99 protein-coding genes, 4 tRNA genes and 8 pseudogenes (2 of these 111 only partly in view) are annotated in these 113664 nt (G+C 63.2%); 50 read left to right on the forward strand and 61 right to left on the reverse strand.

Annotated elements, in window-relative coordinates; translation table 11 throughout:
* Nucleotides 1-91: the 3' end of a hypothetical protein gene (locus EJ077_RS12455; protein ID WP_208702318.1), read on the forward strand. It extends 179 nt beyond the left edge of the window; 91 of the gene's 270 nt are visible here — the last part of the coding sequence; its start codon lies off the left edge, out of view; it ends in the stop codon at nt 89-91.
* Nucleotides 92-108: 17 nt separating this feature from the next.
* Here the strand turns inward: EJ077_RS12455 and bmt are convergent, their stop codons facing one another.
* Together bmt and EJ077_RS12465 are read right to left on the reverse strand one after the other, a co-directional pair.
* Complete coding sequence (bmt, locus tag EJ077_RS12460) at nt 109-1131, reverse strand: betaine--homocysteine S-methyltransferase (RefSeq protein WP_208702980.1); 1023 nt, start codon at nt 1129-1131, stop codon at nt 109-111.
* An 86-nt stretch (nt 1132-1217) separates the two neighbouring features.
* Entirely contained in the window at nt 1218-2075 is an 858-nt protein-coding gene (locus tag EJ077_RS12465) for a helix-turn-helix domain-containing protein (protein ID WP_208702320.1), read from the reverse strand.
* A gap of 230 nt (nt 2076-2305) precedes the next feature.
* Here EJ077_RS12465 and EJ077_RS12470 point away from each other — a divergent pair, with 230 nt between their 5' ends.
* On the forward strand, nt 2306-3325 hold the full coding sequence (locus EJ077_RS12470) for a fatty acid desaturase (protein WP_208702322.1): 1020 nt from the start codon (nt 2306-2308) through the stop codon (nt 3323-3325).
* A 94-nt stretch (nt 3326-3419) separates the two neighbouring features.
* The gene (locus tag EJ077_RS12475; protein ID WP_208702324.1) at nt 3420-4247 is read left to right on the forward strand and encodes a phosphate/phosphite/phosphonate ABC transporter substrate-binding protein; all 828 of its coding nucleotides are present in this window, start codon (nt 3420-3422) and stop codon (nt 4245-4247) included.
* On the opposite strand, the gene EJ077_RS12480 is transcribed toward EJ077_RS12475, so the two are convergent.
* The 3 genes from EJ077_RS12480 to EJ077_RS12490 all read right to left on the reverse strand — a co-directional run bounded on the left by EJ077_RS12480 (nt 4212) and on the right by EJ077_RS12490 (nt 9820).
* A complete protein-coding gene (locus EJ077_RS12480; RefSeq protein ID WP_208702325.1) occupies nt 4212-5567 on the reverse strand; it encodes a M24 family metallopeptidase in 1356 nt (451 codons plus the stop codon). The genes EJ077_RS12475 and EJ077_RS12480 overlap by 36 nt on opposite strands.
* Nucleotides 5568-5576: 9 nt before the next feature.
* The gene (locus EJ077_RS12485; protein WP_208702327.1) at nt 5577-8147 is read right to left on the reverse strand and encodes a GcvT family protein; all 2571 of its coding nucleotides are present in this window, start codon (nt 8145-8147) and stop codon (nt 5577-5579) included.
* Nucleotides 8148-8242: 95 nt separating this feature from the next.
* Nucleotides 8243-9820: a trimethylamine methyltransferase family protein gene (locus tag EJ077_RS12490; protein ID WP_208702330.1), complete on the reverse strand. Its 1578-nt coding sequence runs from the start codon at nt 9818-9820 to the stop codon at nt 8243-8245.
* 256 nt (nt 9821-10076) lie between these two features.
* On the opposite strand from EJ077_RS12490, the gene EJ077_RS12495 reads away from it, so the two are divergent.
* Together EJ077_RS12495 and EJ077_RS12500 are read left to right on the forward strand one after the other, a co-directional pair.
* Complete coding sequence (locus EJ077_RS12495) at nt 10077-11252, forward strand: MFS transporter (RefSeq protein ID WP_208702332.1); 1176 nt, start codon at nt 10077-10079, stop codon at nt 11250-11252.
* Nucleotides 11253-11348: 96 nt separating this feature from the next.
* A complete protein-coding gene (locus EJ077_RS12500; RefSeq protein ID WP_208702334.1) occupies nt 11349-12509 on the forward strand; it encodes an MFS transporter in 1161 nt (386 codons plus the stop codon).
* Nucleotides 12510-12533: 24 nt separating this feature from the next.
* Here the strand turns inward: EJ077_RS12500 and EJ077_RS12505 are convergent, their stop codons facing one another.
* Nucleotides 12534-13085: a hypothetical protein gene (locus EJ077_RS12505; protein ID WP_208702336.1), complete on the reverse strand. Its 552-nt coding sequence runs from the start codon at nt 13083-13085 to the stop codon at nt 12534-12536.
* Nucleotides 13086-13207: 122 nt separating this feature from the next.
* Between EJ077_RS12505 and EJ077_RS12510 the strand changes: the two genes are divergently transcribed.
* From EJ077_RS12510 to EJ077_RS12525, 4 genes are all read left to right on the forward strand, one after another.
* Nucleotides 13208-15283: a prolyl oligopeptidase family serine peptidase gene (locus EJ077_RS12510; RefSeq protein ID WP_208702338.1), complete on the forward strand. Its 2076-nt coding sequence runs from the start codon at nt 13208-13210 to the stop codon at nt 15281-15283.
* A gap of 245 nt (nt 15284-15528) precedes the next feature.
* A complete protein-coding gene (locus EJ077_RS12515) occupies nt 15529-16908 on the forward strand; it encodes an aspartate aminotransferase family protein (protein WP_208702340.1) in 1380 nt (459 codons plus the stop codon).
* Between the two features lie 84 nt (nt 16909-16992).
* Nucleotides 16993-17397: a hypothetical protein gene (locus tag EJ077_RS12520; RefSeq protein WP_367142336.1), complete on the forward strand. Its 405-nt coding sequence runs from the start codon at nt 16993-16995 to the stop codon at nt 17395-17397.
* A 104-nt stretch (nt 17398-17501) separates the two neighbouring features.
* Nucleotides 17502-18146 (forward strand): cytochrome c oxidase assembly factor Coa1 family protein, encoded by a 645-nt coding sequence (locus EJ077_RS12525; RefSeq protein WP_208702342.1) that lies wholly within the window; start codon nt 17502-17504, stop codon nt 18144-18146.
* A gap of 282 nt (nt 18147-18428) precedes the next feature.
* Here the strand turns inward: EJ077_RS12525 and mmsB are convergent, their stop codons facing one another.
* Complete coding sequence (mmsB, locus tag EJ077_RS12530; RefSeq protein ID WP_208702344.1) at nt 18429-19313, reverse strand: 3-hydroxyisobutyrate dehydrogenase; 885 nt, start codon at nt 19311-19313, stop codon at nt 18429-18431.
* 26 nt (nt 19314-19339) lie between these two features.
* Nucleotides 19340-20506, reverse strand: coding sequence for an isobutyryl-CoA dehydrogenase (locus EJ077_RS12535; protein WP_208702346.1), 1167 nt, complete (start codon nt 20504-20506; stop codon nt 19340-19342).
* Nucleotides 20507-20642: 136 nt separating this feature from the next.
* Between EJ077_RS12535 and EJ077_RS12540 the strand changes: the two genes are divergently transcribed.
* Both EJ077_RS12540 and EJ077_RS12545 read left to right on the forward strand, forming a co-directional pair.
* Entirely contained in the window at nt 20643-21257 is a 615-nt protein-coding gene (locus EJ077_RS12540) for a dimethylsulfonioproprionate lyase family protein (RefSeq protein WP_208702348.1), read from the forward strand.
* The gene (locus tag EJ077_RS12545) at nt 21257-22732 is read left to right on the forward strand and encodes a cobyric acid synthase (RefSeq protein WP_208702350.1); all 1476 of its coding nucleotides are present in this window, start codon (nt 21257-21259) and stop codon (nt 22730-22732) included. The genes EJ077_RS12540 and EJ077_RS12545 overlap by 1 nt, the downstream gene beginning before the upstream one ends.
* On the opposite strand, the gene EJ077_RS12550 is transcribed toward EJ077_RS12545, so the two are convergent.
* The 4 genes from EJ077_RS12550 to EJ077_RS12565 form a co-directional block, all read right to left on the reverse strand.
* Nucleotides 22729-23151, reverse strand: a complete 423-nt coding sequence (locus EJ077_RS12550; RefSeq protein WP_208702352.1) for a VOC family protein — start codon at nt 23149-23151, stop codon at nt 22729-22731. The genes EJ077_RS12545 and EJ077_RS12550 overlap by 4 nt on opposite strands.
* A gap of 74 nt (nt 23152-23225) precedes the next feature.
* Entirely contained in the window at nt 23226-24056 is an 831-nt protein-coding gene (locus tag EJ077_RS12555) for a helix-turn-helix domain-containing protein (protein WP_208702353.1), read from the reverse strand.
* A gap of 104 nt (nt 24057-24160) precedes the next feature.
* Nucleotides 24161-24331 carry a hypothetical protein gene (locus tag EJ077_RS12560; protein WP_208702355.1) on the reverse strand — a complete coding sequence of 57 codons (171 nt, stop codon included), beginning with the start codon at nt 24329-24331 and terminating at the stop codon, nt 24161-24163.
* 51 nt (nt 24332-24382) lie between these two features.
* The gene (locus EJ077_RS12565; RefSeq protein WP_208702357.1) at nt 24383-25168 is read right to left on the reverse strand and encodes a TSUP family transporter; all 786 of its coding nucleotides are present in this window, start codon (nt 25166-25168) and stop codon (nt 24383-24385) included.
* Nucleotides 25169-25287: 119 nt separating this feature from the next.
* On the opposite strand from EJ077_RS12565, the gene EJ077_RS12570 reads away from it, so the two are divergent.
* The gene (locus tag EJ077_RS12570; RefSeq protein ID WP_208702359.1) at nt 25288-25719 is read left to right on the forward strand and encodes a TerB family tellurite resistance protein; all 432 of its coding nucleotides are present in this window, start codon (nt 25288-25290) and stop codon (nt 25717-25719) included.
* A 106-nt stretch (nt 25720-25825) separates the two neighbouring features.
* Here the strand turns inward: EJ077_RS12570 and EJ077_RS12575 are convergent, their stop codons facing one another.
* From EJ077_RS12575 to EJ077_RS12595, 5 genes are all read right to left on the reverse strand, one after another.
* Nucleotides 25826-27448 (reverse strand): ABC transporter ATP-binding protein, encoded by a 1623-nt coding sequence (locus tag EJ077_RS12575; RefSeq protein ID WP_208702362.1) that lies wholly within the window; start codon nt 27446-27448, stop codon nt 25826-25828.
* Complete coding sequence (locus EJ077_RS12580; RefSeq protein WP_208702364.1) at nt 27445-28314, reverse strand: ABC transporter permease; 870 nt, start codon at nt 28312-28314, stop codon at nt 27445-27447. The genes EJ077_RS12575 and EJ077_RS12580 overlap by 4 nt, the downstream gene beginning before the upstream one ends.
* The gene (locus tag EJ077_RS12585) at nt 28311-29258 is read right to left on the reverse strand and encodes an ABC transporter permease (protein WP_208702366.1); all 948 of its coding nucleotides are present in this window, start codon (nt 29256-29258) and stop codon (nt 28311-28313) included. The genes EJ077_RS12580 and EJ077_RS12585 overlap by 4 nt, the downstream gene beginning before the upstream one ends.
* Nucleotides 29259-29292: 34 nt before the next feature.
* Nucleotides 29293-30771: an ABC transporter substrate-binding protein gene (locus EJ077_RS12590; protein ID WP_208702368.1), complete on the reverse strand. Its 1479-nt coding sequence runs from the start codon at nt 30769-30771 to the stop codon at nt 29293-29295.
* A gap of 161 nt (nt 30772-30932) precedes the next feature.
* The gene (locus EJ077_RS12595; RefSeq protein ID WP_208702370.1) at nt 30933-32213 is read right to left on the reverse strand and encodes an acetylornithine deacetylase/succinyl-diaminopimelate desuccinylase family protein; all 1281 of its coding nucleotides are present in this window, start codon (nt 32211-32213) and stop codon (nt 30933-30935) included.
* A 215-nt stretch (nt 32214-32428) separates the two neighbouring features.
* Between EJ077_RS12595 and EJ077_RS12600 the strand changes: the two genes are divergently transcribed.
* A complete protein-coding gene (locus tag EJ077_RS12600; RefSeq protein ID WP_208702372.1) occupies nt 32429-32857 on the forward strand; it encodes a L,D-transpeptidase in 429 nt (142 codons plus the stop codon).
* Between the two features lie 70 nt (nt 32858-32927).
* Here EJ077_RS12600 and EJ077_RS12605 read toward each other — a convergent pair.
* From EJ077_RS12605 to EJ077_RS12650, 10 genes and pseudogenes are all read right to left on the reverse strand, one after another.
* A pseudogene (locus EJ077_RS12605) lies at nt 32928-33910 on the reverse strand (lipid A biosynthesis lauroyl acyltransferase).
* 13 nt (nt 33911-33923) lie between these two features.
* On the reverse strand, nt 33924-34952 hold the full coding sequence (locus EJ077_RS12610; RefSeq protein WP_208702374.1) for a zinc-binding dehydrogenase: 1029 nt from the start codon (nt 34950-34952) through the stop codon (nt 33924-33926).
* A 36-nt stretch (nt 34953-34988) separates the two neighbouring features.
* On the reverse strand, nt 34989-36260 hold the full coding sequence (locus EJ077_RS12615; protein ID WP_208702376.1) for a beta-ketoacyl-ACP synthase: 1272 nt from the start codon (nt 36258-36260) through the stop codon (nt 34989-34991).
* A 45-nt stretch (nt 36261-36305) separates the two neighbouring features.
* Nucleotides 36306-37493 carry a beta-ketoacyl-ACP synthase gene (locus EJ077_RS12620; protein WP_208702378.1) on the reverse strand — a complete coding sequence of 396 codons (1188 nt, stop codon included), beginning with the start codon at nt 37491-37493 and terminating at the stop codon, nt 36306-36308.
* Between the two features lie 55 nt (nt 37494-37548).
* Nucleotides 37549-37842, reverse strand: coding sequence for an acyl carrier protein (locus EJ077_RS12625; RefSeq protein WP_027029416.1), 294 nt, complete (start codon nt 37840-37842; stop codon nt 37549-37551).
* Nucleotides 37843-38075: 233 nt separating this feature from the next.
* Nucleotides 38076-39218 carry a slipin family protein gene (locus EJ077_RS12630; protein ID WP_208702380.1) on the reverse strand — a complete coding sequence of 381 codons (1143 nt, stop codon included), beginning with the start codon at nt 39216-39218 and terminating at the stop codon, nt 38076-38078.
* A gap of 359 nt (nt 39219-39577) precedes the next feature.
* Nucleotides 39578-39643 (reverse strand) — tRNA-Thr (locus EJ077_RS12635).
* A gap of 1 nt (nt 39644) precedes the next feature.
* Nucleotides 39645-39718: transfer RNA gene (locus EJ077_RS12640), tRNA-OTHER, on the reverse strand.
* 229 nt (nt 39719-39947) lie between these two features.
* A complete protein-coding gene (locus EJ077_RS12645) occupies nt 39948-40496 on the reverse strand; it encodes a histidine phosphatase family protein (RefSeq protein WP_208702382.1) in 549 nt (182 codons plus the stop codon).
* Nucleotides 40497-40596: 100 nt separating this feature from the next.
* The gene (locus EJ077_RS12650; protein ID WP_208702384.1) at nt 40597-43617 is read right to left on the reverse strand and encodes a caspase family protein; all 3021 of its coding nucleotides are present in this window, start codon (nt 43615-43617) and stop codon (nt 40597-40599) included.
* A gap of 106 nt (nt 43618-43723) precedes the next feature.
* On the opposite strand from EJ077_RS12650, the gene EJ077_RS12655 reads away from it, so the two are divergent.
* The 3 genes from EJ077_RS12655 (at nt 43724) to EJ077_RS12665 (ending at nt 47423) form a co-directional block, all read left to right on the forward strand.
* Nucleotides 43724-44674 carry an AEC family transporter gene (locus EJ077_RS12655; protein WP_208702386.1) on the forward strand — a complete coding sequence of 317 codons (951 nt, stop codon included), beginning with the start codon at nt 43724-43726 and terminating at the stop codon, nt 44672-44674.
* Between the two features lie 181 nt (nt 44675-44855).
* Nucleotides 44856-46313 (forward strand): NAD-dependent succinate-semialdehyde dehydrogenase, encoded by a 1458-nt coding sequence (locus EJ077_RS12660; protein WP_208702388.1) that lies wholly within the window; start codon nt 44856-44858, stop codon nt 46311-46313.
* Nucleotides 46314-46400: 87 nt separating this feature from the next.
* Nucleotides 46401-47423: an aldose epimerase family protein gene (locus EJ077_RS12665; protein ID WP_208702390.1), complete on the forward strand. Its 1023-nt coding sequence runs from the start codon at nt 46401-46403 to the stop codon at nt 47421-47423.
* Nucleotides 47424-47428: 5 nt separating this feature from the next.
* Here EJ077_RS12665 and EJ077_RS12670 read toward each other — a convergent pair whose 3' ends face one another.
* Nucleotides 47429-48352: a sugar kinase gene (locus EJ077_RS12670; protein WP_208702392.1), complete on the reverse strand. Its 924-nt coding sequence runs from the start codon at nt 48350-48352 to the stop codon at nt 47429-47431.
* A 151-nt stretch (nt 48353-48503) separates the two neighbouring features.
* On the opposite strand from EJ077_RS12670, the gene EJ077_RS12675 reads away from it, so the two are divergent.
* Nucleotides 48504-48953: a FixH family protein gene (locus EJ077_RS12675; protein ID WP_208702394.1), complete on the forward strand. Its 450-nt coding sequence runs from the start codon at nt 48504-48506 to the stop codon at nt 48951-48953.
* Nucleotides 48954-48960: 7 nt separating this feature from the next.
* Nucleotides 48961-50160: a cytochrome-c peroxidase gene (locus EJ077_RS12680; protein ID WP_208702396.1), complete on the forward strand. Its 1200-nt coding sequence runs from the start codon at nt 48961-48963 to the stop codon at nt 50158-50160.
* 46 nt (nt 50161-50206) lie between these two features.
* Here the strand turns inward: EJ077_RS12680 and EJ077_RS12685 are convergent, their stop codons facing one another.
* A complete protein-coding gene (locus EJ077_RS12685; RefSeq protein ID WP_208702398.1) occupies nt 50207-50659 on the reverse strand; it encodes an Lrp/AsnC family transcriptional regulator in 453 nt (150 codons plus the stop codon).
* Between the two features lie 162 nt (nt 50660-50821).
* Here EJ077_RS12685 and putA point away from each other — a divergent pair.
* A pseudogene (putA, locus tag EJ077_RS12690) lies at nt 50822-54429 on the forward strand (bifunctional proline dehydrogenase/L-glutamate gamma-semialdehyde dehydrogenase PutA).
* A gap of 12 nt (nt 54430-54441) precedes the next feature.
* Here putA and EJ077_RS12695 read toward each other — a convergent pair.
* From EJ077_RS12695 to EJ077_RS12710, 4 genes and pseudogenes are all read right to left on the reverse strand, one after another.
* Nucleotides 54442-54757: pseudogene (locus EJ077_RS12695) on the reverse strand (antibiotic biosynthesis monooxygenase).
* A gap of 59 nt (nt 54758-54816) precedes the next feature.
* Nucleotides 54817-54993, reverse strand: a complete 177-nt coding sequence (locus tag EJ077_RS12700; protein ID WP_208702401.1) for a hypothetical protein — start codon at nt 54991-54993, stop codon at nt 54817-54819.
* A 38-nt stretch (nt 54994-55031) separates the two neighbouring features.
* The gene (locus EJ077_RS12705) at nt 55032-55469 is read right to left on the reverse strand and encodes a hypothetical protein (protein ID WP_208702403.1); all 438 of its coding nucleotides are present in this window, start codon (nt 55467-55469) and stop codon (nt 55032-55034) included.
* Nucleotides 55470-55471: 2 nt separating this feature from the next.
* Complete coding sequence (locus tag EJ077_RS12710) at nt 55472-57661, reverse strand: TonB-dependent hemoglobin/transferrin/lactoferrin family receptor (RefSeq protein ID WP_208702405.1); 2190 nt, start codon at nt 57659-57661, stop codon at nt 55472-55474.
* 198 nt (nt 57662-57859) lie between these two features.
* On the opposite strand from EJ077_RS12710, the gene hemP reads away from it, so the two are divergent.
* Genes hemP through EJ077_RS12735 form a run of 5 tightly spaced genes read left to right on the forward strand, consistent with a single transcriptional unit; the run spans nt 57860 to nt 61991 of the window.
* The gene (gene hemP / locus EJ077_RS12715) at nt 57860-58066 is read left to right on the forward strand and encodes a hemin uptake protein HemP (protein WP_208702407.1); all 207 of its coding nucleotides are present in this window, start codon (nt 57860-57862) and stop codon (nt 58064-58066) included.
* Nucleotides 58067-58089: 23 nt separating this feature from the next.
* On the forward strand, nt 58090-59151 hold the full coding sequence (locus EJ077_RS12720) for a hemin-degrading factor (protein ID WP_208702409.1): 1062 nt from the start codon (nt 58090-58092) through the stop codon (nt 59149-59151).
* Between the two features lie 10 nt (nt 59152-59161).
* Nucleotides 59162-60070, forward strand: a complete 909-nt coding sequence (locus EJ077_RS12725) for a heme/hemin ABC transporter substrate-binding protein (RefSeq protein ID WP_208702410.1) — start codon at nt 59162-59164, stop codon at nt 60068-60070.
* Nucleotides 60071-60075: 5 nt separating this feature from the next.
* Nucleotides 60076-61176, forward strand: coding sequence for a FecCD family ABC transporter permease (locus EJ077_RS12730; protein WP_208702412.1), 1101 nt, complete (start codon nt 60076-60078; stop codon nt 61174-61176).
* Between the two features lie 26 nt (nt 61177-61202).
* Entirely contained in the window at nt 61203-61991 is a 789-nt protein-coding gene (locus EJ077_RS12735) for a heme ABC transporter ATP-binding protein (protein ID WP_208702414.1), read from the forward strand.
* 31 nt (nt 61992-62022) lie between these two features.
* Here the strand turns inward: EJ077_RS12735 and rirA are convergent, their stop codons facing one another.
* Nucleotides 62023-62487, reverse strand: coding sequence for an iron-responsive transcriptional regulator RirA (rirA, locus tag EJ077_RS12740; protein ID WP_127278767.1), 465 nt, complete (start codon nt 62485-62487; stop codon nt 62023-62025).
* A 271-nt stretch (nt 62488-62758) separates the two neighbouring features.
* On the opposite strand from rirA, the gene EJ077_RS12745 reads away from it, so the two are divergent.
* The 3 genes from EJ077_RS12745 (at nt 62759) to EJ077_RS12755 (ending at nt 65342) form a co-directional block, all read left to right on the forward strand.
* A complete protein-coding gene (locus EJ077_RS12745; protein ID WP_208702416.1) occupies nt 62759-64054 on the forward strand; it encodes a DUF445 domain-containing protein in 1296 nt (431 codons plus the stop codon).
* A gap of 104 nt (nt 64055-64158) precedes the next feature.
* Nucleotides 64159-64587, forward strand: a complete 429-nt coding sequence (locus tag EJ077_RS12750) for a phasin family protein (protein WP_208702418.1) — start codon at nt 64159-64161, stop codon at nt 64585-64587.
* Between the two features lie 257 nt (nt 64588-64844).
* A complete protein-coding gene (locus EJ077_RS12755) occupies nt 64845-65342 on the forward strand; it encodes a MaoC family dehydratase (RefSeq protein WP_127280148.1) in 498 nt (165 codons plus the stop codon).
* Nucleotides 65343-65502: 160 nt separating this feature from the next.
* Here the strand turns inward: EJ077_RS12755 and EJ077_RS12760 are convergent, their stop codons facing one another.
* A complete protein-coding gene (locus EJ077_RS12760; RefSeq protein ID WP_208702420.1) occupies nt 65503-66960 on the reverse strand; it encodes an MFS transporter in 1458 nt (485 codons plus the stop codon).
* A 131-nt stretch (nt 66961-67091) separates the two neighbouring features.
* Between EJ077_RS12760 and EJ077_RS12765 the strand changes: the two genes are divergently transcribed.
* Nucleotides 67092-67982 (forward strand): LysR family transcriptional regulator, encoded by an 891-nt coding sequence (locus EJ077_RS12765; protein ID WP_208702423.1) that lies wholly within the window; start codon nt 67092-67094, stop codon nt 67980-67982.
* Nucleotides 67983-67986: 4 nt separating this feature from the next.
* On the opposite strand, the pseudogene EJ077_RS12770 reads toward EJ077_RS12765, so the two are convergent.
* Nucleotides 67987-69389 (reverse strand): annotated as a pseudogene (locus EJ077_RS12770) (PLP-dependent aminotransferase family protein).
* 105 nt (nt 69390-69494) lie between these two features.
* On the opposite strand from EJ077_RS12770, the gene EJ077_RS12775 reads away from it, so the two are divergent.
* A complete protein-coding gene (locus EJ077_RS12775; RefSeq protein ID WP_208702425.1) occupies nt 69495-70385 on the forward strand; it encodes a DMT family transporter in 891 nt (296 codons plus the stop codon).
* A 6-nt stretch (nt 70386-70391) separates the two neighbouring features.
* Here EJ077_RS12775 and EJ077_RS12780 read toward each other — a convergent pair.
* From EJ077_RS12780 to EJ077_RS12795, 4 genes and pseudogenes are all read right to left on the reverse strand, one after another.
* Nucleotides 70392-71431: pseudogene (locus EJ077_RS12780) on the reverse strand (zinc-dependent alcohol dehydrogenase family protein).
* Between the two features lie 122 nt (nt 71432-71553).
* Nucleotides 71554-72021, reverse strand: a complete 468-nt coding sequence (locus tag EJ077_RS12785) for a DUF4262 domain-containing protein (RefSeq protein WP_245458723.1) — start codon at nt 72019-72021, stop codon at nt 71554-71556.
* A 1-nt stretch (nt 72022) separates the two neighbouring features.
* Nucleotides 72023-72673, reverse strand: coding sequence for a maleylacetoacetate isomerase (gene maiA / locus EJ077_RS12790; RefSeq protein WP_208702429.1), 651 nt, complete (start codon nt 72671-72673; stop codon nt 72023-72025).
* A gap of 10 nt (nt 72674-72683) precedes the next feature.
* Nucleotides 72684-73382, reverse strand: a complete 699-nt coding sequence (locus EJ077_RS12795) for a fumarylacetoacetate hydrolase family protein (protein ID WP_208702431.1) — start codon at nt 73380-73382, stop codon at nt 72684-72686.
* Between the two features lie 220 nt (nt 73383-73602).
* Here EJ077_RS12795 and EJ077_RS12800 point away from each other — a divergent pair, with 220 nt between their 5' ends.
* The gene (locus tag EJ077_RS12800; protein WP_208702433.1) at nt 73603-74286 is read left to right on the forward strand and encodes a response regulator; all 684 of its coding nucleotides are present in this window, start codon (nt 73603-73605) and stop codon (nt 74284-74286) included.
* Between the two features lie 23 nt (nt 74287-74309).
* Here EJ077_RS12800 and EJ077_RS12805 read toward each other — a convergent pair whose 3' ends face one another.
* Both EJ077_RS12805 and EJ077_RS12810 read right to left on the reverse strand, forming a co-directional pair.
* Nucleotides 74310-75650 (reverse strand): hybrid sensor histidine kinase/response regulator, encoded by a 1341-nt coding sequence (locus EJ077_RS12805; RefSeq protein WP_208702435.1) that lies wholly within the window; start codon nt 75648-75650, stop codon nt 74310-74312.
* Between the two features lie 14 nt (nt 75651-75664).
* Nucleotides 75665-76801 carry an FIST signal transduction protein gene (locus EJ077_RS12810; RefSeq protein ID WP_208702437.1) on the reverse strand — a complete coding sequence of 379 codons (1137 nt, stop codon included), beginning with the start codon at nt 76799-76801 and terminating at the stop codon, nt 75665-75667.
* Nucleotides 76802-77112: 311 nt separating this feature from the next.
* On the opposite strand from EJ077_RS12810, the gene EJ077_RS12815 reads away from it, so the two are divergent.
* The 4 genes from EJ077_RS12815 to EJ077_RS12830 all read left to right on the forward strand — a co-directional run bounded on the left by EJ077_RS12815 (nt 77113) and on the right by EJ077_RS12830 (nt 82266).
* A complete protein-coding gene (locus EJ077_RS12815) occupies nt 77113-77616 on the forward strand; it encodes a (2Fe-2S)-binding protein (protein WP_208702439.1) in 504 nt (167 codons plus the stop codon).
* A 109-nt stretch (nt 77617-77725) separates the two neighbouring features.
* On the forward strand, nt 77726-80071 hold the full coding sequence (locus EJ077_RS12820; protein ID WP_208702441.1) for a xanthine dehydrogenase family protein molybdopterin-binding subunit: 2346 nt from the start codon (nt 77726-77728) through the stop codon (nt 80069-80071).
* A 109-nt stretch (nt 80072-80180) separates the two neighbouring features.
* Complete coding sequence (locus tag EJ077_RS12825; RefSeq protein ID WP_208702443.1) at nt 80181-80978, forward strand: FAD binding domain-containing protein; 798 nt, start codon at nt 80181-80183, stop codon at nt 80976-80978.
* A gap of 265 nt (nt 80979-81243) precedes the next feature.
* Complete coding sequence (locus EJ077_RS12830) at nt 81244-82266, forward strand: acyltransferase family protein (RefSeq protein ID WP_208702445.1); 1023 nt, start codon at nt 81244-81246, stop codon at nt 82264-82266.
* Nucleotides 82267-82358: 92 nt separating this feature from the next.
* Here the strand turns inward: EJ077_RS12830 and EJ077_RS12835 are convergent, their stop codons facing one another.
* From EJ077_RS12835 to EJ077_RS12845, 3 genes are all read right to left on the reverse strand, one after another.
* Complete coding sequence (locus EJ077_RS12835) at nt 82359-82844, reverse strand: SRPBCC family protein (protein ID WP_208702447.1); 486 nt, start codon at nt 82842-82844, stop codon at nt 82359-82361.
* A 67-nt stretch (nt 82845-82911) separates the two neighbouring features.
* Nucleotides 82912-83400: a GNAT family N-acetyltransferase gene (locus EJ077_RS12840; RefSeq protein ID WP_208702449.1), complete on the reverse strand. Its 489-nt coding sequence runs from the start codon at nt 83398-83400 to the stop codon at nt 82912-82914.
* Nucleotides 83397-84155, reverse strand: a complete 759-nt coding sequence (locus EJ077_RS12845; RefSeq protein ID WP_208702451.1) for a copper homeostasis protein CutC — start codon at nt 84153-84155, stop codon at nt 83397-83399. The genes EJ077_RS12840 and EJ077_RS12845 overlap by 4 nt, the downstream gene beginning before the upstream one ends.
* 270 nt (nt 84156-84425) lie before the next feature.
* Between EJ077_RS12845 and EJ077_RS12850 the strand changes: the two genes are divergently transcribed.
* Nucleotides 84426-84881 carry a carboxymuconolactone decarboxylase family protein gene (locus EJ077_RS12850; protein ID WP_208702453.1) on the forward strand — a complete coding sequence of 152 codons (456 nt, stop codon included), beginning with the start codon at nt 84426-84428 and terminating at the stop codon, nt 84879-84881.
* Nucleotides 84882-84957: 76 nt separating this feature from the next.
* On the opposite strand, the gene EJ077_RS12855 is transcribed toward EJ077_RS12850, so the two are convergent.
* Nucleotides 84958-85389 (reverse strand): cupin domain-containing protein, encoded by a 432-nt coding sequence (locus EJ077_RS12855; protein ID WP_208702455.1) that lies wholly within the window; start codon nt 85387-85389, stop codon nt 84958-84960.
* A gap of 342 nt (nt 85390-85731) precedes the next feature.
* On the opposite strand from EJ077_RS12855, the gene EJ077_RS12860 reads away from it, so the two are divergent.
* The 3 genes from EJ077_RS12860 to EJ077_RS12870 all read left to right on the forward strand — a co-directional run bounded on the left by EJ077_RS12860 (nt 85732) and on the right by EJ077_RS12870 (nt 87075).
* Entirely contained in the window at nt 85732-86208 is a 477-nt protein-coding gene (locus EJ077_RS12860; protein ID WP_208702457.1) for an Hsp20 family protein, read from the forward strand.
* 68 nt (nt 86209-86276) lie between these two features.
* Nucleotides 86277-86729 (forward strand): hypothetical protein, encoded by a 453-nt coding sequence (locus EJ077_RS12865; RefSeq protein WP_208702459.1) that lies wholly within the window; start codon nt 86277-86279, stop codon nt 86727-86729.
* Between the two features lie 46 nt (nt 86730-86775).
* Nucleotides 86776-87075 (forward strand): DUF982 domain-containing protein, encoded by a 300-nt coding sequence (locus EJ077_RS12870; protein ID WP_208702982.1) that lies wholly within the window; start codon nt 86776-86778, stop codon nt 87073-87075.
* 564 nt (nt 87076-87639) lie between these two features.
* On the opposite strand, the gene atzF is transcribed toward EJ077_RS12870, so the two are convergent.
* The 8 genes from atzF to EJ077_RS12910 are packed head-to-tail and all read right to left on the reverse strand — an operon-like array spanning nt 87640 to nt 95931.
* Nucleotides 87640-89457, reverse strand: coding sequence for an allophanate hydrolase (gene atzF / locus EJ077_RS12875; RefSeq protein ID WP_208702462.1), 1818 nt, complete (start codon nt 89455-89457; stop codon nt 87640-87642).
* A complete protein-coding gene (locus tag EJ077_RS12880) occupies nt 89454-89804 on the reverse strand; it encodes a cupin domain-containing protein (protein ID WP_208702463.1) in 351 nt (116 codons plus the stop codon). The genes atzF and EJ077_RS12880 overlap by 4 nt, the downstream gene beginning before the upstream one ends.
* Complete coding sequence (locus EJ077_RS12885; RefSeq protein ID WP_208702465.1) at nt 89797-90465, reverse strand: cysteine hydrolase family protein; 669 nt, start codon at nt 90463-90465, stop codon at nt 89797-89799. The genes EJ077_RS12880 and EJ077_RS12885 overlap by 8 nt, the downstream gene beginning before the upstream one ends.
* Nucleotides 90465-91994 carry an ABC transporter ATP-binding protein gene (locus EJ077_RS12890; protein WP_208702468.1) on the reverse strand — a complete coding sequence of 510 codons (1530 nt, stop codon included), beginning with the start codon at nt 91992-91994 and terminating at the stop codon, nt 90465-90467. The genes EJ077_RS12885 and EJ077_RS12890 overlap by 1 nt, the downstream gene beginning before the upstream one ends.
* Before the next feature lie 12 nt (nt 91995-92006).
* Nucleotides 92007-92708 carry a cysteine hydrolase family protein gene (locus tag EJ077_RS12895; RefSeq protein WP_208702470.1) on the reverse strand — a complete coding sequence of 234 codons (702 nt, stop codon included), beginning with the start codon at nt 92706-92708 and terminating at the stop codon, nt 92007-92009.
* Nucleotides 92709-92733: 25 nt separating this feature from the next.
* Nucleotides 92734-93660 (reverse strand): ABC transporter permease, encoded by a 927-nt coding sequence (locus EJ077_RS12900; RefSeq protein WP_208702480.1) that lies wholly within the window; start codon nt 93658-93660, stop codon nt 92734-92736.
* Nucleotides 93660-94781 carry an ABC transporter permease gene (locus tag EJ077_RS12905; RefSeq protein ID WP_208702482.1) on the reverse strand — a complete coding sequence of 374 codons (1122 nt, stop codon included), beginning with the start codon at nt 94779-94781 and terminating at the stop codon, nt 93660-93662. The genes EJ077_RS12900 and EJ077_RS12905 overlap by 1 nt, the downstream gene beginning before the upstream one ends.
* A 22-nt stretch (nt 94782-94803) precedes the next feature.
* Nucleotides 94804-95931: a BMP family ABC transporter substrate-binding protein gene (locus EJ077_RS12910; protein WP_208702484.1), complete on the reverse strand. Its 1128-nt coding sequence runs from the start codon at nt 95929-95931 to the stop codon at nt 94804-94806.
* Between the two features lie 283 nt (nt 95932-96214).
* On the opposite strand from EJ077_RS12910, the gene EJ077_RS12915 reads away from it, so the two are divergent.
* Complete coding sequence (locus EJ077_RS12915; RefSeq protein ID WP_208702486.1) at nt 96215-96901, forward strand: GntR family transcriptional regulator; 687 nt, start codon at nt 96215-96217, stop codon at nt 96899-96901.
* Nucleotides 96902-96986: 85 nt separating this feature from the next.
* On the opposite strand, the gene EJ077_RS12920 is transcribed toward EJ077_RS12915, so the two are convergent.
* Nucleotides 96987-97061 (reverse strand) — tRNA-Asn (locus EJ077_RS12920).
* Nucleotides 97062-97282: 221 nt separating this feature from the next.
* Between EJ077_RS12920 and EJ077_RS12925 the strand changes: the two genes are divergently transcribed.
* Nucleotides 97283-97543 carry a hypothetical protein gene (locus EJ077_RS12925; protein WP_208702488.1) on the forward strand — a complete coding sequence of 87 codons (261 nt, stop codon included), beginning with the start codon at nt 97283-97285 and terminating at the stop codon, nt 97541-97543.
* A gap of 48 nt (nt 97544-97591) precedes the next feature.
* Here EJ077_RS12925 and EJ077_RS12930 read toward each other — a convergent pair whose 3' ends face one another.
* Complete coding sequence (locus EJ077_RS12930) at nt 97592-97837, reverse strand: hypothetical protein (protein WP_208702490.1); 246 nt, start codon at nt 97835-97837, stop codon at nt 97592-97594.
* 218 nt (nt 97838-98055) lie between these two features.
* On the opposite strand from EJ077_RS12930, the gene EJ077_RS12935 reads away from it, so the two are divergent.
* From EJ077_RS12935 to EJ077_RS12950, 4 genes and pseudogenes are all read left to right on the forward strand, one after another.
* Nucleotides 98056-98129 (forward strand) — tRNA-Cys (locus tag EJ077_RS12935).
* Between the two features lie 90 nt (nt 98130-98219).
* Nucleotides 98220-98886, forward strand: a pseudogene (locus tag EJ077_RS12940) (protein-L-isoaspartate O-methyltransferase).
* 180 nt (nt 98887-99066) lie between these two features.
* Complete coding sequence (locus tag EJ077_RS12945) at nt 99067-100452, forward strand: TolC family outer membrane protein (protein ID WP_208702492.1); 1386 nt, start codon at nt 99067-99069, stop codon at nt 100450-100452.
* A 255-nt stretch (nt 100453-100707) separates the two neighbouring features.
* Nucleotides 100708-101544 carry a PopZ family protein gene (locus EJ077_RS12950; protein ID WP_208702494.1) on the forward strand — a complete coding sequence of 279 codons (837 nt, stop codon included), beginning with the start codon at nt 100708-100710 and terminating at the stop codon, nt 101542-101544.
* 63 nt (nt 101545-101607) lie between these two features.
* On the opposite strand, the pseudogene EJ077_RS32775 reads toward EJ077_RS12950, so the two are convergent.
* A pseudogene (locus EJ077_RS32775) lies at nt 101608-101700 on the reverse strand (VOC family protein); the annotation flags it as partial.
* A gap of 168 nt (nt 101701-101868) precedes the next feature.
* On the opposite strand from EJ077_RS32775, the gene EJ077_RS12955 reads away from it, so the two are divergent.
* The 5 genes and pseudogenes from EJ077_RS12955 to EJ077_RS12975 all read left to right on the forward strand — a co-directional run bounded on the left by EJ077_RS12955 (nt 101869) and on the right by EJ077_RS12975 (nt 110693).
* A complete protein-coding gene (locus EJ077_RS12955; RefSeq protein ID WP_208702496.1) occupies nt 101869-104652 on the forward strand; it encodes a valine--tRNA ligase in 2784 nt (927 codons plus the stop codon).
* Nucleotides 104653-105012: 360 nt separating this feature from the next.
* Entirely contained in the window at nt 105013-106143 is a 1131-nt protein-coding gene (locus EJ077_RS12960) for an OmpP1/FadL family transporter (RefSeq protein WP_208702498.1), read from the forward strand.
* Between the two features lie 415 nt (nt 106144-106558).
* On the forward strand, nt 106559-107845 hold the full coding sequence (locus EJ077_RS12965) for an OmpP1/FadL family transporter (protein WP_208702500.1): 1287 nt from the start codon (nt 106559-106561) through the stop codon (nt 107843-107845).
* A 289-nt stretch (nt 107846-108134) separates the two neighbouring features.
* Nucleotides 108135-109858, forward strand: a pseudogene (ilvD, locus tag EJ077_RS12970) (dihydroxy-acid dehydratase).
* The gene (locus EJ077_RS12975) at nt 109845-110693 is read left to right on the forward strand and encodes a tetratricopeptide repeat protein (protein WP_208702502.1); all 849 of its coding nucleotides are present in this window, start codon (nt 109845-109847) and stop codon (nt 110691-110693) included. Before ilvD ends, EJ077_RS12975 begins: the two are co-directional and overlap by 14 nt.
* Before the next feature lie 155 nt (nt 110694-110848).
* Here the strand turns inward: EJ077_RS12975 and EJ077_RS12980 are convergent, their stop codons facing one another.
* The 4 genes from EJ077_RS12980 to erpA form a co-directional block, all read right to left on the reverse strand.
* Entirely contained in the window at nt 110849-111166 is a 318-nt protein-coding gene (locus tag EJ077_RS12980) for a hypothetical protein (protein WP_189524089.1), read from the reverse strand.
* 71 nt (nt 111167-111237) lie between these two features.
* On the reverse strand, nt 111238-112032 hold the full coding sequence (gene xth, locus EJ077_RS12985) for an exodeoxyribonuclease III (protein WP_208702504.1): 795 nt from the start codon (nt 112030-112032) through the stop codon (nt 111238-111240).
* A gap of 7 nt (nt 112033-112039) precedes the next feature.
* Complete coding sequence (locus EJ077_RS12990) at nt 112040-112432, reverse strand: VOC family protein (protein ID WP_208702506.1); 393 nt, start codon at nt 112430-112432, stop codon at nt 112040-112042.
* Between the two features lie 7 nt (nt 112433-112439).
* The gene (gene erpA / locus EJ077_RS12995; RefSeq protein WP_127872663.1) at nt 112440-112787 is read right to left on the reverse strand and encodes an iron-sulfur cluster insertion protein ErpA; all 348 of its coding nucleotides are present in this window, start codon (nt 112785-112787) and stop codon (nt 112440-112442) included.
* Nucleotides 112788-112863: 76 nt separating this feature from the next.
* On the opposite strand from erpA, the gene EJ077_RS13000 reads away from it, so the two are divergent.
* A protein-coding gene (locus EJ077_RS13000; protein ID WP_208702508.1) for a deoxyguanosinetriphosphate triphosphohydrolase crosses the window boundary here: on the forward strand, nt 112864-113664 show its 5' portion. It continues 414 nt past the right edge of the window; only the first 801 of its 1215 coding nucleotides appear in the window; it begins with the start codon at nt 112864-112866; its stop codon lies beyond the right edge, outside the window.

Here is a 113664-nt window from a genome sequence, read left to right on the forward strand (position 1 = left end):
CGGCGCATCGGGTGCGCTGGCGACAATGCGCGGCGACAATGTCGTCGATTTCAGGTCGGCGCAGTCGAGCTACGCCGACAACAGCGAATAGCCGCAAAAGAAATCGCGTCAGGCCCGGCCGCGGCGCCGCTCGCGGCGGGCTTCGCTGGTCTCGGCGGTGTTTGCCGTCGCCACCTTGTTGCGCATCGGACCAATGCGCTCGACGATCTTTTCGACCGTCGGACGATCCGTCTTGGTATGGGCGTCGAGCGCCTTGCGCATCGCGGCAAGATGCTGGAACGAGGTGCCGCAGCAGCCGCCGATGATTTTGGCTCCACCATCCACGGCCAGCCGGACATAGTCCGCCATCAATTCCGGCGTGCCGGAATAGTGGATCTCGGTGCCACGGAATTCGGGGATGCCGCAATTGCCCTTGACGATGACGGTCGCCTCCGGCTTCGCCTGCGTCATATCGAGCAGCGAAGCCAGGATGTCGGAGGCGCCGACGCCGCAATTGGCGCCAACGCCGAGCGGCGCTTGTGACAGGCCATCGGCGACGCCGTGGATGTCTTTCGGCAGCAGGCCCATCATGGTGCGGCCGGCGGTGTCGAACGAGCCGGTATAGGTGTAGGGCAGGCCGACGCGGATGGCGGCCTCGGCGGCGGCGCGGATCTCGTCGGGCGCCGACATGGTCTCGATCCAGGCGACTTCGGCGCCGCCTTCCTTGAGGCCCTCGATCTGCTCGGCAAAGGCGTCGACCGCCTCGTCATAGGTCATTGCGCCAAGCGGCACCAGCAATTCGCCGGTCGGGCCGACCGAACCGGCAACGATCACCCTGCGGCCGGCCTTGTCGGCAACAGCGCGGGCGATCTCGGCGGCGCGTTTGTTCAGCGCATGGACGCGATCCTGCGCATGATGCAGCTTCAGCCGGTGGCGGGTGCCGCCGAAGGAGTTGGTCAGGATGATGTCGGCGCCTGCGTCGACGAAATTCTGGTGCAGGCTGGTGATGGTGTCGGGCGCCGTTTCGTTCAGCAGTTCCGGCGCCTCGCCGGCCTCCAGACCCATGGCGAACAGATTGGTGCCCGTGGCGCCATCGGCCAGCAGCACGCCCTTTTCAGCCAGCAGGGCTTCGATCGGATTGCTCGTCGTCATCGGATTGGCTTTCATGTCTTGAAATTCGAATAAGGATATTAAGAAGTCTTTATGTCTAGTCAATGAAATTGCGATGCTGAGCGCGCTCAGGCTGAGCCTGATGCGTACGGCATGCTGGCCAGGTTGCGGGCGAAGGCTGCGGCCTCATGCGGGTTGATGTCGGCGGCACGGATCAGATTGTCGAAATGCTGGGTCAGCGCCTGGACCGGCTGCGTGGCGTTCAGCACCACATACATGTCTCCGACATAGATAGCGGCGCGATAGGGACCGAAGATGGTGAGCGGGATGGAATAGCGCATGCGGCCGTCATAGAGGAACAGGCGGAAGGTCGGATAGAGGTCGTCGAGCAGCGTCGCCATATGGGCAAGTTGCTGCTGGCGGTCGGCCGCCGGGAAACGGTCCCACACGCCGAGGCCGCGGGCGAAGATCTCCAGCGTGTGGCGCGGCATGCAGACTTCCATGTCGGTTTCCGGACGCCGGTTGTATTCGATGCGGTATTGCGTCTCGCTGGCCTGCGCCAGGCGGCTCCTGTTGGTGATGTTGGCCTCGTAGTCGACGAGCGCGCGGGTGCGCAGGAGATCGGGAATGCCGGCCGGCACATAACGGATCTTGGTGCCGGCGGCTTCAGCGAACCATTTGGCGAGCAGCGTGCGGTCGAAGCCGTCGGGCGCTTCTTCGATTTCGAGGCTCTCGCGGATTTCGCCGGTCACGCCTTCGTCCTGACTCAAGCCCAGCAGCCAGTCCAGCGACACCTTGAATTCGGCGGCGATGTTGAGCAGCGTTTCGGCTCGCGGCAGGCGCGTCGAGGCGCCCGACATCAGTTGCGACAACGCCGACCGATCGATGCCGACCGCTGACGCGAATGCCGACTGATTCAGGTCCGAGCGTGTCAGGAGGAGCTTCAGACGCTCCCGAAAGATCGTCGACAGATCGCGCTTGTCCATGGCCTTGCTCCCGTCGTCCGGAGGAAAAATTTGCGCCGAAGTCCCCTCAACAGATGTCCCAGGCGTAAATGAATCCCTAAGATTGTTTACAATGTGCAACATATGCAGTCAAAAATGCGCAATCGCAACATTTTGTGCACTTTGTCGCGTTGAGTGGAATCACTTCTCCTGACACAATGCTGTCAGGAACCGGTTGGGGTTCCGGCGACTGAGGGACAGTGGTCGATAGCATGGCAAGCATACCAGGCAAGAGCATCCGTCGAAGCAGCAAACCGGTCATCGAATGGCCGACCGTGGTTCTCGCATTCTTCTGCTACGGCACATGGTTCGCCGCCGGCCTCTTCCTCTGGCCATCCTATCCCATCCTGGCTCTTATGGTCATGGCCGTTACATTGGCACTGCAGTCCTCGATCATGCATGAGGTGCTGCATGGTCACCCGACCCGCAACGCTCTCGTCAACGAAGCCTTCGTTTTTCTGCCGATCGGCCTCGCGTGGCCGTTCCGCCGCTTCAAGACCATTCACCTGCGCCACCATGCGGACGAGCGGCTGACCGATCCGCTGGACGATCCCGAGAGCTATTACCAGGCGCTCTGGATGCACGAAGAAATGCCGCCGCTGATGAAATTCGTGCTGAAGGTCAACAACACCATGGCCGGTCGTCTGGTGCTCGGCCCGTGGCTGTCCTGCATCGGCTTCTTCATCGACGATGCCAAGCATGTGATCGCCGGCGACAAGGCGATCCGCAGGGCCTGGCTGCTGCATGCTATCGGCCTTGCCGTGGTGCTGCCGGTCGTGCAGTTCGGGTTCGGCATCCCGGTTTGGCTCTATGTGCTGGTGCCGGTGTGGCTCGGCCAGTCGCTGATCTCGATCCGCACCTATGCCGAGCATCAGTGGTCGGAGCATCCGGAAGGTCGCACGGTGATCGTCGAGCGCTCGCCGCTGTCGTTCCTGTTCCTCAACAACAATCTGCACTTTGTTCATCACAAGAGCCCGACCATCGCTTGGTACCGGCTGCCGAAGCTGTTTCGTGACCGGCGCGAAGAATGGCTGCGGATGAACAATGGTTATGCCTACCCGAACTATTTCGCGCTGCTCAAATCCTATGCCTTCAAGGCCAAGGAGCCGATCGTGCATCCAGTGCTGCGGCGCGCGCCTGAGCCGGGCAGGGCGTTCAAGCCGCGCGTCAGGGCGCGCAACATCAATGGACTTGGCACGGTGCCGGTCCCGGCCGAGCCGCCCAAGGAATAGTATCCGCCGATAGTGTGGATACCGCGTCGGCCAATTCTGATTGGGCGCCGCGTTTTTGCGATCTTTTTCCCAGGCATGGTGGTTTGATATCGGCATGAGCGAATTGATTGCGGCGTTGCCGATGTATGATTGGCCCGAAGCGCGCGACGAGGTCGACGCGCAATGGGCGTCGTTGCGCGAGGCCTTCCGACCCAGGGGTATCGATGCGCCGCGGTCCATCGTGCGGCGCAACGCTGACCTGCCCGCCGTGCCAGGCGGTATCCATGACGCCCAGGGCGGACTGATCGCTCCGGATCCGGCGACGCTGCCGCCGGACGAGCTCGATTTCCACAAGCTCTGGCTGCATCCGGCGCTGCTATTCGCGCAGACCTGCTGGGGGCCGATGGAACTCGGTCTGTCCCGGCATGTGCAGGTGGTCGGCCAGCCAAGCTATGACGCCTATGAAGGCGGACAGGGCGAGCTCTATTCCAGCGCGCTGGTGATGCGCTCGGGCGAGGGGCCGGAGGTTCGGTCACCCGCCGACGGCAAGGCCTTGCTGCCGCTCGATCTCATCCGAGGCAAGCGCTTTACCTTCAACAGTCTCGATTCCATGTCGGGCATCCTCGCGCTGACGCGCGACCTGAAAGCGGTCGGCGAAAACCTGGACATATTTTCATCGAGTGGCGAAAGCGGCGGCCATCGCGACTCGATCGTGGCGGTCGCCGAAGGCAGGGCGGATGTCGCTGCGATCGATTGCGAAAGCTGGGCGCTGGCGCAGCGCTTCGAGCCGGCGGCGCGCGAGGTCGTGGTCGTCGGCTGGACAACACGGCGCAAAGGTCTGCCGTTCATCACCGCGAAAACGACGCCGGAAAAGACCATGCGCGCGATGCGCGAAGCGCTTGCCGGCCTAGCCGAGCAGCCTCTCATCCAACGGGTAGGTTGAAAGTTTTTCGTTGCCGGTCTCGGTGATCAGGATTTGCTCCTCGATCTTGACGCCTTCGCCGCCGCCCAGCCGGCCGATATAGCTCTCCACGCACAGCACCATGCCTGGTTCCAGCACACCGTCGGGCGTATCGGATGTCCAGTCGCTGGCATGCGGCAAGGTCGGGTATTCGTCGGCCAGCCCGACGCCGTGGTAGAGCACGCCGTAGCGGGTCGGGAAGCAGTCTCCCGGCGGCACCGCTGAGCGTTCGACAAGGTCGCGGAACGAGACGCCGGGCTGCATCAGTGCCGTGTTGTGTTCGATCTGCTCGGCGGCGATGCGGAACAGGTCGCGCTGTTCGTTGGTCGGCTTTGTATCGCCGCACAGCCAGGTGCGCGAGAGATCGGCGCAGAAGCCGTAGGGGCCGATCAGGTCGGTGTCGAAGGCGACGAGATCGCCCGCCTCGATGATCCGCGACGAACATTCCTGGAACCACGGATTGGTGCGCGGTCCCGACGTCAGCAGGCGCGTCTCAATCCATTCGCCGCCGCGCGCGATGTTGCCGCGATGGAGTTCAGCCCACAGTTCGTTCTCGGAGATGCCGGGCTTCAACGCTTGTTCCATCTCGCCCATCGCCGCCTCGCAAGCAGCAATGGCGCGGCGCATGGCGAGGATTTCGTCCGGTGATTTGATCAGCCGTGCATTTTCCATCACCGCTTCGCCATTGCCGATGGAGATACCAAGGCGGTGGAGCTCTTCAACGCCTTCCGGATTGATGTGGTCGACGGCGATGCGGTTGTTGCCACCGCCGTGCTCCCTGACCAGATCGGCGATGCCGGCGGCCCAGCGGCGGACTTTCTGCTCGGTCAGTTCGCCGCCATAGAGATACATCCATGAAATGGCGGGGCGGACTTCATCGACGACACCGGAGTGGTCGGAAAGATGCTCGCAGGAAAAGTAGTCGAACAGCACCACCGGCCCGTCGGTGGCGACGAAGCAATGCCGCGTCGGGTTGTGCGCCAGCCAGAGCTGCATGTTGGTGCTGTCGGTGGCATAGCGGATGTTGACGGGATCGTAGAGCAGGGCGCCGGCATAGCCGCGGCGCTTCAGCTCGGCGCGAATGCGGTCGAGCCGATATTGCCGCATGGCGGGCAGGTCGGGAGCGGCAATGCCTGCCGCGGCCCATTCCGCTTCAGCCACTGCGCCATAACCCAGTACATGCTGGTTGAGCCCAGCGGCCTTCTGTCGTGAGGCGTCGCGCAGCGCCTCGATCGAGCCTGATACAAAAGGCATGATCTTGCGGTGGCGGCCGAAGCTTCCCTTTGGCGCCGCGCTGTCCATGGCGAAACCTCAGGTCCGCATCTTCTCGCCACTCGGGTCGAAGGGCGCCTCGACATTGATGCGGGCCGGACGCCGGTGACCGAGGATCTCGATCTCGAACAGGCCGGCGCTTTCATCCTCGGCAAGTGCCGCCGGCACATAGCCTTGCGCCATCGATTTCTGCACGTAGTGGGCGTAGCCGCCTGACGTCACCCAGCCGACCACGCGCCAGTCGCCGTCGACGATGCCGCGCACTGCGGACGCGCCTTCGGCGGCCTTCGAACCGCGTATTTCCTTGCCTGAAGTGTCGAAGCGCGGCGCGCCGTAGCCGTGCGGCTTTTCGACGGTGCCGTAATCCTTGCTGACCTTGGCCCAGATCGGCTCGTCGCCCATCACGTCGGCATCGGCCGCGTCGACGATGAAAGAGACGCGGCGCAGTTTTGGGCCTTCCGCCTGTTCCTTGGCGGCGGCTTGACGACCGATGAAATCGTTCTTCTCGAGCTTGATGAAGCGGTCCATCGAACCTTCAAACGGGCCATAGATCGGCCGCAGCTCGCGGAACCAGGTCGGGAAGTTCTTTTCCAGGCGCATGGACAGCAAGGCGCGCATGCCGAAATCGACGATGCCGAATTCCTCCCCGGCATCCTTGATCGCCTTATAGACCAGGCGCTCGTAGGCCGGCGCCATCCAGATTTCGTAGCCGAGGTCGCCGGTGTAGGTGATGCGGTTGACCAGGCACGGTGCGCCGCCGACCGCCATTTCGCGGAAATCCATGAAACGGAAAGCCTTGGTCGAAATGTCGACATCGACCAGCTTCTGCAGGAGGTCACGCGACTTCGGCCCGGCGATGGAGAGGCCGACCAATGTCTGGTCGAAGCGATGAATGCGGACCGAACCATCCTTCGGCAGATGCTTTTCGAACCAGCGCATGTGGTACTTCTGCGCGGCCGACGAACCCCAGATCATGAAGCGGTCTTCGCCAGCCTTGGCGATGGTGAAGTCGCCGATCAGCTTGCCGAATTCGTTGATCATCGGCGTCAGCACGATGCGGCCGGTCTTCGGCATGCGGTTGGTCATCAGCCGGTTGAGGAACTCTTCCGCACCCGGCCCCGATACTTCGTATTTGGCGAAGTTGGCGATTTCGGTGACGCCGACCCTTTCACGGGTGGCGCGCACTTCCTCGCCGATCGGCCCAAAATCGTTGGAGCGGTGGAAGGAGACGATGTCCTTCGGCTCCTTGCCCTTGGGCGCGAACCAGAGCGGTGTCTCGAGGCCCCACGAGTCGCCCATGACGGCGTTGTTGGCGAGCATGGTGTCATAGAGCGGCGTCGTCTGGGCCGGGCGGGCGGCCGGCAGTTCCTCGTTGGGGAAGCGGATCGAGAAGCGGCGCGAATAGTTTTCGCGCACCTTGGCGTTGGTGTAGCGCAGGCCGGCCCATTCGCCGAAGCGGGCGACATCCATGCCCCAGACGTCGAAGCCCGGATCGCCATGGACCATCCAATTGGAGAGAGCGAGGCCAACGCCGCCGCCCTGGCTGAAGCCGGCCATAACAGCGCAGGCGCACCAGAAATTGGTCAGGCCCTGCACCGGGCCGACCAGCGGGTTGCCGTCGAGCGCGAAGGTGAAGGGGCCGTTGATGATCTGCTTGATGCCGGCCTTTTCGATACCGGGGAAATGCTTGAAGCCGATTTCGAGCGACGGCGCGATGCGGTCGAGATCGGGCGGCAGCAGTTCATGGCCGAAATCCCACGGTGTGTTGACCGGCGACCACGGCTTGCAGGCCTTCTCGTAAGTGCCGAGCAGGATGCCGTTGCGTTCCTGGCGGGTGTAGATCTCGCCCTTGAAGTCAAGCACTCCGATCATTTCGCGGCCGGTCGACTTGTTGAATTCCTCGACCTCCGGCATCGGCTCGGTCAGGAGATACATGTGCTCCATGGCCAGCACCGGCAGCTCGACGCCGACCATGCGGCCGATCTCGCGCGCCCACAGGCCACCGCAGTTGACGACATGTTCGGCGTGAACCGTGCCCTGTTCGGTGACGACGTTCCAGGTGCCGTCCGGCTGCTGCGTCAGGTCGACGACGCGGTTGCGCAGCACGATCTCGGCGCCGAGTTTCTTGGCCGCCTTGGAGTAGGCGATGGTGGTGCCGGAGGGGTCGAGATGGCCTTCGACCGGATCCCACATGGCGCCGACGAAATTGGTCTCGTCCATCAGCGGGAACATCGCCTTGGCCTCGGACGGCGTGATCAGCTCGGTGTCCATGCCGAGATAGCGGCCCTTGGCGTGGGCAAGGCGCAGGAAATCCATGCGCTCGGGCGTATCAGCCATCATCACGCCGCCGGTCAGGTGCAGCGAGCAGGATTGGCCCGAAATCTCCTCGATCTCCTTGTAGAGCTGGACGGTGTAGGCCTGGAGCTTGGCGACGTTCGGATCGCCGTTCAGCGTATGAAAGCCGCCCGCCGCGTGCCAGGACGAGCCCGAGGTCAGCTCGGACCGCTCGATCAGCATGATGTCGGTCCAGCCGGCCTTGGCCAGGTGATAGAGCACCGAACAGCCGACGACACCACCGCCGATGACAACCGCTTTTACATGGGATTTCATGAAGATAGGTCCGTTTTTGTGTAAATTGAATCAGTTGGTTCAGTTCGCCGCGAGCGGCCTCGACTTTGGAAGTCAAAGCTCACTACGGCGTACGATCAAAAATCGGTCGGTGCGCCGCCTTCGGCGGTGCGCTTCTGGACGAAGGCGTTGAGTTCCTCGCGGATCGCCGGGTCCATGTAAGGCTCCTCATAGGACCCCAGCCGCTCCTTCCAGACCTTGTTGGCCTTTTCCAGCGCTGTCGGCGAGCCGGCTTCGGCCCAGGTCTCGAAATTGCGCCAGTCGGACAGGATGGGCGAATAGAAGGCGGTCTTGTAACGATCCTGCGTGTGCCGGGTGCCGAAGAAGTGGCCGCCGGGGCCTACCGACTGGATGGCGTCGAAGCCGAGCGCCTCTTCGGAGAGGTCGAGCGGGGTCAGGAATTCTGCCACCATCTGCAGCAGGTCGATGTCCAGAATGGTCTTCTCGTAGGAGCAGCGCAGGCCACCTTCCAGCCAGCCGGCGGCGTGCATCATCAGATTGCCGCCGCCCTGGATGGCACCCCACAGCGAGAACACGCTTTCATAGGCTGCCTGCGCGTCGACCGTGTTGGCCGCGCAGGTGTTGGAGGTGCGGTAGGGAATGTTGTAGCGGCGGGCAAGCTGGCCACCGACGAGTTGCGCCTTCATGTATTCGGGTGTGCCGAAGGCCGGTGACCCGGATTTCATGTCGACATTGGAGGTGAAGCCGCCATAGCCGACCGGCGCGCCCTTGCGCACCATCTGGGCGAAGGCAATGCCCGACAGCGCCTCGGCATTCTGCTGCACCAGCGCGCCGGCAATGGTGACGGGCGCCATGGCGCCTGACAGGGTGAAGGGCGTGACGATGACGACCTGGCCCTTGCTCGACATCTGGATGATGCCTTCCATCATCGGCACGTCGAGCTTGAGCGGCGAGTTGGTGTTGATGATGGTGAAGACGGACGGCTCCGCGAGCAGTTGCTCGTGGCTGATGCCGCGCGCGATGCGGGTGATCTCGATGCCGTCGACATTGCGCTCCTTGCCGAGCGAATAGATGTGGAACACCTTGTCGGTCAGCGTTGCGAGGTCGCGGATGCATTCGAGGTGGCGGACCGACGGGTGAATATCGGTCGGCTCGACCGGATAGCCGCCCGTGCAATTCAGGATGTTGTGCATCTGGGCCAGCCGCAGGAAATTGCGATAGTCCTGCTGGTTGCCTGGCCGGCGGCCACGATCGATGTCGGAGCAATTGGGCGCCGAGGCCATCATCGAAATGATCAGATTGTCGCCGCCGAAGCGCACATTGTGGGCGGGGTTGCGGGCATGGATGGTGAATTCGGACGGGCAGTTCGACACCAGATCGAGGATCATGTCGCTGTCGAAGCGCACCCGCTCCGAGCCCTCGCGGACATCGGCGCCATGCGCCTTCATGATACTGCGGGCTTCGTCGTGCAGGACATCGACACCGATTTCCCTGAGCACGCGCAGGGAGGCGAGGTGGATCGATTCCAGCTCATCCTCGGAAACCAGCTTGGTCGGCGTCAGTGGATTTTTCAGCTGGCGGAAAGCCGGCTGCTCGAACGCGGCCGAGCCACCGGCCCGCTTTCCGGCGCGACCGCCACGGCGGGCACGGTCGGGTGCCAAAGCCGGTTCTGAAGGTTGTAGGGCGGCGGTCATGATGGTCCTCGTAGGATGCGATAACGGGCGGCATAATGGACCGGCGCCCGTCCGGCCATTGCGGAGGCGGCGACCACTAGGGCGAGGGAAGCGACATGCCCGGACGGCAGCCGCGCTGCCGCGACATTCGCCTGATCATTCATCCCTTGGCGCAAGCGGATTTTCCTCGGCGGCCCTTTCTTTCCCTGGATCGAACCAGTAGCTGGTGAGGGCTGTCGGCGGGGAGGGCAGCCGGCACCTCACATGGAATGACAGCATGGTCGCGACCGGCTCGAGCGAAGGCGAAGCGGGAACGCAGTGGGCAGCGCTCGCCGGCGTCACCGCCGCGTTGGCCATGTTCGGAGCGGCGCAAGGGCTGAGCTCGCCGCTGTTCACGCTGCTGATGCAGAAGCAAGGCATGTCGCCAGGCCTGATCGGTCTGTCGGCAGCGATGATGCCGCTCGGGCTGATCCTGTCGGCCTCCTTCGTGCCGGCGGCGGTCCGGCTGGTCGGTGCGCGAAACCTGGCAGTCGCATGCTCGCTGATCGGAGCGCTTTGCTTCCTTGGGATCGGCTATCTGCAGAACTGGTTGGCCTGGTACGTCATCCGCTTCATCATCGGGGTGGTCATCAATCCGCTCTACATCCTTGGCGAGGTGTGGGCGCTGTCGCTGGCGCCGCCGTCGCGGCGCGGCCGGGTGATGGGGGTGTTCAACACACTGATGGGCGCCGGCTACGCGGCCGGTCCGTTTACCCTGACCTTTATCGGCATCGAGGGCTGGGCACCCTTCGGCGTTGGCATTGGCGGCTTTGTGCTTTGCGCGGTCATTTTGCGCCTTGTCTCCTCGAAGCTCGCCGGTTTTGAGGATGACGGCCAGCCAGCAGGAAGTTTTGTCGGTTTTGCCCGGCTGGCGCCGGCCCTGCTGCTGGCGGTGCTGGTCTCGGCCGCCGTCCAGCAGAGCACCTATGCGCTGGTCCCGGTCTTCGGCGCAGGCTACGGCCTGCCTGAGGCCGTGCTCGCCGCGCTGGTGATGGCGCTGTCGCTGGGCAACATCCTTTTGCAGATCCCGCTCGGCCTGCTCGCCGAGCGCTTCGGTGGCCGGCCGATGATCCTGGCCTGCGCGGTGGCGACGACCGTTTGCGCTGTCCTGCTGCCGCTGCTGATCACCACGCCGCTGATCTGGGGCGTGCTTCTGGTGATGGGCGCGGTCGGCTACGGCGTGTACACAATGGCGCTGGTCGAACTCGGCAGCCGCTTCAGGGGCTCGCTGCTGGTCACCGGCAATGCGGCTTTCGCCTTGCTATGGGGCGTCGGCGGCATCGTCGGTCCGCCGGGCGCGGGCCTGCTGATGCAGGCGATCGGACCGCTGGGATTGCCGACCGTAGTCATTGGCCTCGACGCTTTGCTGGTCGCCTTCGCGCTCTATAGATCGGCCAGCCGCAAAGGCTCCTGACAAGGTTTGGCTGGAGGCGCACGTCGGTTCGGGCCGCAGGGCTTACCGCCATCGGACCGAACCGCTAAGTCTGCAACCGCGACGGTATTATGGATCATGGACTTGGTGGACAGCAAAAGCGACGAGAGGATGCAGTGGGCGGCGATCACGGGTGTGATCGCGACCGTGTCGGTGTTCGCCATCGCGCAGGGCCTGTCCTATCCGCTTCTGAGCTTCATCCTGCAGCGCCAGGGCGTCTCGCCTGCGATGATCGGTCTGTCGGCGGCAATGACTCCTGTCGGCTTCATCCTGTCATCGCCGCTGATACCTGGCCTGGCGCGCCGGTTCGGGGCAGCGCGCACCGCGCTCACCTGTGCCGCACTATCGGCTGTCGTACTGGCGTTGATCGGCTGGACGCAGAACGTCTATCTCTGGTTTCCGCTGCGCTTCCTGATCGGCGTGGTGACCAACCCTCTCTATGTGCTCAGTGAAATCTGGGTGATCGCGCTGGCACCGCCGGCCCGGCGCGGCCGCATCATGGGTCTCTATTCGACGATCATTTCCGCCGGCTTCGCGACCGGCCCGCTTTGCCTGCTTGCCGTCGGCACGGAAGGCTGGCCGCCATTCCTTGTCGGGATTGGCGCGTTCGTGCTCTGCGGCTTTTGCCTGGCGTCGGTTCTGCCGCAGTTGCCCAGGGTGGACGAGGCTGGGCATCGGGTTTCGGTGATGGGTTTCATGCCGCTTGCCTGGCTGCTCCTGTCGGCGGTGGTCGTGGCCGCCGGCTTCGAGCAGGCGGTGCTGGCGCTGCTGCCTGTCTATGGCACGCATCATGGCATCGCGGAGGCTCGCATGTCGGCGCTGCTGTCGGTCATGATTGCCGGCAACATTGCCATGCAGGTGCCGCTTGGCCTGCTGGCCGAGCGGCTGACGGCCCGCCTGGTGCGCTTCATCTGCGTCTTGCTGACGCTGCTCGGCTGCGCGCTGCTGCCGGTGCTGATCGAAACCCCGCTGATCTGGCCCTGCGTCTTCGTCTGGGGCGCGGTGTCCTACGGCATCTACACGATGTCGATCATCGAGCTCGGCGAGCGCTTAACCGGCTCGGCGCTGGTTGCCGGCAATGCGGCATTTTCCCTGATGTGGGGCGTCGGCGGCATTCTGGTCCCGCCCCTTACCGGCGGCATGATGGATGTGCTCGGCGCGGGTGGCCTACCGTTCACGCTTGGCGCAATCTGCGCCGCGCTGGCGCTGGCGACGCTTGTTCGAAGACGGGTTGTGTAGGCATGCATCGGGGTATCGGGATGCTCAAATCCCTGGTCCCGGTTCGCTCGCCCGCCGGAAAATGGCCCAGAGGTCACAGTCGGCATGGCGTTCTTCGGGATGCATCCTGCGCAGCGAATCCCGAATTTCCACGGCTCGATCGAAGTCATCAATCAGCCCGACCCTGGACAGCTCTGCATTTGCAAACACGTCTGGGAAGCCACCGCAATTGGTCAAGGCGCTGACGCCGGCAGCCTGATCCATCAGGTCATAGCCCATGAAGGTGAACCCGTCCCAACCAAGCGATCGTACGTCTGCCGGAGGCCTTCGGATGACGCCGAGGATGTTGACGTTGCTGGGATCGCCCAATTCCGAGAGCAGGAAGTCCAGGTCGACAAAGAAATCGAGCATTTTGTCTTCGTTGACGAGGTGAGGCCAGTAGCTATCCTTGATCTGCGGGAGCGCAACTGGGCAAAGCATCCCGTCGAGCGTAACGACTTCGGTCAACTGGGTAAGGCCCGACCACTCGATGTATTCCATCCATCCGCTTCCGTGAAATGGGCTGAACTTCTCGGTTGCGATGTAAAGATGTTGCATGCCGGCTGCCTGCTCTGAACAGCTGTCGCGTCCGCGAACCGTTTTACCTGTTCCCGTTGAATGTCGGTAGCGTCATGCCGATGTTTGTGGCACCGAGCCTGATGAATTTTTCGGAGACCCACATGACCAATTCGATCGCCCAAAGGCAGCCAGGGCCAGTTGACGAGACGCAAGATCCCTTTCTCTGGCTGGAGGACAGGACAAGCAAACAGTCGCTCGACTGGGTTCACCAGCAGAATGAGGTGACGGTGGCGCAATTGCAGGGCGATCCGTCCTATCAGGCGTTGTTCCAGACGGCGCTCGACCTGATGACGGCCGAGGACAATATCGCGGTCGGCGCGGCAATCGCGGGCCATGTCTACAATTTCTGGCAGGACAAGACCAACGCGCTCGGCCTGTGGCGGCGCACGACGGTCGCTTCCTACAAGACCGACAAGCCCGAATGGGAAACGATCATCGACTTCGACCAATTGGCGGCGAAGGAGGGCATAAAGTGGGTGTTCGGCGGCGCTGTCAGGCTCTACCCCGATTTCAACCGCTGCCTGGTCTCGATGTCGCCCGATGGCGGTGACGCCAGCGCGATGCGCGAGTTCGACATCGCGGCCAAGTCCTTCGTCGAAGGCGGTTTTCAGGCGCCGGCCTCGAAATCGGGCTTCGGCTGGCTGGACGAGGACACGGTCATCGTCTCGGCTGCGTTCGAAGAGGCCGACAAGACAGAGTCCGGATATCCGCGCGTGGTCAAGCTCTGGAAGCGCGGCACCAGGCTGGAAGAGGCAACCCCGATCTTCGAGGGAAAGACGGAGGATCTTGCCGTTGGCGCCGGGGTCGAGTTCGACGGCGAGAAGCGTCATCTGTTTCTGGCGCGGACACTCAACTTCTTCGCATCGCACAGTTTCCTGCGCCTGCCTTCGGGCGAGAATCGCCGCATCCCGCTGCCCGATGACGTCACCGATACCGCGCTCTTCAGGGATCAGCTGGTGTTCGGGGTGCGCACCCCATGGACGGCGCCGGACGGCACCGCATGCCAGCCGGACGGGCTTTATTCGCTTGACTTCGCGTATTGGATCGAAACTGGCGATTTTGGCGCCATCGAGACCTTGCTGGCGCCGGCGCATCGCGTCTCGATTGCCGGGCTCGCCAGAACGCAGGACCGCCTGTTCATCAACCTGATGGACAATGTCCGCGGCAAAGTTATCGTCTGCGAGCGCAAGGATGGCGCCTGGTCGCTGAAACCTGTCGCGCTGCCTGAAAACGGCACTGTCGGCATCAGCCATGCAGAGCATTTCGGCTCCACCGTCTCCTTTTCCTTCACCGATTTCCTGACGCCAAGCTCGATCATCTGGTCCGATGACGATGGCGAGACGCTGGCCACCGTGAAGTCGCAGCCGGCCCGTTTCGATGCCTCGCCGCTGATCTCGGAACAGTTCGAGGCGCGGTCGAAGGACGGCACGATGATCCCTTACTTCGTCGTCAGGCGGCGGGACCAGAACGGGCCGGTGCCGACGCTGCTCTACGGCTATGGCGGCTTCGAAGTGCCGCTGTTGCCTGGCTATGCCGGCGTGCGCGGCAGGCTGTGGCTGGAGAAAGGCAATGCCTATGTGCAGGCCTGCATTCGTGGCGGTGGGGAGTTCGGACCTGGCTGGCACCAGGCGGCGCTGAAAGGCAAGCGCCAGACCGGCTTCGACGACTTTGCCGCGGTGGCCGAGGATGTCGTCAGGCGCGGCATTGCCACGGCTCAATCGCTCGGCATTCAGGGCGGTTCCAATGGCGGCCTGCTGACCGGCGCCTCCCTGACACAGCATCCCGAGCTTTTCGGCGCCGTCATCATCGAGGTGCCGCTGCTCGACATGCTGCGCTACACCGAATTGCCACCGGGCGCTTCGTGGATGGCCGAATATGGCGATCCGTCAAAGCCGGAGGACGCCAAATGGCTTTCGGCCTATTCGCCCTATCAACATGTCAAGGCGGACGCCACCTATCCGCCGGTGCTCTTGACCACCTCGACCGCCGACGACCGGGTCCATCCGGGCCACGCGCGCAAGATGGCGGCCCGCCTGCAGGAGGCTGGCCATGCAAAGACGCTGTTCTTCGAGGAGACCGAAGGCGGACATGGCGGGCGCGGCGACCGCCGGCCGCAGGCGGCGCAGACGGCAATGAAGTATGTGTTTCTGCAGCGGGCGCTGAGCGGCGAGGCCTGACCTCATTCCATGGCACCGCTTGAGCAAAGGGTGGTTCACCTCGGTCGCCCTTTGCTCTAAGGTACCTTCATGACTCTCGCTAGACTATCAGCTCGTGCGTTTCGGGTCGCGGTGACACCGTCATCGCGCACGTTGCGCGCCGAGCTTTTGCGGCTGTGCGCCCGCATTGGTTATTCGCCTCCTGCCGTCCTCTGACGAATTCGCCCCGGCGCCGCCGGAATGATTTCAGAGGAAAGATCAAATCAATGACCTATCAGAACTATTCGCTGAAGCAGCTTCAGCAGATCGACGCCGCGCATCACCTGCATCCCTTCACCGACCATAAGGAGCTCCGCGAGGCGGGCGCGCGCGTCATCACTCATGCCAATGGCCCGTTCATCTACGATTCCGAAGGGACGGAACTGCTGGATGGCATGGCCGGCTTGTGGTGCGTCAATATCGGCTACGGCCGTGACGAACTGGCCGAGGCCGCCTATGCGCAGATGAAGGAACTGCCTTATTACAATTCCTTCTTCAAATGCTCGACGCCGACGCCGGTGCTGTTGTCGAAGAAGCTGGCCGAGATCGCACCGAAAAACGTCAACCAGGTGTTCTATGGCTCGTCCGGTTCGGAGGCCAACGACACCGCCTTGCGCCTTGTGCGCCACTATTGGGTGCTGGAGGGCAAGCCGGAGAAGAACCGCGTCATCTCGCGCAAGATGGCCTATCACGGCTCGACCATCGCCGGCACCTCGCTCGGCGGCATGGATGCCATGCACAAGCAGCTAAACGGCGCGGTGCCCAACATCGTCCATGTGATGATGCCCTATGCCTATGAGCTGGCTCTGCCTGGCGAAAGCGACCATGATTTTGGCCTGCGCGCGGCCAAATCGGTCGAGGATGCCATCCTGGAGGCCGGCGCCGACAAGGTCGCGGCTTTCATCGGCGAGCCGGTAATGGGCGCGGGCGGCGTCAAGATCCCGCCGGCAAGCTACTGGCCCGAAGTGCAGCGCATCTGCCGCAAATACGATGTGCTTTTGATGCTGGACGAGGTCATCACCGGCTATGGCCGCACAGGCGAGTGGTTCGCGGCCCAGACCTTCGGCATCGAGCCGGACACCATCACCACCGCCAAGGCGCTGACATCGGGCTATCAGCCGCTGTCGGCACTGCTGGTGGGCGATCGCATTGCCTCGACGCTGGTCGAGAAGGGCGGCGAGTTCAACCATGGCTATACCTATTCGGGGCACCCCGTGGCCTGCGCCGTGGCGTTGAAGAACCTCGAGATCATCGAGAGGGAAGGCCTGGTCGACCGCGTCAGGAACGACACCGGACCTTATTTCGCCAAGGCGCTGCAGGAGCGCATCGCCGGGCATGATCTGGTCGGCGAGGTGCGTTCGATCGGCCTGATGGGCGCGATCGAAATCATCAAGGACAAGGCAACGAAGGAGCGCTTCCTGCCGTCGGGAAGTGCCGCGGTGACGGTGCGCGACCACGCGATCGCCAACGGCATGATGCTGCGCGCCACCGGCGACACGATGATCCTGTCGCCGCCGCTGATCTGGACCCGCGACACGATCGACATGGCCTGCGAGCGCATCGGCAAGGCGCTCGACCTGGCGCAGGCCGACCTGCGCAAGCGCTAAGAAACGAGGCAGGCGCCCACCAATCGGACGCCTGCCTCAAAATATCGTCGCGGTCGGAACGAATATTGCTACCGCGCGTAGTTGATGGCGCAGCGCAGCGGCTGCCCTATGGGGATTGTGTTCATGAGCAGGACTGGCAGGAGCCGGCGCCGGCGAGAAGCGGTCACGATCGGCAGCGATCTCATGCTGGCGCCCGTGGTGGCGATGATGCGCCTGCCTCTCATGGCAATGGACGTGGGAAGTGGCCAGCCGTGGGGAACCGAAACCGCGCGGGCAGTCAACGAGAAGACGGTTGCACTGACTGAAGGCGTCTTCGCGGCGCAGATGTCCCTGCTGCAATCGGCGACCCGTTTCTGGCCCGAGATCCTTTCCGGCCTTACCCCGTCGCTGCTCAATGGCATCGCGGCGGAACGATCAATCAGCGCCGCGCTGAAGCCCGCCAGCCGAGCGGTGAAGGCGAATTTTCGCCGACTTTCCACAAACACCTGATCCGGCCTGTCTGCTGAGGGCGTGTGGGGTGCGCGGAACTTTGATTTTGCGCATCGTCCAGATCATGGGCTAGAACCAGCCGGTGCAGTACAGTGGGGGAAGCAATGGCCGGACAACCGCTCAACCAGCCGGCTGAAATTCCAGCCGAACTCGACCGCTGGAACTGGGGCGCCTTCTTCCTTAACTGGATTTGGGGCATCGGCAACAGCACCTTCATCGCGCTGCTTGCGTTGATCCCCGTCGTCAACCTCATCATGATTTTCGTGCTCGGCGCGCGCGGCAGCCGCTGGGCCTGGCGGAACCGGGCCTGGCGCGACGCCGAGCAGTTCCGCAAGACGCAGCGCAACTGGGCGATTGCCGGCCTTGCCGTCTGGGTGGTCGGTATCGGCGGCTGTGCGACCATGGTCGGCAGCATCCCTTTCGTGCTCAAAGGCAGCGACGCCTACCGGATGACCATGGACGCCGTCCGTGCCGACACCCGGGTGAAGGCCACGATCGGCGACGATGTGGCCGATAATTTCTGGGTCGGCGGTCATCTCAATGTCAATGCGAATGGCGCGGGCGATGCCCAGTTCAGCATTCCCGTCCACGGCGCCAAGGGCAAGGGCACCGTGTTTTCGCATCTCGTTCGCAATGCAGGCACATGGAGCACGCGCCTGCTCGTGGTCCGCGTCGACGGCGTCGATGCACCGATCGTGCTGACCAATGAAGATCACGTGCCGATCCCGGGTGCGGCGATCGGAATATAGACGGATCGTGGATCGCAAAGGGGCCCGAAATGCAAAAACCGCGCCCCATCGGGAACGCGGCTTTGCCAGATACGCATGGCGTTTCGCTACGAAGACACTTGCGAAACTTACGGGCTCCGGTACGCGAGACCTGATCCGGAGCGCCGGGCGGATGCGATATGTCCGCCTCGCAATCCGTTTTATAGGGACATCGTTACCGCGGAGTTATCGAGAGCTTAAGCAAATCTAAATTTGCGGCTCTTTCTCCGCAAAGATCCGGAAAAAGTCTATCGAATCCGCTGTTTAGGTCAGGCTGCCGCGCAGAAAATTAATTATGCCGGAGAAATCGGCGCCGCCATGGCCTTGGGCGTTGAACAGGGCATAGAGCTGCGCCGCCTCGGCGCCGAGCGGTGTCACGGCGCCCGCGCCAAGCGCTGCTTCCTGGGACAATTTCAGGTCTTTCAGCATGAGAGCCGCGGCAAATCCCGGCTTATAGTCCCTGTTGGCGGGCGAAGTGGGCACCGGGCCGGGCACCGGGCAATAGGTGGTCAGCGACCAGCACTGGCCCGACGAGGTCGAGGCGACGTCGAACAGCGCCTGATGCGACAGGCCGAGTTTCTCCGCCAGCACGAAAGCCTCGGCAACGCCGATCATCGAAATGCCGAGGATCATGTTGTTGCAGATCTTGGCGGCCTGGCCGGCGCCGTCACCGCCGCAATGGACGATGCGCCCGGCCATCGGCTTCAGGATTGGCTCGGCGGCGGCGAAAGCATCGTCGGAGCCGCCGGCCATGAAGGTCAATGTGCCGGCGGCGGCACCACCGGTGCCGCCGGAAACCGGTGCGTCGATGGAAAGCAGTCCGTACCTGGCAGCAACGGCATGCGCCTTGCGCGCGGATTCGACGTCGATAGTCGAGGAATCGATGAACAGCGCGCCTTTTTTCGCCTTGGGCGCGATCTCTTCGTAAACCGAAAGCACGTGTTTGCCGGCCGGCAGCATCGTGATGACGACGTCGGCATCCTTTACGGTCGCCGGTGCGTTGGCCATGACGACGACGCCGTGCTCTTTGGCGACGGTCAAGTTCTCCGGCATCAGGTCAAAGCCATTTACCGTGTGGCCTGACTTGACCAGGTTGGCGGCCATGGGGTTGCCCATATTGCCTAGGCCAATGAAGGCGATCGTCGTCATTGTCTGTCTCCCGGAGTTTGCTGGCGTCAGCGGCCGATCAGCGCCCGCGCGATGATCACGCGCATGATCTCGTTGGTGCCTTCGAGGATCTGATGCACCCTGAGATCGCGGACCAGCTTCTCGATGCCGTAGTCATGCAGATAGCCATAGCCGCCGAGCAGTTGCAGCGCATCGTTGGCGACGTTGAAGCCGGTGTCGGTGACGAAGCGCTTTGCCATCGCCGACCATTTACCGGCGTCCGGAGCCTTGCGGTCGAGCTTCGAGGCCGCCGCATAGAGGAAGATGCGCGCTGCTTGCAACTCGGTCTCCATGTCGGCCAGCCTGAACTGCAGCGCCTGGAACTGGTTGATCTTCGAGCCGAAGGCCTTGCGCTCAGCCGTGTAGGCCAGCGCCTTGTCGAGCGCCGACTGCGCGCCGCCCAGCGAACAGGCGGCGATGTTCAGCCGGCCGCCGTCGAGCCCGGCCATGGCGATGCCGAAACCGGCGCCTTCACCCGACAGGAGGTTCTCCGCCGGCACCTTGCAGTCCTCGAAGATGACCTGGCGGGTCGACTGCATGTGCCAGCCCATCTTGTGCTCGTTTGCCCCGAAGGACAGGCCGGGCGCATCCTTGGGCACGATGATGGTGGAGATGCCTTTCGGGCCATCGGCGCCGGTGCGCACCATGACGGCATAGACATCGCTGTCACCGGCGCCGGAGATGAACTGCTTGGCGCCGTTGAGCACATAGTCGCCGCCGCTCTTCACCGCGCGCGTCTTCAGGGCGGCGGCATCGGAGCCGGAACCCGGCTCGGTCAGGCAGTAGCTCGCCAGCCATTCCATCGAGGTGAGCTTCGGCAGGAAGCGCTGTCGCTGCTCCTCATTGCCGAAACGGTCGATCATCGATGCCACCATGTTGTGGATCGAGATGAAGGACGAAAAGGCCGGATCTGCGTGCGACAGAGCCTCGAAGATCAGCACCGCATCGAGCCGGCCGAGTGCGGAACCGCCGACGTCGTCCCTGATATAGATGCCGCCGAGGCCGAGCGGCCCTGTCTCGCGGATCACATCGGCGGGGAAGTGTTTCCTGCGGTCCCAGTCGAGCGCGTTCGGCGCGACGCGATCGGCGGCGAAGGCCTGGGCCATCTCCTGGATGGCGCGCTGTTCCTCGTTGAGTTCGAACTGGCTGGTGCTCGCATCGACCGCGGCGTCCATGGCGTGCTCCCTGTTGTCTGACCTGCTGGCCTGTCTTTTTTGGCTTTGCGCGCGCACCAATCTAGACCAATGATGCCGCCGCGCAACCCGAGCCGCCGCGGAGCGGCTGTGCACCAATGCATGCCCGGAGCAAGATGTGACGACAAAATTCGATGAGCTGTTGGGACATTTCCACGCCTATCTTGCTTCCGTCGATGACGCCCTGGTGCGCGATGCCGTGGCGCGTATCGGTTGGGATATGCCGGCTCGCGATTTGGAGCCGCGTCCGCTTGACTGCCTGCGCCATCTCGATCGCGCCGCCGAACTGGCACCGCCGGATGCGAAACCACTGGTGCGATTGCTGGCCGAGCGGCGCAACGAATTGCATTGGGGGCAGACCTATAGCGAGGCCGATTTCGGCAAGGCCTTCATCGACAATTACGGCTGGCTGGAAATGTTCGGCACGCGCGGCCATTTCGCCAACGACGAGGTCGCGGCCGGGCTGCTGATCCTTGGACCCGGGATCGTCTATCCCGACCATCATCACGTCGCCGAGGAGATCTATATTCCGCTGACCGGCGGCACCGAATGGCGCATGGGCGAGGGCGGTTTTCGCACGCGTGGAGCCAGCGAGGTCGTCCACCACGCTTCCAATGTCAGTCACGCCATGCGTACGGGCAAGGAACCACTGCTGGCGCTTTATATCTGGCGCGGCGGGCCGCTGGCGCAGAAATCCACGATCACCGGAACCGCGACGCAGGGCCGGAGCTGATGGCCAGGGCAATCATGCTGCAAGGCACGGGTTCGGATGTCGGCAAGACGGTGCTTGTCGCAGGGCTGTGCCGCGCCGCAAGGAATCGCGGCCTGAAAGTGCGGCCGTTCAAGCCGCAGAACATGTCGAACAACGCTGCCGTTGCCGATATTCCCGGCGACAACAACCATGGCGGCGGCGAGATCGGCCGCGCGCAATGGCTGCAGGCGATCGCTTGCGGGGTTGCGCCATCGGTCCACATGAACCCGGTGCTGCTCAAGCCGCAGACCGATGTCGGCGCCCAGGTCATCGTCCAGGGCAAGGTGTTCGGCGAGGCGCGGGCTCGCGACTATCAGGCGCTGAAGGGCCGGCTGATGGATGCCGTGCTGGAGTCCTGGGGCAAGGTCGGCGAGGGCGCCGATCTTGTCATTGTCGAGGGTGCCGGTTCGCCAGCCGAAATCAACCTCAGAAGCCGCGACATCGCCAATATGGGTTTTGCCACGCGCGCCGATGTGCCGGTGGTGCTGGTCGGCGACATTGATCGCGGCGGCGTCATCGCCTCGATCGCCGGCACGCATCTGATCCTGCCGGAAGAGGACCGGCGCATGATCGCCGGCTATCTCATCAACAAGTTCCGGGGAGACGTCTCGCTGTTCGATGATGGCCTGAAGGCGATCGGGAAATTCACCGGATGGCGCTGTTTTGGCGTTGTGCCATGGCTTAAGGCGGCGGCGCGTTTACCCTCGGAGGATTCCGTGGTGCTGGAGCGGCTGGCGTCCGGCGAGGCGTGCGCGTTGAAAGTGGCGGTGCCGATGCTTGGCCGCATCGCCAATTTCGACGATCTCGACCCGCTCAAGGCCGAACCGCAGGTCGAAGTGGTGTTCGTGCCGCCGGGAAAGAAGCTGCCGGCCGATGCCGGGCTGGTGGTCATTCCCGGCTCCAAGTCGACGATCGGCGACCTCCTGAAATTCCGCGAGAACGGCTGGGACCGGGATTTGGCGGCGCACCGCAAGCGCGGCGGCCATGTCGTCGGCATTTGCGGCGGCTTCCAGATGCTCGGCCGCATGGTGCGCGACCCCGACGGTATCGAAGGCAGCGTCACAGAGACCGTGGGGCTCGGCCTGCTCGATGTCGAGACGGTGATGGAACCGGAAAAGACGGTGCGCAATGTCAGCGCCCGCTCAGTGCCGTTCGACCTGCCGCTCGAGGGTTACGAAATCCATCTCGGCCGCACCACCGGCCCGGATACCAGGCGACCATCGGCAATCATCAATGGCGCCGAGGATGGTGCGATCTCGGCCGATGGCAAGGTGATAGGCACGTATATGCATGGCCTGTTCGGCGCCGACGGCTTTCGCGGGAAATTCCTTGAAAGCCTGGGTGTCAGGGGCGGTGGCATCGATTATCGCGCCGAGGTCGAGCGGGCGCTGAACGAGGTCGCCGCCGAGCTGGAAACCCATCTCGACTGCGACGCGATTTTCGCGATGGCGCGTTAGCCGGCTTTTTCACCGGCCTTCGGCCAATAGGTGCCGAACGACCAGACATTGCCTTCAGGGTCGCGACAGATGAATTCGCGGCTGCCATAATCGCGGTTCGTCAGTTCCTGGATGATCGTCGCGCCGGCCTTCCTGGCTTTGGCGTAGGCGGCATCGGCATCGTCGACAGCGATATAGATCGACTTGCCCCCGCCTGAACCGGGTTCGCCGACCATCTTGCCGTAGTCGTCGTCGCGCACCGTGCCAAGCATGATCATCGAAGAGCCGAAGACCAGTTCGGCATGGTGCACGACATCGCCTTCGCCATAACGAGCACGGACACTGAAACCGAAGGCTTCGCCCAGCCAGTCGATCATTCCCGCCGCATTCTTGTAGCGCAAAGCAGGATAGAGCCGGGGTGCTTCAGTGGTGGTGGGCATGGCAACCTCCTTCATCTGGATTGGTCTATGCCTCACACTCTGGGCGAGGGCCGTTCCAGTGTCTTGAAGAAATGTTACCTGACCGAAAGTGCCGTTGGCGTCTCGCCGGCAAGCTCGCGGAATTCGCGCACGAGATGCGCCTGGTCGGCATAGCCGCAATCGGCGGCGACATCCGCCCAGTCGGCGGTCAACTCCCTCGACAGGCGGAGCGCCCGGTTGAAGCGGACGATGCGCGACAGGGTCTTGGGGCCGATGCCGGTCGCGTCGGAGAATTTGTCGGCGAGATGTTTGCGGCTCCAGCCCAACCGTTCGGCAAGCGATGCGATCCGGGTCCGGCCGCCTGATGTGATGATGCGGTCATAGGCCCAAGCGATTTCGAGCGGTGTTTCGGCGGCGCTCTCGAGACGTGCGGTGACGAAGGCCTCGGCAAGATCGAAACGTGCCGTCCAGTCAGGCGCGTTGCCCAGCCGTTCGCGCAGCGCCGCGCCCTCCACGCCAAGCACGTCGTCGAGTACGACCATGCTGTCGGTCAATTCGCTCATCGGCAGGCGGAAGAAGCGGCGTGCGCCAAGAGGGGTGAAATTGACCTGGATGCAGCAAGCGCCGCCGAAGGATTCGATCATTACCGGGCCGGCGAAAAGGCCGGCGGCGAAACTGGCGAAGCGGTCATTGTCATCAGGCGCCCTGCCGAGGCCGATGGCGAACGGCTCGGCGAAGCTGATCACCAGCGGCACCGTCAGCGACGCGTATTCGACATTGCGGAAATGTCCGGTAGCTGTTTCGCGATAGCCGCAGATGTCGGTGACAACGCCGTCAAGCGCGGCGTCGGGAAGCCGCCGGCGCATTTCGAACAGCCCCGGCATGGAGCAATCCTGTTCTTTCCGGCGCTGCATCTCGATTGGCATTGGCCATCCTTCCGCCAAGCGAATCTAGCAGAGGCTGCATCAGAATCAAAAACGCCCGGCTTTTGGCCGGGCGCTCTCGGTCCCCACTTGCCGAGGGAAACTTGTCAGGCGCCGCGCATCAAGCAGCCGGCAGCGAGCACGATGTAGGCGACAAGCATGATCCACACCGATGCAAGAGGTATGAACGCAAGAACGCCAAGCGCGGCGAGAATGCCGATGATGGCGATGACCAGGGAAATGATGAAAACAATCTGGGTAGGCGCGCTGAGATTCATGTCTGGCTCCTGCAACATGATTCGAACAGCGATATTGTAACAGGCGCGTGATCACACACCAATCATGACACGCAGCGGGTTGGCCGGATCGGCCAGCAGCTTCACCGCCAGAGCCACGCAGACGATGACCAGCAACGGCTTGATCAACCTCGCGCCGATGCGCATGGCAAGGCTGGCACCAAGCCGGGCGCCGAGGAACTGGGTAACGCCCATCATCAGGCCGATCTTCCAGGAGATGACGCCGACAGCGGCAAAGACGATAAAACCGCCAATGTTGGAGGCGAAATTGAGCAGTTTGGTGTGCGCGGTCGCCTTGAGCACGCCGTAGCCGGCAAGGGCGACGAAGGCCAGCATGTAGAAGGAACCGGCGCCCGGCCCGAACACGCCGTCATAGAAGCCGATGGCCGGCACCAAGGTCACGCCGAACAGGAAAGGCGATAGGCGCTCGGCCCGGTCGACATCGTTCATGTTGGGCTTGAGGGCGAAGTATAATGCGATGGCAATCAGCACCAGCGGCAAGGCCGCGCGCAAGAGGTGGCCGGGCACGATCGTGGCCAGCAATGCGCCGATGGCGCCGCCGGCAAGTGCCAGCAGCGCCGATGGCAATTGCCGGCGCAGGTCGACATGGCCTTTGGACGCATAGTGGATGGTCGCCGATCCCGAGCCGAACATGCCTTGCAGCTTGTTGGTTCCAAGCGCCTCGACCGGTGAAAAACCGGCAAGCAGCAGCGCGGGGATGGTGATCAGTCCGCCGCCGCCGGCAATCGAATCGACAAAGCCCGCGGCGAAAGCCGCGAAGCCGAGCATGGCGATTGACTGGGCGGTGAGGTCGATCATCTGATGTGTCGAGATGTCCGGTCGGCTAAGATAGCGCGCGTTCGAACCACGACCACCCCGTTTGCGCAAGGCCGATTCCGCGCTAATTCTATGAAAGAGGAATCGGAAGGGGGCCGTTCATGGCATTCGCGTTGCTGGACCAGATACGCTCGATTTTCGACGGCGACCCGGGCGTGCGCAAGGTCGCGGACGATCCCGTCCTGTCGGCGGAACTGCTGATGCTGTTCCGCATGATCCTGGCCGACGGCACGGTGAGCGAGAGCGAGATGGTTGCATTCCGGCGCATCTGCAAGGAGGCTTTCGGCATTCCGGAAACCAGCGTCGACAGCGTCATCGAATATCTCAACGAATTCGGCTACGAGACCAACGGTTCGCAGGCGATCGCGCTGTTTCGCGACCTCGACGTCGAACGCCGCAAGCAATTGGCGCAGCACATGGCGGAGATCGCCAAGGCGGATTTGCAACTGGCCGAGAGCGAGGTGCGGCTGCTGCGCCGCACGCTCGATCTGCTCGACATCAGCCCGGTCGACGTGGTGAAGCCGGAAGAGTAGGGGCGGAGGTCCCGACCGAGGGCCTGTTGCCTGCGGCAGATCCTCGACATTCGCTGCCTTCCATCGTGCCACTGGCGCGATGGATTTTGCATCGCGAACCGGTCGCTCACCCCTGTTCCTGCATCCGCTTCGCGATTGCGCGGTGCAGATCCGGCGCAGCCGCGACCAGCGCCCTGGCGGCCTCGGATTGCGGGCGGTCCAACACGTCGTTCGTCTTGCCCCGCTCGACGATCTTGCCCTCATGCATGACCAGCACTTCGTCCGTGATGGCGCGGGCGACGGCCAAATCATGGGTGATGAAGAGATAGGCGATGCCGAGTTTCTGGTTGAGCCCGGCGAAAAGGTCCAGGATCTGCGCGCGGATCGAGACATCGAGTGCCGAGACCGGCTCGTCGGCGACCACCAGTTTTGGCCGGGTGATGATGGCGCGGGCGATAGACAGACGCTGGCGTTGGCCGCCAGAAAATTCGTGCGGGTATTTGTCCATGTCGCGCTGGTCGAGGCCGACCTCGTGCAGCGCATGCGCCACCATCTCCCGGCGTTCGGCGCGCGTCGGTTTTTTCTCCAGGACATGCAAGGGCTCGGCGACCAGTTTTTCGACCTTCTGGCGCGGATCGAAGGAGCCGTAGGGGTCCTGGAAGACGACCTGCATATCGCGCCTGGCGGGCTTCAACTCGGCCTCGCTCTTGCCGGTGATGGCTTCGCCGCGAAAGCGGATCGCACCCGAACTCGGCCGGTCCAGCGCCAGGATCATGCGGGCAAGGGTCGACTTGCCGCAGCCGGAGCGGCCGACCAGCGCCACCGACTGGCCCTGCGCCATCGACAGGGAGACATCGTCGACCGCGCGGATGGCAGGCGCGCGCCTGAACAGCGAAGTCCGGCGGCCGGGATAGTCGCGGGTGATGCCTTCGACCTGCAGCAAGGGTTGGTCCGTCCCGACGAGATGAGGCTTGGCGCGCGCCGGAACATGCATCGAGGCCTGCGCCAGTTGGCGCGTATAGGGATGAAGCTGACCGGAGAGCGTGCGCGCCGTGTCGCCGGCCTCCATCACCTCGCCATGGCGCAGGATGGTGATGCGGTCGGCCATCTCGGTCACGACGGCGAGATCGTGCGAGATCAGCAGCAGGCCCATGCGGTTTTCCGCGACGAGGTCGCGCAGCAGGTCGAGGATCTGCGCCTGCAGCACCACGTCGAGCGCCGTCGTCGGCTCGTCGGCGATCAAGAGCTTCGGCTTCAGTGCGCAGGCGATGGCGATGACGACGCGCTGGCGCTGGCCGCCGGACAATTCGTGCGGATAGCGCGACAGCGGGAACTTTGCCGAGGGCAGCCCGACGCGGTCGAGCATTTTTCGCGCCCGATCCTCGGCGTCGGCTCGGCTTGTGCTGGTGTGCCAGCGTATGCCTTCGGCGACCTGTTCGCCGATTGTCTTGACCGGATTGAGCGCCGTCATCGGTTCCTGGAACACCATGCCGATGTCGTCGCCGCGCAGGGCGCACATCTGGTCCTCGGTCGCTGCCAGGATGTCGATGCCGTCGAATGTGACGCGCCCGGTGGCGCGTGCGGCATGAGGCAGGAGCCGCATCACCGTCAGCGCGGTCATCGATTTGCCGGAGCCGGATTCGCCGACCAATCCCATGATCTCGCCGGGCGCGACGGAGAGTTCGATCTCCTTCAGGATCGGCGTGTCGCCGATGGTCAACGATAGGTTTTCGATCTCCAGCAGGCTCATCGCTGCCGCCGCGATTTCGGGTCGAGAATATCGGCGATGCCGTCGCCCAAAAGGTTCAGGCCGAGCACGGTGACAACGATCGCCATGCCGGGGAAGATCGCCATCCACGGCGCTACCACCATGCGCGTCTGGGCGTCGAACAGCATGCGGCCCCAGCTCGGCATGGGCGGCTGCGCGCCGAGGCCGAGATAGGAAAGCCCCGCTTCGGCCAGGATGCCCAGCGCGAACTGGATGGTGCCTTGCACCAGGAGCAGCGTGGCGATGTTGGGCAGAACATGTTCGATCGATATCTGCGTGCTGCTCTTGCCGGCGGCGCGCGCGGCCAGGATGAATTCGCGCGGCCAGACGGCAAGCGCGCCGGCGCGGGCGACGCGGGCAAAGACCGGAATGTTGAAGATGCCGATGGCGAGGATGGCGTTGACGGCGCCGGGCCCGAAAATGGCGGTGATCATGATCGCCGAGAGCAGCGCCGGGAAGGCGAAGACGAGGTCGTTGATGCGCATCAATGCTTCGTCGACGAGGCCGCCGCGCGCGGCGGCAAAGGTGCCGAGCGGCACGCCGGCACCCATGCCTATGCCGACCGCGACCAGCGCCACGGCAATCGAGTTGCGGGCGCCGACCATGATCATCGACAGGATGTCGCGGCCGAAATGGTCGGTGCCGAACCAATGGGCCAGTGAGGGGCCTTGCGTCTTGTCGGCTATGACCAGCTTCGTCACATCGTAGGGTGTCCAGACGTAAGAGATCACAGCCATCGCCAGGATCAGCACGGTGATGGCGAAGCCGGCGACGAAGGCGGTATTTCCAAACGCCTTGGCCAGGATGCTGCGGAACGTCTCGTCGGGGATGTCGATGCGCAGCGTCATTGCCGGGTCCTCAGGCGGGGATCGGCCACCGCATAGGACAGGTCGACGACGAGATTGACGGCAATGACGGCGGCGACCAGCAGCATGACGACGCTTTCGACGACGATCAGGTCGCGCTGGGTGATCGCCTGGAACACCAGCCGGCCGAGCCCGGGCAAATAGAAGACATTCTCGATGATGATGGTGCCGGCGAGCAGGAAGGCGAATTGCAGACCAAGAATGGTCAGCACGGGGATCATGGCGTTGCGCAGCGCGTGCCGCCACAGCACGGCCCGATAGGGCAGACCCTTGGCGCGGGCGGTGCGGATATAGTCCTCGTTCAGGACCTCGATCAGCGCCGAGCGGGTGACGCGCGCCAGGATCGCCGCTTGCGGTAGGGCAAGCGCCACCGCCGGCAACAGCAGCGATTTTAGCGCCGGCCAGGCGCCGGCAGCCCAGCCCGGAAAACCACCGGCCGGGACCAGCCGCAGCCAGACGGCAAAGACATAGATGAGCATCAGCGCGAACCAGAAATTGGGCACCGCGACGCCAAGCTGCGCCACGCCCATTGAAATCGTGTCGCCGGCCCGTCCGCGCCGGCTGGCGGAATAAAGCCCGACCGGAATGGCGATGATGGTGGAGAGCGCAAGCGCGATCAGCGCCAGCGGCAACGAGACGGCGAGCCGTTCACGCACAAGATCGATAACCGGTACCGAATAGGTATAGGAGCGGCCGAAATCGAGGCTGAGCAGGCCGCCTGCCCAGTGCAAATAGCGCAGGACGAGCGGCGCGTTGAGGCCCATCTGGTCGCGCAGCAGTTCCACCTGGTCGGCGCTGGCGTTCATGCCCAGCATCAGGCGCGCCGGGTCGCCGGGGAGGATTTCCAGCACGGCGAAGACCACCATCGAGGCAAGCACCAGCGTGGCAAGGGCGATGGCGAGGCGCTTGAGGAGGTAGGTGGTCATGGGAGGCGAGGGAGCGGCGCTCGCACCACAAGCCTCATTCGCTCCACTTCACCTTGGTGAGATCATTGGCCTGGATCGGCGCGTTTTCCCACAGGCCCTGCAACTTGGCGTCCCAGACACCGACCTTGGGCAATTCGTAGAGGAAGCCGACCACGGCGTCGTCGGCCAGGATCTTCTGCGCCTCGCCAAGCAGCTCCTTGCGCTTGGCCTCGTCGGAGGTGAGGTTGAGATCGGCGATCACCTTGTCGAAGGTCGGATTGTCGTAGTTGAAATAATAGTCCTTGCGCGAATAGATATCGATGTCGTTGGGCTCGGTGTGGGAGACGATGGTCAGGTCGTAGTCCTTCTTGGTGAACACCTGGTCCAGCCACTGCGCCCACTCGACCGGGATGATCTCGAGGTTGATGCCGACGTCGCGAAGTTGCGAGGCGATGATCTCGCCACCCAGCCTGGCATAGCCGGGTGGCGGCAGTTTCAGCGTCGCCTTGAAGCCGTTCTCCAACCCGGCCTCCTTCAACAGTTCCTTGGCCTTGTCGACATTGTGCGGATAGAGGCCGGTGAGGTCGACATAGTCCTTGTTGGCCGGCGACATGTGCGAGCCGATCGGCAGTCCAAGACCGGCCGAGGCGCCGTCGATGATCGCCTTGCGGTCGAGCGCGTAGGAGATTGCCTGCCTGACCTGCAGCTTGTCGAAAGGCGGCTTCTTGTTGTTGATCGACAGGATTGTCTCGCCTTCGGTCGAGCCGATCACCACCTTGAAACGCGGATCGTCCTTGACCTGTGCGAGACTGTCGGGATCGAAGAAGGGGAAGGCCTGGATGTCGCCGGACAGCAGGGCCGGCACATAGGCCGCGGCATCCGGCACGATGCGGAACTCGACCTTGTCGAGGAACACCGGAGCGCCCCAGTAATGGTCGGCTTTTACCAGCGTGATGGACGATCCCTTGGCCCAATTCTGGAATTTGAACGGGCCGGTACCGATCGGGTTCTCCTTGTTGGTGTCGGCTGACTTTGGCGACACCATCACCGCGTCACCCCAGCCCATATTATAGAGGAAGGATCCTTGCGGGTTCTTCAGCGTGACCTTGACCGTTGCCGGATCGATAACGTCAACCTTGTCGATGGCCGCGAACAGGCCCTTCTGCGCATTCATGGAATTGTCGGCGCGGGCCCGGTCGAGCGAGAATTTCACGTCGTCGGCGCTGAAATCGGCGCCGTCATGAAATTTGACTCCGGTATGCAGCTTGAAGGTGTAGACCTTGCCGTCATCGGAAATGGTCCAGCTCTCGGCCAGATCCGGCAGCACCTCGCCATTGGGGCCAATCCGGGTCAGGCCCTCGAAGACATTGGCGTAGAGCACTTCCTTGATCGCCGCCGCGGCGCCCGCGGTCGGATCGAGATGCGGTGGTTCGAGCGGAATGCCAATGACCAGGTCGGTCCGGCCCGCAAAAGCCTGACTTCCAGCGGCCAGCGCAAGGACCGCCGCGGCCAGAATGGTTTTCCACAGTCTCATCGTGCAACTCCCCATGCGTTCAGGACACGTGCTCAAACCGGGCGATAGAAGCGTGATTTCGCACGGGAGTAAATTGCGTTTCGTGCTGCCAGGCAGGATGGCCGAGAATGTTTTTGCCGTGCCAGCTGTGTAAAAAGGTCGAAGCCTGTCGCGATGGAGGGTTATCCCGTGGCGGTGCCGCGCACCAGCACGTTGAGCCCGATCGCCATCACCTTGGCCGATTCCACCATGTCCGATATGCCAACCCATTCGTCCGGCCGGTGGGCGAGGTCGAGAATACCGGGTCCGTAGGCGATGCAGTCATAGATGTGACCGATGCGAGCAATATGCTTCTGATCGTAGGTGCCGGGGGATATGACATAGTCGGGCTCGCGGTCGAAGATGGCATGAATGCCTTGCGCCACGGCCTTGACCACGGGCGCGTCACGCTCGGTCATCAGCGGCAGCACCTCCATCAGATCGCGGATCTCATAGTCGAATTTTTTGCGCTCCCGCTTCAGCCGGTCGAGAATGCCGGTCACTTCGCTTTTGACCGTGGCGAGATCCTCCTCGAGCAGGAAGCGACGGTCGATGGTTAGCCGACAGGAATCGGGCACGTTGGGCGAGGGCAGGCCGGGCCGGAAATCCTCGGTCTGGCCGCCATGGATGGAGTTGATGTTCATGGTCGAGCGCCTGGCGCCCTCCGGCACGACCGGCATGCGCGTGATCTTGCGGTCGAGTGCGGGGAACAGATCGTCCTCGAATGCCCTGAGGACGGCGCCCATATGGCGCACCGCATTGTCGCCGAGAAACGGCATCGAGCCGTGCGCGATCTCGCCCTTGGTCTCGATCTCCGCCCACCAGACGCCGCGATGGCCGAGGCAGATGCGGTCCTTGTTCAAGGGCTCGGGGATGATGACGTGATCGACCCTGGGCTTCGAGAAATAGCCGAGCCCGGCCAGATGGGCGACGCCACCAAAACCGCCGGACTCCTCGTCGACCGTGCCCGAGATCTCGATGGCGCCGGGAAAGTCGGGGAAGACTTCCATGAAGGCCTCGACGGCGATGATGGAGGCGGCGAGGCCGCCCTTCATGTCGCAGGCGCCGCGGCCATAGACCTTGCCGTCCTTGATGACGCCGGCAAAGGGATCCACCGTCCAGCCTTCGCCAGCCTCGACCACGTCGATATGCGAATTGAAGTGGACGCAGGCGCCCGGTGACCGGCCGTCGAAACGGGCAACGACATTGACGCGCGGATAGCGATCGGTGTCGCCGGGCGTGCCTTCGGCGCGGATGAACTCGGTCTCGAAGCCGCGCTTCCTTAGCCGCGCACCAATATAGTCGGCGCATGGCCTGTAGGCTTCGCCGGGTGGATTGATGGTCGGAAAGCGGATCAGTTCGGCGGTCAGCGCCACCAACTCGTCGCGCCTGCTATCGATTGCCTTGAGGAGTCTCTCGTTCATGCCACGAGTTGAGCAGCGAACCCCACGGTTTTGCAAGCCCGTCGACCATCCGCGCAACGTGTCCTTGCGGCAACTATCGCGGGAAATCGTTCAAATTCGCTGCATTGGATTGGCGAATTGGTCAAGGAGTGTGTGTTATCTGTTCACTGCCATTAAAAAGGTGAAATATAACGTGATGGCGGGCAGGCAAGGGGCAATCAAAGGGGTTTGATCGCATGAAAATGTCGTTCCTTAAGGCAACGGTGCTGGCCGTCGCGCTGTTTGGCGCATCGGTCGCAAGTGAGGCGGCCACGTTGGTGGCGAATATCGACGTGTCGTCGCAGACAATGACGGTCCGCTATGGTGATTCGGTGTATCGGTGGGCCGTGTCGACCGCCCGTCCGGGCTATTTCACGCCACGCGGCACCTACCGGCCGCAGCGCACGGCGCGGATGTGGTATTCGCGCAAGTACGAAATGTCGCCGATGCCTTATTCCGTGTTCTTCCATGGTGGTTATGCCATCCATGGAACAGGCGCCGTCAGGCAACTCGGCCGCCCGGCTTCGCATGGCTGCGTAAGGCTGCATACGACCAATGCCGCAGCCTTCTATTCGATGGTGCGCGAAGTCGGATTCGGCAATACGCGCATTGTCGTCACCAATTAGGCGGTTGGCGGTTCGCTGATATTGGCTTTGTCTGCTGGCGGAGGAACTCACGTTCCCGCCGGCGGCTTGCTCAGGTGTTTGAGACGGGAGCCGCCTTGGTGCGCTTTTTTCGCCGCCAGTTGCTGATCTCCCACCTTTTGTGGAACCACATCCACTGGCCGGGGTCCTCGCGGACCCAGCGCTCGACGACATCGTTCAGCATCTGGGTGGTGGCGTGGACGTCGACGCTGCCGTCCGCGGTGCGCGGCAAGACCAGCTTGTCCTCGATCTCGAGCCGGAAGCGGTTGCCCGGCAGCCTGAGGCAGCGCGCCGGGTAGACGTCGCAGTCATAGTGACGGGCAAGGGTGCCGAGCACGCGGTTGCTCTGGCAGGGACGGCCGAAGAAGGTCGTGTCCAGGCCGTTGGAGAATTTCTGGTCGACGAGAACGCCGATATTGCCGCCATTCTCCAACACCCCGCCAGCGCGAATGAGGCTCCGGCCATCGACGGCAGCAAGCCGCCCATGGTCGAGCGCCTTGTCGAAAGGATGTAGTCGGCGAGGTAGGGGTTGTTGGGCGGGCGAAACAGCGCCGTGATGTTCATGCCGAAGGTCGCGGCCGCCACCGGCAGCAGTTCGAAATTGCCGAGATGGCCGGTGAAGACGATGTGCGGCTGCTTCTCGGCCGCGATCTCGACGAAATGCTCGGTTCCCTTGACCTCGACGCGACCGGGCTTGCCGGCGGCGGGGTCATAGTCGAACAGGGCGTCGAGGAAAATGTATTCGGCGGCAAGGCGGGCCATGTTGCCCCACATGTCGGAGGCGATGGCCTGGATTTCGCCATCACTCTTTTCCGGATAGGCCTTGCGCAGATTGTCGAGGGCGACCTGGTGGCGTCCGACCCTCGGACCGATGAGGCGAGCGACGCGGTCGGCAAAATTCAGCGCACTGTCGACCGGCAGCAGGCGCAGCAACGACATGATGATCATCGCGGCCCGCGCGACAAGCCAGTAATTCACCTGGCGCAGTTGCCTGCCATAGCGAAATTTCAGGTCCCGGCGAAGCTTCTTGAGCACTGAAATCGAGGCTCTAGGCGACGCGCAGGATGATCTTGCCGAAGACGTCGCGGCCTTCCATGCGCTTCAGCGCGGCATCGATATCGTCGAAGCCGACCTCGGTGTCGATGACCGGCGCGACTTGCCCCGCGGCCATCTTCTGCATGGCGTTGGCCATGTTCTCCATGCGGCAGCCGAAGGATCCGAGCAGTTTCAACTGTTGCTGGAAAAGCTGCATCAGGTTGATCTGCGTCGACACGCCCGAGGTCGAGCCGCAGGTCACCAGGCGGCCGCCGCGTTTCAGGCACAGCATCGAGCCGGCAAAGGTGTCGGCGCCGACATGTTCGAACACGACATCGACGCCTTTCTTCTTGGTCAGCTTGCGCACGACGCCCTCGAAGCGGTCGTCGCGGTAGTTGATGACATGGTCGGCGCCTAGCGCCTTGGCCCTGTCGATCTTGTCGTTCGAACCGACAGTGGTGATGATCGTGCAGCCCATCCGCTTGGCCAACTGGATCGCCGCCGAGCCGATGCCGGATCCGCCGGCATGGACCAGGATCGTCTCGCCAGGCTGCAGCCTGGCATTGTCGAACAGCATATGCTCGACCGTACCAAAGGTGACGGGCGCTACCGCAGCGCCAATGTCGGTCACGCCGGGCGGGGCGGGGACCAGCAGGCGCGCCGGCAGGTTGATCTTTTCCTGCGCGAAGCCATCGAGATGGAAACCGTGAACGCCCGAAACATGCTCGCAAAGGTTGTCGCGGCCTTCGCGGCAGGCCCGGCATAGGCCGCAGGTGCGTGCGCCGTAGATCGATACCAATTGTCCCGGCAGCAGGCTGGAAACGCCGGGGCCGACCGCCTCGACCTCGCCGGAGGCCTCGGCGCCGACGACCAGCGGGAGCTTGCGCTTGGCGAAGGCCATGCCGCGCCAACCCCAGACGTCGATGTGGTTCAGCGCCACTGCCCTGATGCGCAGCGTCACTTCGCCGAGTGCGGGTGGCGGTGGTGGCGGCAGGTCCACCGTTTCAAGACGGCGGTCCTCGATAAGTTGCAGTGCGCGCATGGAGCCTGTCGGTTCTGTTAAGCGGAAAGGGCTCGCTTAGACCGGTTCCCGCGCCATGACAAGGCAAGTGTTCTGGCCGCCGAAACCGAAGGAGTTGGACAGAACGGTGCGAACCTGCGCATCGCGCTTCTTGTTCGGCACGACGTCGAGCGCGATCGCAGGGTCGGGATTGTCATAGTTGATGGTCGGGGGAATGACGCTTTCGCGCATCGTCATCAGCGAAAACGCCGCTTCGACCGCGCCCGCTGCCGACAGCGTGTGGCCGATCATCGACTTGTTGGACGAGATGGGCATCGAACCGATGCGCTCGCCAAACACCGTCGACAGCGACAAGTGCTCCATCTTGTCGTTTTCCGGCGTCGAGGTGCCGTGGGCGTTGACATAGTCGATCTCGTCTTCGCCGAGGCCCGCGTCGGCAAGGGCGGCCCGGACAGCGGCAATCGCCGGCGAACCGTCCGGCTTGGAGCGGGTGCGGTGGAAATCGTCGGCCTTTTCGCCACAACCGCTGAGGATGCCGAGGACTTCGGCTCCACGGGCAAGCGCCGCCTCCAGCGATTCCAGCACCAGAGCGCCGGATCCCTCCGCCAACACAAAGCCGTCACGGTCCTTGGAAAACGGCTTGGAAGCCTTTTCCGGATTGTCGTTGTGGGTGGAAAGAGCCGACAGCAACGAGAAGCGGATCAGCGCCTCGGCGGTTGCCGAACCGTCGGCGCCGATCGACACCGCCCGGTCGCATTCGCCACGGCGGATAGCCTCGACGCCGAGCTGGATGGCGGTGGCGCCGGAGGCGCATGCGGTCGACAGCGTGATCGGCAGGCCGCGCGTGCCGAACCGGTCGGCGAGCCGGTCGGCGATCGAACCGAACTGGGTGGTTTCGAAGACATCGAGTTCCTTCAGGCCACGCGCCACACGCAGCAACCTTTCGGCGCCGGAATCCTGCTTGTCGGAATTGTAGAGCGCGAAGCGCTCGTGCCAGTCGAGCTCGACCGGCGGCGAGGCGAGGAAGAGAGGACCGCCGAAATGACCGGAATCGAGCCCGGATTCGGCCACGGCTTCACGCGCGGCGGTCTCGGCCAGTTCATAGGTGAGGGGGCTGGCACCCTTCGAACTCGATGCCAGGAAGTCGACCATGCCGGAGATGCGCGTGTTGAGGTGATCGACCGGGAAACGGATAATCGGGTGGATGCCGGACTTGCCCGAAGTCAGCGCCGCCCAATTGTCAGCCTTGCCGACGCCGAGCGAGGTCACCACCCCTATGCCGGTGACGGCGACAACGGGCCTGCCCATGTGATCTCTGAAATTGGCCATCCGGGAGCCCTTCTTATCTCTGCGGCACGCTCGCGAAACGCCGCCTCAGGCGGCGTTGACCAGCGCCATGCCCTCGAATTGGTGATAGCCGATCGCCGTTGCAAGGACGCTCGCGGGAATGCCGTCAAATGGCTTCTCGGACATGGCGTCAAAAACAGGGTAGGCCGCCTTGCGATCGACAGCCAATGCCGCCAGCGCCACGGCGAATGGGAACTGTGCTTCCTTCATATGGCCGGTCAGCGTTGAGAAACCGCGCGCGACGATTGCCTCGACGGCATCGAACGCTGCTTTCTCGGCGAGGGTTGCCGCATGCGCGCCAGACGCGCCCGACATGGCGAGCAACTTGCCGCCAGGCGACGCCTGCTCGAGCAGAGCGGCGATCTCGGCATCGAGTTCTCCGCGCGATCGCCTGGCGCGGCCGGACACGACTTGTCCGAGTTCGGCATAGATCTTGCGCCCGCGACTTGTCGCGTGTTCGCGCTGCTCCAGCACCAGAAAGGCACCACCGGAGCCCGACACCACGCCACCGCCCTCGGCGCCCTGCCTTTGCCAGACAGGCTTCCACGGGCCGCGATGCAGATAACCGGCCAGCTCGTAGCCGAGCAGCATGTCGGAATGTTCGGTCTGGAAGGCGCCGCCAACCAGGATATGCGTCGACTGGCCGGAGCGGATGCGCGCGGCAGCCGTCTCGACGGCGGCGACGCCGGCGCCCTCCTCGCCCATGAAGGTGCGCGACGAGCCCGTCACCTTGTGGACGATGGAGATGTTGCCGGCGAGCAGATTGGAAAGCTGCGCCAGGAACAGGGTTGGACGCAGCTCGGTGGTCAGCTTCTCGTTGAGCAGTACGTCGCGGTCGTTGCGGTTTTCCGAAGCGGCGAGAATGTCGGCATCGACCGCTTCGTCGCGCTCGCCGCCACCGGCGGCCACGACCATGTCCATGGTGGTGCAGAGCTCGTCATTGCCCTTGATGCCGGCGTCGTCCAGCGCAAGTCCGGCGGCATAGGTGCCGAGCCTCTGCCATGTCTCCATCTGCCGCTGGTCGCCGCGCTTGGCGATCTGCAGGTTCCAGTCGATGTCTGGCAGCGGATGGACGGTGTAGGGTGCAAAGCGCGCGGCTTCGAGCACCGGCTCCCGGCCGGGTTGCGCCAGCTTCTGCCAATGGGCGTCAGGACCTTCCCCCAGCGAGGAAACAAGGCCGATACCTGTGATGACGACGTCGTGGGGGCTGCTCATGAGCGGCTTTGTGGGTCAGGCGGCGCAGCCCGTCAAGGCCACGCGCCGGCCGATGTCAGGCAGTCTTGGCGGCAACCAGCGCGTCGATCTTGGCGCACAGGTTCTTCATGACGAAGTAGTCGTCGGTCGAAGCCTTGCCGTCATTGACTTCCTGGGTCCACTTTTCCAGCGGCACCTTGATGCCGAATTCCTTGTCGATGGCGAACACGATGTCGAGGAAGTCGAGGCTGTCGATACCGAGATCGTCAATGGTGTGGCTCTCGGGCGTGATGGTGTCGATATCGATCTCGCTGGTGTCGGCAATGATCTTGGCGACTTTGTCGAACGTGGTGGAGTTCGTGGTGGACAAGGGCTTTTCCTTCTTTGCGGGCGGAATCTGTCCGCAGCTGGTTTGGGCGCTGTCTAATCGGTTTTTCCCGGCAGGAAAAGGCCTGATAAGCCGGGCGCAGATGGGGAGGGCGTGTTGGAAAGGCAAGAAGGGCCGCCGGTCAACCCGGCGGCCCTTCCAATTGACGTAAGGTCAATGCTTGGTTCGATGCATGTCGTCACCCCAAAACCGGAACCACTTTTGGGCGACATGCATCAGCTCTCGCGAAGCTTGACCAGGTCGTTCAACAGCCCGCCCGTTCCGTTGTGGACGGTCAGCCGCTCGACCTTGCCTGCGATGGCTTCCAGGGCCTCGAGCTCCTTCAGCCGCAGCATCACCGGGTTCTCCGCCATCACCTTGGCCGTGTTGAGGAGCGAACGCGTGGCGTTCGTCTCCTCGCGGCGGCGGATGACGTTGGCCTCGGCCTGCTTTTCGGCCGAAACCACCTGGTTGAGGATTTCGCGCATCTCGCCCGGCAGGATGACATCCTTAAGTGCGATATCGCTGACCTCGACCCCGATCTCGGCCATGTCGGCTCTGACTTTGGCCGCCGCCTCTTCGTCGACCGTCACCTTCTTTTCAAGGATCTGGTCGAGCGTGAGCGCGCCCAACGTCTTGCGGAAGGCGTACTGCAGGGCACGGTAGAGGGCCTCGGAGAAGTCCTTCACCGCACTCACCGCCTTGACCGGATCGACGACCCGGTATTCGGCCGCGATGTTGACGCGGATCGTGACGCGATCCCTTGTCAGCACTTCCTGCCCGGCGACGTCGAGCGACTGGCGCTTGAGGTCGACGACCTTGATCTGCACCATCCGTCCGACGTTCCAGAAGCCGTGCACGCCGGCGGCAAGCGTCCGCACCAGGACACCGTCGACGAACAGCAATCCTGCCTGACCATCCAGAACCGGATGGACGGACATCAATTCCGTCTTCCGAGCCTGGCCGAGCCGGCGCAGGAGCGCCGGCTCGGTGGCAAGATCGGCCGCGGTGTCGACCATCGTCACCTTCCACGGTCCGGCATCGGTCCACAGCACCAGCTTGCGGTCCGGCGCCAGCACGGAATGGAGGTTGCCGTCGCGCTCGATGACGGCGACCTCCGTGCGCCCGGTGCGGACGACGGTGAAATGACGCGCGGCCACGTCCGGGAGCTTGTCGAACAACGCCTTCTCGTACGCCGAAACGAATTCCGGGTTCCTCAGATCGTGCCGCGACACTTCAAGGCTGCCACGCCGGTTGGCGAGCCAGTGCTCACCCGGCAGCAGGACGGCCTTGATCTCTCCCTTGTACAGGGTGAGGGCACGCTCATTTTCCTTTACGAGGACGCGCTCGCGCCCAAGAACTGTATCGAGAATGGTCATTGTCTTACTCCTGTCGGGCATGGCCCCATGCGAGGCGTCACGTCATGCGTCGATCTTCCCTTCGTTTCTCGTTTCACTTCCAATTCCGGCACGAATGATCCGGGGACTGGTGGCATCAATCCGTGGCGGGCCCTCGGGAGCGGATCGCGAGGCAGCGAAGCGGGCGCCGGAGGCCTTGGCCTCCTTTGCCGGCGACGCTGCGCCTTGACCATCACCGCGAGCCTGGCCGCGAGCCGATGGCATCAGATCTTTCGATCCGGCCTTGGCCCGAAGGCTTCGGCCGTCCGTCAGGTCTTCAGCATTCCAGTCCCCGGACCGTTTTGGGTAACACCGCCCAAAGGTGTTGGCTTATCAGCCAATGGAGAAGGATTCGAACCCTCGACAGTCAGATTACAAGTCTGATGCTCTACCAAACTGAGCTATCCGTGGTGCAGACAGCAGGACTCGAACCTGCGACCTCCGGACCCAAATCCGGTGCTCTACCTCTGAGCTACATCCGCGATCCCAATCCCCAAAGCGGCGCCGTATACAGGGCGGCAAAGCCACCTGCACGGGCGGAGACGAAAGCTCCAACCGCTGTGCTCACTTCGGTTTTCGTGACCGGGAACGCGCCTATAGCCCCTGCGACGGGTTGTCGCAAGCGACATTGTGGCGGCGAATTTGCGGCTTATTCCGGCAGTGGCATTTCCGCAACAACGGTTGCCGCGCCTGGGATCGGGGCCAGTCCCCTCAAAACGTAACGCGGCCAAGGACGCGCAGGCCGTCACCCTGCGGTTCGACCACCACGGCTTCGCCTTCGCGGGGCGAGATGCCAGTCAGCGCCACGATGTCTTCCAGATGGGTGACCATGACCAGATTGTCGGAGCCGGAATAGGCGCGGATTTCCTTCATGATGGCAGCGATCTGCACCGCTTTCTGTGCATCGTCGCCCTTCAGGAGGTCGAGCGGTGCGAACAGTTCCGGCTCGGCCTCGAAGGCGGTGCGCGCCGTGTCGAGGCAGCGGCAGTAGCGGCTTGACAGGACGCGTTCGACGGGCGCCGCGCGGGCGGCAAACAGGGCGCCGATCTTGCTCGCCTGCTGCTTGCCGCGCGCCGACAGATTGACCTGGGTAGCGCAATTGCCGATGTCGAAATTGGCCGGGTCTGTGGTGCCGGTGACCATGGCGTGGCGCAGCAGCACGACATGGCCACCGTCGCGCAGCAGCGCCCAGCCGGCGTCCGTCGCGTGCGCGGCGGCGGGGACGACAAGCAGGAACAACGCCAAGGCTAACCGGATCATCGCCACCCTTCCATGAGTCCGTATCGGGCTCCAACCATTCGCATATAGGGATTGGAAAGTGGGCACAAAGACAAGCCGGGCGATGGCCGCGTCTCAAGCCTCACTTTTTGGCGAGCTGCTGCTTCACCAGATCGATCTTCTGGTCGGTCAGCGGGATCGGGATCGTGTAGCCGGCTTCGGTAAAGCCCTGTTTGGCGTTCTCGAAGAACGCGATCGCCTTGAGATATTCCGGCTTGCCGCCGCCATAGCTGGCGCGGTTCCAGTGGATGTCGCCAAGATTGTTCTGTTCGAAGGCCCACTGCATGGGCTGACTTTCCCTGGTGAACACTTTCAGCGTTGCCGTGAAGGCCGCCTCGGCCTCGTCGAGATATTTGCCGGTCCGTTCTATGTTGCCGAGGTTGAGCAGGCTCATGCCGATGCCGTTCTGCGCGTTCGCCCAGTCGACCGGCGAGGTCTCGATGGTCAGCACTTCGAGCGCCGCACGCCGCGCGGCGATCGAATCCCGCAAGGTCCTGGGGTCGGCATTGCTCATGCTCAACCAGTGCAGCGTCGAGCCGAGGCCGGCCTGGGTCAGCGCCCATTGCCGCGGGTTGGTTTCGCGCTTGTATTCACGCAAGGCGTTGCGGTAGGCATCGACCGCCTCGTCATAGTGTTCGGGCTTGTCCGTTACGCCTCCGAGAAGCTGCAGCGTGTTGCCGAGATTGTAGTAGCTCATCGCCCAATCAAGCGGGAATTTCCGCCTGACATAGACCTGGCGGGCCGCCTGGAATGCCGCAACCGACTGCTCCAGCCTGGCTGCGTCGCGGGTGCGCTGGCCAAGCGTCTGGTAGATCGAGCCGAGATTGTTCTGCGCCGACGCCCAGTCCATCGGGAAGCGCTGCCTGGTGAACACCGTCAGCGCATCGTCATAGGCTGCCGCCGCCTCTTCGAGTGTGTCGGTGCCCATGTCGAAACGGGCGACACCGCTCAGCGCATTGCCGAGGTTGAGCCGGCTGGTGGCCCAGGAGACGGGGAATGTGTCGCGGGTTCGCACTTCGAGCGCGGCGCGAAAGGCGTCGGCGGCGTCGTTGATCCTGGCCTTGTCGTTGAGCTGGATGCCGAGGGTCACAAGCGTGTTGCCGAGATTGTTCTCGACCATCGCCCATTCGACCGGCGTTTTCTGGCGCGTATATTCCTCGAGCGCCAGCCGGTAGGCCGCTTCCGCCTGGGCCAGATGCTCGCCGCCGGGTTCGCGTTCGGAGAGCGCATAGAGCGCGAGGCCAAGATTGTTCTGCGAGGACGCCCAGTCGAGGGGAACCTTGTCGCGCGGGCGCTTGTCGAGCGTGGCGCGCATCGCCGCCACCGCCTCGTTCAAGCGCTTCGGGTCGCTCTCGCGTTCGCCGATCTTCAACAACACATTGCCGAGATTGTTCTGGGCGGCGGCCCAGTTGAGGTCGTCCTTCACATGTTCGAACACGGCTAGCGAGTCGCGAAAGATCTGCGCGGCCTCTTCGAGACGCGCGGTCTCGGTCTCGCGCTCGCCGATGTTCTGCAGCACCACCGCCATGTTGTTGCGGGTGATGGCCCAATCGCGATTCTGTTCGCCATTGGGAATGAAGTTCAATATGGCGCGATAAGCTTCGATCGCGTGCCGCAGCGCATCCAGGTCGCCGGTGGCGTAGCCATAGGAATTAAGTGCTTCCGCCTCCTGGTTCTTGTAGTTCCAGCGCAGCTTGTCGTCCCATTTTTCAGCCAGCGAGAACGCTTTGGCATAGTCGTTGGCGGCGGACTTGTAGTCGAAGACCAGTGCCGAGGCGTCGGCCCGTTTGGCATAGATCGCGGCATCGGCGATGCGCTTCTGCTTGATCAATTCCTCAGCCTGGTCGACCGTGTCGTTGGTCGCTTCGACCCGCCCCACGGCATCATCGAGGAATTTTCGCGCCGTGGCGATCGCGCCCTGGCCGATGGCCTTGTCGGCGGAAGCGACCAGGCGCTTGATCTCCGGATCGTCCGTGCGCAGCGCCGCACGTTCAGACATCATCTTCTTCAGGCGCTCAGCCTGGGCGTCGAGCACCTTCTGCAGGTCGGCCGGATCTTCCGGGATTTTCTCCGTGCCGAGCGCCCTCAGCACGCCGTAAAGCGCGTCGAGCGGGACGCCTTCCTGCAGCGACGCCAGCTCCACCTGTGCCCGCTTGGGGTCGGGCAGGTCGGAGATGGTCAGCAGCAACTGCCGCCGTTCTCCGGTGATCAGCCTGTCGTCGCCGGTCGGTTCGGGCGGTGCGACACCGAAATAGAGCAGCCGGCGCAGGCTTTCGTTGACCCAGGGGCGCTGCTTCGCCTTGGTGTCGAGATAGACCTCTTCCGTCACCATGCGCATGACCGAGCCGAACTCGGTGCCTTTCATCGCCGCGAGATGGCGCAGCAGGGCCGCTGCATAGGGGCTGTTTTCGCCAGCGGCGCCATCGAGCGCCGGACGGCCGGGTTCCGCGGCGAAGCCGATCACCGTGCCGAGGCTCGCGTCGGCCGCCGGCGCATTGCCGAGGGCCTTGGCGCCGCGCACCGGCTCCAGTCCGCCGGCGCCGATAGGCTCGGCGGAGGCGGTCGGTGCGCGCCGCACCACGGCGTCTGATCGAAACGGATTTGTGCGGCAGGCGTCGAGCAGCATGATCGTCACCGGCACGGTCTTCTTCAGTTCGTCCATGACGGCGGAAATCGGCACCAGTGCCTGATCGGCATCCTTGAGCGACGAGACGTCGGCGTCGACAGGAACCAGATAATTCTCGCCACCGGCCTCGATGCCGTGACCGGAGTAATAGATGAGGGCGACGTCGGCGCCCTCGGCGTCCTCGACGAAGCGTTCGAGGTCGCGCTTCAGCTTGCTCGCATCGCGATCGGTGACGTTGCGGGCGTCGAAGCCGAGATCGGTCAACATCTTGGCCATGTCGCGGGCATCATTGGCCGGGTTGGGCAGGGTAGCGATGTGTTCGTATTTGGACTGGCCGACGACCAGCGCCACGCCCTTGAGGTCTTTTGCCTCCGCAGTCTGAAGCATCGACGCGGCACCGGAGACAAGCATGGCGACAAACAACGTCAGCCACGCACGCCGGAAAAGACGCAGTTTCGAGGTGTCGACAAAGGTCATCTGTCGTTCCGCCCTGATGATCCAAGCCCTCTATAACCCTGGCAGCCGACGATGATCAAATTCGGGCGCGATTGCGCCGCGGCGGTGGCTCGACTATCCCTGAAAAATGTCTCCACTCACCGAAACCGTCCTGTTCGTCTTCAGTCTTGTCGCGCTCGGCTATCTCGCTGGGTTCACAGGTTATTTGAGACCGGCGAGCGGCGAGGGGATATCCGATTTTGCCGTCAGCGTGGCCATGCCGCTGCTCCTGTTCCAGACCATGGTCAAGGCTGATTTCCATGGCGTCGCGCCATGGCCACTATGGGGCGCCTATTTCACGGCCGCGGCGATCACCTGGGCCGCGGGCCATCTCGTCACCACGCGGATATTCGGACGCGACGCGCGCGCCGGGGTCGTCGGCGGCGTATCGTCCGCCTACTCCAATGTCGTGCTGCTCGGCGCTCCCTTCATCCTTGGCATATTCGGTCCGAGCGGCTTCGAAGTGCTGTCGCTGCTCGTCTCGGTGCATCTGCCGATCATGATGATGGCTTCGATCGTGCTGTTCGAAATGTTCGGCCGAGGCGGCGGCGAACATGTGCATCCCTTGCGGGTCCTGCGCAGTTTCCTGAGGCGGCTGTTCATCAACCCGCTGATCATCGGCATTCTGCTGGGGCTGGCATGGCGCGTCAGCGGCGTGCCGCTGCCCGATCTCGTCATGCGGCTGGTCGATGCACTGGCCAACACAGCCGGGCCGGTGGCGCTGTTTGCCATGGGGCTCAGCCTGCGCCGCTTCGGCATATCAGGCAATGTCCGGCCAGCGCTGGCGCTTTCGGTGCTGAAGCTGTTCCTGATGCCGGCGCTGGTTCTTGCCTTCGTCTGGCTGCTCGGGCTGCCGCCGTTGACGGCCAAGGTGGCGGTCGTGGTGGCGGCGCTGCCGTCGGGCATCAATTCCTATCTCATCGCCGTCCAGTTCAACACCGGCCAGGCGCTGGCGTCGAACCAGATGACCATCGCCACTGCTTGCGCGGCCATTACTACCGCTTTCTGGCTGACGGTTGTCCTGCATGTTTTCGGGTGAGCCGGCGACAGCTGCGCCAACCCCCTCTCGCCTTGCGCTGGCCCAACCCCTATATGCCATCTTGCGATTGCTTGCGGGGCTTTCCCTAGGTTAAGAGCAATGGCTCCAGCGTGCGGCCCTGCCTGCGCTTTACCGAAGACATCCAGATAGCGGCCCGTGAGCGCCGAACGGAGGCTAAACCATGCTTCAGAAAACCAGCCATTTCATGCGCCAGGCCAATCTCATCAACGGCGAATGGGTGCAGGCCGACAGCGGCCAGACGGTCGATGTGAACAATCCGGCTACCGGCCTCAAGATCGGCACCGTGCCGAAGTCGGGCAAGGCCGAAACACGCCGCGCCATCGAGGCGGCTGACGCCGCCTTCAAGTCGTGGCGCAAGACCACCGCGCTCGAGCGCTCCAAGCTGCTGCGCAAACTGCATGACGCGATGATGGACAATCAGGACGTGCTGGCCGAACTGCTCACCATCGAGCAGGGCAAGTCGCTGTTCGAATCCAAGGGCGAGATCGGTTCGGCCGCCGCCTACATCCTGTGGTTCGCCGAGGAAGGCCGCCGCACCTATGGCGACGTTGTGCCCTCGCCATGGGCGGACCGCCGCATCCTGGTGACCAAGGAACCGGTCGGCGTCATTGCCGCCATCACGCCATGGAATTTCCCGTCCTCGATGCTGGCCCGCAAGCTTGGTCCCGCGCTTGCCGCAGGCTGCACCGCCGTCGTCAAGCCGGCCTCGCAGACGCCTTATTCCGGCTTGGCCTGGGGCGCGCTGGCCGAGGAAGTCGGCTTCCCCAAGGGCGTCGTCAACATCCTGACCGGTCCGGCGAGCGAGATCGGCGACGAGATCTGCGCCAATCCGCTGGTGTCGAAGATCACCTTCACCGGCTCGACGGAGGTCGGCAAGCTTCTCATCCAGAAGTCGTCGGTTACGGTCAAGAAGGTGTCGATGGAACTCGGCGGCAACGCGCCGTTCATCGTCTTCGACGACGCCGATATCGAGCGTGCCGTTGCTGGCGCGATCACCGCCAAATATCGCAATTCCGGCCAGACCTGCGTCTGCACCAACCGCTTCCTGGTCCAGGCTGGCGTCTACGACAAGTTCGTCGAAAAGCTCGCCGCGGCCAGCAACGGATTGAAGGTCGGCTCCGGCCTCGAAGAGGGCGTCCAGCAGGGGCCGCTGATCGACGAGAAGGCGGTCGAGAAGGTCGAGGAGCTGATCGCCGATGCCACCTCAAAGGGCGGCAAGGTCGTCGCCGGCGGTCATCGCCATGCACTGGGCGGTTCGTTCTTCCAGCCGACGGTCATCGCCAACGCGACGCCGAAAATGCGCTTCATGAAGGAAGAGATCTTTGGCCCGGTCGCACCCGTGTTCAAGTTCGAAACCGAGGAAGAAGCCATCGCGCTCGCCAACGACACCGAATTCGGCCTTGCCTGCTATTTCTACACCGGCGATCTCGGCCGCGCCTTCCGGGTCATGGAAGGCCTGAAATACGGCATGGTCGGCGTCAATGAAGGGCTGATCACTACACCTGAAGCACCTTTTGGCGGTGTCAAGGAATCGGGCCTCGGCAAGGAAGGTGGACATCAGGGCATCGAGGATTACCTCGATACCAAATATGTGTGCATCGGCGGCCTCGGCCTCTGATAGGCTAGTGCCTGGGGCAGGCTGGTAAACCTGCCCCAGGCTGAACAACCAGCCGAAGTCCTTTTGGATCCACTGGCATTTGCGGGCATGACGATGAAGGACGGCGAGGTTTTCGGCACGACACAGGCAGGCGAACCGATCCGCCGCTTTACGATCAGGGGCGGCGGCCTCACCGCCAACATCATCGGGCTTGGCGCCATCGTCCAGGACCTGCGTCTGACCGGGCACGACGCGCCGCTGGTCCTCGGCTACGACAATCTGGGGGCCTATGAGACCGACACTGGCTTCTTCGGGGCCGTGGTCGGGCGCTACGCCAACCGCATCGGCGACGGCCGCTTCACAATTGGCGGCAACCGATACCAGACCGAGCGCAACTTCCTCGACAAGCATACGCTGCACGGCGGCTCGCAAGGCTACTCCCATCGGCCATGGACGGTTTCGCTGCATGGCAGGGATTTTGTCACGCTGACGCTGCATGATCCCGACGGTACGATGGGCTTTCCCGGTGCACTCGACGTTACCTGCACCTACCGGCTGAAAATTCCCGGCACGCTGAGCGTCGAACTGACGGCGACCTGCGAGGAGCCGACGCCGTGCAATCTTACCCAGCATTCCTATTTCAACCTCGATGATGGCGGCACGGGCGATATTCTCGACCACAGGATGATGCTGAACGCCGGCGCCTATCTGCCTGTCGACGGCGACATGATCCCGACCGGCGTGGTGAAGCCGATCGACGGCACGCCTTTCGATTTTCGCCAAGCGCGGCCGCTGCGCATGGAGACGGAAGGCGAACAGCTGCCCTACGACCAGAATTTCTGCCTGGCGGCGGCGCGCGGGCCACTCAAGCAGGCAGCGTGGGTGCAAGGGGCGAATTCCGGCGTCGAGATGGAAGTCTGGACAACGGAGCCCGGTGTCCAGCTCTACACCGGGCAATATGTGACGCCACGCTCCGGCCTGGAAGGGCGGAATTACAAGGCCTTCAGCGGCTTCTGCCTGGAGCCGCAAATATGGCCCGACGCGCCGAACCGGCCCTATTTCCCGCAGGCGACGCTATGGCCTGGCGCTATCTATCACCACGTGACGGAATACCGCTTCCGGCAAGGTTAGCTTTTTCAGGGCTTGCCGAACGCCGCCCGCAGCGTCTCGAACGGCGCAAGCGCGCCGCGAACCTGCACGACGGCGGCGGCAACGCGATGGGCTCTGCGTGCGGCCTCCTGCGGGTTGTAGCCGGCAAGACGAGCGGCGAGATAGCCGCCATTGAAGGAATCGCCGGCCCCGGTGGTGTCGGCGGGGACTGCGACATGGATCGCGGGCACGTCCTGCAATGAGCCGTTTTCGGCAATCAGTGCCGGTTGCTCGCCGTTCTTGACGACAACTTCGCCAACCCATTGCCTGAGCCGCTCGGCGGTCGCCCGCGGGGTGTCATCGCCGAACAGCATCTGCTCGTCCGGGAAGGTCGGCAGCGCGATGTCGGTGACGGCAAGCGCTTCGATGATCGCTGCCTGCGCGTCGTCGCGGCCGCGCCACAGTCGTGGCCGGTAGTTGGGATCGAAGGCGATCGTCGAGCCCGCCGCGCGCGCCTTGGCCACGGCCGCCAGCAGCATCTTGCGCGAGGCATCGTCGAGAATTGCCAAAGTGATTCCGGAAAAGTACACAAGTGACTGATTTTCCAAATTTTTCGACAGTGCCGCCGGGTCCGACGCAAGCTGCCGCGGGGCGGCGTCGCCACGCCAGTAGGTGAAGGAGCGCTCGGCACCGGTCAGCGTGATCGCATAGAGGCCGGGGCGCGCACCCGGTATGACCGGACTGGAGCCGATGCCGATGCCGTTTTCAGCGAAGAAAGCGATCTGGCCTTGGGAGAAGGGGTCGTCGCCGAAGGCCGAGACATAGGTTGCAGGCCGGTCAGCGCTCAGCGCATGCAGCGCCCACAGCGTGTTGAACGTGTCGCCGGCAAAGCCCATGCGCCAGTTCGGGCCGGTCTGGCCCGACAGTTCCAGCATGCATTCGCCAATCGAGGCGACGCCGTTTCCCACCATCTGCGATCCTCCAGTGATTTGCGTGCTGTAGCTTTTTGCCGGACGCAGCGCCATGCTTGGCAAGCAGGCTTTTTTCCGCCACAGCGTTTTCCCACAGGCTGGCGGGATGCGATCCGTCCGGCAGAACGTTATCCGCAGAAGAGGAACCGGTTTGGCATCGTTATGGCGTTATCTCCTGGCAGGTCTTGGTCTGGCTGCTTTGCTGGTCGGCGTTCTCGCGGTCGTCTATCTGACCGTGCCGCATTCGGCACAGCCTGTCGGCCCGGATGTCGCGCGGACGAAGAAAACCGACAACGGATTGTATGTAGCGAGTTTCGTGCCGGAACGCGGCGTGGTGCGGCAGGGCGAACTGGAATCCTGGGTGCTGACGCTGAAGACAAAGACAGGGGCTTCGGTGGAGCGCGCCGCGATCGCCGTCTCCGGCGGCATGCCGCAGCACAATCACGGTCTGCCGACCAGTCCGCAGGCGACCGACTATCTCGGCGAGGGCCGCTACCGCATCGAGGGGCTCAAATTCACCATGAGCGGCTGGTGGCAGCTGCGTTTCGCCATATCGTCCGGCGCGGGCTCCGACACTGTGCTGTTCAACGTGGTGCTGTGAGCGGTCGATGAGGCGCCTTTTCTGCTTTTTGGTACTGACGGTGGCCGTGCTCCTTGGCGGTTGCGGTAAGCCGGATTTTTCCGATGCCGAGAAGAAGACGATTGCATCGCTCGCGCTGAATACGCTGCCGGCGCTGAAGCCTGACACCACCAACCGCTTCGCCGATGTGCCGGCCGCCGCGGCGCTCGGCTCGACGCTGTTCTTCGATGTCGGGATGAGCCGCGACGGCACGGTGTCCTGCTCGACCTGCCACAAGATCGACCGCCAATTCCAGGACGACCTGCCGCAGGCGGTGGGTGTCGGCCGGACCAACCGGCGCACCATGCCGCTGGCGGGTGTGGCGCGCGACCCCTGGTTCTTCTGGGACGGACGTCGCGACAGCATGTGGGCGCAGGCGCTGACACCGCTCGAAAACCCGTTGGAACAGGCGGGAAACCGGACCGCCTACGCGCATTACATGAAGGCGCGCTTCGGCGAACGCTATGAGCGCATCTTCGGGCCATTGCCGGACTTTTCCGGCATTCCGCTCAATGCCAGCCCGCTCGGAAGCGATACCGAAAAAGCTGCCTGGAACGCGATGAGCGGCGCGCAGCGTGACGCCATCAACAGCGTCTATGCCAATATTGGCAAGGCGATTGCCGCTTTCGAGCGCTCGATCGAGCCGGCGCCGACGCGATTCGACCGCTTTGCGCTGGACCTCGCTACAGGCGCCGAGCCGAAAGGCGATGCGGCCTTTTCGCGGGAAGAAATCCTTGGGCTGAAACTGTTCATCGGCAAGGCCAATTGCGTGACCTGCCACAATGGCCCGCGTTTCACCGACAACGGTTTTCACAATACGGGTGTGCCGCCTGTCGCCGGCTTGCCGGCGGATCGCGGGCGCGTCGACGCGGTAGCGCAGGTCGAAGCCGACCCCTTTAACTGCTTCGGCGCTTATCGCGATGGCGAGGCCAGTGCCTGCGGCGAGCTGCGCTTCATGGTCAAGGATGCGCCGGAACTGGTGCGCGCCTACAAGACGCCGTCGCTACGCGGTGCGGCGACACGGCCGCCCTACATGCATGCCGGGCAGTTTTCATCGCTCGACGAGGTGGTGGCTCACTATGCCAAGGCTGCACCAAGCGTCGAAGGGGTATCCGAAGTCCACCCGCTGGAGTTGTCGGACCGCGAGCGCGCCGCACTGGTGGCGTTCCTGAAGACGCTGTCGGAATAGCCCTTTCTGTTTGACCGAAACCGCCTTCCACTTTTCGGGATCATGGTCATCGATCCTTCACCGTCTCCATCGCCACGAAGGTCGAAGTCTGGGCGACGTGGGGCAAGGCCGAGATGCGCTCGCCGAGCACGCGCCGATAAGCGGCGATGTCGCGGGTGCGGACCTTCAGGAGATAATCGAAGCTCGACGCCATCATGTGGCACTGCTCGATCTCCGGCACGGCCTGTACGGACCGGTTGAAGGCATCGAGCGCCGCGGATCGGGTGTCCGACAATTTCACCTGGACGAAGGCGACATGGCCTTCACCCATGCGCTCACGATCGATGATCGCCTGGTAGCCCCTGATGTAGCCATCCTTCTCCAGCCGCTTCACCCGCGCCTGCACCGGTGTCTTCGACAGGCCGACCTTGGCCGCCAATTCCGACATGGAAAGCCGGCCGTTGCCGGCCAGCGCCGACAAGATGTTCCGGTCGATGCGGTCCAATTGGTCTTCTGCCATCGAAATTGCAGCCTAAATGAGCAATTTTCGGCGGCATGATAGGTCAATTGCGCTGCCTTGTCGATTTTTTCAGACCGCCTGAGATCCGGTACTTGTGCTAGCTTGCACCATTCGGTCCGGTGGCCGCCGGTCCGCTCCCTTGTGCTTGCTCATAGGACCGCCATGCCGCTCGACGCCATCCGCCAGCAGATCCGCGCCAACTATTTGCCCGACGAAGACGAGGCCGTAAGACGATTGGCCGAGGCGACCGGGCTTTCTGCTGGAGACCGCAAGGCAATCTCGGCCCGCGCGGCCGATCTGGTGCGGGCGGTGCGGGGCTCCACCGATCCCCGGCTGATGGAAGTCTTCCTCTCCGCCTACGGTCTCTCCACCAAGGAAGGCGTGGCGCTGATGTGCCTGGCCGAGGCGCTGTTGCGCGTGCCCGACACCGAGACGATGGACGACCTCATCGCCGACAAGATCGCGCCGCATGACTGGTCGGCGCATTCGGGTGGTTCGAGCTCGATCTTCGTCAACGCTTCGACCTGGGCGCTGATGCTGACCGGACGCGTGCTCGACGAAGGCGAGGGCGGCATCGAAGGCACGCTACGCTCGATGGTGCGGCGGCTGGGCGAGCCGGTCATCCGCAAGGCGGTGGCCGCGGCCATGCGCGAGATGGGCGAACAGTTCGTGCTTGGCCGCACCATCGCCGAGGCCGTCAAGCGCGGCCGGCCGATGACGCAGAAGGGTTATCTCTATTCCTTCGACATGCTGGGCGAGGCCGCCCGCACCGAGGCGGACGCGCTGCGCTATCACAGGGCCTATGCCGACGCCATTTCCTCGCTCGATGCCGGCTCCAACGGTCCCGATATCCGCTTCAACCATGGAATCTCGGTCAAGCTCTCGGCGTTGCATCCGCGCTACGAGGTGGCGCAGAAGGAGGAAATGCTGCCTGTGATGGCCGAGCGGCTGTTGTCGCTGGCACTCGCGGCCAGGCATTCGCGCATGGGTCTCAACATCGACGCCGAGGAGGCCGACCGGCTCGACCTGTCGCTCGACGTGATCGAACGGGTGCTGGCCGAGCCGGAACTCGCCGGCTGGAACGGCTTCGGTGTCGTCGTCCAGGCCTATGGGCCGCGGGCGGCCTTTACCATCGACTGGCTCTATGCGCTGGCGAAAAAGTACAATCGCAACATCATGGTTCGGCTGGTCAAGGGCGCCTATTGGGACACCGAGATCAAGCGGGCGCAGACGCTCGGACTGTCAGGTTATCCCGTGTTCACGCGCAAGGCCAACACCGACGTTTCCTACATCGCGTGCGCGAGAAAACTGCTTGGCATGACCGACCGAATCTATCCGCAATTCGCCACCCACAATGCCCACACCGTCGCCGCCATCCTGTCGATGGCTGATAACCGCGACACCTTCGAATTCCAGCGCCTGCATGGCATGGGCGAGGCCTTGCACGAAACCGTGCGCCGTTCGGAGGGCACGCGTTGCCGCATTTACGCTCCCGTCGGCGCGCATTCGGACCTGCTTGCCTATCTGGTCCGTCGCCTGCTGGAGAACGGCGCCAATTCCTCCTTCGTGCATCAATTGACCGACGAGGACGTCGAGCCGGAGGACATCGCGCGTGATCCGCTGGAAACAGTCGAAAGCCAGGGGCCGGCCGCCAATCCGGCGATCGCCAAGCCATCCCAGATCTTTGGGATCGGGCGCCGCAACTCGAAAGGATTCGACATTACGGATACGGTGACGCTGGCTGATATCGACAAGGCCAAAGCGGCTTTTGCCGGGCCGGATCGCTGGCACGCCAAGCCGATCACGCGCGCCGCCGGCTACGGCAAGCAGCGCTCGATCGTCAATCCGGCAAAGCCTTCCGAGATCGTCGGCACGGTTCACGAGGCCGCCGCCAAGCAGGTCGCGACCGCGGTGCGCATCGCTGTCGAGGCGCAGCCGGCCTGGGCAAAACGGCCGGTCGCCGAGCGTGCCGCGATCCTCAACCGGGCCGCCGACCTCTACGAGACCAATGCGGTCGAGTTCTTCGCGCTCGCCACCCGCGAGGCCGGCAAGTCGCTGGCCGACGGCGTCGCCGAAGTGCGCGAGGCCGTCGACTTCTTGCGCTACTACGCCACCGAGGCGGCGAACGCCGAGGCGGGCACGCAAGCGCGCGGCGCCATTGTCTGCATCTCGCCTTGGAATTTCCCGCTCGCCATCTTCACCGGCCAGATCGCGGCAGCACTCGTCACCGGCAATTCGGTGATCTCCAAGCCGGCCGAGCAGACGCCGCTGATCGCATTCCGCGCCGTCGAGATGCTGCGCGAGGCTGGCGTGCCGGAAGACGTCATCCAACTCCTGCCCGGCGACGGCCCATCGGTGGGCGGCCCGCTGACAGCGGATCCGCGCATTGCCGGCGTCTGCTTCACCGGCTCAACCGAGGTCGCCAAGCTGATCGAAAAACAGCTGGCCGAGACCGCCGCGCCGGACGCGATGCTGATCGCCGAGACCGGCGGTCTCAACGCCATGATCGTCGATTCCACGGCGCTGCCCGAACAGGCGGTGCGCGATATCCTGGCGTCGGCCTTCCAGAGTGCGGGCCAGCGCTGCTCGGCGCTGCGCGTGCTCTATGTGCAGAAGGACGTCGAGAAGAAGATGCTGGAGATGCTGAAGGGCGCCATGGAGGCGCTCAATATCGGCGATCCCTGGCTGATTTCGACCGATGTCGGCCCGGTCATCGATGATGAGGCGCAGGCTTCGATCCGCGACTATTGCACCAAGAAGGGTCTTGAGGGCCGGCTGATCGCCAAGCTCGAGGCCCCAAGGATGGACGCTTCGTCGCGCCGCATGTCTTGCGGGTCAAGGGCATCGAGGACATGGAGCGCGAGGTGTTCGGGCCTGTGCTGCATGTCGCCAGTTTCGACGCTGACCAGATCGACGCAGTCATCGCCGCCATCAACCGCAAGGGCTATGGCCTGACCTTCGGCCTGCACACTCGCATCGAGGGCCGCGTCCAGCATTTCGTCGACGGCATCCATGCCGGCAACATCTACGTCAACCGCAACCAGATCGGCGCCGTCGTCGGTTCGCAGCCGTTCGGCGGCGAGGGCCTCTCCGGCACCGGGCCGAAGGCCGGCGGCCCGCATTATCTCAGGCGCTTCCGCAAGGGGCCGGAGGCTGGCACGCACTTGGCCGACGGGCACAAGGTGACGGCCACCGAACTGGCCGACAATCTGCCCGATCCGGCGCTGGGCGGCTGGTCGACGCGGCCGGACCGGATCGCCATCCTGAGGAAGCATCTGCGCGGCAAGGGAGCGGCGGCGATCGGCGCCGCCGCTGCAATCGATTTCGGTCAGGTCGATTTACCCGGCCCGACCGGCGAGGCCAACACGCTGTCACTGTCGCCGCGCGGACGGGTGCTGTGCCTGGGGCCGGACGCCGACACGCTGCTGGCGCAGACCGTCCAAGCGCTCGCCGCCGGCAACGCGGTGCTGGCCGTGGCGCCAGGTGCCCCGGCTGCCCTCTCCGCATTGACCGGGAAAGGCCTGCCGCTGGCGGCCATCGATGGCCGCCCCGATCCGGTCGAGGCGCGCTCGCTGCGCGTCGATGTCGTTGCTTTTTCAGGCACGCCGGAGGCGGCGCGCATCGTGCGCAAGGTCATCGCCGAGCGCAACGGGCCGATCGTGCCGCTGGTCAGCGAGGTGCTCAATCCGGCGGCTTATGCGCATGAGCGGGCCGTCTGCGTCGACACCACGGCGGCGGGCGGCAATGCCAGCCTGTTGGCCGCCGCATAGACTAGTCGGTACTTAGGCGCCCTCGACGACGTAAAAACCCTCGAATTGCGGGTGGCCGAGATAATGGACCTTTGTCGTGCCGACATTGCGGTGGGCGGCGCGAAAATTCTCCGACTTGGTCCAGGCGACGAAGTCGGCGTGGCTGGCCCAGACCGTATGCGAGGCAAACAGCGTGTAGCCTTCGGTCTCGTTGGCCGGGCCGCGCAGCAGATGGAATTCCCGAAAGCCTTTCATCTCGGCAAGGGCTGGAATCGCGGTTCTTCCACACGGCTTCGAAATCGGCCTCGGAGCCGGTCTGCACCTTGAAGCGGTTCATGGCGATGTACATGGGGTCCCTTTCGTGCGGTTGTTGATGATTGGCGCCGCAACGTTTGTGCTGCTCACATTTTAGAACGGGCCGATTCCGACCTCGGCCGGCACGATGGCCAACTCGTCGCCGGCGTTGGGGAGGGGACAGATTTCCTGCATGTCGCGCGGCGGAAAATGCAGCGGCCCAGGCGTCATTGTCAAATCAAGATGGACTGGCTCAAACAGCGGAAGGCCGGCCAGCGGCCGGGCCACCATATGTCGCGCCAAGTCGGGTTCCAGCCCCACCGCCGCCCTCAGACGCCGAAAGTGATGCCGGTCTTGGTGTCCGTCTTCAGCTTGCGCATGCAGGCGGCCGGCTCGACGCCCGTGCCGGCGCATTCCGTGGCGCTGTTGATCAGCACGCGGCTGACCTTGGTGCAGTCAGTGCCGGCCAGGTCAAAGCGCGTCACCTTGGTCTTGCCGGCCGGCAGGTCCTTGAAGTCGAGCACGGTCAGCCGGTCGACGATACCGGCCTCGTTGAACAGGGCGATCTCGAACGCCGCCTTGGTAAGATCGGCGCCGAGATTGTTGCTGACCAAGAAGGTCAGGCGGCAGCCCTTGTCGGAAGGCTGCGCGGCATTGAGTTCGAGGGTCAAGACCGGCGCGGACTGCTCAGCCCACGCCGGAACCATCGCAAGCGACATCGCCAGCGTCGAGGTCAGCAGACGAAGGGATGTCGTCAAGCACGTCATGGTCAGCCTCCAAATCGTATGGTTGCCGCCAGTTTCAGCGTGATGCCGGGCTCATAGGCAGCGGCGGTCGTACCGCCATTCAGCGGGTTGGCGTATTTGACGTCGAACAGGTTGTCGGCGCGGAAATCGACCTTCAGATTGTCGGTCGCCTGATAGCTGGCAAAGGCGTTGACCAGCGTATAGTCGGTGGCCACCGCATTGCCCTTGGGCTTGCCGTTGAACTGCACTTCGCCGCCGACGGTCAGCTTGTCCTCGAGGAAACGCAAACCGAGCTGAGCGGTGACCTGAGAGGAGGGAATGGTGGCGAGGTCGGCCTCCACGCCCTTGTAGGAAACTGTGTGGCCATTTGTGATCGAAGCCGAGAGGCCGGCATAGCCCCACGCCGCGTCGTAGACACCTTCCAGCTCGAAACCGTTGATCCTGGCCTTGGCGAAATTCTGATACTGGAAGCAGATCGGGATGCCGGGGCCGAAGGGGCATTCGCTGCCTGGGGCGAACGGCGACAGCGTCACGCCGTCGATGTAGTCGTCGACATCGTTGTTGAAATAGGCTGCCTTCAGGCGCAAGGCGTCGCCAGCCTCGAAGATGTCGTTCTGCTTGTAGTTGACGCCGAATTCGGTCGTCTTGCCGGTTTCAGGCCGCAGATTTGGATTTGGCAGGAACGGGAAGCTGACGCCTGCCGGATGGTTGCCGCTGATCAGAGTCTCCGTGATCGAGGGCGAGCGATAGCCTTCCGCATAGGTGCCGTAGAATTGCAGGCCGGCAAGGCCGGCGCTCTCGAAAGGCGAGACACCGACCGTGACGCGCGGCGATAGCCTGTCGCCGGAAATATCGTGCGTGTCGTCCTTTAGGCTGTAGCTGTCGTAGCGTAGGCCGGCGATGACTTCGAGCCAGTCCCAGGCGAGCTTGTCCTGGACGTAGGCGCCCGACACATTCCGCTTGCCCGAAGGGGTGTAGAAACTGTCGCCGCCGGCCGCGCCGCCCGTCTTGACGTTGTCGCCGACCCAGTCGCCGACATAGGTCAGTTCATGCGCGATGCCGCTCGTTTCGAACCGCGACGTGTTCCAGATATCGATGCCGGTCGTGCCGACATCGAATGTCGACTGTGACCCTGCCGGCAGCACCACGGGAAGACCGCTGACCGGATCGAAGCGGTTCTGCGGGACAAGACTGGTCAGGTCGAGATTGGTCTTGTTGTAGGAGGTGTTGATGTGGAGATCGAGCCAGCTCTTGTCTTCGTCCGTGATGTTGTAGCGGGCCGTGAACGTGTTCGACTTCAGGTCGACGTCATTCACAGGCACGCCGCCGCTGGTCTCGTCCCAGCCGTCGCTCGATCCGACCCAGCCAAGCTTCAGCTGACTGTTTTCGGTCGGCCGGATGGTGGTCTTGAGCAGGCCGCTCAGCACGTCGAAACCAGTGCCATTGACGGTGTCGCCGTCGCCGTCCTTGTAGTTGTCGTGGTCGCGGTAGACGATGTTGCCCAGCACATCCCAGTTCTCGTTGATGCGATAAGCGCCGGATGCGCTTGATGTCCAGCCCTTGCCTTTGCTCTCGTAGCGTCCGGTGACGGAACCGGCCCAGGTCTCGTCAGGCTTGAGGAAATCCCGGGCATCCTTGGTGTCGAAGAAGACGACGCCGCCAATGGCGCCCGAACCATAGGTGTTGGCGACCGGGCCGCGGATCACGTCGACGGATTTGACGAGCTCGGGATCGATGTAGAAGGTCGACTGCGTGCCGTGGTCGGAGCGCTGGAAATTCTGGCGCGCGCCATCGACGATGACGGCGACGCGGCCGAAATCCTGCAGGCCTCGGATGTTGATGCTGGTGCTGACGCGCCTGGCGTCTGCCTGTGCGGCGACGCCGGGCACACCAAAAAGCATCTCGTTTGGCGTCGTCGCCATGCGGCGGTCGAGCTGTTCCTGGTCGACATGGCTGGCCGAGGCCAGCGATTCGATCGCCGTTTCGCCGGTGCGGCTGAGCACCAGGATCTTGTCGAGCAGCGTCGCGCCCGCGGGAGCTGCTTTTTCCTGGTCAGTCCTCTTAGATTGATCCGGTTGCTCGCCCGCCGGCCGCGTTGCCTGCTGGGCGTGCACCGATAGCGCGGACAAGGCGATCGCCGCCACGCCTGCGAGTAAAGCCGCCGCGCCGTTCGCCGTCGCCCGGCCACGCCGTTCCCAATTCATCGACCCCATGCCCCAACTCCAAATCCCAGGTTCCATGCTGGCTGGCCTGGGGCTTGCTGGCATTTTTGATCGTATCCGGCATCTTAAATGTTGACTCATTTAGTCCGGTATTGCACTGACTAGTAAACATGATTATTCGAGTCAAGAAAAATCGGCAATTTCGCAACGCCTAGCCGGATGCCCGGCACAGGAAAGGGATCGACCCAGATGAACACGCACAATGCCAACGATTTTCGCTATCGCGTCCGCCGTTCCGACGATGTCTCCGCCCGTTTCGATCGGATTCCGCTGGCGGTGCGAACGCTGTCCAGCAACACGCTGTTCCAGGGCGAGCACGAGATCGGCATCGAACATCATGGGGCGCTCTACCGGCTGAAGATCACCCGCCAGGGCAAGCTCATTCTCAACAAGTAAGGCAAGGCATCAGGGGTAAAGACATGGACCAGCGCGTAAAACCCGCTCCGCATGAAATCCGGCGGGCACGGACCGAGAATCCGAAGGCGCGCGAGCGTGATCTGGCCGGCCAGCTCGGCATTTCGGAGGCCGAGCTGGTGGCCGCGCATTGCGGCGACGGCGTCATTCGCATCGAGCCACGCGTCAATGACCTTCTGACCGGTCTTGAGGCCGTTGGAGAGGTGATGGCGCTGACCCGCAACGAAAGCGCCGTGCACGAAAAGATCGGCGTTTACGACAAGGTCGTCACCGGCAATCACAATGCGATGGTGCTTGGCGAGAACATAGACCTGCGCATCTTCCCGAAAGTCTGGGCGCATGGCTTCGCCGTGGAAAAGCGGGACGGCGACGACATCCGCCGCAGCCTGCAATTCTTCGATGCTGCCGGCGAGGCGGTGCACAAGGTGCATCTGCGCCCCGCCTCCAGCCTCTATGCCTACCAGAAGCTGGTCGCCTCACTGGAATCACCGAACCAGGAGCCGACGATCGAGATTTCAGGCCCCGTTCTCGACGAGGAAAACGAGGCCGGGACATCGACCGCGAGCCTTGACGATCTGCGCGACCGCTGGAGCCGGCTGACGGACGTGCACCAGTTCTTCGGCATGCTGAAGACGTTGAAGCTCAGCCGCCGCCAGGCGGTGCGCATGGTCGGCCAGGATTACGCCTGGGTGCTCGACAATGACGCGGTGCGCGCCATGTTCCATCACGCCGCCGAAAGCGAGATGCCGATCATGTGCTTCGTGGGCAACCGCGGCTGCATCCAGATCCATTCCGGCCCGGTCAAGTCGATCAAACCAATGGGACCGTGGATCAACGTGCTGGACGAGACCTTTCATCTGCATCTGCGAACCGACCACATCCATGAGGTCTGGGCGGTACGCAAGCCGACCAGGGACGGCCACGTCACCTCGCTCGAGGTCTACGCCGCCAATGGCGACATGATCATCCAGTTCTTCGGCAAGCGCCACGAAGGCGAAAGCGAACGCGACGACTGGCGCTTCCTGGCCGAGCACCTGCCGCGCATTCCAAGCCCGACGGCAGCCTGAGGACGGTGTAATGGGTTTTGTGTCGAGACTGTCCGCTCTGCGCGGATCGATGATCGGTTCCGCGATCGGCCTTTCCCTGGCTTTCGCCGCGATGCAGCCAGTCGGTGCCACCGAAGGCGTTTCGGTCTTCGCCGATCCTTCCAAGATCGCCGCCATCGGCGGGTCCATCACCGAGATCGTCTATGCGCTTGGCGAGGAAAAGCGTCTGGTGGCTCGCGATTCCACCAGCAATTATCCAAAAGCGGCGCTCGACCTGCCTGATGTCGGTTACATGCGCCAGCTGTCGCCGGAAGGCGTCTTGTCGGTCAATCCGACCGGCATACTGGCATTGCACGGCAGCGGTCCCAAGGAAGCCGTCGAGGTGCTGAAGAAGACGAGCATTCCCTTCATCGAAGTGCCTGAGTTGTACAGCCGCGAAGGCATCCTCCAGAAGGTCCGCATTGTCGGCAAGGCGCTTGGGGCCGAGGCCAAGGCCGAGGTGTTGGCCAAGGCGCTCGATGCCAAACTCATGGCCGCCGAAAAGCAGACAGCCTCGATCAAGGAGCGCAAGCGCGTCCTGTTCGTTCTCTCTATACAGGGAGGCAAGATCCTGGCGGCCGGCAGCGAAACCGCGGCCGACGGCATGGTCAGGCTGGCGGGCGGGTTCAATGCGGTGGAAGGCTTTTCCGGCTACAAGCAAATGTCCGACGAAGCGATCATCACCGCCAGGCCGGACGTGATCTTGATGATGAGCAATGCCGGACCGCCGGTCTCGGACGACGAATTGTTCGGCAATCCATCCATCGCCTCGACGCCGGCCGGAACGGCGCGCAAGCTGATCCGCCTCCACGGCGCCTATCTACTCGGCTTCGGACCGCGCACGGCCGACGCGATCCACGATCTCGCCGTGTCGCTCTATGGCGCACAGGTCACGGACTGAGCATCATGGCCGACCAGTCGATCGCCGGTCCGGTAAGGGCGATGGGTGCATCCGAAGGGGATCGTTCCGGCCGCGCCCGTGTCGTAATCCTTACGCTGTGCCTGGGCCTGGCCATCGCCGTCTTGCTTTCGCTTACATCGGGGGCGTCGGACGCATCCGCCGTGACCGTCATCAGGGACTGGCTCTTTGGCACCGTCCCCGACGATGCGGCACTCAACGCCCGTGACAGCCTGATCGTCTACGGTATCCGGCTGCCACGCGTCATCCTCGGCATGCTGGTGGGTGCGGCGCTCGCGGTTTCCGGAGCCATCCTGCAAGGGCTGTTCCGCAATCCGCTCGCCGACCCCGGACTGATCGGCGTTTCAGCCGGCTCCAGCCTTGGCGCGGTGGCCATCATCGTGCTGGGCGGGACCATGCTGGCACCGGTGACCGCATTGCTCGGGACGCTTACGCTGCCGCTTGCGGCGTTCTTCGGCGGCCTCGCCACCACATTGGTGCTTTATCAGGTCGCGACGCGACGCGGGCAAACCTCTGTCGCCACCATGCTGCTCGCTGGCATCGCCCTGGCGGCACTTGCCATGGCGCTGACCGGAATCCTCATCTTCCTGGCCGACGATCGCCAGTTGCGCGATCTGACCTTCTGGTCACTGGGATCGCTCGGTGGTGCGACATGGGCCAAGATCGCTTCCGTGGGGCCCATCATCGTCTTGGCACTCGCGGCGATGCCGTTCCTTGCCCGGGGCCTCAACGCGCTGGCGCTCGGCGAGGCCACCGCCGGCCATCTCGGCATTCCGGTGCAGCGGCTGAAATACACAGCCATCACTGGTGTCTCGGCGGCGGTCGGGGCTTCCGTCGCCGTCAGCGGCGGCATCGGTTTCGTCGGCATCGTCGTGCCGCACCTGCTGCGCTTGCTGATTGGCCCGGACAATCGTTACCTGCTGCCGGCCTCGGCGCTGCTCGGCGCCTCGCTGTTGCTGCTCGCCGACGCCGTGGCCCGTACCATCGTGGCGCCGGCTGAGTTGCCGATCGGCATCGTCACCGCCGTCGCTGGCGCGCCGTTCTTCCTGTGGATCCTGCTGCGCAAGCGTGGCGTGATTCATTTGTGAGATTTGAGACCCTGTGGGAGTGTTTCATGATCGAAGCGCGCGATGTTTCTGTGGCGATCGGCAAGAAGCGCATTGTCGCCAACGTCGATTTCGAAGTCAGGCCGGGTGAAATCTCGGCCATCGTCGGCCCCAACGGATCGGGCAAGACGACCTTTCTCAAGGCGATGTCGGGGGATCTCGTCCATACCGGACGGATCCTTATCAACGGTCGCGAGCTGTCGACGATGAAGCCGGTCGAGGCCGCGACAGTGCGAGCGGTGCTGCCTCAGGCAACGACCCTGTCCTTTCCCTTCACCGTGCGCGAGATCGTCAGGCTTGGCCTCGTCGGTGGCCGGTCGGGCGTGCTGCAAGGCGAGGACGAACGCCTGCCGGAGCGGGCGCTGGCGCGGGTCGATCTCGACGGTTTTGCCGGTCGTTTCTACCAGGAGCTTTCCGGTGGTGAGCAGCAGCGTGTCCAGCTTGCCCGCGTGCTGTGCCAGGTCTGGGCGCCGGTGCTTGACGGCATGCCGCGCTATCTCTTCCTCGACGAACCGGTTTCCAGCCTCGACATCAAGCATCAGCTGATCATCATGAACATCGCCCGCGACTTCACCAGAAGAGGCGGTGGCGTGGTCGCGATCCTGCATGACCTCAATCTGACGGCGATGTTCGCCGACCGCATCTTCGTGATGCATCGCGGCCGGCTGGCCGCGGCCGGATCGCCGCGCGACGTGTTGAGTGACGATCTGATCGAGAAGGTGTTCGACTGCCGGCTCAAGGTCGGCGTGCTGCCCGCCGGCAACATGCCATTCGTGCTGCCGCAATCCGCAGCCTAGATCTGCGGTCTTCGGCCCGGCCTGCGCAGGATCAAGCTGCGGGGGCGCGGCGCTCCATCAGCATGTCGATACCGAGCAGGTTGCGCACGTTCGGCCGCGCCGCCACCAGATCGGCGATCGTGTAGCGGGCAAGCACGGCGAAGAAGGCGTTGAGCGCTTCACGCAGCGCCGAGTTCAATGCGCAGCTGTCGACCAGCGGGCATTCGGCCGCGTCGTTCTCGAAGCACTCCGCCATGGCAAAGCTTTCCTCGGTCACGCGCACAACATCGAACAGGCTTATCGCTTCGGCGGCGCGGCCCAACCGTACCCCTCCGTTCCGGCCGCGGACAGTCTCGACCAAGCCGTTCTCGACCAAAGGCTGCAGGATCTTGAACAGGAACAGTTCCGACACCGAATAGGCGGTTGCGATCTCCGGGATGCGGCTCAACCGTTCATTGTTGGCGGCACAATACATCAGGATGCGCATGGCATAGTTGGTTTGGCGGGTAAGCCGCATTTCATCCTCACAAAGCGCTGACGCGGTGCAACCATGCCAGAGTCTAAAACTTTGGCGGCGCGGCTTCACCCGGATTTTGGGAGTCGCCACGCTGGCCTCGGCCGAATATGGCCTATACCTTGGAATAATTCCAGACTGGCTTCGCATTATAGCTGAATATTCTCGTCAACTTTATGTGCGTGGCCAGGCGAAACGCTGAGAAAATCGGCTGTCGCGGGCATTTTGACGGCCGAAGCACTAAATAGCTTGGGATCGACGAGGAGCGGCTCATATGTCTCAATCGGCCCAGTCGCTGGCGCCTGTCCGTTTCGACACCGACGCGGGCGCCAAGCTTTCGGCGCTGCGGCGGACAAAGTTTGTCGCCACGGCGGCGCTGGCACTCTGCGTGCTGGTCTTTGTCTTAGCCAAGTCCTTCCAGACCAGCTACCCGTGGCTCGGCTTCGTCGCCGCCTTCGCCGAGGCGGCGACCATCGGCGGCCTTGCCGACTGGTACGCGGTGGTGGCGCTGTTCAAACGGCCGCTCGGGCTGCCCATCCCGCACACCGCCATCATCCCGGAAAACCAGGACCGGATCGCCGACAATCTTGGCCGTTTCATCGAGGTCAATTTCCTGGCGCCGGAGCCTGTGCGTGAAAAACTCGCCGAGGTCGATTTTTCGGCGCTCGTCGCCGATTGGCTCGCCGATGCCGAACGCGCCGCCGGCCTGTCGCGCTTCGTCGTGCGGCTGGTGCCGCGCACGCTTGCGGCCGTCGAACAATCGGGCCTGCGCGGTTTCGTCACCAGCCGCATGCTGGATCAAATCGAAAAGGTGCCGCTGGCGCCGCTGGCCGCCGAACTCTTGTCGGCGCTCACCGACGATCGCCGCCACCAGAAATTGTTCGACGAGTTCATCAAGGTCATTGGCCGTTTCCTCAACGACGGGCAGGCGCTGGCGACGATGCGCGACAAGATCCGCGAGGAACTGCCGTCGCTGTTCAACCTGTTTCGCGCCGATGCCTATCTCCTGAAGAAGATCGTCGCCTCGGCGGGCTCCCTGCTGGACGAAGTGCGTGCCGATCCTGACCACCCGATGCGCGCCGAATTCGACCGTTTCGCGCAAAGTTTCGTCGACCGGCTGCGCACGTCCAAGCAATATGCCAAGCGAGCGGAAAAAATGAAGCGCGATTTCCTCGCCAGACCCGAAGTCAGGGCGCTGGCCGGCGACATGTGGGAGAGCCTCAGCCTGTTCATCGATCAGGATGCCAAGGCGCCGAATTCGCTGGTCCGGGAGCATCTCGCCAACATGTTCGTCGAAGTCGGCCGCCATCTTGCCGGCGATGCCCAGATCCGGGCCGATATGAACCAAGGATTCGTGGTGGCGCTGGCCTCATTCGTGGAAAGCCAGAAGAGCGGCGTCTCGAAATTCATCGCCGACCAGGTCAAGCGCTGGGATCTGGCGCAACTGACACGCCTGATCGAGATGAACATCGGCAGGGACCTGCAATATATCCGCTTCAACGGCATGATCATCGGCGGGCTGGCTGGCATCGTGCTCTATACGATCGAGTTGCTGCTCCCGGTCAATTGATCCGTATCGATCGTCAGGCGTGCGTTCGAAATGGACACACGGCGTTCGAGTGCTATTCTCTCCCCGAGGGCGTCCGCAACCGCGGCAAAGGGGAGAAGACAGTCATGGCCAGACAAGCAGAATCCGATTCCTTCATGGAGATGTTCGGCAGATTCGGCCGTGACCTGAAGGTGCCCAACGTCGATGTCGAGGCGATCCTTGCCCATCATCGCAAGAACCTCGAGGCGCTGGAGAAATCGGCGCGAGCGAGCGCCGCCGGAGCGACCTCGCTGTTGTCGAGGCAGCGCGAAATGCTGCAGGACACGTTGCGGGAGGTCGCCGACATGGCGCAGAGCTACCGCGCACCGGGCAATCCGCAGGAGCTGATGGCCAAGCAGACGGAGTTTGCCAGAAAATCCTTCGAGGCCGCGCTCAAGAACGCCGGTGAAGTGGCTGAACTGGCCAGGAAATCAGGAACCGAATCGATCGACATCCTGCGCGCGCGCATCAAGGAGGCGATGGAGGAGGTCCGCGCCGGCTACGAGCGGAAGTGAGTCCCATCGGCTGTCGTTTCGCCTTCTATCCGGCACGCCGGTTCGCGATTCCGTAACCTTGCACACAGTTGCATTAGCGCCACGGCATAAGCTCCCGGCAAGCTGGAAGGTCGAAAAGTCCGATTCGGGCCTGCCATTGTGTGGCAAGGCATGGCACGAGTGAGCTCGAATCCGGCGGAACGGATTTGCGCGGAACGAATTGACAGAGGCCGCCGGTTCGTGGTCCGGAAGCTTTGGAAGCGATCGGGAAAGCAGGAATGACGGAAGTACGGCCTAAAACGCCGCCAACCTACGAACAGCTGAGAACGATGTCCGGACAGGAGCTCGGCGTCTCGGAATGGACCACGGTCGACCAGAACCGCATCAACCAGTTCGCCGAATGCACCGGCGACCATCAATGGATCCACGTCGATCCTGAACGGGCGCGGCGGCAAAGCCCGTTCCGCACCACGATTGCGCATGGCTATCTGACGTTGTCGATCATCGGCGCGCTGGCCCTCGAAATGGGGATCGTGCCCGAGAATACGCAGGCCGCCTTCAACTATGGTTTCGACAAGGTGCGTTTCCTGGCGCCGGTCAGGGTCGGCGCACGCATCCGCCTGCGCACGACGCTGCTTTCCATGGAAGACCGTGGCCCAGGCCAGTATCTGATGAAGGCAGCCAACACGGTCGAGATCGAAGGCGAGGAAAAGCCGGCGCTGATGGCTGAAACGCTCGTCATGCTTTATGAGCGCCGCAAACGGGCAGGGGCCTGAGGGTATGTCGATATTCAGGTGAGGCCGGCCTGCAAACGCTGGCTTCCTGCGCTTCCGGTGCTCACGTACTTCAGTACGCTCCACTCGGGTTCTCGGAACCCACCATTTTCGACTCGGCCTGACCTGAATCTCGACACACCCCGAAGGGCTCGCATCAAGATTATTTTAATGCGGACGCCCCAGGTATCCGGCCGGCAAAATGGGCCGAAAGAACTGCTAGGATCAGCGCAGCCAGCACCATACAGCTTGCCGCTTCGAAAGTGGTCTGCATTCCCTGCGCGGCCGCGGCCGGCGACAGGATCGTCGTGTCCGCAGCGCCTTGCCCCGTAGCGATGGCAAACACCGCGCCCATCAGGGACGCGCCGGTAACGAGGCCGAGATTGCGCGACAAATTGAGCAGGCCTGATATGACGCCGCGTTCGCCGGCGCCGACACCGCCCATGACGGCCGCGTTGTTGGCGGTCTGGAACAGCGCGTAGCCGAAGCAGGTGACGGTGATTGGAGCGACGTAGCTGGCAACGCCGAGCTTGGTCAGAGCGAGCGACAGGAGCAACGTTCCCGTGGCGAGGCAGAGCAGACCGGCGACCATCATCCGGTGGGCACCGAAGCGATCGGTCAGCCGGCCGGCCAGCAGCGCCGACAGGGTCGAGACAAGCGGCCCGGTGGAAAGCGCCATTCCAACCATCGCGGCATTCAATCCGAGCCCGCGCGACAGGTAGAACGGAGCAACCACCAGGGTTGCCATCATCACCGTGGCGACGATCAGGCTCATGGCGAGGCCGGCGCTCAGCCGCGGGTCGCGGAACCGGGCGAGTTGGACGAGGGGCGCCTTCGCTTTTGCCTGAGCGATGGCGAACACGATGACGCCGATACCGGCCGCGACCAGCAGGCCCAGATTGAGCACGCCGAAATTGCCTCGGCCAAGCGTCAACGCCAGGGCATAAGCGCCCAAGGTAAGGGCCAGCAGGGCGGTGCCCGTGACGTCAAATGTGCCTCGACCGGCCTCCATTGTTTCGCCGCGCGCCGGCAAGCCACGCCAGGCGAGGGCGAAGGTCAGAAGACCCAGCGGCACATTGACGAGAAAGATCGCCCGCCAGCCGAGGCCGGCGATCAACAAGCCGCCAAGCGAAGGCCCGAGGGTAGTGCCGATCGCGGACATGGCGCCGAGCAGGCCCATGGCGCTGCCGGTTCGCTCCTTGCTTACGGTTTCCGCGACGAAGGCCAGCGTCAGCGCCATCATCAGCGCGGCGCCAAGTCCCTGAAGGGCGCGCGCCGCGATCAGCAGCGAGAGTGTCGGTGCCAGTCCGCAGACCACCGATGCCAGCGTGAACAGCGCGATGCCGCCGAGCAGCAATGGCCGACGCCCGAACATGTCGGCCAGCCGTCCGGCGCCGACGATCAGCGTGGTGATGGCGAGCAGATAGCCGAGAACCACCCATTGCACGGCCTGGAACGATGCATCGAAAGCCTGCATCAGCGAGGGCAGGCCGACGCTGGCGATGCTGGTTCCCAATGAGGACAGCAGCGTGGCGAGCGACAGGCTCGCCAGTGCCAAGCCAGCGGACTGGGCCTGTCGCGGCGCCGATATCAATTCCCGATTTTGCTCAGCGACTGCCAAGGCGATCTCCTTTCTATCTGCTCCGGAACTGGAGCTTTCGGAGATCTAGTCTTGTGTCTGATGCGGCGGAAGGCGCAGCATTCGCATCATATTCGTGCGTTGAACGCCGTATCATATGCTATGATCGATCCATGACATCGCCCGATCTCAATCTGCTGTTTGCTCTCGACGTCCTGCTGGCCGAAGGCAGCGTGGCGCGCGCGGCGCACCGCCTGCGGCTCAGCCCCTCGGCGATGAGCCGGACGCTGGCGCGGCTGCGCGAGGCAACGGGCGATCCTCTGCTGGTGCGCGCCGGGCGCGGCCTGGTGGCGACGCCGCGTGCGGAGGAATTGCGGCGACAGGTCGGCCGTGTCGTCCAGGACGCGGAGGCGCTCCTGCGCCCGACCGAGTTGCTTGATTCCCGGAGCCTGGACCGGATCTTCACATTGCGCACCAACGAAAGCTTCGTCGAGGAGTTCGCGCCTCGCCTCGTCGCCCGCATCGAGGCCGATGCGCCAGGCGTGCGGCTGCGTTTCGCACCGAAGTCCGACAAGGATGCGATGTCGCTGCGTGAAGCGGCGATTGACCTGGAAATCGGCGTTGCCGGCGAGACCGGACCCGAAGTGCGCATCCAGGCCCTGTTTCGCGACCGCTTTGTCGGTGCCGTACGAGCCGGCCATCCCCTGGCCGAGGGCAAGGTGACGCCCGAGCGCTATGCGGCCGGCCGGCACATCAGCGTCTCGCGACGCGGCCGCGAGAAGGGGCCGATCGACGAGGCCCTGGGCATGATTGGCTTGCAGCGGAGGGTCGTGTGCATGGTCTCTGGGTTCTCGGCGGCACTTGCCATGGCCAGGGCTTCGGATCTGATCGCCAGCGTGCCCGAGCGGCATACGGCAGGAGCGCGCGCCGGCATGCATAGTTTTGCGCTGCCGGTCGCTACCGTGGACGTCACTATCTCCATGCTCTGGCATCCGCGTCTCGATGCCGATCCGGCGCAGCGCTGGCTGCGGGACTGCGTGCGGGAGGTCTGTGCGGGTCGCTGACCGATCAGCGCGCCATCGCCGTTTCGAGCACCTTGAAAATCCGCTCGTCCGCGCATTGGGCCACGTTGAAGCGCAGGAAGCGGCTGGCGGACTGCGACAGGCTGAACGCATTGCCGGGTGCCAGAACGATGTTGTCGGCGAGCGCGCGGCGGGCGACGTCGGCCGCATCCACCCCGTCCGGCAGGCCGCACCACAGGAACAGCCCGGCCGGCTGGTCGATCCACGGCGTGATGCCGATCGCCTTCAGCCGGGCGCTGGTCTCGCCCATGGCACGCGAGAGGCGCGCGCGCAGCAAATCCATGTGCTTGCGGTAGCTGCCGTCCTTCAGCAGCGTCAGCACAAGTTCGGCCGCCAGCCGTCCGCCGCCAAAAGTCGTGGCGATCTTGAGGTCGGCCAGGCCCTCGATCCAGTCGCGGGGCGCGGCGATGAAGCCGCAGCGGACCGAGGCCGACAGCGTCTTGGAGAAACTGCCGATCTGGACAACGCGGCTAAGGCCATCGAACGCCGCCAGCCTGGGGCAGGGGCATGTTCGAAATCGGCGAAGATGTCGTCCTCGACGATGGTCAGGCCCGACGGGTCGGCCAGTTTGAGCAGACGATGGGCAGTCACCGGCGACAGGATCGCGCCGGTCGGATTGTGAATGGCGGAGTTGGTGATGTAGAGGCGCGGCCGATGTTCGGCGAGCGCCTGGGCGAACAGCTCGATATCCGGCCCCGATTGCGTGTAGGGGACGCTGACGACCTTGGCGCGATGGGCACGCAGCAAAGCGTGGAAATTGAAATAACAGGGATCGTCGACCAGCACGGTGTCGCCGGGCTCGATCAGAAACCGGCAGAGCAGGTCGATGGCCTGGGTGCCCGATTCCGTCAGCATGATCTGTTCGGGCGAAGCTTCGATGCCGTGCCCGGCCATGCGCCGCGCCAGCAATTGCCGCAGCGGCGGCAGCCCGAGCGGCGTGCCGTAGTCGGCGAGCGCGACATCGTCGGCACGTGCGACCGTGCGCAATGCGCGGCGCAGCCCGGCCTGTGGCATCCATGAAGCCGGCAGCCAGCCGCAGCCGGGTTTCAGAACCTCCTCGCCAGCCTCCAGCGACTGGCGCGAAACCCAGAGCGGATCGACGGCACGATCGAGCCGGGGGCCGATCTCGGCCAAAGACAGCGGCGCCAGCGAGCCGGCGGCATAAAAACCGGAACCCGGCCGGGAGCGGATCGCGCCTTCGGCGGCGAGCCGCTCATAGGCTTCGACGACGGTGGATTTAGATACCTGCATGGACTTCGCGAAGGCACGGATAGACGGCAACCGGGTTCCCGGTGTCAGGCTGCGCGCGGCGATCCGCTGACGGATGGTCGCCATGACACTCTCCACAAGGGTGCGTGCGCCGTCGGGTTCCAAAGCAAGATCTGTCATCCGTACTGCTCAATTCGTCATTACAGTTTCATCGAATTGTACCCCATTGTCTCTGGCCGCACCACGGGCTTCGCACGATAGAGGGCGAAAGCAATGGAGCCTGAAATGGACAAGACGGCGAGCGGCTGGGTGAACGGATTTATCGGCGTCCTGATTTTCAGCGGTTCGTTGCCGGCGACGCGCGTGGCGGTGATGGATCTCGATCCGATATTCCTGACATCGGCCCGCGCGGTCATAGCTGGCCTGCTTGGTCTCGCCCTACTGCTTGTGTTTCGCGAGAAGCGCCCTGGGCGTCATGACTTGCTGTCGCTCATCATCGTTGCGCTTGGCGTGGTCGTAGGCTTCCCCTTGCTGACGGCGCTCGCGCTGAAGCATGTCACCTCGGCCCATTCCATCATCTTTGTCGGCCTGCTGCCGCTGGCGACCGCGATCTTCGGCGTGTTGCGCGGCGGTGAACGGCCAAGGCCGGCCTTCTGGCTGTTCTCATGCCTCGGCAGTGCGCTGGTGGCGGGCTTCGCGCTTGCGCAAGGCGTGACGGCTTCGCCAGCCGGCGATGGGCTGATGCTTGCGGCCATCATCGTCTGCGGCCTTGGCTACGCCGAGGGTGCCGCACTGTCGCGCAGGCTGGGTGACTGGCAAGTGATCTGCTGGGCGCTGGTGCTGTCCCTGCCGGTCATGCTGGTGCTGACGTTTGCGACCCTGCCGCCCTCCTTCGCCAGCGTCGGCTCCAATGCCTGGATCGGTCTTGGCTATGTCTCGCTGTTCAGCATGCTGATCGGCTTCGTCTTTTGGTATCGCGGCCTGGCGCAAGGCGGCATTGCGGCGGTGGGGCAGTTGCAGCTGCTGCAGCCGTTTTTCGGCCTCGCATTGGCGGCGACGCTGCTGCACGAGCAGGTTAGTCCGCTGATGATCGTCGTCACGCTCGCCGTGGTGACATGTGTGTTCGGCGCGAAGAAATTCGCCAAGCAAGATTTGCCGCGGCGTGCCACCGCATAGGGACCCCTAGAACTTCGTCACCACGCCGATGCCGATGCCCTCGAAACCGCCCATCGCCATCAAGGCCGCGGGCGCCTCGTCGAGGCTGATCTTCTTGCCGACCAGCAGTTCGGGCTTCAGCTTGCCGTGGCGGATCATCTCCATCATCGCGGGGTAGCGATAGGCCTGCATGCCGTGGCTACCGAGGATTTCGAGCTCGAAGGCGATCACCTTGTCCATCGGCACCTGGGGCGGGCGTGCTCACCCAGCATTAGGCCGACCTGCACGTGACGTCCGCGCCGGCGCAGGTTGGCGATCGAGTTGAAGGACGTCGTGGGGTGGCCGAGCGCGTCCATCGACATGTGGGCGCCGCCATTGGTGATCTGCTTGACGGCCTTGACGACGTTCGGCGTCGTGGACGCGTTGATGGTCGCCACGGCGCCGATCTTTTTGGCGAAGTCCAATTTCTCGTCGGTGAGGTCGATGGCGATGACATTGGCGCCCATCGAACTGGCGATCATGATCGCCGACAGGCCGACGCCGCCGCAGCCATGCACCGCCACCCATTCGCCCGGTGTCACCCGGCCCTGGTCGACGATGGCGCGGAACGAGGTGACGAAGCGGCAGCCGAGGCTGGCGGCGGTGGCGAATTCCATCTCGTCGGGCAAACGCACCAGATTGGTGTCGGCATGTTCGATGGCGACATATTCGGCGAACGAACCCCAGCCGGTGAAGCCAGGTTGCGTCTGGTGTTCGCAGACCTGGTGATTGCCGGAGTTGCACTCGAAGCAACGGCCGCAGCCGACGGCGAACGGCACGGTGACGCGCTCGCCGGCCTTCCAGCGGGTCACCCGCTTGCCGGCGGCGACGACAACGCCGGCCAGTTCATGTCCGGGCACGTGCGGCAGGGTGATGCCGTCATCATGGCCCATCCAGCCATGCCAGTCGCTGCGGCATAGGCCGGTCGCCTCGACCTTGATGACGACGCCATCGGGGGCCGGCTTCGGATCGGGCACGGTCTGGATCGTCGGCGCTTCGCCGAATTTTTCGAAGACGACGGCTTTCATTTGGCAACTCCACCCTTCACACAGCCCGCACTGCCGGAACGATAGCCGATTCCTTGCCTGGTCAAGCGGAAATCGATTCCGTCAGTACCGTCAGGGCGGCCGAACCGGGGCAGCCGCTATGACTAAATCCGTGATGACGGTGCGGTACCGAGCAGTGGCTGGCGCGCCCGGAACCAGTCGTCGGCTTCGGGCTCCCATGGCCAGACACCGTCGAGGTTAGGGAAAATCAGCTGCATGACGCGAAAGTCGTGTCCATCGTAGAACCAGATGTCCCAGCCGAAATACTCGGGGTAATGTCCGGCATCAACGGCGCCGAATTCACAATCGAAGTCTTTGACGAAGCCCAAGGCTCGCTGTCCCGGCTGGAATAGCTCTCCTTCTCGCACGCGTCTGCAGTACTCGTTGATGATGGACTGCGAGATTTCCGGCTTCAAGCCGATAACGACGAGTTCTGGCGCGTCGAAGTTGTGCTCTATGCCAACCGAATAGGCGAAGGGTGGATCGTCGCTTTCTTCCAGCACATACAGGATATGGCAGCCATACGCCTCGATGTCGGCCAGCGCCTTGGCTTCCTCGGCATCGGTGGCCACTCTACTCGGCATCGATCTGGTTCTGTGGCGCGGCTTTTTGGAAGGCGGGTAGCGCCATGCAGGCGGCGTTGATGCGCGAAATCGTCGGGTAGGGCGTCATATCGACGCCGAAACGGGCGTTGCTGGTGACCTGGGCGACAAGGCAGATGTCTGCCAGCCCCGGCGTGTCGCCGTGACAGAATGTGCCGGCTTCGGGCGAAGCCGTCAGCAATGTCTCAAGTGGCGCAAAACCTTCATTGACCCAATGTCGGAACCAGTTGGCGACATCCTGGTCGCCGGCGCCGAACAAGATGCGCAGCGAGGTCAGCACGCGCAGATTGTTCACCGGATGGATGTCGCAGGCGATCATCTGCGCCAGCATCCTGACCCGCGCCCGGCCTAGCGGGTCTTTTGGCAGCAGCGGTGGTTCCGGCGTGGTCTCGTCGAGGAATTCGATGATCGCCAGCGACTGCGTCAGCAGCGTGCCGTCGTTGCAGATCAGCGCCGGGACCAACCCTTGAGGGTTGACCGCGAGATAGGCCGCTTCCAGATGCTCGCCGTGGCGCAGGTGATGCGGAACATAGTCATAGCTCAGCCCCTTCATCTCCAGCGCGATCCGCACCCGACAGGAGGTGGAAGAGCGATAGTAGTTGTGCAGGACGATATTGCTCATGACTTTTCACTCATGATCGCGGCTGGCCGATGGTCATTTCGATCGTGCCGACGCCGTCGACCCCGCCTGATATCGTCTCGCCCGGCCTGACCGCGCCGACCCCGGCGGGCGTGCCGGTGAAGATAAGGTCGCCCGCCTGCAATTCCACGCCTTCGCTGCAGATCGAGACGATGTCCGATATCGGCCAGATCAGCTCGGCGAGGTCGGCATCCTGTTTCACCGCGCCGTCGACGGCGAGCCAGATACGCCCCTTCGCCGGATGCCCGGCTTTTTCTGCCGGGACCAGCGGGCCGCAAGGGGCGGAACGGTCGAATGCCTTCGACCAGTCCCAGGGCCGCGCCGCCTTCTTGGCGACATCCTGGAGATCGCGGCGGGTGAGGTCGATGCCGACGCCATAACCCCAGACATGGTCCAGCGCGTTGTCGCGGGATATGCGAAAGCCTGATGTACCGATCGCCACCACCAGTTCGATCTCGAAGTGGAGGTTTTGCGTCAGCGGCGGGTAGGGGATTTCCGTGCCGGAATCGACCACCGCGTCGGCCGGTTTGGTGAAGAAGAAGGGCGGATCACGCTCGTCATTGCCGAATTCGCGCGCATGCGCCGCGTAGTTGCGGCCAACGCAGAAGATTCGCCGCACGGCAAAGCGTTCGCTGGAGCCCGCAATGGCGACGGAAGGCGTTGGCGGCACGGGAAGGACAAAGGCGGTCATGGCGATCTCTGCGTTTGATGGCGGCACATTCGGCCGATTTCGGGGGTCGGGCAAGGCGTCGCTTTTCATAAAGCACGGGCTTTGCCGCGGCTGGACAAGGAATTCAGGCTTCCCATCATTTTTGCAGCGATGAATCCCGTCAACAGGCGATAGACTATTTGCCAATAATCCGGCCACAGTCAGGAGACTATGGTGTGGCCGGTAAACCGGAACGAGCCCTATGACAGCCCCTACCGATCGTGCCCGGTTCCTCATCATCGACGACCATCCGCTGTTTCGCGAGGCGCTGCACAGCGCCGTGCAGATGGCTTATCCCGAGGTCGATACGGTCGAGGCGCGGTCGATTGCCGAGGCGCTGGATCTGCTGGCCGACGCCAAGCCTTTCGACCTTGCGCTTCTCGACCTCAGCATGCCCGACGTGCACGGCTTCGACGGGCTCCTGCAGCTCAGGACCCGCTACCCGCGCCTGCCTGTGGTGATCGTGTCGGGCCATGAGGAGCCAAGGATCATTTCCGAGGCCTTGTCCTACGGTGCCGCCGGCTTCATCCCGAAATCGGCGCGCAAGAGTGATCTCGCCGCCGCCATCCGCTCGGTGATGGACGGTGCGATCTATGTGCCGGAAACCTACGAAGGCCAGCCGTCAGACGCCAACAGCACCGACCGCGCCGATATGGTCCAGCGACTTTCCAAGCTGACGCCGCAGCAATTGCGCGTGCTGCAGATGCTGCGCCAGGGCCTGCTCAACAAACAGATCGCCTACGAGCTGCAGGTCGGCGAGACCACGGTCAAGGCGCATGTCTCGGAGATATTGCGCAAGCTCAACGTCTATAGCCGGACGCAAGCGGTGATCGAGGTGTCGAAGCTGGACAATGCCGAACTGTTTAGGGATCAGGCCGGATTTTGAGCCATTAACTCTCCGCCGGGTTCCTAAGCCAGCAAATGCGCCAGCAGCGCGCGCAGTTGCGCGGGCTTCACCGGTTTGCGCATCAGTTCGATGCCTTCGGCGCGCGCGGCCTTGGCGACGGCTTCTGAACTGTCGGCGGTGACGATCAACGCCGGCACGGCGCGGCCGAGATAGTCGCGAACCTCCGATATTGTCGCGGTGCCGAGATCGCCGCCGTCGAGATGCTGGTCGGCAATGACGATGTCGGGCACCCAGTCGGTATCGCCAAGCATGTCCAGCGCATCGTCGGTCGAGGTCGCGGCGCGTACCAGGCACTGCCAGCGCTCAAGCAGGAAGGTCATGGCTTCCAGCACCTCGGCATCGTTTTCGACCAGCAGCACCTTGGTGCCGAACAGGCCGTAGCCGCGCGGCCGCTCCAGGCTGGCGGCGCTGGCGATGGCATCCGCCGGCGCGCCGATGCCGACAGGGACATCGATGTGGAAGATGGTGCCGCGCCCGACCCTGGATGAAAACGTCACGGGGTGACCGAGCGCGCCGGCCATGCGGCGCACGATGGCCAGCCCGAGCCCAAGACCGCCGCCGTCAAGCTCGGCACTGGCCGGCAAGGTTCCGCGATGGAACTCCTCGAACACCGCCTCGCGCTGATCCTCGGGAATGCCGCAGCCCGTGTCGGCGACATCGATGCGGATGGTGTCGCCGCGATGGCGGGTGCCGACAAGGACGCCGCCCGAGCGTGTATAACCCAGCGCGTTGGAGAGAATGTTCTGCAGGATACGGCGCAACAGCGTCCTGTCCGAGCGGACAACCGCATTGACCGGCCGGAATTTCAGCGACAGCCCCTTCAACTCCGCCACAGGCTGGAAATCCGAACGCAGCGACGAGAACAACGCCTCCAGGCTGACGTCGCCAATGTCGGGCAGCACCACGCCCGCGTCGAGCTTGGAAATGTCGAGCAAGGTGCGCAGCAGGTCTTCCATCGTCTCCAGCGAGCGCTCGACCTGTCGCACCAGCTTTTTTCCCTCCTCGCTGGTCTGCACCTCGGCGAGCGCCGAGACGGAGAGATGGGCGGCGTTCAGCGGCTGCAGCACGTCGTGGCTGGCGGCGGCGAGGAACCTTGTCTTGGACAGGTTCGCCAGTTCGGCGTTTTCCTTGGCGGCGCTGAGGTCGATGTTCGACTGCTCCAGCCTGCGCAAGGTCGAATGCAGTTCCTCGGTGCGCGTACGCACCCGGTTTTCCAGCGAGATGGCGGTCTGGAACAACGAAAAGGCATTGCCTTGCTGGTCCATCGAGCGTTCGACGCGGCTGACCAGGGCGGCGTTGATCTTCTTCAGCCTGTCGAGATCGTTGATGTCCCTGAGCGGCATTTTGTTGCGCCGCCCTATTCAGCCGCTTGCCGGTCACTGAAAGCGATGCCGGTGAAAGTCTGGTTCAGGTGCATCGACCGGTATTGTTCGCCATAGGTGCCGAAGCCGACGACATTGTTGACCCGGTAGAGTTCCGAAATATCACGAAAGACCTGCCGATTGCGTGCGTCCAGCCGGCGCAGCACGCAGTCGAAGCCAAGGATCATGTCGATACCGCCCAGCCTTTGCTCGACCTCGCGCAATGCCGCTCGTGTCGATTCGACCATGTCCTTGGGCTGGGCGATCGACAGCACGACACCGTCGTCGATGGCGCAGAAGAACGAGAGCGAGCCATCCGCGTGCATCTTCTGGATCGAGCGGCAGTAATATTCGCCGCCCACCTTCACCACCACGGGATGCGAGGCGAAGCTCAGCGGTGTCAGGGTCTGCGGGAGGATGCCGACCGAAGCGGCATATTCCTCCGCCGCATTGGTGGCGTTGAACTCCCGCACGATGCGGTGATCCGGATCGGACGCGGTCACCACCAGCTTTTCGTCGGTAGGAACGAAATTGTCGGTCTTGAAGACGTGGAACGGAATTTCCGTGGCGACCAGCACGATGATGGCGCTGTCCGAAGTGACCCTGCCGTTCGAGATCAGACGCGTCGTCTCGAATTTCAAATCGTCGCCGGCCGAGCCTCCGAGCAGCGGTATGTCGTCAAGACCCCAGTGGATGGCCGAACTCACCGCTTCCTCGGCATAGGACAGCCCGTCGATGAAGCAGAGCGCGAAGGTGTTCCTGGTCTGCTCGCCGCCGAGCCGGGCGCGCAGCGTGCGCCGCAGGGCCTCGACCTCTTCGGTGATCCTGTCCATGCCCGATGTCGACAAATTTTCGACCATGGTGCTGACCGCCGTGAAGGACGCCTGGGGCAGCAGCATCGCCAGCATATGGCCTTCCTCGAGCCCCTGCGGCGTGATCTCGCCGGCGGTCGAACAACCGGCGTGGTGGAGCCCCGGCGCATGGACCGAGAGTGCCCGCGACAGGGCGCTGGCCTCGACAAGGCTCTGGGAAAAGAACACGAGGGCAAAGCCGGCATCGATGGCGGCGGCCTCGGCGGCTACCGCGCGTGCGAAATCATCCGGGTTGGGCTCGTCCGTGGTCAGCGCCGACAAGCCGCATGCGTAGCGCGTCCGTGAACCTGTCAGCGGCGTTCTCCCGCATTTCCTCCGACGCCTTCTTGTGCGCGGCTTTTCGAGTGCTTCTGGCGCGCGGGCGTCGAGGGCATTGTTGCCGCCACGAGGCGTTTTGGCAATGGGGCCACAGGAATGCACTTTGGTGCCTTGGCCATGACCGAAAGTACAATGATCCGCCTTTTCCGTCGTGCTGTTTTTTGTGCATTGTGCGGTGTACGAATAACGCATGGCCGAAGTGCCAACGGCTCGTCGGCAGCGTGATGACCAAGGTTGACACCCAGGGAGGGGCTATGTCGGACGTTTCGTTGATGGTGAACGGCAAGCGGGTTGGCGGTGCGGTCGAGGATCGAACGCTGCTCGTCCATTTCCTGCGGGAGAATCTCGGCCTGACCGGCACGCATGTCGGTTGCGACACCTCGCAGTGCGGAGCCTGCGTCGTCCATGTCGACGGCAAGGCGGTCAAGTCCTGCACGATGCTCGCGGTCCAGGCGTCCGGGTCGACCGTGGTCACGATCGAAGGTCTCGCCAACGGCGCCGACCTGCATCCCGTCCAGGCGGCCTTCAAGGAATATCACGGTCTGCAATGCGGCTTTTGCACTCCAGGCATGATCATGGCTGCAACCGACATGATCAACCGCCATCCCGAAGGCCTCGACGAGGCAACGGTGCGGGCGGAACTCGAAGGCAACATCTGCCGCTGCACCGGCTACCACAACATCGTGAAGGCGATTCTCGCCGCATCGAAGACGATGTCGAAGGGCGCCGCAAAGGGCAAGGCGAAACAGGCAGCTTAGGCAGTAGGCAATAGGCAATAGTGACTAGGGCAAACGTCGATATGACCACGAGCCCTCCCACTACTGCCTAACTTCTACCGCCTATCCCCTAAATTCGGGAGGAATTTCCATGGGCATCGAAGGCGTTGGCGCTCGGGTCGCGCGCAAGGAAGACAAAAGGTTCATCACCGGCGCCGGCCGCTATGTCGACGACATGGTGGTTCCCGGCATGAAGCATGCGGCCTTCGTGCGCAGTCCGCACGCCCATGCGCAGATCAAGAAGATCGACGTGAAAACGGCTCATGGCATGCCGGGCGTCATCGGCGTCCTGACCGGCAAGGAACTCAAGGCCGACGGTATCGGCAACCTCATCTGCGGCTGGATGATCCATTCCAAGGACGGCTCGCCGATGAAGATGGGCGCATGGTCGCCGCTGGCCGTCGACAAGGTCCGTTATGTCGGCGATGCCGTCGCCATCGTCGTGGCCGAGACCAAGGGCCAGGCACGCGATGCCGCCGAGGCGGTCGAAATCACCTACAAGGAACTGACGGCGGTCGTCGATGCGACCAAGGCGCTCGAAAAGGGCGCGCCCCAGGTTCATGCCGAGGCCGAGAACAACCTGATCTTCGACTGGGAGATCGGCGATGCCAAGGCGACCGATGCCGCCATCAAGGCGGCGGCGCACGTCACCCGCATGAAGATCGTCAACAACCGGCTGGTGCCGAACGCCATGGAGCCGCGCGCCGCACTTGGCCATTACGACAAAGCCGAGGATCATTACACCTGCTGGACGACATCGCAGAATCCGCATGTCGCGCGGCTGGTGATGAGTGCCTTCTACAATGTCGCACCCGAAAACAAGCTGCGGGTGATCGCGCCGGACGTCGGCGGCGGCTTCGGCTCCAAGATCTATATCTACCCGGAAGAGATCGTCTGCCTGTGGGCCTCGAAGAAGACCGGCGTGCCGGTCAAATGGGTCGCCGATCGTACCGAGAGCTTCCTTACCGACGCCCATGGCCGCGACCATGTCTCGACGGTGGAGATGGCTTTCGACAAGAACAACAGGATCACTGGGCTGAAGGTCGACACGATCGCCAATCTCGGCGCCTACATGTCGCTGTTCTCGTCCTGCGTGCCGACCTATCTCTACGCCACGCTCTTGTCGGGCCAGTATGACATCCCGGCCATCCACGCCAATGTCCGCACCGTCTACACCAACACCGCTCCCGTCGATGCCTATCGCGGGGCAGGGCGGCCGGAAGCCACCTATCTGCTGGAACGCACCATGGAGGCCGCGGCACGCGAACTCGGGGTCTCACCCGCGGACCTCCGGCGCAAGAACTTCATCACGACGTTTCCGCACCAGACACCGGTGATCATGAACTATGACGCCGGCGACTATGCGACCTCGCTCGACGCGGCGATGAAGACCGCCGATTATGCCGGCTTTGCCAGGCGCAAGGCGGATGCGGCTGGGAAGGGCAAGCTGCGCGGCATTGGCATGAGCTGCTATATCGAGGCCTGCGGCATCGCGCCGTCGGCGGCGGTCGGCTCGCTTGGCGCCGGCGTCGGCCTGTGGGAATCGGCAGAAGTCCGGGTTAACGCCGTCGGCACGATCGAGGTGCTGACGGGCTCGCACAGTCATGGCCAGGGCCATGAGACGACATTCGCGCAACTGGTCAACCAGCGCTTTGGCGTGCCGATCGATTCGGTGTCGATCGTCCACGGCGATACCGACAAGGTGCAGATGGGCATGGGTACTTACGGCTCGCGCTCGGGCGCCGTCGGCATGTCGGCGGTGGCCAAGGCGCTCGACAAGGTCGAGGCCAAGGCCAAGAAGATCGCGGCCCATCTGCTCGAAGCCGACGAGGGCGACATCGTCATCGAGAATGGCGAGGTCAAGGTGGCCGGGACCGACAAGAGCCTGCCGTGGTTCCAGGTGGCTTTGGCTGCCTATACCGCGCATAATCTGCCGGCCGGCATGGAACCAGGACTGAAGGAAACGGCGTTCTACGACCCAGCGAACTTCACCTTCCCGGCGGGCTGCTACATCTGCGAGGTCGAGATCGACCCGGATACCGGAACTACCGAGATCGTCCAGTTCGTGGCGGCGGACGATTTCGGCAACATCATCAATCCGATGATTGTCGAAGGCCAGGTGCATGGCGGCATCGCCCAGGGCGTGGGGCAGGCGCTGCTGGAGGGTGCTCACTACGACGCCAGCGGCCAACTGCTGACGGCGAGTTACATGGATTACACCATGCCGCGTGCCGGCGACCTGCCGTCGTTCAAGGTCTCGACGTCGAACACGCCGTGTCCGAGCAACCCGCTCGGCATCAAGGGCTGCGGCGAGGCCGGTGCCATCGGCTCGCCGCCGGCGGTGATCAATGCCATCACCGATGCCATCGGCATCCCCGACATCGCCATGCCGGCCACACCGTCGACTGTGTGGGCCGCGATCCGCGCCGCGAAATGAGTGAGTAGGGAGTGGTGAGTAGCGAATAGGGCACCGTGTCACCTCCGGCGGCCATTTTCTGCTCCCTACTGACTGCTCACTACTGCCTGACCACTTAGGGGAGGATCCCATGTACGCAGTCAACTATCACCGTGCCGCCTCGGTCACTGAAGCCGCCAAGCTCGTGAAAAATGGGGACGCCAAGCTGCTGTCGGGCGGCATGACGTTGATCCCCGCCATGAAGACGCGGCTGGCGGCCCCTTCCGATCTGGTCGACCTGTCACGCATCAAGGAGTTGCAGGGCGTCAAGGTGTCCGGCAAGACGGTCACGATCGGCGCTGCCACCACGCATTTCGACGTCGCCAATGATGAGAAGCTGCGCAGGGCCTGCCCGGCTCTTGCCCATATGGCGTCGCTGATCGGCGACCCGGCGGTTCGCCACAAGGGCACGATCGGCGGCTCGATCGCCAACAACGATCCGGCGGCGGATTATCCGGCGGCGCTGCTGGCGCTGGGCGCCACCATCATCACCAACAAGCGCGAGATATCAGCCGACAGGTTCTTCAAGGGGTTGTTCGAAACCGCCTTGAAGGATGGCGAGATCATCACGGCGGTCTCCTTCACCGCACCGGCAAAGGCAGCCTACGAAAAATTCCGCAACCCGGCCTCGCGCTACGCGATCGTCGGCGTGTTCGTGGCCAAGGGCAAGGATGGCGTCAGTGTTGCCGTCACCGGCGCCGGCGACGACGGCGTTTTCCGTTCGAAGGAGATCGAGGCGGCACTCGCCAAGAGCTTCGATGCCGCTTCGCTCAATGGCGTGAAAGTGCCGGCCAAGACCCTGATGAGCGACATCCACGCTTCATCAGACTACCGCGCCAATCTGATCGCGGTCATGGCCAAGCGCGCGGTGGCGGCAGCCAACGCCTGACGCAAGATCGATCGCGGACAAAAAAGGGGCTGTAGCGGCCCCTTTTCTTTCCTGACGTCTGTAGCTGCCCAGACTCCCGGTGGCGCGCGTCCCATCCTCTGCTTGAAGCAATTGCGGTCCATGGTTGCTCGGGAATCGCATTGGCGACAATCTCGCACTTGCACAAATTCATATTGCACTGCAGTATGGGTTGGGGCGGGAATGCGAGCCGGGTTCGGAATCCATACCGCCGTGCCCTTTCGCATACCAATGCGAAGGGATCGGCATGTCCGAAATTTCCGCGACCCATTTGGTTCCGTCCCGGGCGATCGCCGACCGATCGGCCAGGACAAGGCTTGCCTATCTCGATGGCTGGCGCGGCCTGTCGATCGCCTTGGTGCTGATCGGGCATTTTTTCCCCATTCCCGGCATCAATCTGGGCGTGCTGGGCGTCGAATTCTTCTTCGTGCTCAGCGGCCGGCTGATGGCCGAAATCCTGTTCATCGAACGCTATCCACTGAAGAAATTCTTCAAACGCCGCTTCTCGCGCATCTATCCGGCACTTCTGGTCTTCGTCGTCCTCGCCATGATCGCGCTCTCTGCCACGTTCATCGCCTTCAAATGGAAAGCGGCCGTGACGGCGCTGACATTCACCTACAACTATGCCGGAATTCTCCTGAACCGGGCCGGCGCACTCGACCACATCTGGTCGCTCTGCATCGAGGAGCATGCCTACATCATCCTGGCGGCGATCAGCGCAATCGTTGCCAGCCGTAGCCGTGTCATCCCGCTGCTGCTGGTCTTGGCTGCGCTGGCCATGGCCAATGGCGCGCTTTCCTACTGGTTCCTGCATATGGACTACGAAACCACATACTGGCGCACCGACGTGCACATCGCATCGATCCTGCTGTCAGCCGCGATCTGCCTTCTCAAGGCCGACGGCAAGCTGCCGTCCTTGTTGACGGGCCCCTACGTCGCCGTTGCGGCGGCTGCCGGCGCGGTTTTCCTGTTCATGGACGCGGTGCCGACACCGATCCACTACTTGGTCGCGGTGCCATTGCTGGCGATTGCCGTCAACGCGCTGGATTTCAGCACGCGGTTCTTGTCGGGATGGCTGTCGTCCTTGCCGATGACGACACTGGGCCTGTGGTCGTATTCGCTCTATCTTTGGCAGCAGCCCTTCTACAAATTCGTCTACGAGCAGGGCAGCAACCCATGGCCGATGTTGGTCGGGGTCTTTGCCTGCGCGCTCTGCAGCTACTACCTCATCGAGCGGCCAGCGCGCGAATGGCTCAACCGCAATTGGTGAGTGTGGCAACGCGACAGTGTCAGGGTCGGGCAGTCGCGATCGCGGATGGGTCCGCCAGTCTTCGAGAGGCCAGGCCGAATTCGCTTTAGCGATTAAGCCGATCGCCTCCTCTTCTCGGCCAGATACCGCCGCAGACCGGCTTCGCCGCGCGGCGTTGTCCAGCGATGGTTCCAGGCGAAGGCCGGCCGCAGCAGCGGTGCAAGGAGTTTGAGGATCGGTCGGAGCACCGTGACTTGCCAGGTCAGCTGGACATGGGTCCCGCTACCCGACGGCGACAGTTCGGCACGCCACAGCCCGTCGAAGTCGCCAAAGGTTTTGACGACGACCAGCCGGCCGGGTTCGAGTTCTGCGGCCTCGATGATGAAGTTCAGTTCATAGGGCAGGGCACCGCGCGCCCGCGCCCTTGCCCGCGAACCGACCGACGCCTTGCCCTTGCCGCCGAGCGGCACGACTTCCTTGTATACGTCGCCCCACCACAGAGGTAGCAATTCGGCGTCAGACAGTACGTCCCACACTTCCCGAGGCGTGCACTCGGGAATGTGCCAGCTTTCGTCGAAGCGGAAGACGTTGCTTGGCATCGCGGTTCCTTCGGATGGCGGAACCCTATGTTAGACATGGCTTCTTTATGTGGCTAGCACCGCAGAGTCAGGCGACGAGCTGCCTGACATAATAACGCACCGCTTTCTTGCCGCCATGGATCACCGCTTCGCCGACTTCGGCGAAGCCGAGGGCGGCGTGGAAGGCGTCCGAAGCGGGGTTGGGCGGGTCGGTGTTGACCTCGCAGGTGACCAGCGTGTGGCCGGCGCTCTGCGCATGGTCGAACAGGTCCCGATAGAGCCGGCGAGCATGGCCGCGGCCTCTTGCATGCGCCGCCACGACGACGCGGTCGACATAGATGAAGTGTTCGTAGCGCTCGCGGAACCAGACGAAGTTCGGGCTGTCGTAGTTCGCATCCTGGTCGAAGGTCATGATGAAGGCTTCGAGGTCGCCGATACGGCGCGCATAAAAAGCCTCGCCGAGCAGGAAGGACAGCCGTTCGGCTTCGAGCCACGACAATTCGGCGGCGTGCTCGTTGTTGAGCGCCAGAATGGCGGTTTCGTCGTCCTGCGCTATGCGGTCTATCGGAGAGGTCATGCCTTGGCCGCCGTGATCGTCGCCGCCACCAGCGGTGTATCGGTCAGTGTGTTGCGATACTCGCGGTCGAGATCGGAGCCGCCCATGCCGACCTTGGGATTGCGGTAGCGCATGGCGCTCGGCACGTCCTTGAGGGCGGCGAAGTGCATTTCGGCCAGGCCGGTTCTTGCGCGCACCTCGGCGATGTTGCCGAGATCGAGCCCGCCACAGCCGAGGATGATGATGCGCGCGCCGGCCTGACGCACCAGATCCGCCAGCAATGGCAAGCCCTCGATCGCGGTGTCGCGCTGGCCGCTGGTGAGCACACGGCCAACCTTGCAGCGAACCAGCGCTTCCAGCGCCTCGGCCGGATCGCGCGTCATGTCGAAGGCGCGATGGCAGGTGACGCTCAAGGCGCCGGCGGCCTCGGTCAATTCGCCCATGCGCTTCTCGTCGATGGTGCCGTCGGCGTTCAGGCAGCCGAACACCACGCCGGGCACGCCGAGTTCGCTGAGTGCGGCGACATCGGCAAGCATCGAGCGGTATTCGGTCTCGCTGTAGAGAAAATCGCCGCCGCGCGGCCGGACCATGACGTGAAACGGCACGGTCGCCTGGTCGAGTGCGGCGCGCACCGTGCCGAGGCTGGGCGTAATGCCGCCCTCGACCAGGCTGGCGCAGAGTTCGACCCGGTCGGCGCCCGCGGCCTGCGCGGCGAGCAGGCCATCGATGCCTTCGACACAGATTTCGATCAGCGGCGGGCGGGTTTGCGTGGTCAAGGGGCGGTCCCGTTCATCATGTTGTGGAGAGCCCTAGCACCAGGACGGCTGACGCGAAAGCGCGAACCTACGCCGCCATTTGGACCAGGCGAGATTTCCCTGCTTGACAATCTTATAACCGTGCGGTTATTGATTGACTTATAGCCGCATAGTTATGGATTTGCCGCTGGCTTGTGGCGGCAGCCGAAATTCAACCCGACTGGAAACCAGGTTGCGCAGCACCCGGGTGGAAGAAACACGCCCTTACCAACACGTCAAAGGAGAACGACCATGCAAGCAAGGATCAAGAACCCGGTGATGCTCATCCCCGGTTCGGTGCAGGCGCTGCTGGCGCTGGACAAGTCGACCGAGGCGGCCGACGTACCCTATGTGACGCGCAAGCTCATTCATCTGCGCGCCAGCCAGATCAACAACTGCAGCCTGTGCGTCGACATGCATGCGCGCGAACTGAAGAAGGCCGGAGAAAAGGACGAGCGCATCTTTGCGCTGGCGGCATGGCGGGAGACGCCGTATTTCACCGACGCCGAGCGCGCGGCATTGGCGCTGGCGGAAGCCGGCACCAGGCTGGCCGACCGGCCGGACGCGGTGCCGGACGATGTCTGGGACGAAGCGGCCCGGCATTATGATGAAAAGGGCCTTGCCGCGCTGGTCATCCAGATCGCGCTGATCAACGCCTTCAACAGGCTGAACGCAACGACCCGGCAGCCGGTTGGCTCCTGGGGCTGAGCGCCTGGGGCTGCCGCGAGGCGAGGGGCGGGCGCGCATTGCCTTCCCGCCCTCGGGGCACCTATGCAACCTAGGGTTACTGGCGCAATTCCGTATTCTTGGCGCCTTCCTCGACCTGATCGATCACCAGGAGCTTGACCGGCCCGTCGCCAATGTTGGTGGCCTGGTGCCACTGCCCGATCATTTCGACGATGAAATCGCCGGTCTTGTAGGTGTTGCTGTTGCCGGTCTCGACATTGGTGACCTTGAGCGTTCCATCCTGGACATAGGCGTAGCGTGGGAAGGGATGGCGATGGACTGGCAAGGTCACGCCTGGCGCGATGTCATAGGTCGAGACCAGCACCTGCACGCTCTTCCGCGGCAGCGTGATCGGCTGCCCGGATGCGGTGGTGGTGCGTGATGCGAGCGGCGTCACGACGACCGGGGTTCCGCTGCTGTCCAGTGCATGAGCGCCGGTCGCGAACGATGCTGCCGTGAGCAGCAAAACCGATACCAGGATTTTCCGCATGATATCCTCCCTTGACCGACGCATCTATCGCGCGGCGGCGGCAGCGTGCAAGGCCGCTCGTGACCAGAGGCCGAAACTGGCGCACTTGCACGGCAGTTGATCCACCAGCCGAGTGATATTCCTCACCCGCTTCCAACCCTGAAGGCTGTCGCCACAAAAGTCTGACGCATGCCCGATCTTGAATGGCCGTGGTGCGGCTCCCAAAAAAATTTTTGGGTGACCTCTTGAACAAAAAAACCATGATTCCCAGATCGTTTTCCGTCGAGGCTTCGGCTCGACATACCGCGCCGCGGCGACGCTGCGGCGACCCGTAAACCATGTTGCTTCACGGAGGATATGGCTATGAGAAGCTTTGATTATTCCCCACTTTACCGCACCACGGTCGGCTTCGATCGGCTGTTCGACATGCTTGAAAACAGCGTCCGCTCCGACTGGCCTCCCTACAACATCGAGAAGAATGGCGACAACGACTATCGTATCACGATGGCCGTCGCCGGCTTCGGTCCTGACGAAGTGGAACTTGTGCAGAACGGTCCTGAATTGTCCGTAATCGGACAGAGGAAGCCTGATCAGCAAAATCGGGAAATCCTCCACCGTGGCCTGGCGATAGGCAACTTCAAGCAGGTGTTCAAACTTGCAGACCACGTCAAGGTCAAGGCGGCCAATATCCATAATGGCCTGCTGTCGGTGGACCTGGTCCGCGAAGTGCCAGAGGAACTCAAGCCTCGGCGCATCGAGATCGGCTCCGAAGCCAGAGCGGTTCCGCTTCAGGATAGCGGCAACAAGCAGTCCATGGATGCGCAACGCAAGGTCGCCTGATACTGGAAACCTCAGTCTGTGGTCCGCCTCCCGGCTTGGCCGGGAGGCACAGATCGCGGAGAATGGAGATGAGATACGAATCTGACTGTTTTCATGAATCCAGATTGACAGATCACGCAGCGGAATTCGCTGCCTTGCGTACGCCCGAAGACGTCCTGAACGAGGAAATGACGGTCGGCGAGAAGAGGGCTTTGCTCGCCTTCTGGGCTTCAGACGCCAATGCGGTTCCCGACAATCCCACCCTACGTCAATTGGACAGCGGTGCCGTTGCGCAAGTCAGCGAGATTCTTCGTGCGCTCCACGCCCTGGACGAGATTGGGCGCAAGCCGCCGGCCAGGGCCCCGTTTGACCGCAGTCGGTCTTCAGGCCGGCGTCGCAACAAAACGAGGCGCAGCTGGCTGCGATACCCCTGGCGAGATGACGATGACGATGATCCGCCGCCGGTTCCGGCATATGCCGGTGTCCCACCCAGATGTGGAGATGGCGGCATGTTCGCGGAGCCTGAGCATGCCGTCGCGTGAAAAGCTGAACCAGCAAACCAAATCGCTCAACCGAATGGAGGACCATATGGGCGACAGGACGTTCGATCGACCGGTGCTGGTCAAAGATGGCCAGTTCATTCAAGAAATAGGAAGTCTTGAGGATGCATTCGATTTCCTGGACGAGTGGCCGCGGGAGCGTCGGGGGCCTATTTTCGAAACGGCCTTCCGGGCTTGCCAGCGCGCTTACGATGGCCAGATACCACTGTCGGTCGCGCGCGATGCCGTCGCGGGGTTCGCGAGATCCGTCAAGATCCTGCAGGAGCCGCTTGCTCCGCTGCCCTGGATGAGCGGCACCAAATCAGGCCGCGGTGGGGTAGCCGCCTAGCTGCGGCAATGGCAGCGGCCAGAGGTGTAGCTGCCACAGCCCGTCAAGGCGCTGCCTCTTAGGCAATCGGCCTTTCCGGGGGCTCCGTACGGGGTATCGCGACGAGCTGTCGTTACGGCAAAACCACTGCGTCGCGTTCGGTGCCCGGCGCGCAGTGGTAGAGGTCTTGGAAATGTTGGCTCCCCGGCGTCGACAAGAATGCGAACTATGAATTCGCCATAGCCCTACGAAAGGATGCGCGAGCCCTAGGAAAGGATGCGTGGCCTCGCATGCGAAAGCGTGACCGGGATCGCGCCGAGGCACTCCGCCTCGGCGGCGGTCCACCAATATCACTTCGCGATCGCGCTGTTGCTCCGGCTAGCGAGCGAGGCGAAATGCGGGCGCGAGATCTAACCGACGCCGGCCTCCCGCGATGTTACCTGTTTGAAATGTGCGAAGAGGGACTGCTTGTGCGAGTAGGCTACGGCCGGTACCGCGTCGCAGAGGTCAAGGCCGCATGACCGGATCAGCGCGGATCCAGAATGTCTACGGCACGTAGACGCGGGATGCCTGTGACCCTAGCCGTCATGACTTCAGACTGGATTCGCCACCTGAGATCATATAGTTGCGCCAGCCGCCAAAGGCTGAGATGTCGGTTGCGGCTGTCAATCCCGCCGGTTCCGCCAGGAAACCCTTTGCCGAGGTGCCATCATCGAGCTCGATAGTGCCGATGCCGAGCGGTGAGGGGATGGCGGCGACGAAGCGTCCGAAGGCTTCCGGGCCGAGCCGCCAGACCTCCACTTCGATAGACACGCCGCCGCCGTTCTCGACGCGAACCAGGCCGGGCTTGGGCACCGACTGACCGGCGAGTGCATAAAGCTTATACGCCGCCGATGTCTTTGCCGATCGACAAAACCTGGCGTCCAGCTCTCTGAGTTGGTCGTTCAGCGGCATGCCTGAAAGGTGAGCGCCGACGACAACCAGTTCGATCGTTCCGTCTTCGCCTGGCCGAGCAAGCGATGATGGGTTCGGCAACGGCCAACCGGTTGCGCCGAGCGAAAGGCTGCTCGCAGCATGAAGATCGCGGGCGAGCGATGCAGCAAGCGCGTCCTTGCCGGCCATGGCGAGCAAGGTCACGCTCATCGGCAGGCCGTCGCCGCGCGTGCCGGTTGGTACCGCAATGCCGCACATATCGAGCAGGTTGACGAAGTTGGTATAGGTGCCGAGCCGGCTGTTGGTGGCAATGGGGTCGGCAAGCACGGCATCGACTGTGTAATGCGTCGGCGCGGTCGGCACGCAGAACAGGTCGACCGAGGCGATGACCGGGGCAAGCTTGGCCTTGTAGGCCTGCAAGGCATAAAGACCCCTGAAGGCATCGGCCGCTGACAGCTTGCGCGCGCCGCCGATGATCTGGCGTGTCACCGGATGCATGACGGCTTCGTTGGCGTCCATGAAATCGCGGATCGCCGCATAACGCTCGGCGACCCAGGCACCTTCGTAGAGCAGATTGGCGGTGGCGTAGAAATCACCGAAGGAGATTTCCACCAGTTTGCAGCCGAGCTTTTCCAGCATTGAAAGCGCCGAAGCAAAGCTGGCCTGCATGGCATCGTCGCCAAAGAATTTGAGATCGCTTTCGGCCGGAACGCCGACCGTCAGCACCGGCGAGCGGGCGGCGAGAGGCGGCGCGGCAATGGTGCGCGAATAGGCATCGGCCTCGTCCTTGGCACCGGCCACTCTGAAGACCGTGTAGGCATCATCGACGGTTAGCGTGAAGATCGAGATGCAGTCGAGCGTGCGGCAGGCCGGCACGACGCCAGCGGCCGACAGCGCGCCGACGGTCGGTTTCAGCCCGACGATGTTGTTGAGGCCGGCCGGTATGCGTCCGGAGCCGGCCGTGTCGGTCCCAAGCGCGAAGGAGACGATGCCACGCGCCGTGGCCACCGCTGAACCGGACGAGGACCCGCCAGGCACCAGTTTGGCATCGATGGCGTTTTTCGGGATCGGATATGGCGTGCGCACGCCGACCAGACCGGTGGCGAACTGGTCGAGATTGGTCTTGCCGACGACCAGCGCGCCGGCCGCCTTCAACCGCGCCACCACGGTGGCGTCCCTGTCGGGTCGGTAGGTGTATTCGGCGCAGGCCGCCGTCGTCGGCATGCCCACGACGTCGATATTGTCCTTGACCGCGAATGGGATGCCCCACAGCGGCTTTGTCACGGGATCGAAGGGGCCGAGCGCTGCCGCCCACGTAACCAAGTCTGCCTTGTCGGCAAGGTGGATGAAGATGCCGGGGTCGGCAGCTTCGGCGATGCGCTCGAATACGGTTTCGATCATGGCCGATACGGGCAGGCCCGCCGCGTAGGCGGCGTGGAGATTGGCGAAATCGAAGCGGATATCGCTCATCGTTGTTCTCCCAGAATAATCACCGGCAGGTCCCACTGGATCAGCACGACGCAGCCGTTTTCGGTCCACACCGAATGCTCGGTTCCGACCGGATTGAGAATGACGCTGCCGACGGCATAGTCGCCGTTCTCGTCGCTTTGCGTGCCTTCCAGCACGACGATGGTTTCCAGCCCGACATGACGATGGCGCGGCACGCCGGCGCCGGGCTGGTATTTCAGGATCGCGACGGAGGGCTCGACCGGACCACCCCTCAGCAGCCAGTGCACCGTGATGCCTTCGCGAAAATGCTCGAACGCCAGCTCGCGCCAGCCGCCATCGAGCAGGCCGGCGAAACTCAGATTAGGCATTGGCAATTCCCTCGAGCACCTGATCGACGGTCGCCGTCCAGCCGACGATGGCGCCCTGCGCCCGGATCATGGCAATCGCAGCCGCCTTGAATTCGGCGAAGTAGCTTTCGGTCGCATCTTCGGCCAGCAGGCATTCATAGCCGCGATCATTGGCTTCGCGCATGGTCGTCTGCACGCAGACCTCGGTGGTGACGCCGGCAAAGACCAGTTGCTGTGCTCCCAACCGCTTGAGGTCGTCGCCGAATCCGGTCGCGTAAAATGCGCCCTTGCCGGGTTTCTCGATGACGATCTCGCCGGGCAGCGGCGCCAATTCGTCGAGGATCGCCGTTCCCGGTTCTCCTGATATCAGCACCCGGCCCATCGGGCCGAGATCACCGATGCGGATCGAGGGGTTGCCCCGGTTGCGCTTGGCCAGCGGCAGGTCCGAAAGGTCGGGCCGATGGCACTCCATCGTGTGGATCACCGGCAGGCTTGCGGCGCGAAAGCCCTCGATCAGCTTCTTTACCGTCGGCACGATGGCGGTGATGCGCCCGACATCGTTGCCGAGGCTGGCGCCGAAGCCTCCCGGCTCAGCGAAATCACGCTGCATGTCGATGACCACCAGCGCCATGGTCTGCGGCTTGAAGGCGAAGGCAAAGGGAAGCGCATCGATTTCCGCCATCAGTGATGTCCCGCCATATGCTCGCCGATCGTCTGGACGCTGGCTTGCGCGATCGGCGTCTCGTAGACCAGCGCGCCGTCGGACATGACGAAGATGCGGTCGGAGAGTTCGAGCAGTTCGTCGAGGTCTTCCGACATCAAGAGCACGGCGGCGCCGGCGTTGCGCGCGCGCATGATCCGCGCCCGGATTTCGGCCACGGCGGAAAAATCGAGGCCGAAGCAAGGGTTCGAGACGATCAGCAGATCGACATCTCCGGTCAGTTCGCGGGCCAGCACCGCGCGTTGGACATTGCCGCCGGACAGCGACGAGATCGGCGAGGCCAGCGACGACGTCTTGACCTTGAACTGCTCGACCAGGCGCGCGGCAAAGTTCTTGATCCCGTTCGCATTGATCCAATTCACCGGCTTGCCATTGCCGTCGATGTCGAAGGTGCGGAAGGCGATGTTTTCGGCCACCGTCATCTTCGGCGCGCAGGCGTTTTTCAGCGGCTCTTCCGGAATCAGACGCACATTCAGCGTTCGCGCCTCGATGCGGCTCGAGGCATAGGGGGAGCCCTTGACCAGCACCGCGCCGCCGTCGCGCGCCCGCTGCCCGGCCAGCACTTCCAGGAATTCCTTCTGGCCGTTGCCGGAAATGCCAGCGACGCCGACGATCTCGCCGGAGCGCACCTTGAGATCGTCGATGCGGATCGATTTCAGCCCTGTGCGGTCGGGTGCCTCCAGCGCGGTAACCTTGAGCACGATATCGGCGTCCGCTTTGGTTGCCGACCGGCTGTCGAGCGCGGTGATCGGCTGATCGCCGATCATCATTGCCGCCATCGCCTTGTGGTCGAGATCGGCGACGCTTCCGGTGCCGGTCAGCTTGCCTTTGCGCAGCACGCTGACATCGTCGGCGAAGGCCGTCACCTCGTGGAATTTGTGCGAGATCATCAAGACCGTCAGGCCGCCGGCCTTGGTCATGGCGCGCACGAGGCCGAGCACCTCCTGCGCCTCGCCGGGCGTCAGCACCGAGGTCGGCTCGTCGAGCACCAGGAAGGAGCGGCCGAGATAGAGCTGCTTGACGATTTCGAGCTTCTGCTTCTCGCCGGCCGCAAGCTCGGCAACCTTGACGTCGAGCGGCAGTTTGAACGGCATGCGTTCCATGAAGTCGGCAAGGTCGGCACGCTCCTGATGCCAGTCGATGATCCCCGGCACTTTCTCGCGCGAAATGACCAGGTTCTCGGCGCCGGTCAGCGACGGCACCAGCGTGAAATGCTGGTAGACCATGCCGAGGCCGAGTGCGGAAGCATCCCTTGGACTGGCGATGCTGACCTCGCGGCCGTCGACAAGAATGTCGCCTGCGGTCGGGTGGTAAAAACCCATCATGCATTTGACCAGCGTCGACTTGCCGGCGCCGTTCTCGCCAAGCAACGCGTGGAACGACCCCGCCGGCACCTTGATCGACACCGTGTCGAGCGCGGTGAAGCCACCGAAGCGCATCGTCATGCCGATGGTCTCGACGCCGACCGCTCTTTTGCCGCCGTCACTCATGGCCGATCCTCATCATGGCAGTTGCGCAACGAAGGCCTTCGCGTTCGACACCGCGCCGAACACGCCGCCCTGCATCTTGATCATCTTGACGGCGGCGAGATGGTTGCCGTGGTCGGTAGCGCCGCAGCAATCCTCCAGCATCACGCATTCGAAGCCGCGATCGTTGGCCTCGCGCATGGTGGTGTGGACGCAGACATCGGTGGTGATGCCGGTGAGCACAATGTTTGCTATGCCACGCTGGTTGAGGATCAGCTCGAAATCTGTGGCGCAGAACGAACCTTTTCCCGGCTTGTCGATGATCGGTTCGCCTTCGATGGGATAGAGGTCGGGGATGATGTCCCAGCCCGGCTCGCCGCGTACCAGGATGCGGCCGCAAGGACCGGGATCGCCAATGCCGGCATTGATGCGGCGCGAGCGCCAGCGCTTGTTGGCCGGCAGGTCGGCGAGGTCGGGCCGGTGGCCCTCGCGGGTGTGAATGATGGTGTAGCCCTTGGCGCGCATCGCCGACAACACGGACTTGATCGGCTCAATTGGAGCCCTCACCAGCGACAGGTCGTAGCCCATGTGGTCGACATAGCCGCCCGGGCCGCAAAAATCGGTCTGCATGTCGATGATGACCAGCGCCGTATTGTCCGGACGAAGATCGCCGTTGTACGGCCACGGATAGGGGTCGGCGTCGATATAGTGCTGGGTGAATTCGGCTCTGGCGTTCATGCGGAAAACTCCAGTCTTGTCGCGCTCATTTGGTGATCGACAGTTCGCCCGGCGCGCCGGCGAGTGAGCGGCTAGGCGACGAGGTGGCGATCATGATGACGAGGGTGAGGATGTAAGGCGCTGCGTAGAAGAGGTAGTAGCCTTGGGTGACGCCGACAGACTGCAGCGCCGGCCCGAGCGCACCGGCGCCGCCGAACAGAAGTGCTGCGGCAAAACAGCCGAGCGGGTTCCATCGCGCGAAGATGACCAGCGCCACCGCCATCAGCCCTTGTCCCGACGAAATCCCTTCGGACCAGCTGCCGGGATAATAGAGCGACAGATAGGCGCCGCCGATGCCGGCCAGCGCGCCGCCGACGCCGGTGGCGATCAGGCGCACCGTGTCGGGATTGAGGCCCATCGCACGCGCGGCGTCGGAACTGTCGCCGACGACGCGCACGATGAGGCCGGCGCGGGTGTTGCGGAAGGCCCACCACAGGGACACCGCCAGCGCGGCGCCGATCAGGAACAGCACGTTGACGTCGAGCGCGGCCTGCACTTGCGGGATATCGGACCACGCACCGAGAGGAATGGCCGGCAAGTCGGGCGCGGAAGGCTGGATGAACGGCTTGCCGAAGAAGAAGGCAAGACCGGAGCCGAACAGCATCAGGGCGATGCCGATGGCGATGTCGTTGACCTTCGGGAATTTGCAGATCCAGCCGTGGAACAGGCCGAAGCAGGAGCCGGCGGAGGCGGCGGCGAGAAGGCCGAGCCAGGGAGAGCCGGTCATCACCGCCACCGCGTAGGCGGTCATGGCGCCGAACACCAGCGTGCCTTCGAGGCCGAGATTGATGCGTCCCGAACGCTCGGTGATGGCTTCGCCAAGCGAGACGAAGATGAAGGGCGTCGAAACGCGGATGGCGCCGCCGAGGATGGCGAGTGGCACGCCCCAGAGGCCGATCCCGGTGGCGTCCATCAGCTGCTCCTTCGCCAGAGATCGGGATTGAAGGCCTTGAAGCGGCCGTAAAAGGTCTCGCTGAACAGGATGACGATGAACAGCATGCCCTGCAGCACCAGCACCGTGGCGTCGGGCAGGTCCATGCGGCGCTGGATCAGCCCGCCGGACGCGTCTATGCCGCCAAGCAGGAAGGCGACCGGGATGATGGCCAGCGGATTGTGGCGGGCAAGAAAGGCGACGAGGATGCCGGTATAACCGTAGCCGGCGGCGAGCGAGGCGTTGGCGCTGCCCTGGACGGCGGCGACCTCCAGCATACCGGCCAGACCGGCGAAGGCGCCGGCAAGGCCGGTGAAGCCGACGATGAGAGAGCCAACGGCAAGTCCCTGCACCTGCGCCGCCCTGACATTGCCGCCGGCGATGCGGGCGGCAAAGCCCCAGCGAGTCTTTTCGATCAGCACCCAGGACAGCACGCAGGCCAGCACGCCGACGGCAAGCCCCCAATGCACCTCCGTGCCGGGCATGTTGCCGATTCGGTAGGCCTCCGCCAGCGGCTGGGTCGACGGCTTGTTGAGCGAGGCCGGGTCGCGCAGCGGCCCTTCGACGAGCTGGTTCATCAACGCGATGGCGATATAGGCCGTCAGCAAGCTCGAAATGGTCTCGTTGACGGCGCGGTAATGGCGGAGCGCGCCGACGGCACCTATCCAGATGCCGCCGGCGGCCATGCCCGCCACGCCCATGACGAGAATGACGATGAAGGAGGGAGCGCCGTTGAGCGCCATGCCGGCCGCCGCGGCGGCGACACCACCGAGCACGATGGCCCCTTCGCCGCCGATGACGACGAGGCCAAGCCGCGCCGGCAGTGCCACGCAGAGTGCGGCCAGCAGCAGGGGCGCGGCACGCGACAGCGAGTTCTGGATAGAGAACCATGAGCCGAAGCCGCCGCGCCACATCACTTCGTAGAGTTGCACCGGCGACTTGCCGACCGCCAGGATGAACAGGCTGAAGATCGCCATGCCGACAATCAGCGCCGCGACCGGAATGACGAAGGCCTCGGCCCGCCGGGCAACCCATTCGAGCCCCGCCGGATAGCCCTTGACGCCGAACACCGGCACGTCCGCATTGCTGACCGTCTCTGCCATGATCCGCCTCCGCCCGCCTGGTTTACGCGGTTGAGCCGACGACGCCCTCGACGAGATAGTCCATGCTTTCGAGTTCGATCGCCGTCTCCGCGAAGGCTTGCCCTTCGGTGGCAACGACAGCGCCCTTGTTGCTCTTCAACGGGCCCTTGATGACGGAGAAGCCGCCCTTGGTCATTTCCGCCAGCGTGACGTCGAACTGCTTGCGCGCCGGCTCGTCGACGGCGGGACCGAGCGGGCTCATCTTGACGAAGCCGTCGGCCAGCCCGCCGCGGGTGAAATTGGGCAGCGGCTTGCCGGCGACGAGGTCGTCGACGAACATCTTGTAGACCTTGGCCCAGTTCCATTCGGCGCCGGTCAGGTATTTTTCAGGCGCCAGCGGGCTCTGGTTGGCGTGGTAACCGCAGACGAAGGCGCCGCGGCCGGCGGCCGTCTCGACCACGACCTTGGGGCTGTCGACGTGGCAGGTGATGACGTCGATCCCCTGGTCAACCAAGGCATTGGTGGCTTCCGCCTCCTTGACGGCCAGTGACCATTCGCCGGTGAAGATGACCTGGCAGGTGATGGTGGGATCGACCGAGCGCGCGCCGAGGAGGAAGGAGTTGATGTTGAGCAGCACCTGCGGGATCGGCTTGGCGGCGACGAAGCCGAGTTTTTTCGACTTGCTGGTATGGCCGGCGACGACGCCATTCAGGTACTGGCCCATGCCGATATAGCCGAAATAGGAACCAGCATTCATCGGGTGCTTGTCCTTGTTCCACATGCCACCGCAATGGCGGAACTGCACGTCGGGGAATTTCGCGCACATGGCCAGCATGTGGGGATCGAAATACCCGAACGAGGTCGGGAAGATCAGCGATGCGCCGTCTAGGTTGATCATGGACTCCATGGTCTTCTGGACGTCGACCGTCTCCGGCACGTTCTCTTCCTCGACGACGGTGATCCCCTCGATACCCTTCAGGGTAGCGGCACCCTCGGCATGGGCCTGGTTGTATCCGTAATCGTCCTTCGGTCCGACATAGATGAAGCCGACGGTGGCGCTGGCGGCGAAGGCGCGGCGAATAGGAAAGGAGGCCGAGACCAGGCCGAGCGCCGCTCCCACGGCGGAGGTCTTGAGCAGGTCGCGGCGGTTAAGCGTGAATCTCGCGGTCATCTGAATGCTCCCCTGTAGGACCCTTTCCGGGTCGGTTAACATGCCGGCAAGAAAGTGCATGCAATCACTGTGCCAGTTCAGAGCTGGCGATTTAGCCAATAAAATCAGTATCCGTACCAAAGCCAGCTGCTCACAGCAGAGGCAATTGCATGCACTTTTTGCTTCTAAATTAGCCAATTTGACAGGCAGATTAAAATAGAGGCATAGAGGGGCGTATTTGAGTCCAAGAGGCCGCCGACACGCAAGAAGGCCGGACGGAGGAGATTTGTCGGGGAAGCGCAGCTTGATCAGGTCGGGCACGACCGTGGATCAGATGGTGAGGGCGATCGGCGACCGGATCGTCACCGGCTACCTGCGCCCTGGCGAAAAGCTGGACGAGACCTGGCTCGCGGCCCGCTTCGACGTTTCACGCACACCGGTCAGGGAAGCGCTAGGCCAGCTGAGCGCGATGGGGCTGGTCGAAAGGAGGCCGAACCGCGGCGCAATCGTCGCGGTGGTGACGCAGGAGCATCTCGCCTCGATGTTCGAGAGCATGGCCGAACTGGAGGCGATCTGCGCGCGGTTCTCGGCCGAGCGCATGACCAGCAGCGAGCGCCATGCGCTCGAGGCCGAGCACCGAGCTTCGGCGCGGATGGTGCAGTTGGGCGCCGAAGAGGACTACGAGCATTTCAACACCGAGTTCCACACCCGGCTCTATCGCGGCGCCCACAACGCCCATATCTACGAAATGACTGTCATGACGCGGAGCCGCTTGGCGCCGTTCCGCCGCGCCCAGTTCATGTTGCCGGGCCGCCTTTCCAAATCCTGGCAGGAGCACGACGCCATCGTGACCGCGATCATGCGCGGCGACGGTGCTGCGGCCGGCAAGGCGGCGCGAGATCACGTTTCCATCGTCAGCGAGGCGAGCTCTGTGTTCGCCGCGGGCGCAGCAACGCCTGGCCCGGATATCCACAGGCATTCTCATTCATGATCACTGATGCGCAGGAAGCCGTCTTGCCGCAGGGGGAAAATCGCGCGCTGGCATGCAGGTCGTGCCATAGCGCAGAAAAAGGCATTGGCTCCCCGGGCCGGATTCGAACCAGCGACCAACCGGTTAACAGCCGGTTGCTCTACCACTGAGCTACCGGGGAACGGAGGCTCTTTGAGCAAGTGGCGCAGCCTATAGCAAACCCGTTTCGGCTTTGCAAAGAAGCATTTCGCATTTTTCCGAGACTTTTTCACGTGTCGGTTTCTCGCAATCGGCCTTGGCCGCCCTCATATTAGCCGTCTTGGCGACGGCACGGAACCGAAAGGGCGGCCGCAGCTTTCGTAAAATGACATTATCGAGCCCCCAGACAGGCAGTTCTTCGCGATGACGGCAGCGGACGAAAACCGGATACCAGCACGAAAGATCTCGGTTTTCGGGCGCGAATTCACCATGCCGCAGTCGCGCGGTCTCAGAATCACGATCGGCGTGCTTTTGACCATTGGCGGCATTCTCGGGTTCTTGCCCATCCTTGGCTTCTGGATGGTGCCGCTCGGACTGCTGGTACTTTCCTACGAATTTGCCCTGGTGCGCCGCCACCGCCGCCGCTTGGTCGTCTGGTGGGAGCGGCGACGCCGGCCGGATTGAGCGGCCGTTGGCCGACGCATCTCGCAGGGCGGTGGTCTTCGAAGAGAATCAATTCTGGCGCTGTTTCTCGGTGCTAGATTGCTCGGAATCCGGTTGCGTGCCTGCCTTCAGATCCTCGCTGATCTCCTTCAGGACCGCGGAAGCCGAAGCCAGACGCGCGCGGTCACGCGGTGAAAGCCTGCCTGTGCCTTCTATTCTCAGGCAGTCGATGGCGTAGCGCACCAAGTCCTCGCACCCCAGCAGCGGCACGCTTTCCGTTTCATTCGTTTCGTCCTTGGGTTTGGCCAGGGCCATGGCGCAGTCCTCCCGGTTTCTCAACGCAAGCCGGCGCGCGGAGTTTCGCTCGATCATCCGCCATGCTTAACGGATTGCGAATGTGAGCGGGTGGCTGTGACGGCGATCTGATAGGGGCTGAGGCCGGCGCGGAGGAAACCGTTCGGAATACGTCGTGGCCGCTTGACGGCTTTTTCGCCGCAACCTATTGGAACCGGGTGGAACGCCGGGAGCAACGAGGCCTCGTGGCGGAGTGGTTACGCAGAGGACTGCAAATCCTTGCACCCCGGTTCGATTCCGGGCGAGGCCTCCAATACCCGGGCTCCCGCGCGTCAGCGCCGGAGCCTGAAGTTCCGGTCGACATGAACCGCGATTCTGACGCGGCAAGCAGATTGGTTGGGACATGAGCGCTGATTTCTCCGAACTTCGGATCAAGATGGTCGATGGTCAGGTCCGCACCACCGACGTGACCAGCGCGCCGCTGCTTGACGCGATGCTTTCCGTGCCACGCGAGGTTTTCGTCGGCGATCGCCAGCGCGATCTCGCCTATATCGACGAGGATATCCGCATCGCCGACAGCGCCGATGGCTCGCGCTACCTGATGGAGGCTTCGCCGCTGGCCAAGCTGATGCAACTGGCCGAGATCAGCGTGACCGATTCGGCGCTCGATGTCGGTTGCGGCACCGGCTACGCTTCTGCGATCCTGTCGCGCCTGGCAAGATCCGTCGTGGCGCTCGAAAGCGATGCGGCATTGGCGCAAACCGCCGCGTCGACCCTGTCCAGCCTCGGCTGCGGCAATGTGACCGTGGTTCAGGGCGCTCTGGCGCAAGGCCATGCGGGGAAGGCGCCGTACGATGTCATCTTCATCGGGGGCAGCGTCGGTAAAGTGCCGGCGTCGCTGCTCGACCAACTCGCCGAAGGTGGGCGCCTGGTTGCGGTCGAGGGCCAGGGCAATTCGGGCGTGGCGCGACTTTTTTCAAGGCTGGGGGGTTGTAACCGGAAGAAGGGCATTTAATGCGGCAATTAAGCCACTACCCGGATTCGAACGTGAGCATGCTTTCGAATTCTGAATGATTTAGCCTTGCAGCAAAGGCTTTGTCATGGTCGCTTGCATTTGAACGATCGTTGCTGATCCCAGACTGGGGGCACTTTGGGCTGAGCAACAGGGAACATGAAACACGCCGTTCGGGCTGCTCAGGAAGAGAAGCTGGTGCGGCGCGGTTCCCATGGAAACGAATGAGGGTTAAACCGTGCCGTCAATACGCAAGTCACTTTTCACCGCCGTCCTTGTTTCGGCGACCGCGCTATCCCCGCTGGCCGCTTCGGCTGAAACCATCACCGGTGCTCTTGCAAAAGCCTATCAATACAATTCCACGCTGAATGCATCGCGTGCCGGCGTGCGTGTCACCGACGAGGGCGTGGCCATTGCCAAGTCGGGCTGGCGGCCGACGGTTACCGGTTCAGCCAATATCGACTATACGAACACGCGCCGGGCAAATGGCGGCGGCAATTCGAAGCTGACAAGCGGCAGCTACGGCATTCAGATCAATCAATCGCTGTTCGACGGCTTCCAGACGAGAAACAACGTGGCGGCGGCTGAAGCCCAGGTCAAGGCGTCGGTGGAAAGCCTGCGCAATACCGAGGAGAACACGCTGTTCAACGCGGCCACCGCCTATATGGACGTGATTCGCGACCGGCAGATCGCCGTGCTGACCGAGCAGAACCTGCAGTTCCTGACCGAGCAGGCGCGCGCCGCGCGCTCGCGCTTCGAGGTCGGCGAAGGCACGCGCACCGACGTCGCGCAGGCCGATGCCTCGCGCGCTTCCGCGGTGGCATCGCTGAGCGCTGCCCGCGCGCAGGCGCTGGCCAGCGCCGCGACCTATCACCAGGTGGTCGGTGACGAGCCCGGCAAGCTCAAGGCCGCTTCGCCATTGGGCAGGTTGCTGCCGTCGAGCCTCGATGCCGCGATCGCCATCGGCTCGGCCGAACACCCGGCCATCCTTGCCACCCAGCATCTGGTCGACGCCGCGGCGTTCTCGGTGAAATCGTCCGAGGGCGCGCTGTTGCCGCAGCTGTCGGCGTCGGCTGGCGTTTCGGAAAACTACCGCAACGCCATCCCCGATGTGTCGGGTTCCAACGGAAATTCGACCTCGGCCAATATCGGCGCGACGCTGACCATTCCGATCTATTCCGGTGGCCGGACCTCGGCAGTCGTGCGGCAGAACAAGGAATCGCTGGGTCAAGCGCGCATCCAGGTCGATGTCAGTCGCGACCAGGTGCGTCAGGCCGTTGCGTCGGCATGGTCGCAATATACCGCCGCCCAACAAAGCGTTGCCGCCAACAGGCAAGTGATCGAAGCAGCGCAACTGGCGCTGAATGGCGTCATCGAAGAACGCAATGTCGGCCAACGCACGACGCTCGACGTGCTCAACGCGCAGGCCACCGTGATCACGGCTAAGATCAACCAGGCCAATTCCGAACACGACGTGGTCGTAGCGAGCTATGCTATCTTGTCAGCGATCGGCCACCTCTCAGCCGAACGGCTGGCGCTGCAGGTGACGAAGTACAAGCCCGAGGAACACTACAACGCCGTCAAGGACAAGTGGATCGGCCTGCGCACGCCGGATGGCCGCTAGGCCCTTCGTTCGAACGGCGTTTCCGGGCTGGGCGGTTCTTTAGGAAACGCAGGACTGTCGTTGTCCTTTTGTTGGTTGCTGACGGGGACGGTCACACGGCTTTGGCGGAATCGCTCTAATCTGTTGAAATCCCACATGTCCTCAGATTGGGGATTCTCGTGCGGCGATCCGTCGGTTACGCTGTTGCCATGATTCGAATCCGGCTCTTGCCGGAGCGGAAACCTGCAACGGGTCACAAGGGCGGCGGATGTGACGATGGCAACGGCAAGCAGCGCACAGCGCGAACCTTCCATGGAAGAGATACTCGCTTCCATCAGGAGGATCATCGAAGACAGCGACAACGGCCGCAAGCAGCCGGGCGAGACCGATGAGTTGCAGCAGGACCTGGAGCCCGCGCCGAGTGGTGTTCCAGCCGCGGATATCGATGCGTTCCGCGCCGAACTGCATGCCGTCCCCGAGGCCAGGAAGCCCGTCGCGATGGCGGAAATCCAGGCGCCAGCCATACCGCTGGCGACAGCACGCACGGAAACGCCGCCACGCGCCGATCCGGCTGCGGGCAGGACGCCGACGACATTGGCCGAGGTCAGCGCCCGGGTTGCCGCCGAGCCGATGCCTGCCGCCAGCCGCGACGCGCCGGTGGCTCCCGCGGAGGTTGCGACAAGTGAAGCCATCGTGGCCGATTGGCGTCGCGAGATCGCGGCGGTTGGCGAGCAAGCCAAGGCGATGCCGGAGCGGAGCATCCGCCCATCGCCCCAGCCGGAGGTGTCGGTGAGCGAGCCGGCGGCGGAACCTGCGATCGAGCGGCCTTCGTCAAGCGATGCTCCAACGGGCACGGCTCAGGCGCGCACGGCGGCAAACGAAGCGCATGCGGTGCGTCCCGCGATTCTTTCCGAACACACTGGACGGCAGGTTGCGGCTGCCTTCGGCGAACTGTCCGACGCTTTTGCAAGCCGCAGCAAGAAGACATTCGACGAGATGGCCGAAGAAATGCTTCGCCCGATGCTGCAGGATTGGCTGGACAACAATCTGCCGACGCTCGTCGAAAGGCTGGTGCGCGAAGAGATCGAGCGCGTGGCACGCGGGGCGCAATAGCGTCCAGGCCTGAGTTCCAGAAGAAACGCCGCTGCCGAGGCGGCGTTTCTCGTTGTGACGAGGTCAGCCGCTGGTTGCCGAACTGGCGAAGGCGATCAAATTGCCATCGGGGTCGCTGACAATGAAGGTGCGGGAGCCCCAAGGCTCGGTTCGCAGCTATGCCTCGCGGTGAAGATGCGGTGGCCACGCGGCCATCTGTTGAAATGAATAGGTCCGCGCCTATCTGCTTGTGATGATCCCAGGCTGCCCTTGCGGTTGACTTGGCCAAGACCTTCCGATTTACACCGAACCAGCAAAATTCCCGACAGCGCGGACCGTTTTCCCATGCTTGAAAAGACCTACGACGCCAAGACCGTCGAGCCGAAGATCGCCAAGGTGTGGGAGGAAGCCGACGCGTTTCGCGCCGGGGCCGGAGCGGAAGAGGGGGCCGAGGCCTTCACCATCGTCATTCCGCCGCCCAACGTCACCGGGTCGCTGCATATGGGCCATGCGCTCAACAACACGCTGCAGGACATTCTGGTTCGTTTCGAGCGCATGCGTGGCAAGAACGTCCTGTGGCAGCCCGGCATGGACCATGCCGGCATCGCCACGCAGATGGTGGTCGAGCGGCGGCTGATGGAAAAGCAGATCCATCGCCGCGATCTGACGCGCGAAGAATTCATCGAGAAAGTGTGGGAATGGAAGGCCGAATCGGGTGGGTTGATCTTCAACCAGCTGAAACGTCTAGGCGCCTCCGCCGACTGGTCACGCGAGCGTTTCACCATGGACGAGGGCCTTTCCAAGGCCGTGCTCGAAGTGTTCGTCAGCCTCTACAAGGAAGGGCTGATCTACAAGGACAAGCGCCTTGTGAACTGGGATCCGAAACTGTTGACCGCGATCTCCGACCTCGAGGTCGAGCAGCAGGAGGTCAACGGCAATCTCTGGCATTTCCGCTATCCGATCGAAGGCGCGACCTTCGATCCGGAAAACCCGAAGACCTTCATCGTCGTGGCGACGACGCGCCCCGAGACGATGCTGGGCGATACGGCGGTCGCCGTGCACCCCGACGACGAGCGGTTCCGGCAACTGGTTGGCAAGAACGTCGTCCTGCCGATCGTCGGCCGCAAGATACCTGTGGTGGCGGACGAATATTCCGATCCTGAAAAGGGGTCGGGCGCGGTCAAGATCACGCCGGCGCATGACTTCAACGACTTCGAGGTCGGCAAACGCCACCAATTGCCGGCAATCAACATCCTGACCGTCGAAGCGGCCATCAAGTTGAAGGACAACGAGGACTTCCTGGCGGGCCTCGAGGTGACGCCGGAGCGGCAAGCTGTCTGGGACGAGCTCGACGGTCTCGACCGTTTCGTCGCCCGCAAAAAGATCGTCGAACTGATGGAGGCCGGCGGCTTCCTCGACAAGGTCGAGCCGCACCGCCACGCCGTGCCACATGGCGACCGTGGCGGTGTGCCGATCGAGCCGTACCTGACCGAGCAGTGGTACGCCAACGCGGCGGAACTGGCCAAGCCGGCGATCGCCTCGGTGCGCGAGGGGCGCACCAATTTCGTGCCCAAGAACTGGGAGAAGACCTATTTCGACTGGATGGAGAACATCCAGCCCTGGTGCATTTCGCGCCAGCTGTGGTGGGGGCATCAGATCCCCGCCTGGTACGGACCGGATGGGCGCGTCTTCGTCGAGAAGTCCGAGGAAGAGGCGCTGGGCGCGGCGATCGAATATTATCTGGCGCTTGAAGGCCCCTGGAAGGCCTGGGTCGAGGACAAGCTCGAAAACTTCAAGCCGGGCGAGATCCTGACCCGCGACGAGGACGTGCTCGACACCTGGTTCTCGTCGGCGCTGTGGCCCTTCTCGACGCTGGGCTGGCCGGATGAAACCCCGGAGTTGAAGACCTATTACCAGACCGACGTGCTGGTGACCGGCTTCGACATCATCTTCTTCTGGGTCGCCCGCATGATGATGATGGGCCTGCACTTCATGGACGAGGAGCCGTTCCACACCGTCTATGTGCATGCGCTCGTCCGCGACAAGAACGGCGCCAAGATGTCGAAGTCGAAGGGCAACGTCATCGACCCGCTCGATCTGATCGACGAATATGGCGCCGACGCGTTGCGCTTCACCCTGACGGTGATGGCGGCGCAGGGACGTGACGTGAAGCTCGACCCGGCGCGCATCGCCGGCTATCGTAATTTCGGCACCAAGCTGTGGAACGCGACGCGCTTTGCCGAGATGAACGAAGTCGCGCGCAATGACGATTTCTGGCTGAACGACGCCAAGCTGGCGGTCAACCGCTGGATCCTGACCGAGCTGACACGCGCCACGCGCGAGATCACCGACGGCCTCACCTTGTACCGCTTCAACGAGGCGGCGGGAGTCGCCTACCGCTTCGTCTGGAACCTGTTCTGCGACTGGTACCTGGAGCTGCTGAAACCGGTGTTCATGGGCGCGGACGAGGCGGCCAAGGCCGAAAGCCGCGCCTGCGTCGCCTTCGTGCTCGACGAGATCTACAAGCTCCTGCATCCGATGATGCCGTTCATGACCGAAGAGCTGTGGGCGCAGACGGCGGGCGAGGGCAAGGAGCGCGAGTCGCTTCTGTGCCATGCCGCATGGCCGTCGCCGGATTTCGAGGATGCTGAAGCGGCCGCCGACATCAACTGGCTGGTCGATCTGGTCTCCGGCATCCGCTCGGTGCGCTCGGAGGTGAACGTGCCACCGGCGGCAATAGCCCCGCTCGTGGTGGTCGGCGCCAACGACGTGACGCGCGAACGGCTGGTTCGCGAGGACTCAGCTATCAAGCGGCTGGCGCGTGTCGGTGACATCTCGCTCGCCGATGCGGCACCCAAGGGGTCGGCACAGATCGTGCTCAACGAGGCGACGATCTGCCTGCCGCTTGGCAGCCTGATCGACCTCACCGCGGAGGCCGCGCGGCTGCAGAAGGAACTGGTCAAGGTGACCGAGGAAATCGCGCGCCTGCACAAGAAGCTGTCGAATGAGAAATTCGTTGCCAGCGCTCCGGCCGAGATCGTGGAAGGCGAACGGGAAAAGCTGGCCGAATATCGCGCCGCGCAGGACAAGCTTTCGGTAGCGCTGACCAGGGTTCGTGACGCCGGCTGAAGGGGCAGATTCGCCCATGACGCCGGCGCGAATTTCCATGCGTCATCTGCCTCAAAAATGGGCATTCCGTTGCGTAAATGTTGACGTAAACGGAAACTTTTAGCCCATTGTTGCCATAATGTAACAATTGAGGCCGGGTCCCCTCAAAATTGGCCGTTTTAGAGCTTTTTGGGGCCATTTTCTGCATTTTTTCGGCGTTTTGGATGTGGCCAGGGCCGTTTTGGGCCTCGTGACGTTCCTTTGCATTTTGTCGAAAAAGCGTTTGGCGAACATGTACATGTACGCCCCCGGAATTCGTTGTTGCGCCGTTAACCTGAATTGGTTCTAGCTTGACGCACTAGATATTCGGGGAGGACATCCATGAACAATTTGCGTCTGAAAGCACTGCTGGGGGCAGGGTGCTTTTCGTTGGTCTTGATGGCCTCGGCGCACGCTGGGGGCTTCTCGCGCGGCACGGCCGATACCGACATTCTCTTTGAGGACGGCAACTTCAACATGCGCACGAGCGTGACCTATGTCGCGCCCACCAGGAAGTATTCGAAAAACCTGCTCAATCCGAGCTTGGTTGGTGAGAATTATGCAGACGCTTACGCTGTCCCTTCGGCCGCTGTGAAGTTCAGGCTGTCGGACAGCCTATCTTGCGCAGGTACCTACACGGAATCTTATGGTGGTGGAGCGACATGGTCCTCGCCCAGTGGAACCCTTGCGAAGCTCAAGGAGAATTTCACAATCTATGAAGGCGCTGTCACCTGCGGCGTCAAATTTGATTTGAGCAAGGGTCGCTTTTGGGTACTCGGCGGCGTCTACCATGAGGATGTCGACTACAACCTCCTCGCGGTCGCTGGATTGCTTAATGTCAACCTGAAGGACAGCAATGTCGGGTGGCGTGCGGGCGTTGCCTATGAGATTCCGGAGATCGCATTGCGCGCTCAGTTGATGTACCGCTCCGGTGTATCGATCGACGCGTCCGGTTCGGCGGATGCCAGGCCTCCGTTGACTCCCATATCGTTGACCCGACCTGCGAGCGGGGACACCGAATTCCCTCAGTCGCTGGAGTTCAAGGCTCAAACCGGTGTAGCGCCGGGTTGGCTTGTTTACGGCAGTGTCAAGTGGACCGATTGGTCGGTCACCAAGCAGTTGAACCTCCATGTGCCGTCCTTGGGAATAGAGAATGGCAACGACTATTTTTGGCGCGATGGCTGGACCGTCACTGGTGGCGTTGGCCATAAGTTCAACGATCAGTTCTCCGGAACTCTCTTTGCGTCCTATGATCGTGGCGTGAGCACGGGTTGGGATCTGACGGGGGATACCTATACCGTGGGTACCGGGGTCGCGATGAAGGACAAGCTGGGCGGTGAACTTCGACTGGGCGTCGCCGCAGTCTATTTGGCCTCGGTGTCGGAGACCCAGTATGCGCCTTCTTTCCTCAATCGTACTGTCCAGGGCGATTGGGGCTATGCGCTGTCGGGCGGCTACAGCATCAAGTGGTAGATACGAAGAATATCGACGAAAAAGGCCGGGCAGTGCCCGGTCTTTTTGTTTGGCCGGTTCTTTGCTGCGTTCCGCAAAAGTCGGGATCTGTTTTGGCGTCCGCTGGTTCATATTAGCTTGGACGCGAATATTGTCGTTGACGTAAACGGAAGTTTTTGCCGCGATGTTGCCATAATGTAACGTTGGGCGAAATGTGCCCCAGAATGCCATTTTTCTGCGGGTATTGGTTGGTTTTCCTGCGTTTTTTCAGGAACGATGCTCTCAAATCAGCAATTTGCGCGGATCATGCCGCTCGGTGCATGACCGGGAAGCGCATCCGGGAAATATGTACATGTACGCCTCTTGAAATCGTTGTTGCGTCTCCCAGGCAAATTGGTTCTTGCTTGGGTGGTGTTCGAATTCGGGGAGGGGACTCATGGACAAGCTGAAGGCACTGCTGGGGGCGGGGTGCTTTTCACTGGCTCTGATCGGCACGGCGATGAATGCGGCGCATGCCGGCGGCATCGAGCGTGGTGGTTATGACATCGACCTTTTGTTTGATCCTGCCCCGTTCACTGCGAACGCCGATGCGACCTATGTGTCACCGCAACGCAAAGTGAAGAACGCGGTGGATACGTCCGGAAACCCCGCCCCGCTGAGCGGCAATAGCTCGGCGCGCAACACTGACGATTATTGGGTGCCTTACTTTGGCGTCAAGGCGTCGCTCGGTCATGGCGTGGACTGCTTGTTGGATTACTCCCAGCCTTGGGGGGCGCGTTCGAGCCCGGGCATCTGGAACGGCGCATATTCCAACATCGAAACCAATATCAAGAGCAACAATTACGCCGGTACCTGCTCCTACAAGATGGAGGTCGGCAAGGGTCAACTTCGCTTCATCGGCGGCGCTTTTTATCAAGAAGTCTACGGCTACAAGACGAGCTATATCGGCGGCGTTCCAGACCTTTCAGGCGTCTTCCCCGTTCCTGCCAATTTCGTCGGTCGTATCGATCTGAAGGGCGACGGCTGGGGCTGGCGGGCTGGTATCGCTTACGAAATTCCCGACATCGCCTTGCGCGCCAGTCTCGTCTACAATTCACAAGTCAAGCTCGATAATATTTCGGGCACGCTCGATACGACATCCCTGGCTCCGATTGCGGGTCTGCTGCCTCCCGGCTCTTCCGCGCTGACCGATATTTACGGGACGGCGAAGATGCCGGATTCCGTGGAATTGAAGCTTCAATCCGGCATCGCCCCAGGTTGGCTTGCTTTCGGTTCGATCAAGTGGGTCAATTGGAGCGTGCTGCAAAGTATTCCGATTTGCTCGGAGGCCAGCAAGGGTCTCGCTCCCTGTACGTCGATTTCCCCTAGTCCCGTCAGGTTAACCTCGCTCGACCTGATGTATCGCGATGGCTGGACGGTCACCGGCGGCATTGGCCATCAGTTCAACGAACATTGGAGTGGTGCCGCACAAATCTCCTGGGATCGTGGCACGTCGCACGGATATGGCGACCAGACCGATACATGGACATTGGGCGGGGGCGTCGCCTATACGCCGCGGCCCAACATCGAACTCCGCCTGGCGGGCGCAATCGGGGTGCTGACCAGCGGCCATTCTGGAGTGGTGGTTGATGCTAATGGCTATCCAGCCGGGACCGACGTCAGCTACGACTTCGGCAACGACCTGGTGACGGCGATTTCTGGCGGTCTCAAGATCAAGTTCTAAGATTATGAAAATGTTTCGAAAAAGGCCGGGCATCGCCCGGCCTTTTTCGTTGGTGTGGAGATTTCGGGCGTTCGATACCCAAGCTACGTTGCATATAAGCAGCACCTCGGCCGCATTGTACAAATGTGACGTTTTGGCAACACTTTCTGAACAACCCCTGCGCTAAAGGTCAGGCCGAGGAAATTGCCCATTTCCCGCCATAAACCCGGCGCACCTCGAACTCGTCTCGGGACGCGCGCTAAAAGGCTCGGCGATGAGGCAGGCCGCACCGCCCGCGGCAAGGAAGAGAATGGACGCCAAGGTCATTTCAAAGGCTAAGCTCCCTAGCCGCCATGTGACTGTCGGTCCGGCGCGTGCGCCGCACCGGTCCTATCTCTACGCCATGGGCCTGTCGGCGGCCGAAATCGCGCAGCCGCTGGTCGGCGTCGCGTCCTGCTGGAACGAGGCAGCACCCTGCAACATCTCGCTGATGCGCCAGGCTCAGGTGGTCAAGAAGGGCGTAGCAGCCGCCAACGGCACGCCGCGCGAATTCTGCACCATCACCGTCACCGACGGCATCGCCATGGGCCACCAGGGCATGAAGTCGTCGCTGGTGTCGCGCGAAGTCATCGCCGATTCAGTCGAACTCACCATGCGCGGCCATTGCTACGATGCGCTGGTCGGCCTGGCCGGCTGCGACAAGTCGCTGCCAGGCATGATGATGGCCATGGTGCGTCTCAATGTGCCGTCGATCTTCATTTATGGCGGCTCGATCCTGCCCGGCAGCTATCGCGGCCGTCAGATCACCGTGCAGGATGTGTTCGAGGCGGTCGGCCAGCACTCGGTCGGCACGATCGATGATGGCGAGCTGCTTGAAATCGAGCAGGCCGCCTGTCCCTCGGCCGGTTCCTGCGGCGCCCAGTTCACCGCCAACACCATGGCCACCGTCGCCGAGGCAATCGGTCTTGCGCTGCCCTATTCCTGCGGCGCACCGGCGCCCTACGAAATGCGCGACCGCTTCAATTTCGCCTCGGGCGAAAAGGTCATGGAGCTGATCGCGAAAACATTCGCCCACGCGACATCGTCACGCTGAAGGCACTGGAAAACGCGGCGACCGTGGTTTCGGCCACCGGCGGCTCGACCAATGCCGCGCTGCACCTGCCGGCGATCGCGCATGAGGCCGGGATCAAGTTCGACCTCTTCGACGTAGCGAAAATCTTCGAGAAGACGCCTTACATCGCCGATCTCAAGCCGGGCGGCAAATATGTCGCCAAGGACATGTTCGAGGCCGGCGGCATTCCGCTGCTGATGAAGACGCTGCTCGACCACGGCTATCTGCATGGCGATTGCCTGACGGTCACTGGCCGTACTTTGGCCGAAAATATGGAGCACGTTGCCTGGAATGAACACCAGGATGTGGTCCGCCCGGCCAACAGACCAATTACCCAAACCGGCGGTGTCGTGGGCTTGAAGGGAAACCTTGCCCCTGAAGGCGCGATCGTGAAGGTCGCGGGCATGGCGGAGTTGAAATTCTCCGGCCCGGCACGCTGTTTCGATTCGGAAGAGCAATGTTTTGAGGCGGTGACGAACCGCGCCTACCGGGAAGGCGAGGTTCTGGTCATCCGCTATGAAGGACCGCGCGGCGGTCCTGGCATGCGCGAGATGCTGTCGACGACGGCGGCACTCTACGGCCAGGGCATCGGCGGCAAGGTGGCGCTGATTACCGACGGCCGTTTCTCGGGGGCGACGCGCGGCTTCTGCATCGGCCATGTCGGCCCGGAGGCAGCGGTTGGTGGCCCGATCGGCCTCGTCAGGGATGGCGACGTGATCTCGATCGACGCGGTGAACGGAACGATCGACGTAGCGCTGTCCGACAGCGAGTTGGCCGCACGAGCGAAGACATGGAAGGCGCGCACGACCGACTATCAGTCGGGCGCGATATGGAAATACGCACAGACGGTAGGGTCCGCCAGGGATGGCGCAGTCACCCATCCGGGCGGTGCGAAAGAAACACACTGCTATGCGGATATCTGAGTTGTTGAAGTCAACACCAGAGTTGTTGAGGTCATCTGTCCTTCCGGCACTGGTCGCGGTTGCGATCGTTGGCGCCGTGAGCCAGGCCATGGCCTTCGACGACAAGGTGTTCGACGACAAGACCGGCGTGAAGCCGCAGTCGAGCCCCTGGGCAGTGTTCCAGTTCGGGTTCTCTGCCTACAAGAGCGGCCACAAGGAGCAGGCCGCCGAGGCCTACAAATATGCCGCCGAGAACGGCCAGATCGGCGCCACCTGGAAGCTTGCCCGCATGTATGCCGAGGGCGACGGCGTGGCCCGCGACGATTATGAGGCGTTCAAGTTCTTCTCGGAGATCGTCGACCAGGACGTCGAGCCCGGTTCTCCGGAAGAAAGCTATGTCTCCGACGCGCTGGTGGCGCTCGGCGACTATCTGCGCACGGGCATTCCCGGCAGCCCGGTCACCGAGAACGAGGTGGCGGCGCAGGAATATTACATGCGCGCCGCCGCAAACTACCGCAATCCGAACGCTCAGTTCGAGATGGGCCAGATGTTCCTGAAGGGCGAGGGCGGCGTGAAGGCCAGCGTCAAACAGGCCGGGCGCTGGTTCCAGCTCGCCGCCGAGAAGGGCCATGCCGGTGCGCAAGCGACGCTTGGCCACCTGTTGTTCCAGAGCGGCAAGATCGTGCGCGGTCTGGCGATGATGACCGCGGCCCTCGAGCGTGCGTCGCCGACCGATCAGCCCTGGATCCGCGGCATGCAGGAAGAGGCGTTCGCCGCAGCCGGCGAAGCCGACCGCCGCACCGCGATCTCGCTGGCGGACGACATCCTGACCAAGGGCAGCAACGCCGATCAGTAGGCTCTTTCCCCGTCACTATACGGCGAGCTGAGGAGCGATCCGTCTAGCGGACGAAAAGCCTTTCCGGGCGAAGAACGTCGGCAGGGCAATGACTGACAACGCCGGCGGCCTATCGAGGCTCGTCTCGGTCCGAGGACGAGGCAATCCAGAAGAAATTAGTTTTCGGTCGGCTCCGTCGGGACCATGCTTGGTGCGGGTGTCGAGATCGGCGTGACGTGCAGGTGCGGCGCCATCGTGTTTGCCGGGCAGCTATCGCCAACCTTGGTCCAGGATGTGTTGTTGAGCACCATGTCGCAGCGAGCCAAATGACTCTGGTCGGCAACCGTCAGGCAGGCGACCTGGCCGACCGGATAGGATTTTCCATTGGCGAGACATTCCGGGGCGGCGAAGGCCGGCACGATCGCGGTCGTGGCGAATGCCAAGCCGATCGGATAAAGAGCAAATCGAATGGTCATGGGAACCCCGGCCACCATGATGATTTCCCATCATGCGCCTGATTGTGGCGACACGAGGTCCGGACAATTCGGCGGCAGAAGGGTCTGCGTCAGGCCGGCTGCAGCGCGAGGTCGATCGCCACCGGGACGTGATCGGACGGTTTTTCCCAGGCGCGCACATGCTTTTCGATCGACGCCGATGAGAACCGGTTCGCGGCTTCAGGCGACAGCAGCAGATGGTCGATACGGATGCCGTTGTTCTTCTGCCAGGCGCCGGCCTGATAGTCCCAGAAGGTGTAGGTGTCCGGTGCATCGGTGACCGCTCGCACCGCTTCGGTGAAACCGAGGTTGAGCAGCCGGCGGAAGGCCTGCCTTGTCTGTGGCTGGAACAGCGCGTCGCCCAGCCAGTTCTCCGGAAACCGCGCGTCGGTCGGCTCGGGAATGACGTTGTAGTCGCCGGCCAGCACCAATGCCTCTTCCAGCCGCAGGCGCTCCTGCGCCCAGCGCTCCAGCCGCGCCATCCAGGAGAGCTTATAGGGAAACTTCTTCTCGTCATCGATCGGGTTGCCGTTCGGGAGATAGAGCGAGGCGACGCGAAGCGCGCCCTTGTCGGTCGAGAACACGCCTTCGATGAAACGTGCCTGTTCGTCGGCATCGTCACCCGGCAGGCCTCTGGTGACTTCATCGAAGCGCAGCTTCGACAGCAGTGCGACACCGTTGAAGCCCTTCTGGCCGTGGGTTTCGACATTGTAGCCAAGCGCCTCGATCTCGGCGCGCGGGAACTGCTCGTCGACCGTCTTGATCTCCTGCAGGCAGACGATATCGGGCGCGCTCTCGGTCAGCCAATGGGTGAGGTTGCCGATGCGGGCGCGCACGCCGTTGATGTTCCAGGTGACGATTTTCATGAGGGTCTCATTGTTCCTGCGGCGGAAGGCGTTCGACTAAACCGATCGTATTGCCTGCCGGGTCCTTTATAAAGGCCATCCATTCGCTTTCCCCCGCCGGACCGAACTGCCCTTCGGTGTCGCGATGGACCAGCGCCGGCGGTGCGGTGAAGGGGATGCCGGCTGCCTTTGCCGCGGCGTGGAAGGCTTCGAGGCCTGATATGTCGAGATAGATGGTGCCGGCCGGGATGCCGTCGGTGAACAACAGCTTGACATCGCCGGCCATGATGAAGGCGATGCCGGGCGGATCGAAGCGCGCATGCACCCTCATGCCGAGGACATCGCGCCAAAATGCCAATGTCGCGTCGAGGTCGCGACCGGCGGAGAGCCCAACCTGACGAACCGCGCCGGTTGCGGGCATCTCGGTCCTAGATGGAGAAGCTGGTGCCGCAGCCGCAGGAGGCGACCGCATTCGGATTGCGGATCTGGAATGACTGGCCCATCAAATCGTCGACGAAGTCGATCACCGAGCCACCCATATAGACTAGCGACAGGTCGTCGATCAGCACGGTGGCGCCGTCCTTCTCGATGGCCACGTCGTCGTCATTGCGCGCATCAACCAGATCGAACTTGTAGGAAAAGCCGGAGCAGCCGCCGCCTTCGACGGAAACGCGCAGCGCTGTCTTGCCGGCCTCGCCAGAGACAATTTTGGCGATCCGCTTGGCGGCGGCCTCGGTCATCTCGACTTTCATGGCGGTCTTGGCATCCGCGCCCATAGGCGTCACCTTGCTTTCGGTTTCACATGATAGGTATGAAGCGCGACGGGGCAAGTCAACTGCGGCGGCATCAGCCATGACAAATGAGCTTGGCGACATCGGATTCGGCTTTCGGCCGCGCGCGGCCTATGCCACGGATCCGGCGCGCTCGCGCGGCCGGCTGTTCGACGAGGTGGAAAGTCCGACCCGCACGCCGTTCCAGCGCGACCGTGATCGGATCATCCATTCAACGGCGTTTCGGCGGCTGAAGCACAAGACGCAGGTCTTCATCGCCCATGAAGGCGACCACTACCGCACCCGGCTGACCCATTCGATCGAAGTGGCGCAGATCGCGCGTGCGCTGGCGCGGGCGCTGCGCGGCGACGAGGATCTCGCCGAAGCGGTGGCGCTGGTGCATGATTTCGGCCACACGCCTTTTGGCCACACAGGCGAGGACGCGCTGAACGAGAAGATGGCGGCGTGGGGCGGCTTCGACCACAACGCACAATCGCTGCGCATCGTAACGAGGCTGGAGGCGCGCTACGCCGAGTTCGACGGGCTCAATCTGAGTTGGGAGACTCTGGAAGGCCTGGTCAAGCACAATGGTCCGCTCACCGACGGCAGCGGCAAGGGCCTGAAAGGGCCGGTCCCGCAGGCGATCCGCGACTACTCGCAATTGCAGGATCTCGAACTCGACCGGTTCGCCGGCATCGAAGCGCAGTGCGCGGCTATTGCCGATGATATCGCCTACAACACGCATGATATCGACGATGGGTTGCGGTCAGGGCTGCTGACGCTGGACATGCTGAAGGCCGTTTCGCTGCCTGGAACGATCCTGAAGAGCGTACGCGAGCGCTATCCCAGGCTCGACGACGTGCGCACCGGCCACGAATTGATG

Origin of the sequence: Mesorhizobium sp. M8A.F.Ca.ET.057.01.1.1 (assembly GCF_003952565.1) — a bacterium.
GTDB lineage: Bacteria > Pseudomonadota > Alphaproteobacteria > Rhizobiales > Rhizobiaceae > Mesorhizobium.

Coding starts and splice junctions, on each gene's coding strand:
- EJ077_RS12465 (WP_208702320.1), bottom strand. CDS start 2,075: ATGGACAAGCGCGATCTGTCGACGATCTTTCGGGAGCGTCTGAAGCTC.
- EJ077_RS12815 (WP_208702439.1), top strand. CDS start 77,113: ATGTCGGACGTTTCGTTGATGGTGAACGGCAAGCGGGTTGGCGGTGCG.
- EJ077_RS12630 (WP_208702380.1), bottom strand. CDS start 39,218: ATGACCATTCTCGATACAGTTCTTGGGCGCGAGCGCGTCCTCGTAAAG.
- EJ077_RS12585 (WP_208702366.1), bottom strand. CDS start 29,258: ATGACCACCTACCTCCTCAAGCGCCTCGCCATCGCCCTTGCCACGCTG.
- EJ077_RS12520 (WP_367142336.1), top strand. CDS start 16,993: ATGGCGCAGCGCAGCGGCTGCCCTATGGGGATTGTGTTCATGAGCAGG.
- EJ077_RS12800 (WP_208702433.1), top strand. CDS start 73,603: ATGACAGCCCCTACCGATCGTGCCCGGTTCCTCATCATCGACGACCAT.
- EJ077_RS12665 (WP_208702390.1), top strand. CDS start 46,401: ATGACGATGAAGGACGGCGAGGTTTTCGGCACGACACAGGCAGGCGAA.
- EJ077_RS12470 (WP_208702322.1), top strand. CDS start 2,306: ATGGCAAGCATACCAGGCAAGAGCATCCGTCGAAGCAGCAAACCGGTC.
- EJ077_RS12570 (WP_208702359.1), top strand. CDS start 25,288: ATGGCATTCGCGTTGCTGGACCAGATACGCTCGATTTTCGACGGCGAC.
- EJ077_RS12830 (WP_208702445.1), top strand. CDS start 81,244: ATGTCCGAAATTTCCGCGACCCATTTGGTTCCGTCCCGGGCGATCGCC.
- hemP (WP_208702407.1), top strand. CDS start 57,860: ATGAACACGCACAATGCCAACGATTTTCGCTATCGCGTCCGCCGTTCC.
- EJ077_RS12720 (WP_208702409.1), top strand. CDS start 58,090: ATGGACCAGCGCGTAAAACCCGCTCCGCATGAAATCCGGCGGGCACGG.
- EJ077_RS12480 (WP_208702325.1), bottom strand. CDS start 5,567: ATGGACAGCGCGGCGCCAAAGGGAAGCTTCGGCCGCCACCGCAAGATC.
- EJ077_RS12750 (WP_208702418.1), top strand. CDS start 64,159: ATGGCCAGACAAGCAGAATCCGATTCCTTCATGGAGATGTTCGGCAGA.
- EJ077_RS12615 (WP_208702376.1), bottom strand. CDS start 36,260: ATGGCCAATTTCAGAGATCACATGGGCAGGCCCGTTGTCGCCGTCACC.
- EJ077_RS12765 (WP_208702423.1), top strand. CDS start 67,092: ATGACATCGCCCGATCTCAATCTGCTGTTTGCTCTCGACGTCCTGCTG.
- EJ077_RS12510 (WP_208702338.1), top strand. CDS start 13,208: ATGACCAATTCGATCGCCCAAAGGCAGCCAGGGCCAGTTGACGAGACG.
- EJ077_RS12865 (WP_208702459.1), top strand. CDS start 86,277: ATGAGATACGAATCTGACTGTTTTCATGAATCCAGATTGACAGATCAC.
- EJ077_RS12550 (WP_208702352.1), bottom strand. CDS start 23,151: ATGCCCACCACCACTGAAGCACCCCGGCTCTATCCTGCTTTGCGCTAC.
- EJ077_RS12515 (WP_208702340.1), top strand. CDS start 15,529: ATGACCTATCAGAACTATTCGCTGAAGCAGCTTCAGCAGATCGACGCC.
- EJ077_RS12795 (WP_208702431.1), bottom strand. CDS start 73,382: ATGACCGCCTTTGTCCTTCCCGTGCCGCCAACGCCTTCCGTCGCCATT.
- erpA (WP_127872663.1), bottom strand. CDS start 112,787: ATGGGCGCGGATGCCAAGACCGCCATGAAAGTCGAGATGACCGAGGCC.
- EJ077_RS12710 (WP_208702405.1), bottom strand. CDS start 57,661: ATGGGGTCGATGAATTGGGAACGGCGTGGCCGGGCGACGGCGAACGGC.
- maiA (WP_208702429.1), bottom strand. CDS start 72,673: ATGAGCAATATCGTCCTGCACAACTACTATCGCTCTTCCACCTCCTGT.
- EJ077_RS12965 (WP_208702500.1), top strand. CDS start 106,559: ATGGACAAGCTGAAGGCACTGCTGGGGGCGGGGTGCTTTTCACTGGCT.
- EJ077_RS12490 (WP_208702330.1), bottom strand. CDS start 9,820: ATGACCGCCGCCCTACAACCTTCAGAACCGGCTTTGGCACCCGACCGT.
- bmt (WP_208702980.1), bottom strand. CDS start 1,131: ATGACGACGAGCAATCCGATCGAAGCCCTGCTGGCTGAAAAGGGCGTG.
- EJ077_RS12645 (WP_208702382.1), bottom strand. CDS start 40,496: ATGATCCGGTTAGCCTTGGCGTTGTTCCTGCTTGTCGTCCCCGCCGCC.
- EJ077_RS12775 (WP_208702425.1), top strand. CDS start 69,495: ATGGACAAGACGGCGAGCGGCTGGGTGAACGGATTTATCGGCGTCCTG.
- EJ077_RS12500 (WP_208702334.1), top strand. CDS start 11,349: ATGGACTTGGTGGACAGCAAAAGCGACGAGAGGATGCAGTGGGCGGCG.
- EJ077_RS12910 (WP_208702484.1), bottom strand. CDS start 95,931: ATGACCGCGAGATTCACGCTTAACCGCCGCGACCTGCTCAAGACCTCC.
- EJ077_RS12610 (WP_208702374.1), bottom strand. CDS start 34,952: ATGCGCGCACTGCAACTTATCGAGGACCGCCGTCTTGAAACGGTGGAC.
- EJ077_RS12705 (WP_208702403.1), bottom strand. CDS start 55,469: ATGACGTGCTTGACGACATCCCTTCGTCTGCTGACCTCGACGCTGGCG.
- EJ077_RS12620 (WP_208702378.1), bottom strand. CDS start 37,493: ATGAGCAGCCCCCACGACGTCGTCATCACAGGTATCGGCCTTGTTTCC.
- EJ077_RS12535 (WP_208702346.1), bottom strand. CDS start 20,506: ATGGACGCCGCGGTCGATGCGAGCACCAGCCAGTTCGAACTCAACGAG.
- EJ077_RS12880 (WP_208702463.1), bottom strand. CDS start 89,804: ATGCCTAATCTGAGTTTCGCCGGCCTGCTCGATGGCGGCTGGCGCGAG.
- EJ077_RS12980 (WP_189524089.1), bottom strand. CDS start 111,166: ATGGTGGCCGGGGTTCCCATGACCATTCGATTTGCTCTTTATCCGATC.
- EJ077_RS12525 (WP_208702342.1), top strand. CDS start 17,502: ATGGCCGGACAACCGCTCAACCAGCCGGCTGAAATTCCAGCCGAACTC.
- EJ077_RS12685 (WP_208702398.1), bottom strand. CDS start 50,659: ATGGCAGAAGACCAATTGGACCGCATCGACCGGAACATCTTGTCGGCG.
- EJ077_RS12545 (WP_208702350.1), top strand. CDS start 21,257: ATGGCCAGGGCAATCATGCTGCAAGGCACGGGTTCGGATGTCGGCAAG.
- EJ077_RS12600 (WP_208702372.1), top strand. CDS start 32,429: ATGAAAATGTCGTTCCTTAAGGCAACGGTGCTGGCCGTCGCGCTGTTT.
- EJ077_RS12730 (WP_208702412.1), top strand. CDS start 60,076: ATGGCCGACCAGTCGATCGCCGGTCCGGTAAGGGCGATGGGTGCATCC.
- EJ077_RS12560 (WP_208702355.1), bottom strand. CDS start 24,331: ATGAATCTCAGCGCGCCTACCCAGATTGTTTTCATCATTTCCCTGGTC.
- EJ077_RS12975 (WP_208702502.1), top strand. CDS start 109,845: ATGCGGATATCTGAGTTGTTGAAGTCAACACCAGAGTTGTTGAGGTCA.
- mmsB (WP_208702344.1), bottom strand. CDS start 19,313: ATGACGACGATCGCCTTCATTGGCCTAGGCAATATGGGCAACCCCATG.
- EJ077_RS12700 (WP_208702401.1), bottom strand. CDS start 54,993: ATGGTGGCCCGGCCGCTGGCCGGCCTTCCGCTGTTTGAGCCAGTCCAT.
- EJ077_RS12990 (WP_208702506.1), bottom strand. CDS start 112,432: ATGCCCGCAACCGGCGCGGTTCGTCAGGTTGGGCTCTCCGCCGGTCGC.
- EJ077_RS12840 (WP_208702449.1), bottom strand. CDS start 83,400: ATGACCTCTCCGATAGACCGCATAGCGCAGGACGACGAAACCGCCATT.
- rirA (WP_127278767.1), bottom strand. CDS start 62,487: ATGCGGCTTACCCGCCAAACCAACTATGCCATGCGCATCCTGATGTAT.
- EJ077_RS12900 (WP_208702480.1), bottom strand. CDS start 93,660: ATGGACGCCACCGGGATCGGCCTCTGGGGCGTGCCACTCGCCATCCTC.
- EJ077_RS12805 (WP_208702435.1), bottom strand. CDS start 75,650: ATGCCGCTCAGGGACATCAACGATCTCGACAGGCTGAAGAAGATCAAC.
- EJ077_RS12495 (WP_208702332.1), top strand. CDS start 10,077: ATGGTCGCGACCGGCTCGAGCGAAGGCGAAGCGGGAACGCAGTGGGCA.
- EJ077_RS12855 (WP_208702455.1), bottom strand. CDS start 85,389: ATGCGGAAAATCCTGGTATCGGTTTTGCTGCTCACGGCAGCATCGTTC.
- EJ077_RS12650 (WP_208702384.1), bottom strand. CDS start 43,617: ATGACCTTTGTCGACACCTCGAAACTGCGTCTTTTCCGGCGTGCGTGG.
- EJ077_RS12505 (WP_208702336.1), bottom strand. CDS start 13,085: ATGCAACATCTTTACATCGCAACCGAGAAGTTCAGCCCATTTCACGGA.
- EJ077_RS12905 (WP_208702482.1), bottom strand. CDS start 94,781: ATGGCAGAGACGGTCAGCAATGCGGACGTGCCGGTGTTCGGCGTCAAG.
- EJ077_RS12820 (WP_208702441.1), top strand. CDS start 77,726: ATGGGCATCGAAGGCGTTGGCGCTCGGGTCGCGCGCAAGGAAGACAAA.
- EJ077_RS12745 (WP_208702416.1), top strand. CDS start 62,759: ATGTCTCAATCGGCCCAGTCGCTGGCGCCTGTCCGTTTCGACACCGAC.
- EJ077_RS12850 (WP_208702453.1), top strand. CDS start 84,426: ATGCAAGCAAGGATCAAGAACCCGGTGATGCTCATCCCCGGTTCGGTG.
- EJ077_RS12485 (WP_208702327.1), bottom strand. CDS start 8,147: ATGAAATCCCATGTAAAAGCGGTTGTCATCGGCGGTGGTGTCGTCGGC.
- EJ077_RS12565 (WP_208702357.1), bottom strand. CDS start 25,168: ATGATCGACCTCACCGCCCAGTCAATCGCCATGCTCGGCTTCGCGGCT.
- EJ077_RS12950 (WP_208702494.1), top strand. CDS start 100,708: ATGGCAACGGCAAGCAGCGCACAGCGCGAACCTTCCATGGAAGAGATA.
- EJ077_RS12895 (WP_208702470.1), bottom strand. CDS start 92,708: ATGAACGCCAGAGCCGAATTCACCCAGCACTATATCGACGCCGACCCC.
- EJ077_RS12735 (WP_208702414.1), top strand. CDS start 61,203: ATGATCGAAGCGCGCGATGTTTCTGTGGCGATCGGCAAGAAGCGCATT.
- EJ077_RS12725 (WP_208702410.1), top strand. CDS start 59,162: ATGGGTTTTGTGTCGAGACTGTCCGCTCTGCGCGGATCGATGATCGGT.
- EJ077_RS12825 (WP_208702443.1), top strand. CDS start 80,181: ATGTACGCAGTCAACTATCACCGTGCCGCCTCGGTCACTGAAGCCGCC.
- EJ077_RS12925 (WP_208702488.1), top strand. CDS start 97,283: ATGACGGCAGCGGACGAAAACCGGATACCAGCACGAAAGATCTCGGTT.
- EJ077_RS12595 (WP_208702370.1), bottom strand. CDS start 32,213: ATGAACGAGAGACTCCTCAAGGCAATCGATAGCAGGCGCGACGAGTTG.
- EJ077_RS12885 (WP_208702465.1), bottom strand. CDS start 90,465: ATGGCGGAAATCGATGCGCTTCCCTTTGCCTTCGCCTTCAAGCCGCAG.
- EJ077_RS12890 (WP_208702468.1), bottom strand. CDS start 91,994: ATGAGTGACGGCGGCAAAAGAGCGGTCGGCGTCGAGACCATCGGCATG.
- EJ077_RS12575 (WP_208702362.1), bottom strand. CDS start 27,448: ATGAGCCTGCTGGAGATCGAAAACCTATCGTTGACCATCGGCGACACG.
- EJ077_RS12860 (WP_208702457.1), top strand. CDS start 85,732: ATGAGAAGCTTTGATTATTCCCCACTTTACCGCACCACGGTCGGCTTC.
- EJ077_RS12755 (WP_127280148.1), top strand. CDS start 64,845: ATGACGGAAGTACGGCCTAAAACGCCGCCAACCTACGAACAGCTGAGA.
- EJ077_RS12960 (WP_208702498.1), top strand. CDS start 105,013: ATGAACAATTTGCGTCTGAAAGCACTGCTGGGGGCAGGGTGCTTTTCG.
- EJ077_RS12680 (WP_208702396.1), top strand. CDS start 48,961: ATGAGGCGCCTTTTCTGCTTTTTGGTACTGACGGTGGCCGTGCTCCTT.
- EJ077_RS12580 (WP_208702364.1), bottom strand. CDS start 28,314: ATGACGCTGCGCATCGACATCCCCGACGAGACGTTCCGCAGCATCCTG.
- EJ077_RS12870 (WP_208702982.1), top strand. CDS start 86,776: ATGGGCGACAGGACGTTCGATCGACCGGTGCTGGTCAAAGATGGCCAG.
- EJ077_RS12835 (WP_208702447.1), bottom strand. CDS start 82,844: ATGCCAAGCAACGTCTTCCGCTTCGACGAAAGCTGGCACATTCCCGAG.
- EJ077_RS12930 (WP_208702490.1), bottom strand. CDS start 97,837: ATGGCCCTGGCCAAACCCAAGGACGAAACGAATGAAACGGAAAGCGTG.
- EJ077_RS12655 (WP_208702386.1), top strand. CDS start 43,724: ATGTCTCCACTCACCGAAACCGTCCTGTTCGTCTTCAGTCTTGTCGCG.
- EJ077_RS12670 (WP_208702392.1), bottom strand. CDS start 48,352: ATGGTGGGAAACGGCGTCGCCTCGATTGGCGAATGCATGCTGGAACTG.
- EJ077_RS12955 (WP_208702496.1), top strand. CDS start 101,869: ATGCTTGAAAAGACCTACGACGCCAAGACCGTCGAGCCGAAGATCGCC.
- EJ077_RS12475 (WP_208702324.1), top strand. CDS start 3,420: ATGAGCGAATTGATTGCGGCGTTGCCGATGTATGATTGGCCCGAAGCG.
- atzF (WP_208702462.1), bottom strand. CDS start 89,457: ATGAGCGATATCCGCTTCGATTTCGCCAATCTCCACGCCGCCTACGCG.
- xth (WP_208702504.1), bottom strand. CDS start 112,032: ATGAAAATCGTCACCTGGAACATCAACGGCGTGCGCGCCCGCATCGGC.
- EJ077_RS12590 (WP_208702368.1), bottom strand. CDS start 30,771: ATGAGACTGTGGAAAACCATTCTGGCCGCGGCGGTCCTTGCGCTGGCC.
- EJ077_RS12660 (WP_208702388.1), top strand. CDS start 44,856: ATGCTTCAGAAAACCAGCCATTTCATGCGCCAGGCCAATCTCATCAAC.
- EJ077_RS12555 (WP_208702353.1), bottom strand. CDS start 24,056: ATGCCAATCGAGATGCAGCGCCGGAAAGAACAGGATTGCTCCATGCCG.